Source organism: Pediococcus ethanolidurans (genome assembly GCF_001437405.1).
Taxonomy (GTDB): domain Bacteria; phylum Bacillota; class Bacilli; order Lactobacillales; family Lactobacillaceae; genus Pediococcus; species Pediococcus ethanolidurans.
Genome location: NZ_JQBY01000010.1, coordinates 1 through 87,635, shown reverse-complemented (window position 1 = coordinate 87,635; position 87,635 = coordinate 1). Strand labels below are relative to the sequence as shown.

General features: G+C 36.3%; 94 protein-coding genes, 1 tRNA gene, 2 pseudogenes and 2 other annotated features. Of the genes and pseudogenes, 82 read left to right on the top strand and 15 right to left on the bottom strand.

Going from position 1 to position 87,635, the window contains the following annotated elements; all coding sequences use genetic code 11:
• The 5 genes from IV87_RS05780 to IV87_RS05760 form a co-directional block, all read left to right on the top strand.
• The coding region (locus tag IV87_RS05780; protein WP_156407374.1) for a mucin-binding protein at positions 1-746 on the top strand (746 nt) is incomplete at its 5' end.
• 718 nt (positions 747-1,464) lie between these two features.
• Complete coding sequence (gene sstT, locus IV87_RS05775; protein WP_057806324.1) at positions 1,465-2,775, top strand: serine/threonine transporter SstT; 1,311 nt, start codon at positions 1,465-1,467, stop codon at positions 2,773-2,775.
• 297 nt (positions 2,776-3,072) lie between these two features.
• A complete protein-coding gene (gndA, locus tag IV87_RS05770; RefSeq protein WP_057806322.1) occupies positions 3,073-4,491 on the top strand; it encodes an NADP-dependent phosphogluconate dehydrogenase in 1,419 nt (472 codons plus the stop codon).
• A 209-nt stretch (positions 4,492-4,700) separates the two neighbouring features.
• Positions 4,701-5,387, top strand: coding sequence for a response regulator transcription factor (locus IV87_RS05765; RefSeq protein WP_057806320.1), 687 nt, complete (start codon positions 4,701-4,703; stop codon positions 5,385-5,387).
• A complete protein-coding gene (locus IV87_RS05760) occupies positions 5,384-6,907 on the top strand; it encodes a HAMP domain-containing sensor histidine kinase (protein ID WP_236698977.1) in 1,524 nt (507 codons plus the stop codon). Before IV87_RS05765 ends, IV87_RS05760 begins: the two co-directional genes overlap by 4 nt.
• 156 nt (positions 6,908-7,063) lie before the next feature.
• On the opposite strand, the gene yidC is transcribed toward IV87_RS05760, so the two are convergent.
• The gene (gene yidC, locus IV87_RS05755) at positions 7,064-7,993 is read right to left on the bottom strand and encodes a membrane protein insertase YidC (protein WP_057806318.1); all 930 of its coding nucleotides are present in this window, start codon (positions 7,991-7,993) and stop codon (positions 7,064-7,066) included.
• A 72-nt stretch (positions 7,994-8,065) separates the two neighbouring features.
• Positions 8,066-8,338 carry an acylphosphatase gene (locus tag IV87_RS05750; RefSeq protein ID WP_057806317.1) on the bottom strand — a complete coding sequence of 91 codons (273 nt, stop codon included), beginning with the start codon at positions 8,336-8,338 and terminating at the stop codon, positions 8,066-8,068.
• A 94-nt stretch (positions 8,339-8,432) separates the two neighbouring features.
• On the opposite strand from IV87_RS05750, the gene IV87_RS05745 reads away from it, so the two are divergent.
• From IV87_RS05745 to greA, 8 genes are all read left to right on the top strand, one after another.
• Entirely contained in the window at positions 8,433-9,209 is a 777-nt protein-coding gene (locus tag IV87_RS05745; protein WP_057806315.1) for a TrmH family RNA methyltransferase, read from the top strand.
• Positions 9,210-9,330: 121 nt separating this feature from the next.
• Entirely contained in the window at positions 9,331-9,831 is a 501-nt protein-coding gene (locus tag IV87_RS05740; RefSeq protein WP_057806313.1) for an HD domain-containing protein, read from the top strand.
• 29 nt (positions 9,832-9,860) lie between these two features.
• The gene (locus tag IV87_RS05735) at positions 9,861-10,211 is read left to right on the top strand and encodes a winged helix-turn-helix transcriptional regulator (RefSeq protein WP_057806312.1); all 351 of its coding nucleotides are present in this window, start codon (positions 9,861-9,863) and stop codon (positions 10,209-10,211) included.
• 44 nt (positions 10,212-10,255) lie between these two features.
• Positions 10,256-10,463, top strand: a binding site (T-box leader).
• 50 nt (positions 10,464-10,513) lie between these two features.
• Positions 10,514-11,560 carry a phenylalanine--tRNA ligase subunit alpha gene (pheS, locus tag IV87_RS05730; RefSeq protein ID WP_057806310.1) on the top strand — a complete coding sequence of 349 codons (1,047 nt, stop codon included), beginning with the start codon at positions 10,514-10,516 and terminating at the stop codon, positions 11,558-11,560.
• Positions 11,561-11,568: 8 nt separating this feature from the next.
• Positions 11,569-13,992, top strand: a complete 2,424-nt coding sequence (gene pheT, locus IV87_RS05725; protein ID WP_057806308.1) for a phenylalanine--tRNA ligase subunit beta — start codon at positions 11,569-11,571, stop codon at positions 13,990-13,992.
• A 111-nt stretch (positions 13,993-14,103) separates the two neighbouring features.
• On the top strand, positions 14,104-15,240 hold the full coding sequence (gene mltG / locus IV87_RS05720) for an endolytic transglycosylase MltG (protein WP_371862106.1): 1,137 nt from the start codon (positions 14,104-14,106) through the stop codon (positions 15,238-15,240).
• 16 nt (positions 15,241-15,256) lie between these two features.
• Complete coding sequence (gene udk, locus IV87_RS05715) at positions 15,257-15,916, top strand: uridine kinase (protein ID WP_057806305.1); 660 nt, start codon at positions 15,257-15,259, stop codon at positions 15,914-15,916.
• Between the two features lie 77 nt (positions 15,917-15,993).
• Positions 15,994-16,476 (top strand): transcription elongation factor GreA, encoded by a 483-nt coding sequence (greA, locus tag IV87_RS05710; protein ID WP_057806302.1) that lies wholly within the window; start codon positions 15,994-15,996, stop codon positions 16,474-16,476.
• A 66-nt stretch (positions 16,477-16,542) separates the two neighbouring features.
• On the opposite strand, the gene IV87_RS05705 is transcribed toward greA, so the two are convergent.
• Positions 16,543-19,200 (bottom strand): YfhO family protein, encoded by a 2,658-nt coding sequence (locus IV87_RS05705; protein WP_082623524.1) that lies wholly within the window; start codon positions 19,198-19,200, stop codon positions 16,543-16,545.
• A 134-nt stretch (positions 19,201-19,334) separates the two neighbouring features.
• Between IV87_RS05705 and IV87_RS05700 the strand changes: the two genes are divergently transcribed.
• From IV87_RS05700 to IV87_RS05675, 7 genes are all read left to right on the top strand, one after another.
• The gene (locus IV87_RS05700; protein WP_057806300.1) at positions 19,335-21,425 is read left to right on the top strand and encodes a peptidoglycan D,D-transpeptidase FtsI family protein; all 2,091 of its coding nucleotides are present in this window, start codon (positions 19,335-19,337) and stop codon (positions 21,423-21,425) included.
• A 129-nt stretch (positions 21,426-21,554) separates the two neighbouring features.
• A complete protein-coding gene (rpmG, locus tag IV87_RS10910) occupies positions 21,555-21,704 on the top strand; it encodes a 50S ribosomal protein L33 (RefSeq protein WP_074693824.1) in 150 nt (49 codons plus the stop codon).
• A gap of 74 nt (positions 21,705-21,778) precedes the next feature.
• Positions 21,779-22,336 (top strand): 5-formyltetrahydrofolate cyclo-ligase, encoded by a 558-nt coding sequence (locus IV87_RS05695; protein WP_074693826.1) that lies wholly within the window; start codon positions 21,779-21,781, stop codon positions 22,334-22,336.
• Positions 22,336-23,016 carry a rhomboid family intramembrane serine protease gene (locus IV87_RS05690; RefSeq protein ID WP_057806296.1) on the top strand — a complete coding sequence of 227 codons (681 nt, stop codon included), beginning with the start codon at positions 22,336-22,338 and terminating at the stop codon, positions 23,014-23,016. Before IV87_RS05695 ends, IV87_RS05690 begins: the two co-directional genes overlap by 1 nt.
• A gap of 60 nt (positions 23,017-23,076) precedes the next feature.
• Positions 23,077-23,298, top strand: a complete 222-nt coding sequence (locus IV87_RS05685) for a YqgQ family protein (RefSeq protein WP_057806294.1) — start codon at positions 23,077-23,079, stop codon at positions 23,296-23,298.
• Between the two features lie 17 nt (positions 23,299-23,315).
• Positions 23,316-24,278, top strand: a complete 963-nt coding sequence (locus tag IV87_RS05680; RefSeq protein ID WP_057806291.1) for an ROK family glucokinase — start codon at positions 23,316-23,318, stop codon at positions 24,276-24,278.
• A 119-nt stretch (positions 24,279-24,397) separates the two neighbouring features.
• Positions 24,398-24,811 carry a rhodanese-like domain-containing protein gene (locus IV87_RS05675; protein WP_057806289.1) on the top strand — a complete coding sequence of 138 codons (414 nt, stop codon included), beginning with the start codon at positions 24,398-24,400 and terminating at the stop codon, positions 24,809-24,811.
• Positions 24,812-24,951: 140 nt separating this feature from the next.
• Here IV87_RS05675 and IV87_RS10905 read toward each other — a convergent pair whose 3' ends face one another.
• A complete protein-coding gene (locus IV87_RS10905) occupies positions 24,952-25,128 on the bottom strand; it encodes a DUF3042 family protein (protein ID WP_074693828.1) in 177 nt (58 codons plus the stop codon).
• An 89-nt stretch (positions 25,129-25,217) separates the two neighbouring features.
• Here IV87_RS10905 and IV87_RS05670 point away from each other — a divergent pair, with 89 nt between their 5' ends.
• The 8 genes from IV87_RS05670 to IV87_RS05635 all read left to right on the top strand — a co-directional run bounded on the left by IV87_RS05670 (position 25,218) and on the right by IV87_RS05635 (position 32,594).
• Entirely contained in the window at positions 25,218-25,952 is a 735-nt protein-coding gene (locus IV87_RS05670) for a glycerophosphodiester phosphodiesterase (protein WP_057806287.1), read from the top strand.
• 4 nt (positions 25,953-25,956) lie between these two features.
• Positions 25,957-26,883: a tRNA (adenosine(37)-N6)-dimethylallyltransferase MiaA gene (gene miaA, locus IV87_RS05665; protein WP_057806285.1), complete on the top strand. Its 927-nt coding sequence runs from the start codon at positions 25,957-25,959 to the stop codon at positions 26,881-26,883.
• 2 nt (positions 26,884-26,885) lie between these two features.
• A complete protein-coding gene (locus tag IV87_RS05660) occupies positions 26,886-28,139 on the top strand; it encodes a methionine gamma-lyase family protein (protein ID WP_057806283.1) in 1,254 nt (417 codons plus the stop codon).
• Between the two features lie 92 nt (positions 28,140-28,231).
• Positions 28,232-28,627 (top strand): MerR family transcriptional regulator, encoded by a 396-nt coding sequence (locus IV87_RS05655; RefSeq protein ID WP_057806281.1) that lies wholly within the window; start codon positions 28,232-28,234, stop codon positions 28,625-28,627.
• Between the two features lie 17 nt (positions 28,628-28,644).
• Positions 28,645-29,988 carry a glutamine synthetase family protein gene (locus IV87_RS05650; RefSeq protein WP_057806279.1) on the top strand — a complete coding sequence of 448 codons (1,344 nt, stop codon included), beginning with the start codon at positions 28,645-28,647 and terminating at the stop codon, positions 29,986-29,988.
• Between the two features lie 235 nt (positions 29,989-30,223).
• Entirely contained in the window at positions 30,224-31,102 is an 879-nt protein-coding gene (locus tag IV87_RS05645; protein WP_057806277.1) for a hypothetical protein, read from the top strand.
• Positions 31,095-32,036 (top strand): hypothetical protein, encoded by a 942-nt coding sequence (locus IV87_RS05640; protein WP_057806275.1) that lies wholly within the window; start codon positions 31,095-31,097, stop codon positions 32,034-32,036. Before IV87_RS05645 ends, IV87_RS05640 begins: the two co-directional genes overlap by 8 nt.
• Before the next feature lie 15 nt (positions 32,037-32,051).
• Positions 32,052-32,594, top strand: a complete 543-nt coding sequence (locus IV87_RS05635; RefSeq protein WP_236698976.1) for a dUTPase — start codon at positions 32,052-32,054, stop codon at positions 32,592-32,594.
• Between the two features lie 83 nt (positions 32,595-32,677).
• Here the strand turns inward: IV87_RS05635 and IV87_RS11305 are convergent, their stop codons facing one another.
• Positions 32,678-32,806, bottom strand: coding sequence for a hypothetical protein (locus IV87_RS11305; protein WP_258390184.1), 129 nt, complete (start codon positions 32,804-32,806; stop codon positions 32,678-32,680).
• A gap of 150 nt (positions 32,807-32,956) precedes the next feature.
• Complete coding sequence (locus IV87_RS05630) at positions 32,957-33,469, bottom strand: hypothetical protein (RefSeq protein ID WP_057806273.1); 513 nt, start codon at positions 33,467-33,469, stop codon at positions 32,957-32,959.
• 182 nt (positions 33,470-33,651) lie between these two features.
• On the opposite strand from IV87_RS05630, the gene IV87_RS05625 reads away from it, so the two are divergent.
• A tRNA-Arg gene (locus IV87_RS05625) sits at positions 33,652-33,725 on the top strand.
• Between the two features lie 136 nt (positions 33,726-33,861).
• Here the strand turns inward: IV87_RS05625 and IV87_RS11300 are convergent.
• The 3 genes and pseudogenes from IV87_RS11300 to IV87_RS11365 all read right to left on the bottom strand — a co-directional run.
• Positions 33,862-33,987 carry a hypothetical protein gene (locus IV87_RS11300; protein ID WP_258390185.1) on the bottom strand — a complete coding sequence of 42 codons (126 nt, stop codon included), beginning with the start codon at positions 33,985-33,987 and terminating at the stop codon, positions 33,862-33,864.
• Between the two features lie 13 nt (positions 33,988-34,000).
• On the bottom strand, positions 34,001-34,528 hold the full coding sequence (locus IV87_RS05620; RefSeq protein WP_057806271.1) for a tyrosine-type recombinase/integrase: 528 nt from the start codon (positions 34,526-34,528) through the stop codon (positions 34,001-34,003).
• Between the two features lie 135 nt (positions 34,529-34,663).
• Positions 34,664-34,858 (bottom strand): annotated as a pseudogene (locus IV87_RS11365) (site-specific integrase); the annotation flags it as partial.
• 33 nt (positions 34,859-34,891) lie between these two features.
• On the opposite strand from IV87_RS11365, the gene IV87_RS05615 reads away from it, so the two are divergent.
• The 21 genes from IV87_RS05615 to IV87_RS05515 all read left to right on the top strand — a co-directional run bounded on the left by IV87_RS05615 (position 34,892) and on the right by IV87_RS05515 (position 49,776).
• On the top strand, positions 34,892-35,077 hold the full coding sequence (locus tag IV87_RS05615) for a hypothetical protein (RefSeq protein WP_147156954.1): 186 nt from the start codon (positions 34,892-34,894) through the stop codon (positions 35,075-35,077).
• A 77-nt stretch (positions 35,078-35,154) separates the two neighbouring features.
• Positions 35,155-35,406, top strand: a complete 252-nt coding sequence (locus IV87_RS05610; protein ID WP_057806268.1) for a hypothetical protein — start codon at positions 35,155-35,157, stop codon at positions 35,404-35,406.
• A gap of 328 nt (positions 35,407-35,734) precedes the next feature.
• A complete protein-coding gene (locus tag IV87_RS05605; RefSeq protein WP_057806266.1) occupies positions 35,735-36,193 on the top strand; it encodes a GNAT family N-acetyltransferase in 459 nt (152 codons plus the stop codon).
• A 105-nt stretch (positions 36,194-36,298) separates the two neighbouring features.
• The gene (locus IV87_RS05600) at positions 36,299-36,925 is read left to right on the top strand and encodes a TetR/AcrR family transcriptional regulator (protein WP_057806263.1); all 627 of its coding nucleotides are present in this window, start codon (positions 36,299-36,301) and stop codon (positions 36,923-36,925) included.
• A 59-nt stretch (positions 36,926-36,984) separates the two neighbouring features.
• Positions 36,985-37,060 (top strand) — a sequence feature (ribosomal protein L21 leader region).
• A gap of 12 nt (positions 37,061-37,072) precedes the next feature.
• Positions 37,073-37,381, top strand: coding sequence for a 50S ribosomal protein L21 (rplU, locus tag IV87_RS05595; RefSeq protein ID WP_057806261.1), 309 nt, complete (start codon positions 37,073-37,075; stop codon positions 37,379-37,381).
• Positions 37,382-37,395: 14 nt separating this feature from the next.
• Entirely contained in the window at positions 37,396-37,734 is a 339-nt protein-coding gene (locus tag IV87_RS05590) for a ribosomal-processing cysteine protease Prp (protein ID WP_057806259.1), read from the top strand.
• 19 nt (positions 37,735-37,753) lie between these two features.
• Positions 37,754-38,041 carry a 50S ribosomal protein L27 gene (gene rpmA, locus IV87_RS05585; RefSeq protein WP_057772564.1) on the top strand — a complete coding sequence of 96 codons (288 nt, stop codon included), beginning with the start codon at positions 37,754-37,756 and terminating at the stop codon, positions 38,039-38,041.
• A gap of 148 nt (positions 38,042-38,189) precedes the next feature.
• Entirely contained in the window at positions 38,190-38,747 is a 558-nt protein-coding gene (efp, locus tag IV87_RS05580; RefSeq protein WP_057806257.1) for an elongation factor P, read from the top strand.
• 21 nt (positions 38,748-38,768) lie between these two features.
• A complete protein-coding gene (locus IV87_RS05575; protein ID WP_057806255.1) occupies positions 38,769-39,200 on the top strand; it encodes an Asp23/Gls24 family envelope stress response protein in 432 nt (143 codons plus the stop codon).
• Entirely contained in the window at positions 39,197-39,604 is a 408-nt protein-coding gene (gene nusB / locus IV87_RS05570; RefSeq protein ID WP_057806253.1) for a transcription antitermination factor NusB, read from the top strand. Before IV87_RS05575 ends, nusB begins: the two co-directional genes overlap by 4 nt.
• Positions 39,605-39,808: 204 nt before the next feature.
• Positions 39,809-40,672 carry a bifunctional methylenetetrahydrofolate dehydrogenase/methenyltetrahydrofolate cyclohydrolase FolD gene (gene folD / locus IV87_RS05565; protein WP_057806251.1) on the top strand — a complete coding sequence of 288 codons (864 nt, stop codon included), beginning with the start codon at positions 39,809-39,811 and terminating at the stop codon, positions 40,670-40,672.
• Positions 40,665-42,017: an exodeoxyribonuclease VII large subunit gene (gene xseA, locus IV87_RS05560; protein ID WP_057806249.1), complete on the top strand. Its 1,353-nt coding sequence runs from the start codon at positions 40,665-40,667 to the stop codon at positions 42,015-42,017. The genes folD and xseA overlap by 8 nt, the downstream gene beginning before the upstream one ends.
• The gene (locus tag IV87_RS05555; RefSeq protein ID WP_057806247.1) at positions 42,010-42,255 is read left to right on the top strand and encodes an exodeoxyribonuclease VII small subunit; all 246 of its coding nucleotides are present in this window, start codon (positions 42,010-42,012) and stop codon (positions 42,253-42,255) included. Before xseA ends, IV87_RS05555 begins: the two co-directional genes overlap by 8 nt.
• Positions 42,255-43,160, top strand: a complete 906-nt coding sequence (locus IV87_RS05550) for a polyprenyl synthetase family protein (RefSeq protein ID WP_057806245.1) — start codon at positions 42,255-42,257, stop codon at positions 43,158-43,160. Before IV87_RS05555 ends, IV87_RS05550 begins: the two co-directional genes overlap by 1 nt.
• Positions 43,157-43,984 (top strand): TlyA family RNA methyltransferase, encoded by an 828-nt coding sequence (locus IV87_RS05545; RefSeq protein ID WP_057806243.1) that lies wholly within the window; start codon positions 43,157-43,159, stop codon positions 43,982-43,984. Before IV87_RS05550 ends, IV87_RS05545 begins: the two co-directional genes overlap by 4 nt.
• 13 nt (positions 43,985-43,997) lie before the next feature.
• Positions 43,998-44,453 carry an arginine repressor gene (locus IV87_RS05540; protein WP_074693829.1) on the top strand — a complete coding sequence of 152 codons (456 nt, stop codon included), beginning with the start codon at positions 43,998-44,000 and terminating at the stop codon, positions 44,451-44,453.
• A 30-nt stretch (positions 44,454-44,483) separates the two neighbouring features.
• Entirely contained in the window at positions 44,484-46,172 is a 1,689-nt protein-coding gene (gene recN / locus IV87_RS05535; RefSeq protein ID WP_057806241.1) for a DNA repair protein RecN, read from the top strand.
• 137 nt (positions 46,173-46,309) lie between these two features.
• A complete protein-coding gene (locus tag IV87_RS05530; RefSeq protein WP_057806239.1) occupies positions 46,310-47,518 on the top strand; it encodes a betaine/proline/choline family ABC transporter ATP-binding protein in 1,209 nt (402 codons plus the stop codon).
• Entirely contained in the window at positions 47,515-48,153 is a 639-nt protein-coding gene (locus tag IV87_RS05525; RefSeq protein WP_057806237.1) for an ABC transporter permease, read from the top strand. The genes IV87_RS05530 and IV87_RS05525 overlap by 4 nt, the downstream gene beginning before the upstream one ends.
• Positions 48,154-48,166: 13 nt before the next feature.
• Positions 48,167-49,102, top strand: a complete 936-nt coding sequence (locus tag IV87_RS05520; RefSeq protein WP_057806235.1) for an osmoprotectant ABC transporter substrate-binding protein — start codon at positions 48,167-48,169, stop codon at positions 49,100-49,102.
• A 2-nt stretch (positions 49,103-49,104) separates the two neighbouring features.
• Positions 49,105-49,776, top strand: a complete 672-nt coding sequence (locus IV87_RS05515; protein ID WP_057806234.1) for an ABC transporter permease — start codon at positions 49,105-49,107, stop codon at positions 49,774-49,776.
• Positions 49,777-49,794: 18 nt separating this feature from the next.
• Here the strand turns inward: IV87_RS05515 and IV87_RS05510 are convergent, their stop codons facing one another.
• A complete protein-coding gene (locus tag IV87_RS05510) occupies positions 49,795-50,106 on the bottom strand; it encodes a hypothetical protein (RefSeq protein WP_057806233.1) in 312 nt (103 codons plus the stop codon).
• Between the two features lie 183 nt (positions 50,107-50,289).
• Between IV87_RS05510 and gmk the strand changes: the two genes are divergently transcribed.
• The 11 genes from gmk (at position 50,290) to IV87_RS05455 (ending at position 61,612) form a co-directional block, all read left to right on the top strand.
• Positions 50,290-50,904, top strand: a complete 615-nt coding sequence (gene gmk, locus IV87_RS05505) for a guanylate kinase (protein WP_057806232.1) — start codon at positions 50,290-50,292, stop codon at positions 50,902-50,904.
• Between the two features lies 1 nt (position 50,905).
• Positions 50,906-51,115, top strand: a complete 210-nt coding sequence (gene rpoZ / locus IV87_RS05500) for a DNA-directed RNA polymerase subunit omega (protein WP_057783506.1) — start codon at positions 50,906-50,908, stop codon at positions 51,113-51,115.
• An 83-nt stretch (positions 51,116-51,198) separates the two neighbouring features.
• Complete coding sequence (gene coaBC / locus IV87_RS05495) at positions 51,199-52,413, top strand: bifunctional phosphopantothenoylcysteine decarboxylase/phosphopantothenate--cysteine ligase CoaBC (protein WP_057806231.1); 1,215 nt, start codon at positions 51,199-51,201, stop codon at positions 52,411-52,413.
• Positions 52,414-52,425: 12 nt separating this feature from the next.
• Positions 52,426-54,840 (top strand): primosomal protein N', encoded by a 2,415-nt coding sequence (gene priA, locus IV87_RS05490; RefSeq protein ID WP_057806229.1) that lies wholly within the window; start codon positions 52,426-52,428, stop codon positions 54,838-54,840.
• Between the two features lie 15 nt (positions 54,841-54,855).
• On the top strand, positions 54,856-55,806 hold the full coding sequence (gene fmt, locus IV87_RS05485; protein ID WP_057806228.1) for a methionyl-tRNA formyltransferase: 951 nt from the start codon (positions 54,856-54,858) through the stop codon (positions 55,804-55,806).
• Positions 55,803-57,140 (top strand): 16S rRNA (cytosine(967)-C(5))-methyltransferase RsmB, encoded by a 1,338-nt coding sequence (rsmB, locus tag IV87_RS05480; RefSeq protein ID WP_057806225.1) that lies wholly within the window; start codon positions 55,803-55,805, stop codon positions 57,138-57,140. Before fmt ends, rsmB begins: the two co-directional genes overlap by 4 nt.
• Before the next feature lie 6 nt (positions 57,141-57,146).
• Positions 57,147-57,890 carry a Stp1/IreP family PP2C-type Ser/Thr phosphatase gene (locus IV87_RS05475; protein WP_057806223.1) on the top strand — a complete coding sequence of 248 codons (744 nt, stop codon included), beginning with the start codon at positions 57,147-57,149 and terminating at the stop codon, positions 57,888-57,890.
• Positions 57,891-59,372 (top strand): Stk1 family PASTA domain-containing Ser/Thr kinase, encoded by a 1,482-nt coding sequence (gene pknB / locus IV87_RS05470; protein WP_057806221.1) that lies wholly within the window; start codon positions 57,891-57,893, stop codon positions 59,370-59,372.
• A gap of 15 nt (positions 59,373-59,387) precedes the next feature.
• Complete coding sequence (rsgA, locus tag IV87_RS05465) at positions 59,388-60,305, top strand: ribosome small subunit-dependent GTPase A (RefSeq protein WP_057806220.1); 918 nt, start codon at positions 59,388-59,390, stop codon at positions 60,303-60,305.
• Between the two features lie 3 nt (positions 60,306-60,308).
• Positions 60,309-60,965, top strand: coding sequence for a ribulose-phosphate 3-epimerase (rpe, locus tag IV87_RS05460; protein ID WP_057806218.1), 657 nt, complete (start codon positions 60,309-60,311; stop codon positions 60,963-60,965).
• Positions 60,965-61,612, top strand: a complete 648-nt coding sequence (locus tag IV87_RS05455; protein WP_057806216.1) for a thiamine diphosphokinase — start codon at positions 60,965-60,967, stop codon at positions 61,610-61,612. Before rpe ends, IV87_RS05455 begins: the two co-directional genes overlap by 1 nt.
• A gap of 51 nt (positions 61,613-61,663) precedes the next feature.
• Here the strand turns inward: IV87_RS05455 and rpmB are convergent, their stop codons facing one another.
• On the bottom strand, positions 61,664-61,849 hold the full coding sequence (rpmB, locus tag IV87_RS05450) for a 50S ribosomal protein L28 (protein ID WP_046870836.1): 186 nt from the start codon (positions 61,847-61,849) through the stop codon (positions 61,664-61,666).
• Positions 61,850-62,240: 391 nt separating this feature from the next.
• Between rpmB and IV87_RS05445 the strand changes: the two genes are divergently transcribed.
• The 10 genes from IV87_RS05445 (at position 62,241) to ffh (ending at position 75,127) form a co-directional block, all read left to right on the top strand.
• Positions 62,241-62,603 (top strand): Asp23/Gls24 family envelope stress response protein, encoded by a 363-nt coding sequence (locus IV87_RS05445; RefSeq protein WP_057806214.1) that lies wholly within the window; start codon positions 62,241-62,243, stop codon positions 62,601-62,603.
• A gap of 39 nt (positions 62,604-62,642) precedes the next feature.
• Positions 62,643-64,319 carry a DAK2 domain-containing protein gene (locus IV87_RS05440; RefSeq protein ID WP_201783989.1) on the top strand — a complete coding sequence of 559 codons (1,677 nt, stop codon included), beginning with the start codon at positions 62,643-62,645 and terminating at the stop codon, positions 64,317-64,319.
• A gap of 57 nt (positions 64,320-64,376) precedes the next feature.
• Positions 64,377-66,428 (top strand): ATP-dependent DNA helicase RecG, encoded by a 2,052-nt coding sequence (gene recG, locus IV87_RS05435; protein WP_057806210.1) that lies wholly within the window; start codon positions 64,377-64,379, stop codon positions 66,426-66,428.
• Positions 66,429-66,449: 21 nt separating this feature from the next.
• Entirely contained in the window at positions 66,450-67,460 is a 1,011-nt protein-coding gene (gene plsX / locus IV87_RS05430; RefSeq protein ID WP_057806207.1) for a phosphate acyltransferase PlsX, read from the top strand.
• An 81-nt stretch (positions 67,461-67,541) separates the two neighbouring features.
• Positions 67,542-67,787, top strand: coding sequence for an acyl carrier protein (gene acpP, locus IV87_RS05425; RefSeq protein WP_057806205.1), 246 nt, complete (start codon positions 67,542-67,544; stop codon positions 67,785-67,787).
• Between the two features lie 135 nt (positions 67,788-67,922).
• The gene (gene rnc, locus IV87_RS05420) at positions 67,923-68,624 is read left to right on the top strand and encodes a ribonuclease III (RefSeq protein ID WP_057806203.1); all 702 of its coding nucleotides are present in this window, start codon (positions 67,923-67,925) and stop codon (positions 68,622-68,624) included.
• 19 nt (positions 68,625-68,643) lie between these two features.
• Complete coding sequence (gene smc / locus IV87_RS05415; protein ID WP_057806201.1) at positions 68,644-72,210, top strand: chromosome segregation protein SMC; 3,567 nt, start codon at positions 68,644-68,646, stop codon at positions 72,208-72,210.
• The gene (ftsY, locus tag IV87_RS05410) at positions 72,210-73,319 is read left to right on the top strand and encodes a signal recognition particle-docking protein FtsY (RefSeq protein ID WP_074693831.1); all 1,110 of its coding nucleotides are present in this window, start codon (positions 72,210-72,212) and stop codon (positions 73,317-73,319) included. Before smc ends, ftsY begins: the two co-directional genes overlap by 1 nt.
• Positions 73,320-73,334: 15 nt before the next feature.
• Positions 73,335-73,676, top strand: coding sequence for a putative DNA-binding protein (locus IV87_RS05405; RefSeq protein WP_057806199.1), 342 nt, complete (start codon positions 73,335-73,337; stop codon positions 73,674-73,676).
• Between the two features lie 17 nt (positions 73,677-73,693).
• The gene (ffh, locus tag IV87_RS05400; RefSeq protein WP_057806198.1) at positions 73,694-75,127 is read left to right on the top strand and encodes a signal recognition particle protein; all 1,434 of its coding nucleotides are present in this window, start codon (positions 73,694-73,696) and stop codon (positions 75,125-75,127) included.
• Positions 75,128-75,629: 502 nt separating this feature from the next.
• On the opposite strand, the gene IV87_RS05395 is transcribed toward ffh, so the two are convergent.
• The gene (locus IV87_RS05395; protein WP_057806196.1) at positions 75,630-76,175 is read right to left on the bottom strand and encodes an EAL domain-containing protein; all 546 of its coding nucleotides are present in this window, start codon (positions 76,173-76,175) and stop codon (positions 75,630-75,632) included.
• A gap of 313 nt (positions 76,176-76,488) precedes the next feature.
• Between IV87_RS05395 and IV87_RS05390 the strand changes: the two genes are divergently transcribed.
• From IV87_RS05390 to IV87_RS05350, 9 genes are all read left to right on the top strand, one after another.
• A complete protein-coding gene (locus IV87_RS05390) occupies positions 76,489-77,340 on the top strand; it encodes a zinc ribbon domain-containing protein (RefSeq protein ID WP_057806194.1) in 852 nt (283 codons plus the stop codon).
• Between the two features lie 150 nt (positions 77,341-77,490).
• Positions 77,491-77,763 (top strand): 30S ribosomal protein S16, encoded by a 273-nt coding sequence (rpsP, locus tag IV87_RS05385; RefSeq protein ID WP_046870580.1) that lies wholly within the window; start codon positions 77,491-77,493, stop codon positions 77,761-77,763.
• 15 nt (positions 77,764-77,778) lie between these two features.
• The gene (locus IV87_RS05380) at positions 77,779-78,036 is read left to right on the top strand and encodes a KH domain-containing protein (protein WP_057806191.1); all 258 of its coding nucleotides are present in this window, start codon (positions 77,779-77,781) and stop codon (positions 78,034-78,036) included.
• Positions 78,037-78,087: 51 nt separating this feature from the next.
• Positions 78,088-78,609 (top strand): ribosome maturation factor RimM, encoded by a 522-nt coding sequence (rimM, locus tag IV87_RS05375; RefSeq protein WP_057806189.1) that lies wholly within the window; start codon positions 78,088-78,090, stop codon positions 78,607-78,609.
• On the top strand, positions 78,606-79,349 hold the full coding sequence (gene trmD, locus IV87_RS05370; RefSeq protein ID WP_057806184.1) for a tRNA (guanosine(37)-N1)-methyltransferase TrmD: 744 nt from the start codon (positions 78,606-78,608) through the stop codon (positions 79,347-79,349). The genes rimM and trmD overlap by 4 nt, the downstream gene beginning before the upstream one ends.
• Positions 79,350-79,477: 128 nt before the next feature.
• Positions 79,478-79,837: a 50S ribosomal protein L19 gene (gene rplS / locus IV87_RS05365; protein ID WP_057806183.1), complete on the top strand. Its 360-nt coding sequence runs from the start codon at positions 79,478-79,480 to the stop codon at positions 79,835-79,837.
• A 204-nt stretch (positions 79,838-80,041) separates the two neighbouring features.
• The gene (locus IV87_RS05360; RefSeq protein WP_143053141.1) at positions 80,042-80,758 is read left to right on the top strand and encodes a M57 family metalloprotease; all 717 of its coding nucleotides are present in this window, start codon (positions 80,042-80,044) and stop codon (positions 80,756-80,758) included.
• Positions 80,759-80,784: 26 nt separating this feature from the next.
• On the top strand, positions 80,785-81,045 hold the full coding sequence (locus tag IV87_RS05355) for a hypothetical protein (protein WP_236698974.1): 261 nt from the start codon (positions 80,785-80,787) through the stop codon (positions 81,043-81,045).
• A gap of 76 nt (positions 81,046-81,121) precedes the next feature.
• On the top strand, positions 81,122-81,865 hold the full coding sequence (locus IV87_RS05350) for a helix-turn-helix domain-containing protein (protein WP_057806182.1): 744 nt from the start codon (positions 81,122-81,124) through the stop codon (positions 81,863-81,865).
• Positions 81,866-81,929: 64 nt separating this feature from the next.
• Here the strand turns inward: IV87_RS05350 and yjeM are convergent.
• Both yjeM and IV87_RS05340 read right to left on the bottom strand, forming a co-directional pair.
• A pseudogene (yjeM, locus tag IV87_RS05345) lies at positions 81,930-83,408 on the bottom strand (glutamate/gamma-aminobutyrate family transporter YjeM).
• A gap of 25 nt (positions 83,409-83,433) precedes the next feature.
• Positions 83,434-84,864 (bottom strand): C69 family dipeptidase, encoded by a 1,431-nt coding sequence (locus tag IV87_RS05340; protein WP_057806181.1) that lies wholly within the window; start codon positions 84,862-84,864, stop codon positions 83,434-83,436.
• 99 nt (positions 84,865-84,963) lie between these two features.
• Here IV87_RS05340 and IV87_RS05335 point away from each other — a divergent pair, with 99 nt between their 5' ends.
• Positions 84,964-85,170: a 2-hydroxymuconate tautomerase gene (locus tag IV87_RS05335; protein ID WP_258390188.1), complete on the top strand. Its 207-nt coding sequence runs from the start codon at positions 84,964-84,966 to the stop codon at positions 85,168-85,170.
• Positions 85,171-85,242: 72 nt separating this feature from the next.
• On the opposite strand, the gene IV87_RS05330 is transcribed toward IV87_RS05335, so the two are convergent.
• Entirely contained in the window at positions 85,243-86,055 is an 813-nt protein-coding gene (locus IV87_RS05330; RefSeq protein WP_057806179.1) for a Cof-type HAD-IIB family hydrolase, read from the bottom strand.
• A gap of 101 nt (positions 86,056-86,156) precedes the next feature.
• Between IV87_RS05330 and IV87_RS05325 the strand changes: the two genes are divergently transcribed.
• Positions 86,157-87,515, top strand: a complete 1,359-nt coding sequence (locus IV87_RS05325) for an RsmF rRNA methyltransferase first C-terminal domain-containing protein (protein WP_057806178.1) — start codon at positions 86,157-86,159, stop codon at positions 87,513-87,515.
• Positions 87,516-87,635 lie beyond the last annotated feature (120 nt).

Sequence of the window (87,635 nt, the reverse complement as noted above, 5' to 3'; positions counted from 1 at the left end):
CACCAATTGGGGTTTATGCGGCAGTTAATTCGCCAAAAATGAGTGGTTATACGGTAGATAAAAAAATCGTTCCAGAATTTATTCCAACTGCTACGACAACAGCTCCAACCAGTAGCATCGTTACAGTAACGTATACGCCGATATTTAGTTATGGACAGCTTACAGTTACTAGAACAATCAATTATACGGGAGCTGGGAATAAAACTCCGAGTTCAAAAATTGAGACATTGACTTATAATAGCGTTACTAATGAAGGAACCGGCGAAACCAGTTACACACCAATGGGAGCTTATGCTGCAGTGAAATCTCCAAAAATCACTGGTTACTCAGTTGATTATGAAATAGTGGCAGAAGAAATTCCAGTTGCTAGTTTGACAATGCCTGTTAATCAAGTGGTGCTTGTGACTTATACTTTGATTCCTGTGAAACCGGTGGAGCCAGTAAAGCCAGTAAAGCCAAGTAAACCGGCTGCACCAGACACACCAGACTCACTACAAACGCAGGGACCAAAAAAAGAACCAGTTGTTCAAAGTGTAATGTCGGGTTCAGAGATGACTGAAGTTAGGAGTAGTAAACAATCGGTTGATACACAAGCTAAAGTCGATAAAACAGCAAAAATAACAGCAAAAATGCTACCACAAACAAATGAACAAACGACATCAATTTTGTCGTTAATTGGAGTAGCCTTGTTGACCTTATGGACAAGTTTATTTGGTTTAAAACGTAAGCAACATGAAAAGGACTAAGTGGTATGTGAACAAAAGCAAAATTGTTTTCTTAGATTTTTTCTAATGTTTTACAACAGTATCGGCTGATAACGAGTTTCTAAACTTTTAAGGATGATGTATTTTGAACTAATTTGAAATATGTCATCTTTTTTGTTGAATGAATTTTTGAGATTAAGTGTATTTATCATCAAGTTTTTGTGTAAGTAATTGATTTGAAAATAAGTTGTTTAAGAACTGGGACCAACAATTATCAACATTTAGTTTTTTAATCTAAAAAAGCTTTGTTGAAATTAATCAACAAAGCCCTTGTTTTCTCAAACTCTTGGAGGGGTTCAAGAAAAATAGCTGTGACTCTTCACAGCAATAATTAATTTTACACGCTTACAAATTTTAAACAAGTAGTTTTTGACAAAAAGTTTTATTAAAAACATAATTTATAAGTTATGAAACTGCTTTTAATTAATTTTCTACTCTATTAAGCGAGCTAAAATTCACAATTTTAAGAAAAATCAATTTTATAAACTAGTTTTGACAGAATAAGTGATAATTTTAAAATGAAAGGAGTCATAAAGAAAGCGACGTAAATTACAGAAAAATATAGTTTGAATTTGTACATGAGGCAAATTGCCTAAATATGATATTTGCGTGAGAATATTAAAAATAAATTAATAAATGTTTGTTTTTTTCTTATAATTCGATATACTATACCTAACTAAAATGAATGGATGTGAAATTTGTGTGGAAAAAATTTACTAGTATTTCGCTAATCGAGCGAATTTTGGTAGGAATTATCGTAGGTACAATTCTTGGAGTATGGGTTCCAAAATTGACCTGGATCACGATCATTGGTGATCTTTTTATAAATTCACTAAAAGCAATTGCACCACTTTTAGTATTTTTATTGATCCTTTCGTCAATGTCGAAGCACGAAAAAGGATCGAAGACACATATGCGTTCAATCGTGGTTCTCTACTTGGCCGCTACATTCGTAGCAGCGGTTGTAGCAGTTGGAGCCAGTTATCTTTTTCCTGTTGATATTCTGTTACCCAAAGTGTCAACTGCAGCTACGGCGGCACCTAAAGGGATTGCTAGTATATTGAAAAATGTCTTGAATAACGCGGTAGAAAATCCGATTAAGGCACTGGTAGAAGGGCAGTACTTGGCGATTTTAGTTTGGGCAAGTCTGATTGGTATGGGGTTACGCGCTGCAGGGAAACAAACTAAACAAGTTGTTAATGAACTTTCAACAGCAGTAACAGGAGTGGTTCAATTAATAATTCAATTAGCGCCATTTGGTATTGTCGGATTAGTGTTCACATCGGTTTCAGAAACGGGAATCACTGGATTGGCAAAATATGGTCAACTAATTTTACTAGTAGTTGGTTCTATGATGTTTGTTGCCTTGATTGTTTATCCCGCTATGGTGTGGCTGGCAACTCATCAAAATCCTTATCCACTATCTTTATTTACGTTACGCGAGAGTGGTATTCCCGCCTTTTTCACACGAAGTTCTGCGGTAAATATTCCTATTAATATGGAACTTAGTCGACGGCTCGGTTTAAGTGAAAAGACTTACGCTATTTCAATTCCACTGGGAGCCTCTGCAAATAGTGGTGGGGCAGCAATGACAATTTCAATTATGACCTTGGCTACGACACACACACTGGGAATGGAAGTTTCATTTCCATTAGCGTTCCTCCTTTGTTTGTTATCGGCCATTTCTGCCACTGGGGCTTCGGGTATTGCAGGCGGGTCTTTGCTTCTAATTCCTTTAGCATGTAGTCTATTTGGTATTTCTAATGATATTGCAATGCAAGTTGTGGGAGTTGGCTTTATTATTGGTGTGATTCAAGATTCAGTCGAAACGGCGGTTAACTCTGCCAGCGATTTACTCTTCACAGCGACTGCGGAATTTGCAGATTTGCGTCGTGCAGGCAAACCAGTAAATATTAGTGAACGTGTTCGTCAGGCTAAGAGAAATGATCAGTCAGCTCAAAAAGAAGTTGCACTAAAGCTACAGTCAATTGAAAGCGAAGCGCGTGATTAAAATATTGGTAAAGCTTCTATCATTGCAATGCTTTTGTTTCATCGCTAAAAAATAATTAAAAAAATTTTTTAAAAAATAATACAAAAACTCTTCTGAGGTAAACAAGCAAACAATTGACTCTTGTTTATCGAAAGAGGAGTTTTTGTATGCAATGAAAAGCTACGGATCAAAATGAAGTAAAAAATTCATCTTTTTTCCATTTTTATAGCTATTGAAATCAATTTTAGTTTTAAAAACTTTAACTTTGTTAGCGTTTTTGTTACGATTAGTAGGAATTAAAAAATAGGAGGCAGCAACATGGATAAACCACAAATTGGCGTAGTCGGCATGGCAGTTATGGGTAAGAATTTGGCTCTTAACATTGAAAGCCGCGGCTACACGGTTGCAATATACAATCGGACTGGTTCGAAAACAGAAAAGGTCGTTTCCGACCATCCAGAAAAGCACTTGGTACCTAGCTATACAATTGAAGATTTTGTAAATTCACTTGAAAAACCACGTCGAATTATGATGATGGTTAAGGCTGGCAAGGCAACTGATGCTGTGATTGCTGAATTACTTCCACATTTAGATAAAGGCGATGTTTTAATTGATGGTGGTAATACTTTCTTTGAGGACACGATGCGTCGTAATGCTGAATTAGATAATTCAGGAATTAACTTTATTGGTACAGGTGTTTCTGGTGGTGAATTGGGTGCACTTGAAGGACCATCAATGATGCCAGGTGGTCAAAAAGAGGCCTATGACTTGGTTGCACCTATTTTTGAAAAAATGGCTGCTAAGGCTGAAGATGGGACACCTTGCGTAACTTATATTGGGCCTAATGGTGCAGGCCATTATGTCAAAATGATTCATAATGGTATTGAATATGGCGATGAAGAGTTAATTGACGAAAGCTATAACTTATTACGAAATATGGTTGGCCTGTCTGTTGACGAAATTGCTGATATCTTTGCGGACTGGAACAAAGGCGAGTTAGATAGTTACCTAATTGACATTACAGCTGACATTTTAACTCGTAAGGATGATCTGGGTTCTGATAAACCAATTGTTGATTTAATTATGGACAAGGGTGGTAATAAAGGAACTGGTAAGTGGAGTTCACAAAATGCGCTTGCATTAGGTGTACCTCAATCACTTATTACGGAATCAGTTTATGCACGTTATATTTCAGTTCTAAAAGACGAACGAGTAGCTGCTAGCAAGGTATTGCCTAAGCCAGAAGGCAAGATTGAGTTTGATAAGGATGCAGTCATCGAAAAAATCCGTCAAGCACTTTACTTCAGTAAGATTATGAGTTATGCACAAGGATTCGAACAAATGAAGGTTGCTTCTAAACATTATGACTGGAATTTACAGTTTGGTGAAATTGCAAAGATTTGGCGTGCTGGTTGTATTATTCGGGCACAATTCTTACAAAATATCACGGATGCTTTTGATAAGAAACCTGACTTAGATAATTTATTATTGGATGATTACTTCAAGGATATTGCTAAGAAGTATCAAGAATCTATTCGAGATATTGTTGGACTAGGAGTTAAGGCTGGTGTACCAATGCCAGGATTTACTTCTGCAATTTCGTATTACGACTCTTATCGTTCTGCTGTTTTACCTGCTAATTTGTTACAGGCACAACGCGATTACTTTGGTGCTCATACGTATGAACGTGTTGACCGTGAAGGTACTTTCCATTATTCATGGTATAAAGAACAATAAAATGCTGTTTTAGCGAAGAGATCTAAATTTAATGTTGGGTGTTTTTCCCGATCATTTTGATTTAGATCTCTTTTTGTAACCAATTGTTTATTTTCTTACAAGAAAGTGAGTCCTTTCTAGGCAAAATCTCATTTTAATGTTAAACTTTGTTTTGTATGTAATTAGCACGCTTAAAATAATTTTAATCTTTTACAATTAGGAGTGGGAGAATGAGTCGGATATTAATTATTGAGGATGAAAAAAGTTTATCACGGTTTGTTGAACTAGAACTACAACATGAAGGCTATGAAACGGAAGTTCAATTTAATGGTCGGACAGGCCTTGATGCGGCTTTAAATAAAAATTTTGATGCTATTTTATTAGATTTAATGCTACCTGAATTAAACGGAATTGAAGTTTGCCGTCGAGTTCGTGAGGCAAAAACAACACCGATTATTATGATGACTGCTAGAGATTCTGTGATTGATCGAGTATCTGGGTTAGATCACGGTGCGGATGATTATATTGTCAAACCGTTTGCAATTGAAGAACTATTGGCACGCTTACGTGCTTTGCTTCGTCGAATTGATATTGAAAGCGAACAAAAAGCCTTTCAACAAACAACGGTAACTTATCGTGATATTACGATTGAAAAAGAAAATCAAGTTGCTCGTCGTGATGGCAAGATTATTAATTTAACTAAACGGGAATATCAACTTTTATTATTATTAATGGAAAACATTAATGTGGTGCAGTCACGGGATGCCCTTTTGGACGAAGTCTGGGGGATTGATAACGATGTCGAAACTAATGTCGTCGATGTTTATGTCCGTTATTTACGGAATAAAATTGATCGTCCGGGAGAACAAAGTTATATTCAGACAGTTAGAGGAACTGGGTACGTGATGCGATCGTGAGTCAAGATCAAACAAATCAACAATCATACATGCAAACTGGGATAACCAAGCGTAGGTTGTCATTAAAATGGAAATGGGCAATTGGAACAGGAGTTGGTGTACTCCTTATCTTTTTCGTGTTTTCATTTTTTGTCTTTAATAGTATTTCACAAGTAATGTTGAGTCAGGAAAAAACTCAAGTTAATTCCACTATTAACTCCGTGGATTCACGTTTACAAAAAGTTTCCAAAATTGATGGCATTACAGTAGGAAAGTACTTACGTCCGGATAGTGCAGCCGGAAATTCTGAACAAAGTGAACAACCCTACAGTAACTCTTTATTAACTAATTTAGCTCGTCGCGATATCGTGGTTTCTGTATATGATCTGAAGGGTGAACAAGTTTTTGCAACTCGGAGAAGTTCAGAAAAGTTTGAGGTACCTCAGAATCGTTCTATTGAAAGAACAAAAACGGGCCACTTTGACGGATTAATTGGCAGAGCACCAATTAAGAATCAAAAAAATGAACTGATTGGTTACATCCAAGTTGTTGATACCTTAAAGAGTGTTAAACGAACCCAACAAAAGGTGATTTGGATTATTATTTTGTTGACGATTATTGCCTTTGCTTTAATTTCACTTTTTGGATATTTGCTGGCAACCTATTTATTGAGACCCATTAATGTGATGAATAACACCATGAAACAGGTCACGGAAGATCCACAAACGGAATTACGAATTCCAGATTTGGAACGTAATGATGAATTGTCCGATCTGGCCATTGTTTTCAATGACATGCTGGATCGAATGCAGCGTTATATTGATCAACAACATCAATTCGTTGAAGATGTCTCTCATGAGTTACGCACGCCTGTGGCTGTAATTCAGGGTCATATGGAGATGCTTAATCGATGGGGGAAAGATGATCCCAAAATTTTGAACGAGTCATTACAGGCTTCCCTAGATGAAACAAAACGAATGCAGAGCCTAGTACAAGAAATGTTAGATTTAACTCGGGCTGATCAACTGGAAATTCATTTTTCAAAAGAAAAAACACCAGTTATGCGAGTAGTTAATCAAGTTTTTAATGATTTTAAGATGATTCATCCAGATTTTACATTTACATTAGATAGTGATGTTTACTCCAATCCGATTGTTCAAATTTATCGCAACCATTTAGAACAAGTTTTAATTATTTTGTTAGACAATGCGGTTAAATATTCAACCAAACGAAAAGAAATTCATATTTCTGCAGCCGAAGACGCACGTACCGTTCAAATTGCCATTCAAGATTTTGGTGAAGGTATTTCTGAAGAGGACGTTAAAAAAGTGTTTAATCGTTTTTATCGTGTGGACAAAGCCAGAAGCCGTGATAAGGGTGGTAATGGATTGGGACTGTCAATTGCACAGCGCCTAATTGAAGGCTATCATGGAAAGATCTCTTTGGAAAGCTCGGTGGGATATGGTTCAATCTTTAGAATTACGCTCCCAATTGTCAAAGAAAAATCTGATTCGAAATTAAAAGAAAAATCGTCTGATTAACGCTAGATAAAAATTAGGTGTATTTAAAAAAGTTCCAATGGAAATTGCTTTAATAAATTTCCGTTGGAGCTTTTTTCTGTAAATAATAACTCCCCCAAAATTATTAGTTTTTACTAACAACTTTGAAGGAGTTTGATATTATTGCTCTTTGTTTATTTATCTATTTTGATGATGTTGCTTGCCAGCATTCCGTTTTCGGTTGTCAGCATGTTCTTGCGCAACAGAATTAGTTGTGTTGGGTTGAGCCGGTGTGGTTGGTTCTGGTGGAACAACAACCTTTGGTGGGTTCTTTTTCATTTCTGCTTCAACTGACGCACGAATTCTTGGTCGGTAAAGGTAGATAATGAAAGTTTGAATACATGCAAAGATTCCACCGACGAAGAAGTAGAGACCTAAACCAGCTGGTGCTCTAAATGAAATGAAGAAAATCATTAACGGACTGACAATCATCATTGACATCATGGATTTCTTTTGGTCAGCTGGAATTCCTAGTGTTCCTAACCAACCTTGTAACAAGTAAACAATAAAGGAAAGGGCAGCAAGAATTAAATTAGGCTTTCCTAGGCTAAATCCCATGAATAAGCTACCTGCACCACTTGCTAATTCAGGTGAATATTGAATGGCGGCATATAACGCAGCAAAAATTGGAAATTGAATTAAGATTGGTAAACAACCCATTCCACCAGTCATGCTAATACCGTTATCTCGGTAAAGTGACATCATTTGTTGACTGGCTGCAGTTTTTTCTTCATTGGTTGTCGCGTTTTTTTGACGTTCTTGAATAGCAGCCATTTGAGGCTTAACGTAGGCCATTTTTTCTTGTTGAACGGTTGCTTTACGAGATTGCTCGATCATCATTGGTAACAATACCATTCGGATGATGAAAGTTACCGCAATAATTGCCCAGCCATAACTGCCACCAAGTAATCCTGCAATCCAGTTCATAATATGTTGTGTTGGAACTGCTAAATAATCATAAATAATGCCGTATGGTTTTCCTGACTTTGTTCGTTGTACGCATCCGGTCAATAGCAACGCTAACCCAGCAATTGCTGTGAGCGTGCCCAGGTGTTTCATTTTCTTCATTAATACATTCCCTTTCCAATTAAACTAACAACCGATACTATACGGCATTCTAAGCAGTTTTTCAATGTTTGTTTAGTTTGTCACCCGAAAATCAGTGAAATTTTGAAGCGGGCGGTCAGTAATGGTTGTTTTTTCAACGCGACCGCTTGGTGATGGAGATAGTTTAACGGCATTAATAAACTCATTCATATGATCTTCTTCACCTTCAGCTTCAATAAAGACGGAACCATCATTTAAATTAGCTACGGTACCCTTAATATTTAGTTTGTCAGCAACCATTTTAGTTAGATATCGAAAGCCAACTCCTTGAACACGACCAAAAACTTGAATTGTAACTGATTTCATAAATTATCTTCCTTTCAAATGGATTGACTCCATTTTATCATTTCTTATGAAAAAGAAATAATATGGTATACTAACATTAAATAAGGAGATAACTATGGAAACAATTTTATCAACACAAAACAATCGCGTTAAAGAATGGGAAAAATTAAAAACCAAAAAGGGTCGCAAAAAAACTGGCTTATATTTAATTGAAGGCCGTCATTTAGTGACAGAAGTTTTGCAAAGCGATGCAATTATTGATTACGTTGTTAGTACACAAGATGAGTTAGACGCTATTAATTTTGAGGTTCCTGAAGATAAATTAGTAGTTATTTCAGATAAAGTTGCCGATCGACTAAGCGATACGGTAACCACACAAGGAATATTTGCTGTTGTTCAAATTCCAAATAAACAACGACAGATACAAGAGCCAAATACCGATGAAAAAGGTTCATGGCTGTTCTTAGATAATATTCAGGATCCAGGGAATATTGGTACCATGGTCCGAACTGCGGATGCTGCTGGCTTTGCCGGTGTTGTGTTTGGTAAGGGGACTGCCGATGTCTTTAATCCTAAAGTGCAACGTGCGATGCAAGGAAGTCAATTTCACATTCGACTGATTTTAGGAAATCTCGACGAGTGGACCCAAAGCTTTAAAAAAGCGCAGATTCCAGTTTATGGAACGGAGTTAAATCCACAAGCTAAAAATTATCAATCAATTGAAAAAACGAATGATTTTGCTCTTATTATGGGTAATGAAGGTAACGGTATGTCACCAGAGTTATTGGCACAAACTACGGCCAATTTGTATATCCCAATTAGAGGAAAAGCAGAATCCTTAAATGTGGCTGTCGCTGCAGGTGTTTTAATGTTTTCTCTGAAAAATATTTAGTTTTTATTACATTTTATATTCGCTTAGTGTTTTCTTTGCTTTTTGGTGAAAAAGTTAGTATCATATTGGTAATTCGATGTTAGATAATTACTACGTTTACTATGAAAAAAGGAAGTATTTAATGAAAATAAATGCTTGGGAACATGATCAGGCGTATTTAGATATCGTCTCTGATTTATTGAAAACTAAAGAAGTTCAAAAATTAGATCAATTTACACAACATCATAACTACACACGATTACAACATTCAATTTCCGTATCGTATCAAAGTTATTTAATTGCTAAAAAATGGCATTTAAATGATCGCGCGGTAGCAAGAGCTGGTTTGTTACATGATTTATTTTATTACAATTGGCGAACCACTAAGTTTGATTTAGGCACACATGCTTATATTCATCCACGAGTAGCGTTGCGTAATGCTGAAAAGCTAACTCCACTTACACCCATGGAAAAAGATATTATTTTGAAACATATGTGGGGAGCTACTATTGCTTTCCCCAAGTATCGAGAAAGTATTATTGTTTCAGTTGTTGATGATTATGCTGCAACACAAGAGTATTTAGGTCATGTTCACAAGAAAATTCGTTTTCTACTTAATAAAATGCAACAGCGAATTTCTTAAAAGATTATTGGTATAAGGGAGGCAGAGTAATGTCAGAAGCACTAAAAGTTTCCGAGACAGTTGATAATTTTTCACTATGTCCAAAGTTTAGCCGGACGTTTTCAGTCCTCGGTCAAAAATGGAATGGTTTAATTATTGAGGTTTTATTAAATGAAGGATCACAGCGTTTTAAAGATTTGGCTCACAATGTACCGAAATGCAGTGATCGTGTTTTAGTGGAACGATTAAAAAATTTAGAGGCTGAAGGAATTGTTAATCGATTAACTCATCCAAATTCTTCACTAATTGAGTATCAACTTACCCAAAAAGGTGAGGCATTGCGTCCAGTAATGGATGCAGTTCATGAATTTGCTGATTGTTGGTATACAGCTGAAAAGTAAATGAGTGGTTGACTAACGAACCATTTTAATCTAATATTTAAGTCGGAAAAACTATGACGAAGAATAGTAACCAGTTAAGTTTGACAGGGAGTATTTGCCTTAGACTGAAAGCAAATATTCAAACTAAGATTGGTGAATTCACTTCGGAGTTATTTATTTGAAAGAATAAATCGGTAATTCGCCGTTATTGATGCCAAGTGTGCTAATGTTTATTAGCAAACCAGGGTGGTAACGCGATAACTCGTCCCTTTTTCGGAGGCGAGTTTTTTTGTGCATTTTTTTAAAATTTAGGAGGTTAGATTATGGGTTTACATGAACAGTTAGAAGAATTAAAAGCGAAATCTTTACATGAAATTTCGAGTACAGATGGACTCAAACGATTAGATGCTATTCGGGTTAATGTGTTGGGGAAAAAGGGACCCTTGACTGAAATTTTACGTGGAATGCGTGACATTCCTAAAGCAGACCGTCCTAAAGTTGGAGAACTTTCTAATCGTGTGCGCGACAACATAACGGCTGCCATTGAGGAAAAACGTTCAGAGCTTGAAAAAGCTGTGATTGAGAAAAAATTAGAAAATGAAAAAATTGACGTTACTTTACCTGGAAAACCCGTTATGCAGGGTGAACCACATGTGATTCAACAAATTATTGACAATATTGAAGATCTGTTTTTAGGAATGGGTTACCAAGTCATTCAAGGCCCTGAAGTTGAAACTGATAAATATAACTTTGAAATGCTCAACCTGCCTAAAGATCACCCAGCTCGTGACATGCAAGACACATTTTACATTACAGACGAAATTTTGATGCGTAGCCAAACCTCACCAGTTCAGGCACGGACGATGGAGAAACACGATTTTTCCAAGGGACCATTAAAAATGATTTCGCCAGGAGTTGTTTATCGACGTGATACAGATGATGCCACCCATTCGCATCAATTTCATCAAGTTGAGGGCCTTGTAATTGATAAGCATATTACCATGGGAGACTTGAAAGGTACTTTAGAAGTATTAGCCAAAGAACTTTTTGGTGATCGTTTTGAAGTCCGCCTTCGTCCTAGCTACTTCCCATTTACTGAACCATCTGTTGAAGCTGATGTCACTTGTTTTAACTGTATGGGTAAGGGATGCTCGGTATGTAAGCAAACTGGTTGGATTGAGGTTTTGGGTGCCGGCATGGTTCATCCTAATGTCTTGCGAATGGCCGGCGTTGACCCTGAAGTGTACGGTGGTTATGCATTTGGACTAGGTCCAGATCGTTTTGCAATGCTTCGTTATGGTGTTGATGATATTCGGAACTTCTATCAAAATGATGTCCGTTTCTTATCACAGTTTTCAAAGAAAGGATAACAATAAAAATGAAAGTTTCTTACAATTGGTTAAAAGAATATTTTGATCTTGATGTTGATCCTAAAGTGTTAGCTGAAAAAATTGAACGTACCGCAGTTGAAGTAGATGAAGTAACTTGTGCTGCTGATGGGCTCAAAAAAATTATTGTGGGCTATACCTTAGATGTTCAGCCTCATCCAGATTCAGACCACTTAAACGTTTGCCAAGTAGATGTTGGCGAAGACGAACCCATTCAAATTGTTTGTGGTGCGCCTAACGTGGCTAAAGGTCAGTACGTGATTGTGGCAATGCACGGAGCTCGGATTAAAGACAACGTTAAAATCAAGCGTAGCAAAATGCGTGGTGAACAATCTAACGGCATGATTTGTGCGTTACAAGAAATCGGTTTTGAAGAAAAAGTTGTACCAAAGGAATATGTAAATGGTATTTATGTTTTCCCTGAAGATAGCCACGTTAAACCTGGTGAACCTGTTTATAACTATTTAGGTATGGATGACAATGTGATTGACACCTCGGTTACACCTAATCGTGGCGATCTCTTTAGTATGGATGGTAACGCCTATGAAATTGGAGCCATTTATGATAAGGTGCCAGTATTACATCATCGGCAACTAGAGACAGTTGATCAAGAAATTGATATTAAAGATCTATTGAATATTAAAATTGATGCTCCTGAAGATGTGCAGGCTTATCAGATGGGCATTGTTAAACATGTAAAAATTGAACCAAGTCCCTTTTGGCTTCAAGTGCGTTTGATGACAGCAGGTGTCCGACCAATTAATAATGTGGTCGATGTTACTAATTATATTATGCTGAAATATGGTCAACCTTTACATGCCTTTGATTACGATAAATTAACTACCAAAGAAATTCATGTTGGTTATTCACCAAAGCAGACAAAATTTGTGACGCTTGATGGTGAAGAACGTGAACTTAGAGCTACTGATTTAATGATTAAAGATGGCGATAAAAATATTGCCATGGCCGGTGTAATGGGCGGTTTGGAAACGGAAATCAGTGATCAAACAAAGACCGTTGTTATTGAGTCGGCAATCTTTGACCCTATTAAAATTCGGAAAACGGCCCGTTATCATGTGTTGCACAGTGAAGCATCTATGCGGTTTGAACGGGGAATAAATCCTGCAACAGTTACGGATGCACTGAATGAAGCGTTACAATTAACTGCACAATTTGGTCAGGGAGAAGCGGTTAAAGATCAGCTTTCACCAGTTGATCCCAATCCCCAAAGCGTTGAAGTCACACTTGATTTAACACGAATTAATCATGTTTTGGGAACTTCCTTAACGGTTGAAGAAGTAACCGATATTCTTCGCCGACTACAATTTACAGTTCAAGTTTCGGATGAGGTATTTAAGGTAACTGTTCCGGCCCGTCGATGGGATATTCATATTCCAGCTGATATTTTAGAAGAAATTGCGCGTATTTATGGTTATGACAATTTACCATCTACGTTGCCAACCGGCTCAACAACAATTGGGAGATTAACTACTAGTCAGCAAGTTATTCGTGGTATTCGTGAACTGTTGCAAGGAAGTGGCTTGAATCAAGCAATGAGTTACGGATTAACAACAGCAGAAAAAGCGAAAATGTTTATGATGCAGGAAAGTGAAGAGACAAAACTTGATTTTCCTATGAGTCAAGATCATGCCGTTTTACGCATGAATCTGATTAGTGGGTTATTGGATGACGTGGCTTATAACGTTGCTCGAAAAGAAGCAAATGTGGCCTTGTATGAACAGGGACGAGTTTTCTATCGAACAGCAGATGTCGATCGTCCCAGTGAAGTTGAACACTTGGCAGGTGCAATTACAGGTTCAATGGTTACCAAGAGTTGGTATGACAAAGAAGTACCAGTTGATTTCTATCAATTGAAGGGAATTGTTGCTTTACTTTTGCATGATTTAAATTTGGAGGAATCTGTAAGTTATGTAGCTAATCAAACGCGACCTGAAATGCATCCTGGCCGCACGGCTGATATTTATTTAGGGGATCACGTTATTGGTTTTATCGGTCAGGTACATCCACAAATTGAAAAACAATTTAAAATTCCTGAAACTTATGTTTTTGAACTTGATTTACAGGCTCTCCTGGACGCACCAAAGCGAATTCAACATTATGAACCTATTTCTAAATATCCCGCAATTACACGTGATGTGGCTTTGCTAATTGATAAAGAGGTTTCGAATACTGAGATCGTTGCTGCTTTGAAGAAAAAATCAAATCATCACTTAGAAGATATTCAGTTATTTGATGTTTATTCAGGAAAACACATTCCGGAAAACAAGAAGTCTGTTGCTTATACTTTGACGTATCGAGACAAACACAATACGTTGACTGAAGATGAAGTTAATCAAGAGTTTGAACAAGCTATTTCTGAGTTGAAGTCAACGTTTGAAGTTGAAATTCGCTAAATTAATTTTAATTTTAAAATATGTTAGCTTGCGCGATTGTTTAAAATAATCGGCAAACCAAACATATTTTTAGTATAATAACAGATAATGTTTTAGGAACGGGAGGAAGAAATCTTGAATAATCAAGATAAGAACAGTCAAGATAAGGCAGTTAAACAACGAAAACAAAAACAGGGTCACTCAATTATTAGGTGGGTTACGATTGTTTTAGCTGTTGTTATTGTGGCAACTGGGCTTATTGTTTATCATTATTTTTCAGGAGCATTGCAACCGCTAGATCCTGATAGTAAACAACAAATTCAAATTAATGTGCCAGAAGGGTCCTCGACTCGACAAATTGGCACGATTTTACAGGAGAAAAAGGTTGTTAAGAGTGGTGCGGTGTTTAATTATTATGTGAAATCACATAATTTAACTAACTTTAAGGCTGGCTATTATGTTCTAAAACCTTCAATGACTTTGAATAAGATTGCTAAACGCCTTCAAAAAGGCGGGAGCGCAACTCCTGTTTTACTTGGCAAATATGTCTTGATAAAAGAGGGAGAAACCATTGATGAGGTTGGCAGTTCAATTGCAAAATCATCAGACTATACGCAAAAACAATTTATCGATTTGATGAAAGATCAAACTTTCATTAATAGTTTATATAAAAAGTATCCGGATCTATTAGGATCCTCCATGAAGGCGTCTAACGTTCGTTACCGCTTAGAGGGGTATCTTTACCCAGCAACTTATTCGTTGGGTAAGAAGACCACGTTGAAGGCCGTAGTGACTCAAATGGTAGCTAAAGAAAACTCGGTTTTAAAACCCTACTATGCAAAGATTAAAAAGCAAAAAATGACAGTTCAAGAAGTTCTTTCATTGGCTGCTTTAGTTGAACGGGAAGGAAATACAACCTCTGACCGCGAAAAAATTGCCGGTGTATTCTTGAACCGTTTGGCAATTAAAATGCCTTTACAATCTGATGTTTCTGTTTATTATGCGGTAAAGAAGAGCTTTGGTTCGGAACTAACAACGACTGATCTAAAAGATAAATCGCTTTATAATTTACGTTTGCATAAAGGATACGGACCTGGTCCAGTTAATAATCCTAGCGAAAAGTCAGTTTTGGCCGTATTACATCCTAAAGATCGAAGCAAAGATTATTTGTACTTTGTTGCTAATCTAAAAACAGGGAAAATTTACTTTTCAAAAACTTACGATGAACATTTAGCAAACGCTGCAAGTCAAGATCCAAGTAATAAATAACGATGGGGATTAATTCATGAATACAAATGACAAACGACCTATTTTAATTGGTGTAACTGGTGGTTCGGGTAGCGGTAAAACAACTGTTAGTCGTAAAATTTATCAAAACCTTTCTGGGCATTCAATTATGACACTTCAACAAGATTCTTATTATAAGGATCAGGCTAACATGTCCATGGCGGAAAGAGCGGCGGTTAATTATGATCACCCGTTAGCTTTTGATACCGATTTATTAATTGAGCAACTAAAACAATTACTTAATTATAAAGCCATTGAAAAACCGGTTTATGATTACACAAAACTGACACGTAGTCATAAAACTGTTCGACAAGAACCACGCGATGTGATTATCCTAGAAGGTATTCTTATCCTCGATGATAAGCGATTACGCGATTTAATGGATATCAAAGTTTATGTGGACACGGATGATGATATTCGAATTATTCGTCGAATTGAACGTGATATTAAAGAACGTGGCCGTACTTTGGATTCAGTAATCACACAGTATCTTGCAACGGTTAAACCAATGTTTCACCAGTTTGTAGAACCTACTAAACGTTATGCCGACATAATTGTCCCAGAGGGTGGGCAAAATACAGTGGCCATTGATTTGCTAACAACCAAAATTAAGGATATTCTTTCTCAAGATGGAAGAGATGGCATTTTTCGTGAGTAAGTCTATTTACAAGCCGTTTACTTCATGGTACGCTGTAAATCGTTATATTTTCATCATAAATAAGAGGTGTCTAAAAAGTGGCAAATGAAAAAACATACCCAATGACGGAAGCGGGTAGAAAAAAATTAGAGGATGAGTTAAACGAGAAAAAAACAAAGACTCGTCCAGAAGTAATTGAACGAATTAAAATTGCACGTGGTTTTGGTGATTTATCAGAAAATTCTGAATATGAATCTGCAAAAGATGAACAAAGTATGGTTGAAAGTCGGATCAGTACGATTGAACATATGTTGCAAAATGCAGAAATTATCGATAACAATGCAGTTGCTAAAGACGTAGTTTCATTAGGAAAAACAGTTGAATTTAAAGAGTTACCTGATGAAGAACCTGAATCTTACACGATTGTTGGGGCTGCCGAGGCAGATCCAATGTCTGGTAAGATTTCGAATGATTCGCCAATTGCTAAGGCTTTGTTAGATCATAAAGTGGGTGACCAAGTTGTGATTGCAACACCAGGTGGCGATATGAACGTTCAGATTTTAAGCGTTAAAGCTGAATAGATTACAAATAAAAATAGAACTTAACAATTTTCGTTGTTAAGTTCTATTTTTGTTAGAAAAAAGCTTTTATTTTTTAATGCTTCGTTTTTTAAACCCTAAATAACAACTAACGATAAGTAAAGCAATCAAGCTCACTATTAGTCCAAGGAACAGATACGGTGGCCAGTAGGTTAATACAACCTTATGCGTCCCAGGAGTTAGTTGAATACCACAGAAGGTCTTAGCTACTTTGACAATCTTAGCAGACTTGCCATCAACTTGTGCGTGCCAGCCTTTACCATAAGGAATTGTGGTCATTAGAAAATCATTTTTCTTTGAAACTGTAATGTTACCAGAAATCTGATGGCTATTATGTTTAGTAACTTTCAAAGGTGAAGTACTAAGTTGTTTATGAAGCTTTGTAAAACCTGTTTGATTAAAATGATACAAAGTGAAGTTCTCAAGCCATAAACTCATCTTTTTAAGTTGTATCTTCAAAGTTACAGTTTTACCTTTACTATGATTTGCAAAGTTTACAACAACTGTATTTCGATAAGGTGAATATTGCGTAAGTGTTTTACCATTAATGGTAAATGTGGCGTTATCCGGATTTAACTCTTGGCCTAAAGTTAAATAGTAAGCGTCGTTTGTTGTTGGGGTAAATTTGAAAGTTACAACACCAGGTTTAGATAAACTATTCTTTTTAAGAACACTCCCTGTCAATTTAGTGGTTTGATTAATATTTTGAAAAATAACTTCATTAAAGTTTTGCGAAGTAAATAGTTTTGAAGTCGTTTTTCCAGCTAATGTACTGTACAGTTGCGACTGATATTGGATTGTGTCTAAGTTGCTTCCATCGAACTTCTTGACTAAACTTGAAGCCCCAAATCCAATCGAGAGTGCATAAGGATTTTTATATGTTTGAGTTAAACTGTCTTGACCAACCAATTGATAACTGGTTAGATCCGGTCGATAAGTCAGTGCCGGAAGCGTCGGGTTTGCTGTTGATGTTACTGACGAACCTAATTGATTTGAGTCGATATTTTTAGACCAGTATTTCATGCCTAATAAACTGTCAGTAATAAGGGTACCGTTTGAATAGGTGACAAAGCCATCGCCGTCTGGTTGTCCAATTTTTTGCATGAAGTTAGGAATCTGAGTTTCAAAAGTAGAACTAAAATGGGAACCACCATTGAAAGCAGCTTGCATTGAATCGTCTTTGGTACGCATATAGGTTTTACCGATTCGATAGAAACCCTTATCTTTTTTCTGAATTTTACTAATTGTTTTGTCAAGTTCGGTTGTGTAGTTTCCAAATTCAGATTGAGAAACGTAAGATAAATTGTTTAATGACATGCAAGCATTCACAAATACATCAAGAATCACTAGAATTGTGATTAACCAAGCAGCATTTGGTCTTTGTTTTAAAAGAATGAACGCCAATAACCCTAATGCTACAAACAAACAGCCAATAAAAAACTGACTTTGATCTACGTATTTTTTGAAACTGGTCAAATTTAAATACAAGTAGACTAGTCCTAAAAGAAAAATACAAGTTGTTATAATTAAGCTACGGGTACTAAACGAGGGTTCAGAAAATAAATATCTAGCCGCCAAAAAGATAATCCAGAAGCAGACCAAAAAACTAAATCGGTAAGGGTACCACCAGGGAAACTGCATTGCATGCCAGAACAGATCTAAAGGTTGAAAACATAGTGATAATAATAGAAATAAAGTAATAATTCCGGCAGTGATGCGCTCACGAAGCTTTAAATTCCGGTTGGTAAAGTACAGAATAAACCCAATAAGACAAAAAGCACCAACAAAAATATTTGGTAAACCGCTGGGCATTTGTTCAAAGTTAAAAGTGCCAGGAAGTAATTTGCTGAGCATTTTAAACGGAAAATACTCAAATTTAAATTTGACACTGGTTTCAGTATATTGAACTTTACTCTGAGTAAGAATATAAAAAGTTGGCATCAACAGCCAAGAAGCAAATCCAGCTGATAAAATTGCACCACTTACGAATTTCTTGAATGCTGTGAAGGCCGCTTTAAATGAGGTATAATAGTGGGCGCTAGCAAATGCAAAATATAACACACTAAAAATACATATCATATAAGCCATGTAATAATTGATAATTAACATTAAAGCTAGCCACAAAACGAACCAACGAATTTTTCCTGTTTTAAAAATCTGTTCGATACCTAAAACAATCAAAGGTAACAAAATGGGAGCGTCAAGCCAAATCAAATTTAATTGATTGGCAACGGTAAATCCCATTAACGCATAGGCGGTTGACAATCCCGGCACGAGCCATGAAGCTTTGGGATACATCTTTTGTAATAAAATGGCAAAGGTAAGTCCTGAAAAAGCGTATTTTAAAACGGTAATGATAAAAATTCCAGAGGTAATGGTTTTTCCAGGGAAAAAGAGCAAAATTAAATTAAATGGGCTCATTAAATAGTATGCCCACGTCCCAGTCATATCACCGCCAATGGCTTTAGAAAAAGAGTAGAAAAAAGCAGTTGGATCGTGGAGAATTGTGTGACGAAAGTAAGCAAATAAGTCGACATATTGCTGACCAAGATCAACGGTTAATAAACTACTCGATCCAAAAGGAGCCATCTTTCGATAAATAAAATAACCAGACATTAAAATTAAGGGAATTAAAAAACTGGCAAATAATTGTTGCTTATGCGAACTAACAAGGCGTTTGGTGTGATTTAAATAAGATCTTTGCATCATATTCCTCTTTTCCAGATTACTTTTCTTAGCATACCACATTGACTAAGATAATCTAAAAATATGAACAAGTTATAGAAGCCTTTTGAATTTTTTGTTAGAATGATCAAAGTAGCGTGAAGGAGCTTAAGATTTTGAAATCAAATAAAAAATCATCTCAAATTCGTAAAAAGAAATCAGAACTACCATTCCGACTCAATTTAATTTTCATAATTGTTGTTATCTTATTAGTTACCTTGATTGGCCGGCTTGCTTATCTACAGATTTTCAATGGCTCTAAATATGTTGCTGATGTGGACCGAACGGATACAACAGTGGAGACTAGCAATGTGCAACGAGGAGAAATCTATGATTCAACTGGTAAGGTCCTTGTAGGTAATCAATCACACCAAGCGATTCAGTATACTAAGGGTGTTAATGTTTTATCCAGCACTCTAAGAAGTACTGCAGATCGTTTGAGCCAATATCTAAAAGTTTCAACTGCAACGCTTTCCACTCAAGATGAAGCGGATTACTATTTGGCCAAGTCATCCAATTTGACGAAAGTAGAAAATAGCATTAAGAACCATAGTGAATATGGTACCAAGGCACTTTATAATTTAGCGGTTGAAAAGGTTAAAAAAACGGTAAATTTAAGTAAAACGGAACAAAATGCGGCTAAAATTTTTAGTTTAATGAACGGTGCTTATGAACTTTCCACAGTTTACTTAAAAGAATCGGGTGTTTCTAATAAGGAAGTCGCAGAAATTGGCGAACACTTGTCAGAACTGCCGGGTGTTAAAGTGGGAACGAGCTGGTCACGAGACTATCCACAAGGCAATTCAATTAAAAGTATTGCTGGGACTGTTTCCAGCGCCAAAGTTGGTTTACCTAGTGATGAAGTTAACATCCTTCTAGCACAAGGTTACTCTCGAAATGATAGCGTTGGACAAAGCTACTTGGAAAAAGAATATGACTCTATTTTAAAGGGAACCAAGTCACAGACACGTGTTGAAGTTAGTGGAAACAGTACCGTTAAAAAAGAAGTTAAACAATATGCAGGTAAAAAGGGTGATAATCTAGTTCTTTCAATTAATGCAGCCTTTCAGCAAAAAATTCAACAGTATACACGATCTGCAGTTACTAGTGCAGGTGGTGAATCCACTGGTGGATATGCGGTTGTGATGAATCCAAATACAGGGGCAGTCATTGCATTAGCCGGCGTTGATCGAAATACAAGTACTGGTAAAGTCACAGATAATGCGCTAGGTACCATTAATGAACCAATCGTAATGGGTTCTGTTGTTAAAGGAGCTATGGTATCAGGTGCCTTGATGGATGGCGTTATTTCGCCTACTAACAGTACGATGACGGATCAACCGATCAAACTTGCAGGAACTAGTTCCAAGGCATCATGGTTTAATAAAACGGGTAGTGCTAATATGCGTTTAACAGCTTCTACTGCTTTGGAAGTATCTTCTAACTCTTATATGATGCAGCTAGCTATGAAAGAGGCTGGATTTAACTATTCCTCTGGAACAAGTTTGTTAGGCATGAAGTCAAGTATTTTTACAAAGATGCGTGGTTATTTTGAACAATTTGGTTTAGGAACCTATACAGGAATAGATATTCCAGGAGAATCATCAGGATACAAAGGTCCAAGTGGAGAAAGCAATATTGGTAAAGCTTTGGATTTGTCCTTTGGAAACTATGATGCGTATACAACAATTCAAATAGCTCAGTATATTTCGACGATTGCAAATGGTGGTTATCGAATTGCCCCCCACGTGGTTTCACAAATTCGTGGTACAAATTCAAAGGGTGGTCTCGGGACAGTTGAAGAGACGATTCAACCTAAGATTTTGAACTATATTGATGATACAGCTGCCGAAAAAAAGGTAGTTACCAAAGGATTGTATGAAGTTGTTCATGGAACTAATACGTATAAAACGGGTGGTTCGTTGGCAAGTATTAGTCCCGGCATTTCCGCCAAAACGGGTACTGCCGAAACAACCACTAATGGTAAAACAACGGTAACACTTAGTTTAGCCTCTTACGCACCATCTAATGATCCTAAAGTGGTTGTAGCAGTTGCAATGCCAGGTTTAGGAGAGAGTGCCGAAACTAATAATATCGAACTGGCTAAAAAGATTTATTCGGCTTATTGGAAGATGGTTCAAAGTACTTCTACGTTGAAGAACCCAACCAAAGCAACAACGGCCTCTAACAAGACGGCAACTAATTAAGCGGTGATTTAAGGTAGTACTTTAAAGGAATCGATGAAACTTGCTTGCGTCATTCAGTATTATTGTGGTATTATATTTTAAGTTGAGGGCGCAACGCCCATCAGAATTAATAGTTGGGAGGTTGGAGCCATGCGCGTACACATTACATTAGAATGTACAGAATGTCATAATCGACAATATCTATCAAGCAAAAACAAGCGTAACAATCCGGATCGTTTGGAGTTAAATAAGTATTGCCCACGTGAAAGAAAGGTTACATTACATCGCGAAACCAAATAAGATTGGACAAAATGATCGAATTTTGTTCCGATCTTTTTTATTAACCATAAAAATTTTTGAATTGAGGGATGCCAATGCAACCAGAAAAAAAGAAGCAGCGTAGTGTGCAGCTAGCTAAATTACAGCAATTAGATCCTACTCAAAAGCAACGAGAATCGCTTAGTATTTATAAACAACTTTTTGCAAGTCCTGAGTGGCAAAATGCAACAGTTATTGCGACGACAATGAGTGGCGATATTGAGTTGAATACATTACCAATTATTCAACAGGCAGGTTTGGAAAATAAAACGATTGTTATTCCTAAAACATTGCCAAAATGGCAAATGAATTTTCAAATTTTTGATCAGAATACTAAATTAGTTAAGAGTAAGTTTAATGTTTTAGAACCAGAAAATGGTAAAGAAGTTGAAAAACAACAAATTAATTTAATTCTTGTACCCGGACTTGGTTTTGCCCAGGCAGGGAATTTTCGACTGGGCTTTGGAGGCGGTTATTACGACCGATTTTTGAGTGATTATACGGGGAAGACGGTAAGCTTAGTTTTAAGCGTACAATTTTTCGAACAACCTGTTTGGCCCGTAGAAGCACATGATATTCCTATTCAAAGTCTAATTAAAAGTGAGGCAAAGTAATGCAACAAACCTTAAAAAAATGGGATCGGCAACCTTATATGACGGTTGGACTGGTTATAATCAATTTTCTTGTGTTTGGTCTGATGACAATAAATGGTGGTTCTGAAAACACACAAACACTGTTGCAGTATGGTGCCGTATTTAAACCATTAGTTGTTCAAAATGGTGAATGGTGGCGGCTGATAACTGGGATGTTCATTCATATTGGGCTAACTCATATCGTCATGAATATGGTTACCTTATATTTTGTTGGCATACAAATTGAAAACTTATTTGGCCATTTTAAATTTTTGGTGATTTATTTCATTGCAGGTATATTTGGGAATGTGGTCAGTTTAGTATTAGGAAATCCACTGGCACTGTCGGCCGGTGCAAGTGGTGCTATTTTTGGATTGTTTGGGGTTTGGTTAATGTTAGGGGAATCTTTTCATGATAATCCTTATATTAAGGCTTATGCGCGGCAACTTGGTCTATTTGTGGTTTTGGCTTTGGCCTCCAGTTTGATGGAGTCAGGAATTGATATCTATGCGCATATCGGAGGAATATTGGCTGGCTTTCTGGCAGGTTACCTAGTGGGAGTTCCTAAAATTGGTAAGGTTGAGATTCCAAAGAGGATTGTGGCAACAGTTGTGTTAATCGTTTTGTTTGCGGTTACTTTTGGAACACTAATAACTAAGTAAACTTCGCAAAATAACGTTTACAAATCTATTTTTATCTGTATAATTAATTGGGATGATGTTATGAAAACACTTTATGATGTGCAGCAGTTACTTAAAAAATTCGGTATCTATGTTTATGTTGGAAAAAGAATTTGGGATATTGAATTAATGAGTATTGAATTAAAACATTTACACGATGCAGGTGTAGTTGATAATCAAACTTATACTAAGGCAGTCATGGTTCTGCGACATGAACATCATTTAGAAGAGGTTCGCGCAAAGCAACCTAACAAATTATATTAATATTGGAGGAAACAATAATGGATCGCAAGTTGATTGGTGTTGACCTTGGTGGAACAACTATTAAGTTTGCTATTTTAACAGATAGTGGCGAGGTACAACAAAAATGGAGCGTGGAAACCAACATTTTAGATGAAGGTAGCCATATTGTACCAGACATAGTTGAATCAATTAATCACCATATTAAACTTTATAATATGGATAAATCACAGTTTATCGGTATCGGAATGGGAACTCCCGGAACTGTCGATCGTGAAAAAGGAACTGTTGTTGGTGCCTATAACTTAAATTGGAAAACTGTCCAGAATGTAAAAGCTGACGTTGAAGCAGGTACGGGTATTAAATTTACCATGGACAATGATGCAAACGTGGCTGGTCTTGGCGAACGATGGAAGGGCGCTGGCGAGAATGGCAGTGATGTTTCTTTCGTAACGTTAGGTACTGGAATCGGTGGCGGATTAATTGCTGATGGTCAATTGCTACACGGTACTGCTGGTGCAGCTGGTGAAATTGGTCACGTTACTGTAGAGCCGAATGGTTATCTATGTACATGTGGCAAACGTGGTTGTTTGGAACAGTACGCTTCAGCTACTGGAGTTGTGCACGTTGCACGAGATATGGCCGAAGAATTTTCCGGTGATTCTGAATTGAAACGCCAAACAGATGATGGACAAGATATTACCTCTAAATTAGTATTTGATTTAGCAAAGAGCGGTGACGCATTGGCCGTACGCGTTGTTGATAAGGTTTGTTATTATTTAGGATTAGCTTTAGGTAATCTTGCTAATACATTGAATCCAGAAAGCATTGTTATTGGCGGTGGTGTTTCTGCTGCAGGTGATTATCTCTTAAAACAAGTTGATCATTACTTCCAAGAATTTGCATTTACAACAGTTCGAAATTCAACAAGTTTGAAATTGGCACGTTTGGGTAATGACGCCGGTGTTATCGGTGCGGCATCATTAGCCTTGAGCTTTAATTAAGATAGCTTGAAGTAAGCCGGTATTGGGATTTCCCAAAACGGCTTTTTTTATTTTTCTGGACTAGGCAAAATCTCAATTTATGTGTAAAATGAAGTTGATTGACATAGGAGGAATATACAGTGGTTTTAGGTGCAAGTTCAAAAACTAGTTTTATTATTAATACGATCTTAATTATCTTGATTGTAGCTTATTTTGTTTATCAAGGTTATGTTGTTTGGAAACGCAGACGAGTTTCAAGTATTCTGGATGAAGATGAATTTCAAGAAGGAATGCACAAAGGACAAGTCATCGATTTACGTGAGAAAAAAGATTTTGATGCTGGTCATATTTTGGGTGCCCGTAATATTCCATATTCAACTTTAAAAAGTCGTTTTCAGGAACTTAGAGCGGATTTACCTGTTTATATTTATGATCAAGGCCGAAGCTTAAGCTCAAGAGCAGCAATCTTTTTAGCTAAAAAGGGTTATAAGAAACTTTTTATTCTTCGTTATGGTTTTCAACGGTGGAATGGTAAAACTAAAAAGAAAGATTAATTAAATCCGAGGTAAAGAATCATTGAGATGAATGAAATTGTGATCATCCTTGAAGAGTCTTTACCTTTTTTATTTTGAAACCTTTTTAAATGGAAAAATAAAAAGGACTGAAATTTTCAGTCCTCTCAGGTATGAATAACTTAGCCATTATGTGCTGATCGTTGTTTACGCATGGCGCGTTTACGATTTTCAGCAGCACGATTTTCTTGATCTTCAATTGGTTGAACGATAATTTTGTGGAAGGTGTAGAGAGCGGCAGCAGCAGCGCCAACAACTGAGAAGCCACCAACGATAAAGCCTTTAGTAAAATTTTTCATATTTGAAACCCCTTTCCATCTTTAATTATCTTCATTATGACTTTTTTTTATAAAAATATCCAGTAAATTACGTGAACGGGAATGATTTTATGCTAACAAAAATAATTGCCCACCGTGGGAGCAAAGGAATTCGTCCAGAAAATACGCTTCCGGCATTTGAAAAAGCAATTGAAGAAGGCGCAGATGGTATTGAAACGGATGTACATATGTCTAAGGATAAGCATTTAATTATTATGCATGACGAGACTGTAGATCGTACGACAAATGGTACTGGAAGAATTTTTGATAAAACGTTGGCTGAATTGAAGCGACTTGATGCTGGTGGTTATTTTGGATATGACTATCTGGGTACACAGATTCCAACTTTGGACGAGGTTGTGCAATTATTAATCAAAAAACATTTTACCGGTCTTTTTAACTTGGAACTTAAAACAGATAAAATTCAGTATCCAGGAATCGAAGAAAGTGTTTCAGCATACATGAATCAACAAACGCTACCTTTTAAAATTATCTATTCCAGTTTTCATCCACAGTCGCTAATAAAAATGCATGCCTTAAACCCTACAGTTGAATTCGCAAGTTTATTTAAACTACAAACTAAATTTGCTCGAAAATTTTATCGGAATCAACTAGTGAAAGACTGGCATCCGGATATTCGCTGGGTGCGTGCGCATCGTTTCTTCTTACCACATGTGCAATTACGTCCATGGACGGTAAATAGTACTGAGGATATGCGTTATTGTTTTAAACGGCATTTTGATGGCATTATTACAGATTATCCAGGTCGAGCAGGAATTATTCGGCAGGCAATTCAGGGTGGTTAATGAAATGGAAAAAGTATTGGCAATTGTTGGTCCAACTGCAGTTGGTAAAACTAGTTTATCTTTAAAACTTGCTAAAAAATTTAATGGAGAAATTATCTCTGGTGATTCTATGCAAGTGTATCAAAACCTAAATATCGGAACAGCAAAAATTTCCGCCGATGAACAACAGGGAATTAAGCATCATTTGATCAATATTCGTGAAATTGATCAACGATTTTCGGTGTCTGATTTTAAAAAAGAGGCTACCGAAAAAATTCATCAAATTACTTCTGACGGGCATTTACCAATTATTGTTGGTGGAACGGGATTTTATTTGCAGGCGCTGTTAGCCGATTTATCACTTGGCAATGATCAATATGAACCAGCTGAAACTGTACGAAGCAAATGGCACAGTTATGCAAAAGAACATTCACAAGAACAGTTGTGGCAAAAGTTAAATGATGTTGATCCAAAAGCCGCAGTGAAAATTCCTGTGACAAATGAAGTTCGTGTTGTTCGAGCATTAGAAGTATTTGAAAAAACTGGTCAATTATTTTCAGAACAAAATGATGTCAACAAAGCACCTTACGATGCATTGCTAGTTGGTTTGAATACAGATCGCAGTTTGCTGTATAAACGGATTGACCAACGAGTAGACCAAATGGTTACGGACGGCTTAGAAAAAGAGGCTCATTGGTTGTATCAACGAGGTGGTGTGCAACTACCTGCTGGAAAAGGAATTGGGTATCGAGAATGGTATCCTTATTTTGAAAAACAAATTTCAAAAGAACTGGTAATTGCAAAAATTAAACAGAATTCGCGGCATTATGCAAAACGGCAACTAACGTGGTTTCGAAACAAAATGAATGTAAACTGGTTCGATATTATTCAGCGACCAGATGAAGAGAAAAAAATTATTGCAGAAGTTCAAAAATGGGTTGGAGGAAATTAAAAATGAATTGGACAGATGGTTTAAACACCAAATTAATCGAATTAGTGAAGGATGTTGATCAACAAATTGCACCTAAATTGATGGCTATTGATGAACAAGTTCTTTTTAATCAGAAAAAAGTATTAGATGCTTTTCGAAAAGAAAAAATATCTGAAGAAGAGTTAAATGGTTCAACTGGATATGGCTACGACGACACTGGTCGTGACGCTTTAGATGCGGTTTATGCTGATGTTTTTAAAACAGAGGATGCAATGGTGCGGCCTCAAATTATTTCTGGGACACATGCAATTAGTACTGCATTATGGGGGATGCTACGACCTGGTGATAAATTATTATATGTAACAGGTATGCCCTATGATACGGTTCAAGAAGTGATTGGGATAACAGGCGAGCCAAATGGCGGGTCTCTAAAAGACTTTAATATCAAATTTGACTATGCTGATCTTGATAATGAGGGCCATTTTTCAAAGAGTAATGTCAAACAAAAATTAACTGATGATGTAAAAGTAGTGGCAATTCAAAGGTCACGAGGCTATGCAACGAGAGAAAGTTTCACGGTTGCTCAGATTGCAAAAATGATTCAGTTTATTAAAAAATTGAATGCCAATGTCAAAATTTTTATTGATAACTGTTATGGAGAATTTTCTGAGATTCAGGAACCAACTGAGTTTGGTGCGGATGTCATGGCTGGTTCATTAATTAAAAATGCTGGCGGTGGCTTGGCAAAAACTGGTGGTTATATAGTTGGGAAAAAACAATTAATCAAACGAATTGGAAATCGATTAACGACACCTGGGTCAGGTAAAGACGAAGGGGCAACTTTAAACACTTTAGAAGCCATGTTTCAAGGTTTCTTCCAAGCACCTAATGTTACCGGAGAAGCCATTAAAGGGGCAATTTTTGAAAGTGCCATTTTGGAAAAATGTGGGTTAAACGTCAGTCCAAAGTGGAATGCACCAAGAACAGACTTAATTCAGACGGTTAATTTTGGCAAGCCTGAGTCAATGATTAAGTTTGCAGAAACGGTACAACATTATTCACCAATTAATTCGTATGTAGATCCGGTGCCAAGTGAAATGGGCGGTTATGACGATAAGATTATTATGGCAGCTGGTACTTTTGTTCAGGGAGCAAGTATTGAATTCTCGGCTGATGGTCCTATTCGTCCACCATACACCCTATATATTCAAGGCGGATTAACCTATGCACATGTGAAAATTGCAATTACAGAAGCAGTTTCACAATTATTTTTCTAAAATAGCGCCTCATGTTATATCTTATGACATGAGGCGTTGACTTTAACTGAGGGCATTGATAAAATGGGGTTGTTTTTGAAAGGAGGGGTGTCATGATGGAAAAACAACTCCAACGATCACGAGCAGTTTTACCAATTGGAACAGTAATGAAACTGACGACTTTGAGTGCACGACAAATCCGATATTATGAAACGCAAGGATTAATCAAACCAGCACGTAACGCTGGCAATCGTCGTCAATTTTCATTAATTGATGTTGATCGTCTGCTTGAAATTAAAGACTATCTTGACGAAGGTTTTAATATGACAGAAATCAAGCGAGTTTATGAAAAGCAGGCTAAGCGGCAAGAAAAAGAACATAAGGATTTGGAAAAACCAGTAACCGATGAAGATGTGCGTCATGCATTGCATAATGAATTTTTATCAATTGCTGGTCTAAAGCATTGGCACAGCTCAAGTTTTCCATCTGATGACCTTTCCAAAAAATAAGAATAGGAGCGATATACATGGCAAAGCAACAATTCACCAAAGATGAAATTCGCAAAATGGCAAAAGAGGAAAATGTTCGATTTTTAAGATTGATGTTTACCGATTTATTTGGAATTATTAAAAACGTTGAGGTGCCAGTTAGCCAACTAGAAAAATTATTGGATAACAAATTAATGTTTGATGGCTCTTCAATTGATGGATTTGTGCGTATTGAAGAAAGTGACATGTATCTTTATCCTGATTTATCAACCTGGATGGTATTTCCATGGGGAAACGAACACGGCAAAATTGCTCGTGTAATTTGTGAAGTTTATACACCTGATGGAAAACCATTTGAGGGTGATCCACGAAATAATTTAATTCGAGTATTGAAAGAAATGCGTGAAGCTGGCTATACAGACTTTAACATTGGACCAGAACCAGAATTTTTCTTGTTCAAATTAGATCCTGAAACTGGTAAACCAACAACTAATTTGAATGATAAGGGTAGCTATTTTGATTTAGCACCAATGGATCTTGGTGAGAATTGTCGCCGGGATATTGTTCTAGAACTTGAAAATATGGGCTTTGATGTGGAAGCATCTCATCATGAAGTTGCTCCTGGTCAACATGAAATTGATTTTAAATATGCGGACGCCTTATCAGCAGCAGACAATATTCAAACGTTCAAACTTGTTGTTAAAACAGTAGCACGCAAATATAATCTACATGCTACCTTTATGCCAAAGCCACTCGATGGCATTAATGGTTCAGGGATGCACTTAAACATGTCGCTGTTCCATAATAAGGGTAATGCTTTTTATGATGAAAAAAATGAACTTCAGCTTTCACAGGAAGCTTACTGGTTCTTGGGTGGATTATTAAAGCATGCGCGTAGTTTTACCGCTGTCTGTGATCCAATTGTTAACTCCTATAAACGATTAGTACCTGGTTTTGAAGCCCCAGTTTATGTGGCATGGTCAGGAAGCAACCGTTCACCACTAATTCGAGTACCAAGCAGTAGAGGCTTATCAACACGCCTTGAATTGCGCAGTGTGGATCCTAGTGCAAACCCATATCTCGCAATTGCGACTGTACTAGAGGCTGGTTTAGATGGTATTCGTAATAAGATTGAACCACCTAAGTCAATTGATCGTAATATCTACCGAATGGACGAAAAAGAACGTAAGGATAATCATATTGATGATTTGCCGTCAACTTTGCACAACGCCTTAAAAGCGTTTGAGGCTGACAAGGTGATGGAAAAGGCGTTAGGTTCTCATATTTATCAAAGCTTTTTGGAAGCAAAACGACTAGAATGGGCTTCATATCGTCAAGAAGTTACCCAGTGGGAACGAGATCAATATTTAGAACAATATTAAATTAATTTTTATTTTAACGATTAATTACGATGGCCATTTTTGACTCGGTAATTAATCGTTTTTTTGTTTTTTACTATATTTTGTTGGGAGTTTGCCACCTTTTTAAGTCATGACTTGATTAATCTGTTAAAATTTAGTAAGGAATAAGAAAAATCCTTTGTTGATTGCTCAGATATTTGTTACATTAGAGATAATCAATACGTAGGTTAAACTTACAAAAATAGGAGCGATACACATGAGTGATGAAAAAAACACGACTGAATCTCAAGAGCAACCAAATGCAAAATTAAAGCAGAGTCTTTCAGGCAAAATCGCGTATTTAAATGCGTTACAGGGTGCTGTTGATCAACAAAATGATCGAATGACATATGAATTGTTAGATCCTGAACGTTATCATACTGAAATTTCGAGTGCAACTGAAGCAACTAAGAGCGGTTATTTTAGTTTAGTAGATGATGTTAGAAGCCAAATAGCACATTATTTGAGTTACCAGCTAATTGATTATCTGGCTGAAATTTATCCCTTCTTTTACTACCGAGAAGTAGCAGAAGGTGAGTTTAAAATTTTGTTTGGTAACTGGTGGGATCGTCGTGAATTTGGCTATTTAGATGTTTTAAATCTAGAGTTTCAATTTGATAAAGATGAATATCAAAAATTAGCGGGGACCTTCCAATTAGATGCCAATAATAAGCATTTAAATACAGAAGAGATTGCCAAAATATCAGAAGAAAATAAACAGTTACAAACGTTACTTACTAATCAGGACCAACGTGATTCACGCAAGGCACAATTACGTGACCAATTACAAGATACTAGTTCAAACAGCTCTTTTTGGGAGAGCGGTAAGGTTAAGGAAGAACGTCAGGCACTCAAGGATGAACTAACTAAGTTAACTGAAGAAGATCAAAAAGCTATGGATGCTCGCGATACTATGAAGAATAATGAGGATCGTATTTTGGCTCTTTCAAAAGAGGATACAATCTTGAGTTATGAAAAACAAGCAATCAAACAGGCTTTTGGAAGCTTTGAATCCTTTACAAATCATTCTAAAAAATTATATTCTGACTATCTAACAAGCTTGATCGGAAAGGCAAAGGTGCGTGCTGATGAGTAATGAATCTTTAAATCCTTCAAGTCTGACCACAAATGGGCGTTTAGTTGCATATAGTGAATCACTAAAAGCTGGAATTCAACATGGCATTGAGTTTACAAAGTTATTTGATCAATTAACTGATACCAAAGATGCAGGTGAGCTCTTAGCTGCCTCAACGGCGTTGTTTGACTTTCAAATGGATACTGACTATGTGGTATACCCGCATAAATATGATGCTAACGATTACTACCTCATTTTTATGAGTCGATTATTAGAGTTGCACAATAATAAAGATGCGGTGTTACATTCTCGTGAGGACAATCTGAAAGCAGATACACTTTTTCAAACTTTTCCAAATATAGATGACTCTGAAGAATTCCATTTTGAACAACGAGAAAATCAGGATGGCGCTTTTTATGTGGAACAAAACAGTCACCAAGTTATCTTTTCTTTGAATTTGAAAGAGAAGGCCATGTACTTTAATTCGGATACAATTACTAAGCTTTTTATTACAGAGTGGAGTGGCAAATCCGATAATGAAGCTGTGACAAATGCGGTTGACTTGTTTATTCAATTTGGTAAGTATTTAGTTGCTGATTTTGGCTTTAGTGTTGACTTCAATATGTTAGATGCATCAAATTCTAAAAAGTATGTTCTTGCTAATTCCGAATTATCCGAACAGATTATGGACAAATTGTTTGTGGCTACAGCTGATAATAATTTAATGTTACAGAACATGGATACAGTTCAAGGTGCTTTTTTAGATCTCGGCAATCAGATTATTTTCAGTTTATATAAAGAGATTAATGCGGATGGTAGTGGCCACTGGGTAATCACTGTTCAGGATCCTGAAGAAAAATATTCTCTTTTTGAAATTTTCAATCAATTTGCTTTCTTAAAAAAATGGTTCTTGGATAATCTAGATGAATTACAAATTGGCTCAAAAATGTCATAGACGTAGGTGAAAAAATTGTTAAATATTCCTAAAATGTTGCAGTCATCTATTCAACTGGATAGAAGTATTGCTGCGGAAAAAGAATTAACGTTAAACTGGCCAGAACGAATTAAAAATACATTGCTCTCTTTGGATGTGGAGCTTTCTGAGGTTGCTAATACTTCTGAGTGGTTTAAGGTTTGGAAAGAGCATAAGGGGAAAAACGACGAAGGAAAAACGGTTCGTGAAACATTACTGGTTGAATACGTTGATGCCATTGATTTCTTTTTACTCTTTGCCAGTCAAAAGCAATGGGTGGAGAATGTTGATTTAACTTCGGAACAATTTAAGAAGTTAGAGACTAGTGACAGTAAATTAAATCTAACTGATACTTATTTAGCAATCAAATCGATGCTTTTCAGCAGTTCGGTTAGTAATCGACCTGATAATTTCCGGCACGCATGGCACCTATATTTAAAATTAGGAATGGTGGGATTTGGTTTTTCACCAGCGGAAATTGAAGAGGCATTTTACCAAAAAAATAAAATTAATTATCAAAGACAAGAAAATAACTATTAATAACAGATAGACAAAAAAGGAGGTCACTGATTAGTGAACTTCCTTTTTTTGTATGAATAAATAAGTTTTTAACAATTATCTAGTTAATTATTCTTGAGTGTTTTATGTTCTGAACGTGTTTGAGACTGTGGAAACAAAGAATCCCAGTCATTTATCACTTGAACACCAACTGCGAAAATAAGAATAATAAGAATGATCATCAATGGTCCCATAAAAAACGCCTCCAATCAAATTTTACATTTTCATTATGGCAATGTTACGGGAATGTTTCAACAAATATGCTCATAATTCGTTGAAACTACTTTTTTAGTGTAAAGATTAAAATAAAAAAGCCCGAGAATTTCTCGAACTTTGATGATTATCTACTGAGTATTACCCACATTATTTAATTTTTGTTGAGCCTTAGTTTCTTTAATGAATTCATTATAAATTTTTTTCCGATTAGCAGTTTGTTTGGTAATTGGTTTTACGGTTAAATGAATAGCTTTGTAAAATTCGGTACTAATCGATCCGGATAAGTCATCATCGAAACCATAATGATTTTGGTAAGCATTTTTAATAATATTTTTTATGCTCTTATTATTATCAATGAGCACATCACGCAATGCTTTTTTGTCCTGACTATTCATATTTTTACTTGCTTCTTTATCTAACTTATCAACGGCTGAATAAATATTCTCAGCGGTTTTTGGTTTCTCAGAATCAAATTTTTCTAATGCTTTAAGTAACTGATTGACGTATTTTTTGTTGGTTTGTATTTGGTTATAATTATTAGAGCTAACTACCACCGTCCCGTAAACCTTGTTTCGACTACATCCGGTTAAAAATAGTCCTAGGATGAGAAAAGGAATTAGCCAGTAAACTTTCTTTTTCATTTTTTTCAACTTCCTTCATTCTTACTATCCTTATAATACCGAAAAAGTGCCCATAATGAAAGCATTTACTTAATACTTCTCTAATTTAAGAAGATTTAAATAATAGATTACGAACTAACTTATAGAGAATTAATTTATGCGGTATTGACGAACTTTTTTTTTTACCTTATAATCAATAACGCGGACCGGTAGCTCAGCTGGATAGAGCATCCGCCTTCTAAGCGGACGGTCGTGAGTTCGAATCTCACCCGGTTCATATTAGTACGATATAGGAACTTTTTAAAAATCAGGAATGCCTTTATACCGGCGTTTCTGATTTTTTGTTATCACAAGAAAGTACTAGAAAACACTAGAAAGTAAAACTTTGGTGCACACATTGCGCACACATCGCCTTATATTTGTTGCTTGGTATTATTGGGTTTAGCAAGTTTTGCAACAAATAAATTATCAAGAGAGTGCACAATCTTATCATCATTTTTCTTTTTCGATTCTTCAATCAGATAAGCATAGACTTCCATGGTAACTCCAATATTAGAATGTCCCAGACGTTTTGAGATGGCATAGATATCTACGCCTTGAGAGAGCAAATAAGCAACGTGTGCATGTCTTAATAATAATCTTGTTTATGTTTAAAACGCTTAGAGAGCTTCTTAGGACTTTGTTTACTGCATTGGAAGAAGGAACTAATCCATTATTTCCTGCAAAGGTCAGATCACGACTTTTTCCGCCTTTAGCTTTTTTCAATTTCTTTAAAACCATAACCAGTTCATCATTGATTCTAATTTTACGAACTGATGACTCGGTTTTTGTTGGCTTAAATTCAGTAGGGTGAAAATAATCATAAGTCTTGCTAATTGAAATAATCTTGAAAGTAAAATTAATATCTTCCCATTGTAGCCCGGCAATTTCAGAAAGGCGAGCGCCAGTTAAGATGGCCGTAAAAATCATGTAGTAACTCATCTTGGTTAAATTTAATTTACTGTAAGTGTATTTGATAAGCTTTTTAATTTCTTTAACATTCAAATTCTCAACGTTACGAACTTTACTTTTATTAGCCACAAAAGTAATATTCTTGGTAAAATTTTTCTTGATGATCTCATCATAGACAGCATTATCAACACAAGACTTAATCAGATTGTTTAATCGTTTTACAGTTTTTGGCGCATGATTTTTACCGTAGCTAGAAATAAAATCTTGATAATCTTTCCTTGAAATCTTGGTAATTGAGCGATCGTTAAAATATTTTTCTAGTTGATTTTCAGTATGAACATAAGCTCTTTGTGAAGACTCACTAATCTTGGGTTTACGATAGGTTGTGTACCAATCGTCGAAATAAGCATGAAAGGGTTGTTCTAATTTTTTCTCTAATGGAGTTTTATTAACTTCTATTTCTGCTTGATTTGCATAAGTAATCCTGATTCGTTGTATAATACAGCTAAAGAAGCTAAACCAAAAGGTTCTTCGTATAATTGGAATGAACTAAATATTGATCAATATGGTTATAGTAAGCAAAGTAGCACAAAGAAACAAATCGCATTTGAACACGATTCGGTAATTGGATTGTGGGCCGATGTCACTGGTAAAAAGTATCCAACTAAGAATGGCTGACTATCTTACTGTAATGGTAAGGGTGCACATATAACACCAATGAGGCCATCATATCTTAATAAAGGAAGGTGAGAATCATGAATCCACATAATATGTCATTTCCAGAAATCTTGGATAATTTCCGTGACCGCTGGGTTACTTTTACCATGAAGGACAAATCACAACGAAAACTATATGTTGAAGAAATTGAAAATCAATTAGATGGTTGGGATGATGTAATTTTCATGGTTACCCCGCCTAAAAATGATCCGAAACTACTGGATATTTCGCTTAACGAGATCGTTTCGGCGGTACCGGGAGAGCACGAACCATTAAACACGAATATTTAAATAAGTAGAAGCTGGGAAAAAACTAGTCTTTATTTATGATTAAAGACTAGTTTTTTTCCAGCCTCTTAAATATTCATTTTAGACTTGAGTTTATGCACATTTTTGATGCACTAAATAGGAATTTTATGCAGGTCAAGAATGTTGATATAAAAACGTTCTTGTTTTTTTATACATCAAGTTAGCACCGTAAATTGGCAATATTTTGAACAAAATTTGGTTATACTTGCAAAAAATGAACGCGAAAAAAATAAAAACAATAACGTAAATGATGGCTGTTGATTTATTTGGAAGCATAGCATTATAAAAGAAATTTATAACGGAGAAAGTCATGAAAATTGCGCGAATAAAAAAGTATGAGCAAGCTCATTTTCAATTGCTCTTATTAGCCGATCCTAATCGTCACTTAATTGAGCAGTATTTGAAAAGTAGTTTTGGATTTGAAATGCTTGAAGGCGAGAACTTGATTGGATTGATAGTGCTAACACCAATAGATCAATTCAAAATTGAGTTAAAAAACTTGGCTATTGATCCAAAGTATCAACATCAAGGTTATGCACAAAAACTAATTCACTTTGTGACAGAGTATGCCGCACAAAGAAATTATCATGAAATGGTTGTTGGCACCGGTACAACCAGTTTTGTGCAACTGTATCTTTACCAAAAAATGAATTTTCGTTGTTTTGCGGTGAAAACTGACTTCTTTATAGATAATTATTCAAAGCCAATTTTTGAAAATGGGTTACAGTTACGGGATATGTTGTTGCTTCACAAAAATCTTTTAAAGTGATTCTTAGCGTAACTAGTTTTTAAAATTAGGTTTAAATTTTTGTTTTTTAAATGAAAATACCGTAGAATCAAGTTCTGAATGAATTGAAGGTTAGGAGAAGGTACATTGTCCAGTGAATTAGATCCTCGCATTATGAAAACTAAACGGCAACTTAAAGTAGCTTTGATTAAGTTGCTAACCAGTCAAAGCACACAAAGCTTAAGTATTCAACAAATAACTGAAACTGCCGAAATTACTCGGGGAACTTTTTATCTGCATTATCGGGATAAACAGGATTTTATTCAAACAATTATTAATGATTTTGTGGTGGATCTTTTTCAATCTGCATTGATAGATGGCAAAGAATCTTTAGAACCAAAAATTCAAATTTCAGAACATGTTGCGTATGTTTTTTCCTTGGAAAAAGGATTTAAATATATGGCAGATAATTATCAAACTTTTATAGTTCTTTTTGGATTAACCGGTAAGAATAATTTTGCAATGAAAGTTGAACTGGCTTTTCGTAAGCATCTACAACTTTTTTTAAAAGCCGTGAATTTAACTGAATCTCAACAAACAGCTCATTTAAAATTAAAGGCTGATTTTATTATCACTGGATTATTAGGTACCATGAAAAATTGGCTCGCTGAAGGAATAATTTATTCTCCGCACTTTATTAGTCGAAGTACGTATAATTTCATTCATGAAAAAGACAACGAAACAGTAAGCATCAGTGACTTCTTTTTTGAATAAGGAACAAGTTGACTTTTGCTTGATATTTTGATATTATTGTAACGTTGTATTTGTGGCTTCCACGGCTACAACCGCACGGCTCAAGTTTTTAAGTTCTAGTTTAGACACTTTTAGCTGGCGAGTATTAGAAATGAGGAGGTGCACACTGTGTACGCAATTATTGAAACTGGTGGCAAACAACTTAAAGTTGAAGAAGGTCAATCCGTTTTTGTTGAAAAGCTAAACGTTAAAGAAGGCGACAAGGTCACTTTTGACCAAGTTCTTTTCGTTGGTGGTGAATCAACTAAGATCGGAACACCAATCGTTGAAGGCGCGACTGTTAATGGAACTGTTGAAAAACAAGGCAAAGACAAGAAAGTAACTACTTTCAAGTATAAAGCTAAGAAGAACCAACATTCTAAAAAGGGTCATCGTCAACCATATACAAAAATTACGATTGATGCTATTAATGCTTAATTTGGAGATTTTCAATGATTAAAGTAACTATTAAGCTAAGTGCACAAACAGGTGTTGAACAGTTTGAAATGATTGGTCATGCCGATTCTGGCCCTTATGGACAAGATATTGTTTGTGCAGCTGCTTCAGTGCTAGCAATTAATACAATTAATAGTGTTGAACAGATTGCTGACGTAAAACCTGAAACGAGAATGGACGAGGACAACGGTGGTTTATTAACTGCTAAGTTTCCGAAAGTTTCAAATCGTGATCAGCTTTTACAAATGCAAGCGATCTTAAAAAGCTTTGTTATTGGAATGCAAGATGTTGCTCGAAATTATTCGCAATTTATAAAAATAAACATTCAGAATTAATATTCGGAGGTGTAAAGCTATGTTAATGAATTTACAATTCTTCAGTCACCATAAAGGTGGTGGTTCCACTTCTAATGGTCGTGATTCAGCAGGTCGTCGTCTTGGTACAAAACGTGCTGATGGTCAACCAGTTAAAGGTGGCATGATCATCTACCGTCAACGTGGAACTCATATTTATCCAGGAACAAATGTTGGTCGTGGAAATGATGATACGTTATTTGCATTAACTGATGGTGTTGTCCGTTTTGAACGTAAGGGACGTGACAAACGTCAAGTTTCTGTTTATCCCGCAGCAGATGCAGAATAGTTTTAATGTGTGGAGCCAGAACATTTAAGTTGTTCTGGTTCTTTTTTTGTCAAATCACTTTAAAATATAGGTAACTCTTTTAACTTAGCTTGCTTTTAACCTACTGATATTGCTATAGTTAGGTGTAAAGAATTTTGGAGGTAAAAAAATGATTTCAACTTCAGATTTTAAAAATGGATTAACCATCCAAGTAGATGGTGGTATTTGGCGTATTGTAGAATTTCAACATGTGAAACCTGGTAAGGGTAGCGCTTTTGTACGAACGAAGCTAAAGAATTTACGAACTGATGCGGTTCAAGAAAAAACATTTCGTGCCGGCGAAAAAATGGAACAGGCCAACATTGAAACCAAAAAAATGCAATATTTGTATAATGATGGTGACAATTTTGTGTTTATGGATAATAAGACTTACGAACAATTAGAGGTTCCAGCAGACAATCTTTCTGCGGAAAAGGACTATTTAGTTGAAAATATGGAAGTCAGTGTCATTATGTTTGGTGACGAAACATTAGGTGTTGATTTACCTAATACAGTTAATCTAAAAGTGACTGATACCGAACCAGGTATTCGTGGCGATACTGCTACTGGTGGGTCTAAACCAGCAACATTGGAAACTGGATTGATTGTACAGGTACCTTTCTTTGTTAATCAGGATGATGTCCTTATTATTAATACGACCGATGGAACTTATGTTTCTCGAGCTTAGTTTTAACAGGAGGTTTATAAAATGGCAGAAGATAAATATTTAGCACTGGCGGAACATAAACCAACGCTTGGAGAAATTAAAATTGCTCCTGAGGTGGTTTCAATCATTACTGGAATTTCTGTTGAAGAGGTTAAGGGCGTTCACTTGAGCAGCAGTGGCTTAAGTGAAAGTGTAACTTCATTTTTAACGAGAAATACAAAAAGTCAGGGTGTTAAGCTTGGCTTAAATGAAGGCAAATTGCGTGTTGACGTATATGTTTATCTTGATTATGGTACTTCTGTTCCTGAAATTGCGAAAAAAATTCAAAGTAAAGTTAACCAGCAACTTTTATTTATGACCGAACTTGAAGTAACTGAAGTCAATATTCATGTGGAAGGCATTATTCCGGCCAAAACAACATCAACAGTTGATCCAGATGATATTTTTGCGGAAAATGATGGTGAAGAAAAGTGAGTTTAAATCGACACCAAATTCGTGAAGCTGCGTTTCAGGTCTTATTTGCTCTGAGTAGCAACGCAGAAGCCTCACATGAAGATCTATATCATCAGGTTTTAGAAAGCTACCATGATGCTTCAGAAGACGTTCCAGCGTATCTGAGTCAAATTGTTGACGGTGTTTTGGACCACCAAGCGGAGTTAGATGAAGAAATCAGTAAATATTTAAAAAAGACTTGGTCAGTTGAACGCTTGGCAAGAACAGATCATCTCATTTTACAAATTGCTTTTTTTGAAATTAATTACGTTGAAGACGTTCCAAACAAAGTTGCAATTAACGAAGCGCTTGAATTGGCAAAAAAATTTGCTGATGAAACGGCTAAAAACTTTATTAATGGTGTTCTTTCCAGCAAATTAGGTTAAAGCTAGTTTGAAGCTAAGAGTGCTTGATCGGTTTTGATTTTAGTAACAATGGGTCGTTTACTTGAAGAATCAGAATATAAAGTTTTGTCTTTTAAAATATATTTAATTAAACCAGAAAAAACAAATTTTTTCTGGTTTTTTCGTATTTTCTATTATGCTAAACTATATGAGTAACCAATCACAAATATGAGAGAGGTAAATTTTATGGCAACTATTATGGATGGAAAAGCTCTTGCAGCTGAAATTGATATGAGAACGGCAAATAGAATTCAACGATTAGCTGATCAAGGGATTACTCCTGGATTAGTTGTCATTTTGGTTGGTAAGGATCCGGCAAGCCAAATTTATGTTCGTAATAAAGAACGACGTGCAAAAAAGCTTGGTATTCATTCTATTGTGCGTAATCTTCCGGAAACGATTTCCGAAAAGGAACTTATTAAAATTATTCAAGAATATAATGAAGATCCAACCGTTCATGCAATTTTGGTGCAGCTTCCATTACCTGAACAAATTAACGAATTTCACGTCACAATGGCCATTTCGCCAACTAAGGATGTGGATGGATTTAATCCATTTAATTTAGGTAAGTTATTAATAAACAAGACTGATCAAACGCCAATTGCTTGTACACCACAAGGAATTATGTCGTTTTTCAAAAAATATCAAATCAATTTAGACGGCAAAAAAGCTGTCATGGTGGGGAGAAGTACGATAGTAGGTAAACCGATGGCGGCTCTTTTAACGAATGCTAATGCAACGGTAACGATTGCACATAGTCATACTCATCATCTGTCGGAATTAACCAGAGAAGCTGATATTCTCATTGTGGCCATTGGTGTGGCACATTATATTAAAGCAGAAGACGTCAAACCAGGTGCAGTTGTAATTGATGTTGGCATGGATCGTGATAGTAACGGCAAATTGGTTGGTGATGTTGATTTTGAGTCGGTTGAAAAAAAGGCTTCATATATTACACCCGTACCCAAAGGAGTTGGTCCAATGACAATTACTACCTTAATTTCACAAACGGTTACAATGGCGGAATGGAGTAGTGAAAAAAATGGATAAGGAAAATTATCTAACGGTAACTGCTTTAACACAATATATAAAACGTAAATTTGATGTAGATCCTTACTTAGGTCGCGTTTATTTGGTAGGAGAGATTTCGAATCTTCGAATAAGACCACACGCACATCAATACTTTAGTTTAAAAGATGATCACGCAAAGATAAATGCTATTATGTTTCGCTCTGCTTTTGAAAAGGTGAAATTTACTCCTGAAACTGGAATGAAAGTGCTAGTTACTGGACGATTATCAGTCTACGAAGCAAATGGTAGTTATCAAATTTATATTGATAGTATGCAGCCTGATGGCGTGGGAGCACTTTATCAAGCCTATGAACAATTAAAAAAGAAATTGAGCACAGAGGGTTTGTTTACGGCTCCTAAGCAAACCTTGGTTCGATTTCCAAAGCGAATTGCAGTGATTACTAGTCCATCCGGGGCGGTTATACGTGACATCATTACCACAACGCGCCGTCGGTTTCCCATTGCACAATTGGTGCTGTTTCCAGCACAGGTCCAAGGCAATGAAGCAGCTAAAGAAATTACGAATCGTATTCAACAGGTAAATGAACTTGGTAGTTTTGATACCATTATTTTGGGCCGCGGTGGCGGTTCAATTGAAGATTTGTGGCCTTTTAATGAAGAACAAGTTGCGAGAGCAATTTTTGCTAGCAAAATTCCTATTATTTCTTCGGTTGGTCATGAAACAGATACAACAATTGCCGATTTGGTTGCAGACGTTCGTGCTGCAACGCCAACAGCGGCGGCTGAACTAGCGACACCGGTTTTAAGTGAGGAAATTGTCTATTTATCTCAACGAAGAACGCGTATTTTTAACGCTTTCATGAATCTTTTGAAGAAACAACGACAAAGTTTAAATCGATTAAATCAATCGTATGTTTTTCAAGATCCACGTCGATTATATGAGGGCTATGTACAAAATATTGATTATTTGAATGATAAATTAGTGCAAAGTATGACTACCAATTTGAACCGATATCGAAATCAGCTGAGTGAAACGCAACAGGCGTTAATTCTGAAATCACCGGCAAATCGAATTCAACAAGAAAAACAAACGATAGATAATCTCCAGCGACGAATGATCAGAGGAATTCAAATGATTTTTGTTACGAAATCTAATGAATTACAGCATACGGTTGCTGCGCTGGATTATTTAAGTCCGCTAAAGATCATGGGACGAGGTTATAGTTATGTGACTGAGCAGGGGCGTGTTGTAAAAAAAGTTGCTGAATTACAAACTGATGCGAAAATAAAATTACATTTAAGTGATGGAACGGCACAGGCAAAAATTACTGAAATTGAACATGGAGGACTCGAAAATGACTGAAAAACCAACTTTTGAAGAAAATTTAAAATCTTTGGATGATATCGTCACAAATCTGGAAAAAGGCGATGTACCTTTGGAAAAAGCTTTAAATGAATTTAAACGTGGCGTTGTTTTAAGCAAGGACCTGCAAGATACTTTACAAAACGCAGAGAAAACGTTGACAAAAATGATGGACGAGAATGGTCAAGAAGTTCCATTTGAATCTCAAAACGATTCAACTAAGGATACACAAAAGTAATGATTAAAAATAAAGTAACTTTGAACTTTATTCAAAAGTATACACCGATTTTAAATGATTTTTTGAAAACAAGCTTACCTACTAGTATCACAAATTCGCAGTTAAGTGCGTCTATGCAGTATTCTGTGTTTGCCGGTGGGAAACGGCTAAGACCATTATTACTATTGGCAATGGTGAAAACAACTGAAACTAAAGTGAATTTGAACACTGTACAAGTGGCGGCATCGTTGGAATTGCTGCACACATATTCCTTAATTCATGATGATTTACCGGCTATGGATAATGATGATTTACGAAGAGGCGTACCAACGAATCATAAAAAATATGGTGAAGCATTGGCAATTTTGGCTGGTGATGGTTTGTTAACATTGGCTTTTGAATGGTTGGCAACAACTAAGTATAATTCTCAAATTACAAGCCAATTAACACAAGCACTGGCTCATGCTGCTGGCCCAGCAGGAATGGTTGCCGGTCAAGCTAGTGATGTGTTGGGTGAAAAGGAACAATTAACTTTCGAGCAATTAAAAAAATTGCATAAACAAAAGACGGGTGCCTTGATCACGTATACTGCTGAAGCCGCTGGGATTATTACAAACAGTGATTCAGAAACTCAAAAGAATTTAAAGATGTTTGCTGAAAATTTTGGCTTGGCTTTTCAAATATTTGATGATTTGGAAGATGTTTTAGGAACTGAAAAGATGATGGGAAAAGCAGTGCATAAAGATGCTGGTGAACATAAGAATACGTATCCAGGAATTCGTGGCCTGGCACAAACTAAAAGAGATTTAATTCAGTGTGTGTCTAATTGTCAAAGTGCATTAATCAAGCTTCAAGATAGTGGTGTTTCAATAGAGCTACTACAAGGATTCTTAGAGTATTTTCAATTAAACGAGGAAGAAAAATGAAAAAAGAACGAGTAGATGTGCTATTAGTATCACAAGGATTATTTGATACACGTGAACAGGCAAAGCGGGCTGTCATGGCCGGTGAAATTCTTGGAGAAAATGAAGAACGATTGGATAAACCAGGTAGTAAGATTCCAATTGATACTGAACTTCATTTTAAAGGAAAACGAATGCCATATGTTAGTCGTGGTGGTCTAAAGCTCGAAAAAGCTCTGAAGGTTTTTGATATAAGTGTTCAAGACAAGATAGTATTGGATATTGGTTCTTCCACGGGTGGTTTTACAGATGTCATGTTGCAGAATGGGGCACGTTTAAGCTATGCCCTGGATGTTGGCACGAATCAACTGGTTTGGAAATTGCGTGAAGACTCACGTGTTGTTGTGATGGAAAATACAAATTTTAGATATTCTAAATTAGCTGATTTTACGCATGGACAACCGGAATTTGCATCGATTGATGTTTCTTTTATTTCATTGAAATTGATTTTACCGGCACTGAAAGATATTATTAAGCCTAATGGTAGTGTGGTTGCCCTTATTAAACCCCAATTTGAAGCTGGTAAGGACAAGGTGGGTAAGCATGGAATTATTCATGATCCTAAGACGCACGAAGAAGTTTTAAAAAATACGCTCCAGATGGCGGTTGAAAATGGGTATAATGTTGTTGGACTTGATTTTTCACCGATAAAGGGTGGAGAAGGTAATATTGAATTCTTGACGCATTTAGTTGCCACAGATGATGTTGCTCAAATTGCTAAAAATGTTTCAATTACAAAGACGTTGGACGCCGCCTACGCTCAACTAAATCACTCAAAAGAAAAATAAGAGGTCGATTTGAATGAAAAAAAGTGAACGCCAAAAGCATATTCAAGAAATTCTCTTAAAAAATGATGTTCAAAAACAAGAAGATTTAGTTACGTTTTTACGTGAAAGTGGTATTGAGGTGACTCAAGCAACTGTTTCGCGTGATATTCGTGATATGCAATTAGTTAAACTTCCTTCCAAAAACGGTGGCTATCATTATGCTTTACCACCAAAAAAAGATGAAAATATTAAATTAAAACTGGCAAACACCCTTCAACAATCAATGAAAAAACTAACCAGTAGTGCCACTTTCATTTTTTTGTCTGTTCAACCTGGGAGTGGTCCGGCAATCGCGAGTTTGTTAAATCAACTGAATAGTACGGATATTTTAGGAGCTATTAGTGATGACGGTTCTGTCCTTGTTGTAACAACAAGTGTTGAAGGAGTGGCCAATCTTAAACAGTTAATTTCGGACATGTTGGCAAATTAATGGTCTATTTAAATGTGTTGAGGTGAAAACATGCTGCAAGAATTATCAATTCGAAATTTTGCAATTATTGAAAAACTAAATATTGAATTTAATTCAGGAATGACCGTGTTAACTGGTGAAACTGGAGCGGGAAAATCAATTATTATTGATGCAGTTGGTTTATTAGCTGGAGGAAGAGGTTCAGTTGATTTTATTCGTAAAGGTGCTAAAAAAGCTGTTTTACAGGGAATGTTTAGCATGGATAAAAATCCGGATACTTTAGCTTTGTTAAACCAGTATGGAATTGATCACTCAGATCCAACTTTGATTTTACAAAGAGAAATTCAAATGAGTGGTCGAAATGTTTGTCGAATTAATGGTTCACTTGTGAATACCACCATTTTAAAACAAATTGGTGAAACATTGATTGACATTCATGGACAAAACGAACATCAAGAATTGATGCAACCAGATAAGCATTTGGGAATGTTGGACGAATTTGCGCGTAACGAAGTTAAACCACTTTTAAAACAATATCAAGAAGAATACGAACGTTACCAAGCATTAAAGAAGAAATTTGATCGAAAAAAAGCAAATGAAAAAGAATGGGCACAAAGAGTTGATATGCTGCGTTTCCAAGCTAAGGAAATTGAAGACGCAAATCTTCAAGTAGGTGAGGAGGAACAACTCAATTCACAAAAAGAGTTACTTGAAAATTTTCAAAAAATTAGTACCGCTCTACAAACAGCTCAGTTGGCTTTAGAAAATGAAGAATCTGCCGGAGCCATTGACACGACTGGAGAGGCCATGAATGCTTTAAGAGATATTGAGGATATTGATGATAAGTACAAGAATATCTCGAATATTGTTTCTTCAGCCTATTATCAATTACAGGATGCTACGAATGATATCAGTGGTGAACTTGATAATATGGAGTGGGATGAAGGCAAGTTAGACCAGGTAGAGAAACGGTTAGAAGACATCTATCAATTAAAAAAGAAATATGGTGATAATATTAAACAGATTCTTGCATATGATCAAAAAGTTTCTGATGAGCTTCATAGTATGATTGATTCAGAGTCTGATGAGGGTCAAATGGAAGAAAAACTTGAAAAATTACAAGAATCACTCAAAAAAACTGCAATAACGTTATCACAAACACGAAAAGAAGCAGCCAAACATCTGAAAATTGCCGTTCATGAGCAATTACAACAACTCTATATGGATAAGGCAGAATTCGAAGTGCATTTTTCTCAGACAGATGACTTAAAATTTAAGCCAACCGGAATAGATAATGTAGAGTTTTATTTACGGACGAATCCTGGTGAAACAATGGGACCTTTATCCAGAATTGCTTCTGGTGGAGAACTTTCGCGAATTATGCTGGCGTTAAAAACTATTTTTGCTAAGTCACAAGGAGTAACGAGCATCATTTTTGATGAGGTTGATACAGGAGTTAGTGGACGTGTTGCACAAGCAATTGCAGAAAAAATTAAACTAATTGCAGGTTATTCACAAGTGCTTTGTATTACACATCTACCTCAAGTTGCCGCAGAAGCCGATCATCAATTCTTTGTTTCGAAGGTTATTAAGGATGGAAGAACTGAAACGAAATTAAACGATTTAGATACAGATGGACGTGTACAAGAATTGGCACGAATGTTAGCTGGAAGTACCGTCACAAAGTTAAGTATTCAACATGCAAAAGAGCTTCTTAAGATGGCCCACACGACCTCTTAAAGGCTCTTTTTTAGTTTCTACTTTTTTCTGAATAATTGAAATTTTAATCTTGTAAATATTCATAACGTTTGCAGAATGGGGGCAATGTAGGATACCATGAACTTAGTCGTACTTAAAAAAGAATGGAGTTGACGTACGTGTTTTTAGAGATGAAACATCTTTCTAAGATTTATGGAGGAAATAAAGCCGTTGATGACTTTAATCTCAATGTCGAAAAAGGTGAGTTTATTTGCTTTATTGGGACATCTGGTTCTGGGAAAACAACCACCATGCGCATGATTAACCGAATGTTAAATCCTTCTGAAGGATCCATCAAGTTAGAAGGAGAAGACGTCCTAAAGGCTGATCCAGTAAAGCTACGCCGTAGAATTGGTTATGTTATTCAAAATATTGGTTTAATGCCACACATGACGATTAGGGACAATATTACAATTGTCCCTAAATTGCTTAAGTGGTCTGAAGAAAAACGTAATGAACGTGCTAAAGAAATGATTAAAATGGTTGAACTACCTGAAGATTATCTAGATCGATACCCTTCGGAGTTATCTGGAGGACAACAACAACGAATCGGTGTTGTTAGAGCATTGGCAGCCGATCAGGATCTAATTTTAATGGATGAACCGTTTGGTGCTTTGGATCCAATTACGCGTGAGTCACTGCAGGATTTTGTGAAGGATTTGCAGGAACGTTTAGGGAAAACGCTTGTTTTTGTGACCCATGATATGGATGAGGCTTTAAAACTAGCTACTCGAATTGTGGTAATGAGTCATGGAAAAATGGTTCAGGTTGCAACTCCTGATGAAATATTACGGCATCCGGCTAATGAATTTGTTGAAAATCTAATTGGAAAAGATCGTTTAATACAGGCTAAACCAAGCATCACAACAGTTGGTCAGGTTATGTATAACAACGCTGTATCGATTACACCAGGAAGATCTTTAAAAGAGGCTTTAAAATTGATGCACGAAAAGCGTGTTGATACTTTACTTGTTACGGACGATTCTGGTGTACTAAAGGGTTATGTAGATATTGAGCAGATTGACTACAACTACAACACAGCAACAAGTGTTGATGACGTGATGACGCGTAAGGTATTTTATGTAAATGAAAATTCTATTATTCGTGATACAGTTGAAAGAATTTTAAAACGCGGATACAAAAACGTTCCGGTTGTTGATAAAGACAAGAAATTGGTTGGTATTGTGACGCGTGCTTCGTTAGTTGACATTGTTTATGATGCATTGTGGGGTGATTCAGACACAACTACGCATCCAGCAAAGGACAAAGCCAAGTCAAGTACTACTGATCAAGACAAAGTAGTAAAGGCGGGTGACGATAAATCGTGATTACCTTTATTCAAACATATGGTGGCCAATTACTCTATAAGATTTGGCAACACATTTATATCTCAGGAATTGCATTAGGTTTGGGCGTAATTATTGCAGTTCCACTGGGTGTATTATTAACGCGTTTAAAGAAAGCTTCTGTTGTCATTATTGAAATAGCAAGTGTTTTACAGACTATTCCTGCTTTGGCATTATTAGCAATGATGATTCCTATTTTTGGAATTGGAGCGGTTCCGGCTATTGTGGCGCTATTCATATATTCGTTATTACCAATTCTAAGAAATACATTCTTAGGACTTAATGGTGTGGACCCTAGCTTGAGGGATGCTGCTAAGGGAATGGGAATGACTAATCTTCAGTCAATCATCAAAGTTGAGCTTCCTATGGCTGTACCGGTAATTATGAGTGGTATTCGTTTGTCTGCAACTTATGTGATTGCATGGACAGCATTGGCTTCCTATATAGGGGCTGGCGGACTTGGTGATTTTATCTTTAATGGTCTGAATCTGTATCGAACAGATTTGATTTTAGGAGGATCAATTCCAGTGATTTTACTTGCTTTGCTGGTTGATTGGTTATTAGGTAAGTTGGAAACTTGGTTGACCCCTAGAACAACAAGTAATGTAAGGCCATAGAAGGAGGATCGCAATGAAAAAAGTGACTCGATTTATAAAGGCCGGAATTTTATTAACTGTTTTGACATTAATTTTGAGTGGCTGTGGATTTCCGGGACTCAATTCATCTTCTAAGGATACAATTAGAATTGCAGCACAGAATACTACAGAACAACAAATAATGGCTTATATGATTTCAGATTTAATTCAGCATGATACTAATTTAAAGACAACTTTGATTAATAATTTAGGATCTGGTTCTGTAAGTTTTCAAGCAGTTAAAAACGGCAATGCTGATATTTCAGCTATTCGGTATAATGGGACAGATTTGACAACAATTTTTAATCAAGATGCTGTCAAGGATCCAAAGGTTGCTACTGAAAAGGTTCGCAAAATTTATAAAAACAAATATCATATGACCTATTTTCCATCTTATGGTTTTGCAGATACTTATGCTTTTATGGTAACCGGAAAGCTAGCTAGAAAAGAACATTTGAAAACAGTTAGTGATTTGAAACCCTTAGCATCCAAAATGACAGTTGGCGCTGATCAAATTTGGGTTAACCGAAAAGGCGATGGTTATGATGGTTTCGTTCAAACTTATGGTTTTCAATTTCAAAAAGTATATCCGATGCAAATTGGGTTGGTCTACAGTGCAGTTCAGTCTGGTAAAATGAATGCTGTTTTGGGATATTCAACCGATGGCCGAATAAGAAGTTATGATTTAAAAGTTTTAAAAGATAACAAGCAATTTTTCCCGCCATACAATGCTAGTCCACTAGCTACTGATAAAGTTTTAAAAGCTCATCCTGAATTAAAAAAAATTTTGCTTAAACTCAAGGGAAAAATTTCGTTAAGTACTATGCAAAAATTGAATGCAGAAGTTGATAATCAATTAATTGAGCCCCAAGTGGTGGCACAGCAATTTCTGAAACAGCATCATTATTTTGACGGAAAGGACGGTAACTAAAGATGGCAAATTTAAATATTTTTCAACAGTTAATTTACTATTTTTCTCATAACGGTATGTATGTATTATCACAATTTAACCGTCATTTCTTGATTTCAATTTATGGTGTGTTGTTTGCAGCAATTGTTGGGATTCCTTTGGGAATTTTGATTGCACGCCATTCAAGGCTTAGTTCCACCGTCATTGGAATTGCAAATGTTATTCAAACCGTTCCCTCTTTAGCCATGCTTTCAATCATTATGTTAGGTTTAGGATTAGGTGTAAACACGGTCATTGCAACTGTTTTTTTATATGCTTTGTTGCCAATCATTAAAAATACGTACAGTGGGATGCAAAGTGTTGATCCAAGTATCTTAGATTCGGGCAGGGGAATGGGAATGACACGATTTCAATTGCTCTATATGGTTGAATTGCCGCTTTCGATGTCAGTAATTATGGCTGGAATTCGTAACGCGTTAGTCTTGGCAATTGGAATTACGGCCATTGGTACTTTTGTCGGTGCCGGTGGTTTAGGTGACATCATTATTAGAGGAACAAATGCCACAAATGGTGGTGCCATTATCTTGGCCGGGGCGTTACCAACGGCACTGATGGCTATTATTTCTGATCTGGTATTAGGGTGGCTACAAAACCGCTTAGATCCAGCCTTTAAACGGGCAAAACAACCTAAATAAACTAAGTTAAAAGCTGGTTTATAGCTTTTTGATGAAGCGGATGTCAGCGCTTCCTAACAAGTAGGTAACGTTTTTGTGAGAATTCGTCAAAATGAATCGCTTATCAGTAATTTTAGCGAGTGTGCCAGTTGTTTCATAAATTGTTTCGTTGGCATTAATTTGGATGGCAACTGTGTAGTTCTTATTAATAGCTTGGTTTAAAAAACTATTTACTTGAAACAGTGGCATTTGTGGCTCAATACCATTTAAACTGGGTTCTGAAAAGAGCTTTTGATAAGAGTTTTGTACAAATCTGGTCATACGATTATGATTTTGTTGTAAATTTTCCATATTTTCTACCTCGAACGTTTGTTTGTGTTTTTATTATACGAACAAACGTTCACAAATGCAATAGAAATTATAAAAAATATTCAAATCACCTAAAAGAGTATCTATAAAGCGTGATTGATAGTTGAAAAGAACGATTAAAAAAGCGATAATAGGAGTTACATTATATTTAGGAGATTTTAAATTATGGCAAAAAGAGGGATGCTTATCGTTTTATCAGGTCCGTCCGGAGTTGGTAAAGGAACGGTACGTAAAGCAATCTTTGACCAAGGTGGAAATGATTTTCAGTATTCAATTTCGATGACAACTCGTAAACCTCGTGAGGGTGAGGTTGACGGTGTTGATTATTATTTCGTTTCTAAAGAAGAGTTCGAACATAATATCGAAACTGGTCAAATGTTGGAGTATGCAAAATATGTTGACAATTATTATGGAACTCCTTTAAAGTATGTTAACGAAACTTTAGATCGAGGTAAGGATGTTTTTCTGGAAATTGAAGTGAATGGTGCCTTACAAGTTAGAAAGAAATCTCCCGATGGTGTTTTTGTCTTTTTGACTCCTCCAGATTTGATGGAGTTAAAGCAACGAATTATTAATCGTGGTACAGAAGACATGGCAACGATTAACAAGCGAATGGCTAAGGCAGTTGAAGAAATTCGAATGATGCAGGATTATGATTTTGCTGTTGTTAATGATAAAGTTGAAAATGCTGTTGAAAGTATTAAAACAATTATTAAAAGCGAACGATTTCGGGTTGCTCGTGTGTTTCCAGAATATGAAGAAATGTTAGGAGATAAATAAAATGATTTTATATCCATCAGTTGATGATTTACTAGAACGTGTGGACTCACGTTATTCTTTAATTATGTTAGCTAGTAAACGTGCCCATGAATTAGATGCTGGCGCACAACCACTTTTAGATAAGTATGAATCCTCTAAAAGTGTTGGTCAGGCATTGGAAGAAATTGTTGCCGGTGATGTCGTAATTGATCCTGACAAAACCGAATTTTAAAGTTGTTAAACAAAGGCCTGGGAGAAACTTCTTTCAGACCTTTTTTAAATTTTAAATCCAGTTTCAATATGAGGAGAAATTATATGTGGAAAGATAAGCATATTACATTTTTTATAACCGGCGGAATCGCAGCTTATAAAGTTGTGGAATTAATTCGGTTATTTCAAAAACAAGGAGCCTTGGTACGCGTTGCAATGACCAAAACGGCCACCAAATTTGTTGGTGAAGCGACCTTTCAAACAATTAGTCGTCATGCTGTACAAACTGATTTGTTTGAGCAAGTGACGACTGCTCCAGTTGCACATGTGGAGTTAGCTGATTGGACTGATTTTGCCATTGTTGCACCTGCTACAGCTAGCATTATCAGCAAAATGGCTTCTGGCTTAGCAGATGATTTTGTGAGCACAACTTTATTGGCAGTTACTGCTCCGATTTTTGTAATCCCGGCAATGAACGTGCATATGTGGCATAATCCAGCTAATCAGCGTAATGTTCAAACCTTGAAACAAGATGGTGTCCATGTAATGGAACCTGCCTCAGGTCTGCTCGCTGAAGGCTATTCGGGAAAAGGTCGTTTTCCAGAATCTGCAGCAATTATGTCCTATATGTTAGCGCAAATAACGGTAAAACAAAATTTGGGTTTAAATAGTTTAAAGAATAAAAATATTTTAATAACGGCCGGAGGGACTAGAGAGTATCTCGATCCAGTTCGCTATATTTCTAATCGATCCTCTGGTAAAATGGGGTATGCCTTTGCGGAAATCGCTCAGGCTTTCGGGGCGCATGTGACGCTTATTTCCGCAACAAAACAGTTGGTGGCACCAGCTAATGTTAACGTTATTTATGTAGAAACTGTGTCGCAAATGAAAACAGCGATCCAAGCGGAATTTAATAAAGCAGATATTTTAATTATGGCTGCTGCGATTTCTGACTACCAGGCCACACACGTTGCCCATCATAAAATAAAAAAAGACGCTCAATCGAATAAATTGATTTTGGAACTTAAAAAAACACCAGATATCTTAAAAAGTTTAAAACGGGCTCGCCCTGATCAGTTTCTAGTTGGATTCGCAGCAGAGACAGAAGATCTTCTTAATAATGCTGAAAAAAAACTAAAACTTAAAAATGTAAACATGATTGTGGCAAATGATGTATCACGAACTGATATTGGCTTTGATGTGAATGACAATGCCGTAACAATTTTACAGCCTGATGAAAAGAATATACAAATTTCCAAAACAAGCAAAAAAAATATTGCTAGAAAAGTGTTAGAAGTAATTGCAAAACGGTTTGCATAAGTAGGTGAAGTTATGATTCAAGTTGCTAAAGTAATTGTTGATGTACCAACAATGCAGACAAATAGTCCTTATTCATATTTAATTCCAAAACAACTTGAAAATGAAATTCAAATTGGTATGCGAGTGGTTGTTCCGTTCGGTAATGGTAATCGAAAAGTCCAAGGCTTTGTTGTAAAAATTGAAATGGAAACAATTAATACCGAGAAATTGAAGAAAATTGAAAGTTTAATGGATTTGGAACCAGTTTTGAATACTGAATTGATTCAGTTATCTAGTTGGCTTGCAGATACCACGTTTTCTTTTCGCGTGACTTGTTTATTAACAATGCTGCCAAATGTCATGCGGGCAAAATATAGCAAGCAGTTAAAAATTGTTAATGATCAGATTTCAAAACAACAATTGGCTGCAATATTACCTTCAACAAGTTGGGACAATTTTGAGACTGACGAGCTTTCAACATTACAACAAAGTGAGCTGTCCAATTTGCGTAAACAAGGAAAAATTGAAATCGTTTATCGAGTTAAAAATCAGGCTCAAACAAAAAAGATTTTTCAAATTGAATCGCGTTTATCAGTAGATCAAGAAACTAAAATTCTTGCGTCACTACGCAAAAATGCCATTAAACTACGTCAGTTAGTTCATTATTTGGCAAATCATGCAACTAAAATTACGCAAACTAGTTTGGAGAATAAACTAAACATCACTTCTGCAACTATTAAAATTGGAGAAGCAAAAGGTTGGTTAATACGTCAAAAAGTTGAACAATATCGAGATCCGTACAAAGATGTAAAAAAACAAACGTTACCCCTTACCTTAAATCAAGATCAGCAACATGCCTTAGATGAAATTTCTCAAAATATTGATAAATCACAACCGCAGACATTCTTATTAGAGGGTGTCACCGGTAGTGGAAAAACAGAAGTTTATTTGCAAACAATTGCTTATGCATTAACTAAAGGAAAAACGGCCATTATGTTGGTGCCTGAAATTGCACTCACTCCGTTGATGGTTAGCAGAGTTAAGGGACGGTTTAGCAAAAAAGTTGCCGTCCTTCATAGTGGCCTTTCGGATGGTGAAAAGTTTGATGAATGGCGAAGAATTAAACGACATGAGGCACAAGTCGTTGTGGGAGCGAGATCGGCAATTTTTGCCCCTATTGAAAATGTTGGTGTTATTATCATTGATGAAGAGCATGAAACTAGTTATAAGCAAGATGATTCACCACGCTATCATGCCAGAAATGTCGCTCAGTGGCGAAGTGAATTTTATAAGTGTCCGTTAGTTTTAGGAAGTGCAACGCCATCACTAGAATCACGTGCAAGAAGTGAACGAAATGTTTATCAACTATTACGGTTGCCAAAACGGATAAATGGTCATCCCTTACCTAAAGTTAAGATTGTCGATATGCGTGAGGAGCTTCAGGCAGGTGCAGATCAAAACTTCTCACAACCTTTATTAGAAGCAATAGATAGTCGTTTAAAAATTAGTCAACAAAGTATTTTGATGCTGAACCGCCGAGGGTATTCTTCGTTTATTATGTGTCGTGACTGTGGTTTTGTTTTAAAGTGTCCTAACTGTGATATTTCATTAACTTTACATATGGATAGTCACAGTATGAAGTGTCATTATTGTGGGCATGAAGAGCCAATTCCTAAGCAGTGTCCTAATTGTCATAGTAGAAAAATTCGTTATTATGGTACGGGTACGGAAAAAGTTGAACAAGAACTGCAGTTGAAATTTCCTAAAGCACGAATTTTAAGAATGGATGTTGATACAACTCGGCGAAAGGGTGCTCATGAAAAAATCCTGAGACAGTTTGGTGAACAACGGGCTGATATCTTATTAGGTACACAAATGATTGCCAAAGGATTGGATTTTCCTAATGTTACCCTAGTTGGGGTGCTTAATGCGGACACAGCTTTGGAATTGCCAGATTTTCGTTCAAGTGAACGAACATTTCAACTTTTGACCCAAGTTAGCGGCCGGGCAGGACGGGCTGATAAATTGGGAGAAGTGTTTATTCAAACGTTTAATCCAGATCATTATGCAGTTCAATTGGCTAAAACGCAGAACTATGAAAACTTTTTTCGTAAAGAAATGTATATTCGCCATCAGGGAAAATACCCACCATATTACTATACTTTACAAATTACAGCTGCTCATAAAGAAGAAAAAATGGCGGCAAAAAAAATGTATGCTGTTTTAAATGAACTTCAACCAAAACTGAGTTCTCAGGCGATTATTTTGGGCCCGACACCTAAACCGATTGCACGAGTTAAGAATAAATATTATTATCAAATAGTTATTAAATATAAAAATGAACCGAATCTACATGCCGCAGTTACCAAAATATTACAGGAATCACAAAGCGATTATCGTCAAGGCATTCAATTGTCCATTGATGCTGAACCGCAATCATTTATGTAGGAGGAAATTAGTTTAATGAAATCAATTATTTTTATGGGAACTCCACAATTTGCCGCTCCAATTTTAAAAAGTTTAATTCAAAATCCTGAATATAAGGTTGAGGCAGTAGTCACGCAACCTGATCGTCGTACAGGAAGAAAACATAAAATGACCATGTCACCCGTAAAAAAAGTGGCTGTTGATAATGATATTCCAGTTTTTCAACCCGAAAAACTCAGTGGCTCGCAAGAAATGGCTCAACTTATTGCTTTCAATGCAGATCTAATTGTGACAGCTGCCTTTGGTCAATTCTTACCTATGAAATTGATTAATTCAGTAAAAATTGCTGCTGTAAATGTTCATGGTTCTTTATTACCTAAATATCGTGGAGGAGCCCCAGTTCAATATGCCATTATGAATGGTGAATCCGAAACTGGTATAACGATTATTTACATGGTGAAAAAAATGGATGCTGGCAAAATGTTGGCACAAAGAAAAATTAATATTGAAAATACAGATGATGTTGGGTCAATGTTTGAAAAATTGAGTATCGTGGGACGTAATTTGCTCAATGATACTTTACCTAAGTTAATTGCCGGAGAATTAACAGGTGTGGAACAGGATGAAACTCAAGTTACCTTTGCACCAAATATTAAGCCAGAAGAAGAACAGATTGATTTTAGTAAATCAGCAAAGTTAGTTGATGCTAAAGTACGTGCACTTCGGCCTTTCCCTGTTGGTTACGTAATTTTGAATGGTGTACGCACCAAGTTATGGTCGGTTACGCCATTGGAGCAGAAGACTGATTTGCTACCTGGACAAGTTGTTGAAAAAACAAAGCATGAGTTACTCATTGCAACTGGGGATAAGGGCGTTGTTCGTTTAGATCGCGTTCAACCGGCTGGAAAACCTCAGATGGAGATCACGGATTATTTGAATGGTAGTCAGGAAGCATTTTACGAAGGCGAACAGGTTATTAAATTATGATAGATGAGCAACGAAATCCCAGATGGTTAGCTGTTGATATTTTAGTAAAAGTAAGTAAAGGTGCCTATTCCAATATTGAATTAAAAAATGTGATTGCTGAGAGCAAACTATCACAACTAGACATTAATTTGTTAACAGAAATAGTTTACGGTGTAATTCAGCGAAAATTAACGCTGGAGTATTATTTGTCGCCTTTTATTCAAAATAAGAAAGTTCAAGATTGGGTGTATCAGTTATTATTGTCGGCAGAATTTCAAATGATTTATTTGGATCGAGTTCCAACACGAGCAATCTTTAATGAAAGTATTGAAATTGCAAAGACAAAGGGTCATAACGGCATTCGTGCCTTTGTGACCGGCGTTTTACATACGATGGAAAGAAAAGGATTTCCCAAGTTAGATGCAATTGAAGATCCCAAAGAGTTTCGAAGTATTAAATATAGTGTTGCACCCTGGATTATTCAGCAATTGGATGCGCAACTAGGTGAAAATAAAGCAAATCAAATTCTAGCGTCTATTAATCAGCCTGCACGGCAAACTGCACGTATTAATACGCAAAAGATTACACAAGCAGAGGCAATTCAAGCGTTGAACGATCAAGGATACAAAGCATCAGTAAGTAAGGTTGCAGAGGATGGTATTATTGTTGCAAATGGAAGCGTCGCCAGGTCACAGCTTTTTAAAAATGGTTCTTTGACAGTTCAGGATGAAAGTGCGATGTTGGTTGCAGAAACGATGCAATTAAAACCGGGAATGACGGTTTTAGATGCCTGTGCGGCTCCTGGTGGAAAATCTACTCATATTGCACAAAGACTCGGAAAAAACGATCATATTTTGGCTTTGGATTTACATTCCAAAAAGGTGGCTTTAATTCGTAGCAACGCCAAGCGAATGGGATTCGCAAATCAAATTGATGCAAAAGTACTGGATGCGCGAAAGATCGGTCCCATAGTTAAAGACGATTATTTTGATCGTGTTTTAGTAGATGCGCCATGTTCAGGAATCGGATTAATGCGACGTAAACCAGAAATCCGTTATGAGAAAGCATTAAACGATAGCGAAAATCTTCACAAAATTCAGTTAGAAATTTTAGATGCAGTGGCTGCGAAAGTAAAAAATAACGGTATAATAACTTACAGTACTTGTACGATATTAAAACAAGAAAATGAAAATACGATTACTGAATTTTTGAAACTTCATCCCGAATTTAATTTAATTCAAACGCAAACTCAAAAACAGTTAAAATCGTTAAGAAAAACACCTTATCTTAATATTTATCCGGATGATTTTGAATCTGATGGTTTTTTCATTGCTTGTTTACAAAAGAGAGCGTGATCAATTGTGAAGTATGCTTTTCAGTCTGATATTGGTAATCATCGAGATGAAAATCAGGACTATGTAGGCGTTTTTAAAAATAAAAAAGACGTCTTATTTAGTATTGTTGCGGATGGGATTGGTGGTCGACAAGGTGGAGACGTAGCTTCCGAAATGGCAGTGTCACATCTCGGATTCTTATTTCAGAACACAGAGTTTATGGACGTCACTAATGCTGTTAGGTGGCTTCAAACAGAAGTTACGCAGGAAAACGATGAAATTCTTGAAACCTCACAAAAGTATTCAGATTTGAATGGTATGGGGACCACAATTGTGGTTACGATCATTCTGAAAAATCAGTTTATTGTTGCTCATTTGGGAGATAGTCGCTGTTATCTATTCAAAAGAAACGAATTAAAACAATTAACTTCGGATCATTCCTTAGTGAATGAATTAATAAAAAAGGGTGAACTTTCGCCTGAAGAAGCGCGAACGCATCCACAAAAAAACATTATTACTAAAACGTTAGGCATCTCGACAAATTCAGATATTGATGTTCATACTTATGTATGGCAAAAAAATGATCAAATACTTTTATGTACAGATGGTTTAACAAATATGGTTACAGACCAAACAATTGCAAATGTCTTAGAAAGTTCAATTAGTTTAGAAGAAAAGTGTCTAAAATTAATTGAGTTTGCTAATCAGGCAGGGGGACGTGATAATGTCACCGTTCTTCTTATTCAGGCGGAAGATGAGGTGAGTAAGTAAATGACACCGAATCAAACGCTTAATGGACGATATCGTATTATTAGTCCGCTTGGTGAAGGCGGTATGGCAGATGTTTATTTAGCGCATGACCTGATTTTGAAACGCAACGTGGCAGTGAAGTTACTGCGCTTTGATCTTCAAAATGATGATAAAACAATTCAACGATTTCAGCGTGAGGCATTATCGACTACTGAATTGGTCCATCCAAACATTGTAAGTGTATATGATGTTGGTGAAGATAATGGCATACATTATTTGGTAATGGAATATGTCGATGGAACTGATTTAAAGCAATATATCAAAGACCATTTTCCGATCCCCTATCAACAAGTCGTTGAAGTTATGGAACAGATTTTAAGTGGTGTTGCAGCAGCACATGCCCACGATATCATTCATCGAGATCTGAAGCCACAAAACGTTTTAATGGATAAAAGAGGCAACGCAAAAATTTCTGATTTTGGAGTTGCCTTAGCCCAAGAAGAGCAAACACTTACTCAAACAAATGTGGTAGTTGGTTCTGTACACTACTTATCTCCAGAACAAGCACGAGGGCATCTAGCTACTAAACGTTCTGACATTTATTCGCTGGGAATTATTCTTTATGAAATGTTAACTGGACGTGTACCGTTTGAGGGCGAAAATGCAGTTTCAATTGCAATCAAACATTACCAAAACCAAATTCCATTTGTTCGTGATTTTGATCCGCGTATTCCACAAGCTTTAGAAAATGTTGTGTTGAAAGCAACGGCTAAGAATCCGTTTGACCGATATAATTCTGTTTCGGAGATGGCTGATGATCTTAATACGGCTTTATCAGTTAGAAGAGCTGGAGAAAAACGATTTGTTGCTCCTTCTTTAACGGACGAAACAATTATTGCAGATGCTGCTGAATTTCAGCCACAGACTAAAGATGTGGCGGAATTAAAAGCAGTATCACAAAGTGGCACGCTTGAAACATCAGGAAAAACAAAAAAGAGAAGATCGCGCCATCCGTTACGAAAAAAAATTGCTATTTTTGCTGGGTTACTCCTGTTGTTTATTTTTGGGATAGGAATGGCATTTTATTTGAGCTTTCCAAAGGTGGTTACCATTCCCAATGTGACGGGAATGACACAGGCACAGGCAACTGCGGTTTTAAAAAAACATGATCTTAAGGTGGGGCAAATAACACGAACTGGAGATCAAAATGTTAATTACAAACGAGTGATTGAAACTCTGCCTCGTAAGAAAAAGCAAGTTCAGGCAGGAGTAGCAGTGAATGTTGTGATTAGCCAAGGCCCCAATAGTTATGTAGTGGATAATTACATTGGCAGTTCGTATAATAAAATCGCAAAAAAATTACGTGCTAAGGGTTTTAAAGTAACCAAAAAAATTGTTCAAACCACCCAATTTGATCATAATCGTATTATTTATCAAAGCGTGGTTCCTGATCAGGTTGTTGTTCCAAGAGCGACAACAATTAGTTTTTCTGTGACCAACTAGATTTGGAGGGTTTTAATGCAAAAAGGACAGATTGTGCAATCGTTGAGTGGGTTTTACGATGTCAAAAGTGATGGAGAGATTTTTCGAACTCGAGCACGTGGTAATTTTCGAAAACAAAGAGTCTCACCACTTGTTGGCGATTGGGTTGAATTTGAAAGTCATGCTAAAAATGAAGGTTACATTTTAAAAATTGAAGCACGTCGAAATGAACTAGTTCGACCACCGTTGGCCAATATTGATCAGGCCGTGGTTGTCACGGCTTGTGTTCAACCAGATTTTTCTGCTAATTTATTAGATCGTCAGTTGGTAACCTTAGAAGAAAAAAAGATTAGACCAATCATTTATTTTACGAAGGGTGATTTGACACCGCAAGCTAAACAAGCCGAGTTGGAGCAGCTGGCAGTGGGTTATCGAAAAATTGGTTATGAAGTTTATTTGAATTGGCAGGCGTTTACTAGTGAAGCATTAAAAAAATTGGAAACATCATTTGCTAATCGCTTGACCATTTTTATGGGCCAAACGGGTGCTGGCAAGTCGACCTTACTGAATCACATTGATAAGCGTTTGGCTCTTCAAACTGGTGAAGTTTCGCAGGCGTTAAACCGAGGTAAACATACAACTAGAAAAGTAGCTTTATTTCCGGTTGGTGATGGCCTAGTTGCGGATACACCTGGTTTTTCAAGTTATACGGTTTTTGAGATGCGTTTAGAAGAACTTAAAAATTTATTTCCGGAAATAGCTGAAGCAAGTATGAATTGTCGTTTTCGTGAATGCTTACACATTAATGAACCTAATTGTGCAGTTAAAGCCGCGGTGGACGCTGGAAAAATCATGGCGAGTCGCTATGAAAACTATGTTCAATTTTTTAATCTTATTAAGGCTCAAAAACCTGATTATCAGCGAAAAGGATATTCAAAAAAGAAGGGGAAATAGCTTATGATTAAAGTTGCACCATCAATTTTAAGTGCTAATTTTGTGGATCTAAAACCTGATATTGAACTTGCTCAAAAAGGAGGAGCCGATTTTTTACATATTGATGTAATGGATGGTCAATTTGTTCCCAATTTGAGTTTTGGACCAGGAATGGTAGAGGCTATTCGACCAATTACAAGTATGCCGTTGGACTGTCATTTAATGATTGAAAATCCAGAAAGATTTGTGACACAATTCTGTCAGGCTGGGGCTGATATTGTTGGTGTTCATGTTGAAAGTACCCCTCATATTTATCGGGCACTGGAAATGATCAAACAACATAGCGTGAAAGCAGAAGTCGTTTTGAATCCTGGGACACCGATTAGTTTGGTAGAAGATGTTTTGCCAATAGTAGATCAGGTGCTCATTATGACCGTGAATCCAGGTTTTGGTGGTCAAAAATTCATTTCACAAATGATTCCAAAAATTCAACGACTTAATCAGTTACGCCAAACAGGTGAAAATAATTTTGCTATTGAAGTCGATGGTGGCATTAATGATAACAATGTGGCTTCGGTCTATAAAGCTGGGGCGGATATCGCGGTTGCGGGATCTTATGTGTTTAATAGTGACGATCCAATTGCGCAAATTAAGAAACTTAAGACAAGGACTTCAGATTAATGCAGGTAAATATTTTAGCAGGTGGTCCACAACAGGTTTATCCAGAGGATATTTTTAAGCAAACTAAGAATTGGATTGGCGTTGATCGGGGCAGCCTTTTTTTATTACATCATCACATTATTCCATGCATGGCCATTGGCGATTTTGATTCAATGAGTCAGTCAGAATTAGTAGAAATAAAGGGAAAAGTTTCACAAATTATTCAAGTAAATCCGATTAAGGACGATACTGATACCGAGCTGGCTTTGTCTAAAGCATTTACACGGTTTGATGCTGATGAAGTGACAATTTATGGCGCAACAGGTGGCCGATTGGATCATTTCTTGAGTAATTTTTTAATGTTGTTAAAACCACAGTTTAAGCAGTACGCGCAAAAGATTAGAATAGTTGATCGACAAAATAGTCTGCTCTTTTTTAATCCAGGAAAACATATTTTGCGTAGACAACCAAACTACAAATATCTTTCGTTTATTGCGTTAGGAAATGTTGAAGATTTAACGTTACCAGACGAAAAATACAAGTTAAATGAACAATCTGATATTTATCCAGTTGCTTATATCAGTAACGAATTTATTAGTGAACAGGCAACTTTGAGTTTTTCGACCGGAATGGTTGCGGCTATTTATAGTCGAGATTATGTTAAATAATAAAATATTTATAAATAAAAAAGATTGAAGCTTTGTTAGCTTCAATCTTTTTTATGCACGTTTAATTTTGCCTGATTTTAGTGCTCGAGCAGAAACCCAAACACGTTTTGGTTTTCCATCCACAAGAATGCGGACCTTATGCAAATTTGGTTTCCAGCTTCGGCGACTGTGGTTCAAAGCATGTGAACGTGTGTTACCAAAGTGGGTACGACGACCGGTGACAAAGTCTTTTGCCATTTTAAAATCCTCCTTTGTCGCTTCTATATTTATCATAGAATTCTTTTTAACTCACCTAAATAACTTATCATATATGCCCCGTGATTGCAATACTTTTCTTTCAAGTAATTTTACTTGACAGTCACTATTTTAGGTAAGAAGTCTATTTTAATAAGTCTTTCGATGAATCATTATAACAACTCATTCTTTGATGAGTTTAGCACAGTTTAGTTAGCGTGACGATAGTTAACTACCTGTAACCATTTGAAAAATTGCTTAAAATAGTGATACACTGCACCTTTAATCAGCAATAATTCAAAATTATGTAAAAGAGTGTTGCGTTTATTGGTTTGGTGAAGTATGGTAAAATATCGTTGATATAAGAAGAACGATTTAAGGGAGGCTATTTTTGATGGCTGTAAAAATTCAAACAAAAAATGGAACAGTAGACGTATCTAATGATGTCATTGCCACAGTTGTTGGTGGTGCAGCAACAGATAATTACGGTGTTGTTGGTATGGCAAGTAAAAATCAGATCCGCGACAATTTAAACGAAATTTTACGTAAAGAAAATTACGCTAAGGGAGTCGTTGTTCGTCAACAGGATAATGGTGTGGCCATTGATGTATATATTATTGTCAGTTATGGCACAAAGATTTCTGAAGTTTCGAAGAACGTACAATCAAAAGTGAAATATAATTTGGAATCAATGTTAGGTGTTTCGGCGAACTCTGTGAACGTTTTTGTCCAGGGTGTAAAGGTATTAGAAGCCTAGTTACGAAGGACTAAAACGAGGAGGAATTTACAATTGAAAGTGGCAACTACTGAAATCACGAACGAAGAATTTGATCAAATGATTCAGGCAAGTGCGCGTAAATTAAAACGTAATGCCGATTTTATTAATTCATTAAATGTTTTTCCAGTACCTGATGGTGATACTGGCACTAATATGAGTTTATCAATGGAAAGCGGCGCGAAGTATGAAATGGATGAACCAAGTGAGGAAGTTGGTAAATTAGCGGGTGCACTCGCTAAAGGATTACTGATGGGTGCTCGTGGTAACTCTGGTGTAATCTTATCTCAGATCTTTCGTGGCTTTTCTAAGAGTGTTGAAGGTAAAGTGACTTTGAATGCTGAGGATTTAGCTCAAGCATTCGCTGATGGCGCTCAAACGGCGTATAAGGCAGTTATGAAACCAACTGAGGGAACTATTCTGACGGTCATTCGAGAAGCTGCTAAGGCGGGAAATGACGCCGCTACAGAAAAAGACGATATTGTCTATGTCATGGATGCAGTGACTAAGGCTGGTAAAGAGGCTCTAAAGAAAACAACTGATCTTTTACCAGTTTTAAAAGAAGTTGGTGTTGTTGACTCTGGTGGTCAAGGGTTGACTTTTGTTTTTGATGCCTTTGATGATGTTTTAAATGGTCGTACTGAAGTTGAAGAAGATCAACCTGATGAAGAACAGATGGATGAAATGGTGGATGCAAAACATCATCAAAGTGTTCAAGGCAAGATTGACCCTGCAGATATTAAATATGGATACTGTACACAGATTATGGTTCGTATCGGTAAAGGATTACAGGTAAAACAAGATTTTGATTATGACACGTTCTACAATTACTTGGCTAAATTAGGAGATTCATTATTAGTTGTAAATGATGATGATGTGGTTAAAGTGCATGTCCATACTGAGCATCCAGGTAAAGTACTTGCTTGGGGACAACAATTTGGTGATCTAGCCACTGTTAAAGTTGACAATATGCGCCAGCAACAAGAAGAAATTATGGAAAAAGATGATCCTGTTCAAGCAGATCAACCGGTACCAGACACAAATGGAACAGCAATTATCGCTATTGCTTCTGGTGAAGGTGTGGATAAGTTATTCCGAAGCCTTGGTGTGACGCATATTATTAGTGGTGGACAAACGATGAATCCCAGCACAGCAGATATTGTTGCAGCGATTAATGATTCTCACGCTGAACGAGTGATTGTTTTACCAAATAATAAAAATATTTTTTTGGCGGCTGAACAGGCTATTGAGGTAGCTGATATTCCAGCAAAAATTGTGCATAGCCGCAATATTTCTCAGGGAATGACAGCTTTGATGGGCTTCAACCCAGACAGCAAATTAGATGAGAATGTGGCTGCAATGGAAGACAATTTAACGTCTGTTAAGAATGGTGAAGTAACTACAGCTATTCGAGATACAACAGTTCAAGGCAAAACTATCAAAAAAGGTAACTTCATGGGCATTATTGACGGCACCATTGCAACAACTAAACCAACAATTCTTGAGGCTGCCAGTGAGATGGTAAAGCTAATGTTAGATGAAGATAGTGAAATTGTGACGATTATTTATGGTAAAGATGCTAAAAAATCTGAAGCTGAGAAACTGGAAAGTACAATCCAAGCGTTAGATGATGAATTGGAAATTGAGGTTCATGAAGGCGACCAACCAGTTTACCCATTTATTGTTTCAGTTGAATAAGTAATCTAAAGAGGTTGGAAATTTATCCGCCTCTTTTTGTAGTTAAGGAGTCAGTGTATGACTGAAAACACTATTTTTGCACCTGTTTCTACACTTAGTGGTGTTGGTCTGCAACGAGCCAAGGCCCTAAATGAGTTAGGAATTTATACAATTGAAGATTTGTTGTGCTATTTTCCGTTTCGCTACGAAGATTTGCGACCACAAAACATGGTAGATTTAGTTGATCAACAAAAAGTTACTTTAGAGGGGACAGTTGCATCAGAGCCAATTATTGCTCGCTATGGTAGAAAAAAGAATCGTCTGAATTTTCGTTTATTAACCGAACAAGAATCTGTGATGGTGACCTTTTTTAATCAACCGTGGATAAAAAAACAATTGGAAATGGATAAAAAAATTGCGATATACGGCAAATGGGATGCGCGTCGACGTAGTTTGACCGGAATGAAGCTTTTACCATTTTCAAACGCTGATTCTACGGAAGTTGATGCAGTTTACCCAGCTAGCCAGCATATTCGCCAAAACACCATTAAAAAATTGGTTACGCAAACTTTTGAGCAATATCAAAATGAAATTAAAACAATTATTCCAGAAGCAATCGTTAAAAAGTATCGTTTAATTGATCGAAGAACGATGATTCACGACTTGCATTTTCCCGCTGATCTAAAGTCAGCTAAACTAGCACGGCGCACGGCAACTTTTGAGGAATTCTTTATTTTTCAAATGGAATTACAAGTTTTAAAACAACGGGATCAATCCGAAAATGGCACCGCAATTGAATATAATGTTGATCAATTAAAAACATTTATTGCTAGTTTACCTTATGAATTGACCGACGCTCAAAAACGAGTAGTTAATGAAATTTGTTATGATCTTAAACGACCAATTCGAATGAATCGGTTGCTACAAGGCGACGTCGGAAGTGGAAAAACGATTGTGGCGGCAATTGTCATGTATGCGGCCATTACAGCTGGTTATCAAACGGCTTTAATGGCTCCTACGGAAATTCTAGCTGAACAACATGCTAATAACTTAACCAAGATATTTGCAGGAATGGGTGTTAATATTGGGCTGTTAACCGGAGCTTCCGGATCAAAGTCCAAACAACGACATGCATTGTTGGCTGGTATCGAAAATGGCGACATTAATTTGGTAATTGGTACGCATGCGTTAATTCAAGACGATGTTGAATTTGCCAATCTGGGATTAGTTATTATTGATGAGCAGCACCGTTTTGGTGTCAAACAACGTGAAGCTTTGCGGAAAAAAGGCGCGAATGTGGATGTATTGGCCATGACGGCAACGCCAATTCCGCGAACTTTGGCCATTACAGCCTATGGCGAAATGGATGTTTCAACAATTGATCAAATGCCCAACGGCCGGAAACCAGTTTTAACTAGTTGGGTCAAAAGCAGTAATGTGCGGGGTATGCTTGATTTTGTAAAAAAACAATTTAAAAATGGCCATCAGGCTTTTGTTGTGACGCCCTTAATTGAAGAATCAGAATCACTTGATTTAAAAAATGCGATGGCACTCTATGAGCAACTTCAAACTGAATTTGAACCTGACTATAAGGTAGGATTACTTCATGGTAAAATGAAGTCTGACGAAAAAGATCAAATTATGCGTCAATTTAAGGACAATGAATTTCAACTTTTGGTTTCGACGACTGTAATTGAAGTTGGTGTAGATGTTCCTAATGTTACGGTTATGATTATTTATGATGCTGATCGCTTTGGATTAGCTCAACTTCATCAGTTACGGGGACGTGTTGGTCGTGGACAAGCACAGGCTTATTGCATCTTAGTTGCTGATCCTAAAAATGAAACCGGGATTAAACGCATGAAAATCATGACCCAGTCGAATGATGGATTTAAGATTTCACAGGCTGACCTGCAACTTCGTGGATCCGGTGATGTTTTTGGTAGTAAACAGTCTGGAATCCCCGAATTTCGGGTTGGTGATCCAATAGTGGATATTGGTGCTTTACAAACTGCTCAGTTAGAAGCAGGTAAAATTGTTCATGAAGAAAATTGGCAAAGTAAGCCGCAATTTGAGCAGTTAAACAGCTATTTAAAAATTATTATGCAAAAAAATGCCAATTTTGATTAATATTAGAAATGAGGAATAAAAATGAAGTTAGCAATTGACGCAATGGGTGGCGACTACGCACCTGAGAAAATTGTTCAGGGGGTTGAATTAGCTCGGGATGAATACTCAGATGTGCACTTTATCTTATTTGGCAAAGAAGATAAAATTAAAAAATATCTAAAAAATGCAACAAGAATTACAATTGTTCATACAGATTCAGAAATTGCAATGGGTGATGAACCTGTTCGTGCCGTTCGCCAAAAGAAAACTTCTTCACTGGTATTGGCTGCCCAGAGTGTCAAAGAGGGGAAAGCTGATGCGCTTTTTTCGGCCGGTAATACAGGGGCGTTGTTAGCAGCAAGTTTATTTATTATTGGCAGAATTAAAGGTGTTGATCGTCCCGGAATGACCACGACATTACCAGCATTAGAAGGTGCGCACGATTCATTTACCATGTTGGATGTAGGTGCAAATGCTGAAAGTAAAGTAAAAAACTTACAGCAGTTTGCGGTATTGGGAAATTTCTACAGTACAAATGTGATGGGAGTTACTAACCCAAGAATTGCCTTATTAAATAATGGTGCCGAAGAGGACAAAGGTGATCCGCTGCATAAAGAGACCTATCAAACTCTCAAGGATGATCCAAATCTAAACTTTGTAGGCAACATTGAATCTCGAGAACTCTTAAATGGAAAAGCGGACGTTGTGGTTACTGATGGCTTTACTGGAAATGCGGTTCTTAAAAATACCGAAGGAACGGCTTTGTCCATGCTGAAATTACTGAAACACACAATTTTAGATTCTGGTATTCAAGGTAAACTTGGTGGTTTATTACTGAAGCCAGCGTTTAAAATTGTTCAGAACAAAATGGATTATTCAAAGCATGGTGGTGCTGTTTTGCTGGGTGTAAAAGCACCAGTAGTTAAAGCCCATGGATCAAGTAATGAGATACAAGTATATCACGCCTTACGACAACTTCGTTCAATGGTTAATTCAAACTTAACCAAGAACTTAGCTGATTATTTTGCAACACGACCAACTGATAAAAATTAAAAAAACGATAATTTTGGTGGACAAGTTCAAAGAAAAACATTAAACTTATCTGATGTAATTAAATGATGTAAGGAGTATCACATGACTAAAGAAGAAGTATTTAATAAAATTTCCGATATTATTGTGGATCATTTTGATGTCGATAAGGCGAAAGTAACAAATGAGCTGAATTTTAAAACTGATTTGAATGCAGATTCAATTGATATCGTTGAATTTGTGCTTGAACTAGAAGATACTTTTGGTGCTGAGATTTCCGATGAGGATGCTGAAAAGCTTTCCACAGTTGGTGAAGCCGTTGATTTCATTACTGCTAATCAAAAAAAGTAAAATAAATGATCAATTTTTGAGACTGGAATAGTTTGTTCCGGTCTCAATTTGTATCTGAAAGCTGTTAGAGAGTGGGCAGTTTTAAGAAAAAAAGATATAATGTTAAGGTGAGTATTTAAGAAAGGATGAAAGTTTTTGAAAAAATCTGTTGATGAAGCGTTAAAAAAAGATTTTCAAATTGTGTTTCATAACGAGGATTTATTGAACGAAGCGTTAACCCAAGCATCTTATGTGAATGAACATCCCAATCAAGGCTTAAAATTTTATGAACGAATTGAATTTTTAGGGGATGCTGTTCTGCAATTGATTGTATCGGAATATATTTTTAAACGTTATCCAGAAATGCCACAAGGAAAGTTGACTCGCTTACGAGCAGCTATGGTTTGTGAGGCAAGTTTCAGTCAGTTTGCCCGTGAATGTCATTTGGATCAGTATATTCTTCTCGGTAAAGGTGAAGAAAAAGCTGGTGCACGAAATCGTGATTCACTTCTTTGTGATATTTTTGAATCTTTTGTTGGGGCAGTTTATTTAGATCAAGGTCGGCAAACTGTTGAGAAATTTGTCCAGCAGGTGATTTTTCCTAAGTTAGACACAGGAGCATTCGATCATGTGATTGACCACAAAACCAATTTGCAGGAAATTTTGCAACGTAACGGAGATGTGTTGATTCACTATGATCTATTGAATGAGGCTGGTCCTGATAATGATCTTGATTTCAAAGTTGCTGTTTTTGCAGATGATCGTCAATTGGGATCCGGTGTTGGAAAATCCAAAAAACTAGCTGAGCAAGATGCTGCCAAGAATGCTTTACAAAAATTGCGCGTGAAAAATGCATAAATTAGGAGTTTGATGTTTAATGAGACTTAAGTCTTTACAAATAAGCGGTTTTAAGTCCTTTGCCGATAAAACAACAATTAATTTTGAAGATGGTATTACTGGAATTGTCGGACCGAATGGTAGTGGTAAAAGTAATATTATCGAGGCTGTTCGTTGGGTAATGGGTGAACAATCTGCTAAAAGTTTACGTGGTGGTAAAATGCCAGACGTGATTTTTGCAGGTTCGCAAAGTAGGCAGCCACTTAATCGGGCGGCCGTGACAATTACATTTGATAACTCCGATCATTTTTTAAAAACGGAATTTAACGAAGTAAGCGTCACACGAAAATTATTTCGTAATGGTGATAGTCAGTATTTGATTAATCAAACTGATTGCCGATTGAAAGATGTTTTGGATTTATTTATTGACACAGGTTTAGGAAGAGATTCGTTTTCAGTAATTTCACAGGGGCGAGTCGAAGCTATTTTCAATAGTAAACCAGAAGATCGACGCGTCATTATTGAAGAAGTGGCTGGAGTTTTAAGTTACAAGCAGGATAAGCAAAAAGCCGAGCTTGAACTGAATAAAACAAATGATTATCTTGCTCGTGTCAATGATTTAATCGTGGAACTTCAATCTCAATTGGAACCACTGGAAGAACAAAGTAGTCTTGCTCAGGACTATTTGGACCAAAAAAAACAGTTTGATAAATTGGATAAAACACGATTGGTAACTTTGATTGAAAATCTTCAAGATGAAAATCAACAAGTTGCTGAAAAATTAACGAATGCAACTCAATTAGTGACCAGATATCGCACACAAACTGAAACTTTTTCGGGTGCGGTAGATCAATTAAAAGCAAAAAGACAGACTCTAGAAGCTCAAAAAGATCAGTTACAGTCTAATTTGTTAGAAGCAACCAAAAAGTTTGAAAATTTAGCGGGACAACAAAATGTCACTTCAGAAAAGAATAAATATCAGCAACAGCAATTGGCGAAGTTGGCGGAAACGATTAAAGAAAATTCCCAAAAACTAAGTGATTATCAAACTCAAAAATTAGCATTAAATCAAGAGATTGCGACAGATAAGAAGGCAGTTGAAAGAACTCAGGCGAAGTTAGCCGAATTATCTGAAGAAGAAATCCAAAAAAAACAAACTGAAATTCAAACAAATATTGACCATTTGCAAACAAGCTATATTGAAAAAATGCAGCAGTTGGCACAAATTCATAATGATCAAACTAATTTAAAAAAAAGCTATGAGCAGGACAGCCAACAACAGCTGCATGTCAATGCGGATCTTCAAAAACTAAAAAATCAATTAAACGAATTAACAACTGGCCAACAACAGCAGCAACAGCACGTAACAGGGCTAAAAAGGGTTGTTAAAACAGCTGAAGATCAACTTAAAGAAACTTTAAATTCTTATCAGAAATTGTCTGAACAACAAAAACAAAGCCAAGATAGCTGGCTAGATGCCTTACGGGTGTATCAACAAGCAAAAACACGCCTAGAAACATTAACTAGTACTGACGTTGAACTCCGTGGTTATTATCAAGGGGTCCAAAATGTTTTGAAAAATCGGACGAATTTTCAAGGCCTAGTGGGTGTTGTTTCAGAACTAATTGACGTTCCAGAAAAATACACTAAGGCCATTGAAATGGTATTAGGCGGTCAGTTACAACAATTAGTTACAGGTAATGATCAAGACGCGCGGCAAATTATACAGTATTTGACAAAAAAACGTGCTGGGCGAGTGACGCTGTTGCCGCTTTCAAGAATTCGTGGCAAACAAGTATCAGATCATGTTAAACAAGAAGTGCAGCACTTAACTGGTGTGGAAGGAATTGCAGCGGATTTAGTGCACACATCTGATGATTTAAAATTAGTAAAACAATTTTTGTTAGGTAATATTTTAATTGCAACTGATTTGAAACAAGCAACTGAAATTTCCAAACAACTTTCCACTCGTTTAAAAATCGTTACGCTTGATGGTGAAATTATCAATCCTTCTGGATCAATGACAGGAGGTGTGAATCGCCGCCAGTCCGATGGCTTATTGACGCAAAAACAAACGCGACAAAATTTAGCTGATCAAGTTAAAAAAATGAAAACGCAACTAGATGGTCGTGAAAGTTTAGTACAGGATTTAAAACAACGAATGCAAGCCGTTGAAGCTAAAGGTACAGAACTGCGCCAACAATTTAATGATGCTAGTGATCACTTTAAGGATGCCAAATCTAAATTAGAGATTACTAAAAATCAAATTACCGAATTGAATCGTAGAATTGCGGCGGTTGATTATGAGGCTCAACAAAATGGTGATCTTCAAAGTGATTTTACGTCGCGATCGACTGAGCTTGATGCACAAGAACAGCAGCTCAATGTTGAGTTAGAAAAAATTTCTACAGACACTGATAAAAATAAGCAAAAGCTTACCCAACTACACTTAACCCAGAATGAAAGTCAGCAGGCACTGGCACAATTTAGGGAACAATTAACTAACGCACGAGTGGCTTTAACACAGGCACAAACCAAATTTAATGCGTTGGAAGAAAATATTAAAAAAACACAATTACTTGTCAAGCAGGCAGAACAACAACAAACAGATTTACAAACTGATCAGGAGTCACAAGGTAATGAAAGTAAATCTAAACAAGCAGAATTAACGGGAATTCAAGGCTTAATTGATCAACTAAAAGAACAATTGAAGACACAGAAAAAAGACCTCGTTGAGTTAGAAAAAGCACTCGCAAATAAGGAACAAGAATTACAACGTGTTCAAGAATTGGGTTCCGTTGCAAGCGATGATTTACAAGAAATTAAAATCAAACAAACGCGTTTAAATGAACAGATTGACCATGCTTTAAACGATTTAAATGAAAAGTATCATTTAAGTTTGGAATTAGCCAAAAAACAGACGGTTGAATTAAGTTCAGAAGATTTACAACGTGAACTTAAATTAACTAAAAAAGGTTTGGCGGAAATCGGCGAAGTAAATGTAGGTGCGATTGATGAATTTCAACGAGTGAGTGAACGCTATCAATTTTTGACGAGTCAAAAAGATGATTTAACCACTTCACAAAAGCAACTTTTAGAAACTATCAATGAAATTGATACTGAGGCGGCCCTACGATTTAAAACAACTTTTGACAAGATATCTGCATCATTTTCCAAAGTGTTTGTTAAAATGTTTGGTGGTGGGAAAGCTAAATTGGAACTTACAGATCCGGAACATTTATTGACAACAGGGATGGAAATTAAGGCGCAACCACCTGGTAAAAAGTTTCAGCGTCTTAGCTTACTTTCTGGTGGTGAACGGGCGTTAACAGCCATTACACTACTGTTTTCTATTTTGGAAGTTAACCCAGTACCATTTTGTATTTTGGATGAAGTGGAAGCCGCATTTGATGACGCCAATGTCACCCGATTTGCAGATTATTTACGAAATTTTCGCCATCAAACCCAATTTGTTGTGATTACCCATCGAAAGGGTACAATGGTAGAATGTGATGTCTTGTATGGGGTGACTATGCAAGAGTCTGGCGTCTCAAAAATGGCTTCTGTGTCGCTTGAAGACGTTTCAAGAAAGGAGACCAACCCGTAATGAGTATTTTTGGTCGAAGAAAGAAAAAAAAGCTTGAAGAACAACAGACTATTGAACAACAAGCAAAAGAACAAAAATTAAATGAAGAAAAACAAACCAAAAAAGAACCTGAAGTTTCACCGGCTGAAACGCAAGTTAATCCGCAGAATGTGACATCAGAAGAAGCAGAAGAAATTGATCGTTACAATCGTGGATTGGAAAAATCACGCCGAACGTTTGGTCAAAAATTAACAGCATTATTTACCAATTTTAATGGTGTTGATGATGATTTTTATGATGACTTGGAAGAAACGCTAATTGGGGCTGATGTGGGTTTTGAAACGGCCGTTCAAATTAGTGATGAAGTACGTGAAGAGATTGAAGCAAAACACGAATCAGATCAACAGGTAATTTCAAATCTTATCGTGGCTAAACTAGTTTCTCTATATACCCGCAATGGAACTACTGAAGATAATCATTTGGTTTTTGCTACTGAGGGGCCAAGTGTATTTCTATTTGTTGGGGTAAATGGTGTCGGTAAAACCACCAGCATTGGAAAATTGGCCAATCGATTTAAAAAACGAGGCAAAAAAGTTTTATTAGCAGCTTGTGATACTTTTAGAGCTGGTGCGATTGAACAGTTACAAGAATGGGGCAAACGTGATGGTGTCCCGGTCGTTGCGGGTCCTGAAAAAAGTGATCCAGCCGCTATTGTGTTTGATGCGGTCAAAAAGGCTAAGGCTGAGAACTATGATTTAGTTTTGGTAGATACCGCTGGAAGACTACAAAATAAAGTTAATTTGATGAAGGAATTGGATAAAATGCGTCGTGTTATTACGCGTGAAATTCCGCATGCACCGCAAGAAATTTTGTTAGTTTTGGATGCAACTACTGGTCAAAACGCGATGAGTCAAGCAAAAATCTTCAAAGAAACAACCGATGTCACGGGAATTATTTTGACTAAATTAGATGGCACTGCTAAGGGTGGAATTGTCTTGGCTATTCGAAATCAGTTACATCTTTCTGTCAAGTATGTTGGGCTTGGTGAACAAGTGGATGATTTAAGTCCATTTTCACCTAAAGATTTTGTTGATGGGTTGTTCAGCGGCTTCCTGGAAACCTCTAAATAGGAAGTAGTGTGAAGAATGGAAGTTGAAAAAAATAATCGAATTAATTTTTTGTTTGAATTTTATGGTAGTCTATTGACAAAAAAACAACGTAATTATATGCAGCTTTATTACGCCGATGATTACTCATTGGGTGAAATTGCGGAAAATTACGCTGTAAGTCGTCAGGCAGTGTATGATAATATTAAGAGAACGGTTCAAATTTTAGAGGATTATGAAGAAAAGTTGCATACGTATGGTGACTTTTTAGCACGCAATCATCAAACTGACCGCTTGATGGAATATGTAAAAAATAATTATTCACAAGATCAAACGCTTCTTCAGTTGGTAAGTAATCTTGAATCAATTGAAGAAGAATGAAAGGTAGGGATTAATCCATGGCTTTTGAAAGTTTAACAGATCGACTTCAAAACGCTTTTAATAAATTAAGGAAAAAGGGAAAAATTTCCGAAACTGATTTACGAAGTGCCATGCGTGAAATTCGTTTGGCGTTGTTAGAGGCTGATGTTAATTTTACAGTGGTCAAGAACTTCGTTAAAACAGTTCGTGATAAGGCAATTGGGGCGGATGTATTAAAAGGACTAAATCCAACTCAACAAATTGTTAAAATTGTTAATGATGAATTAGTTAAAATTATGGGTGATCAGGCGGTTGAGTTAAACAAATCGCCAAAAATCCCAACCATTATTATGATGGTTGGATTACAAGGTGCTGGTAAAACGACTACGGCCGGAAAGCTGGCTTTAAAACTTAAGAATGAACAAAAAGCACGACCTTTGATGATTGCTGGAGATGTTTATCGTCCAGCGGCTATTGATCAGTTAGTTCAGGTTGGTCAACAAATTGATGTGCCCGTTTTTGAAATGGGAACGGACGTTGATCCAGTTGAAATTGTTCGTCATGGATTAAAAAAAGCAACTGAAGAGAAAAATGATTACGTCATTATTGATACTGCTGGTCGTTTACAAATTGATCAAAAATTAATGGACGAATTATCCCGTATCAAAGAATTGGCAAATCCAAATGAAATTTTATTGGTTGTCGATGCGATGACAGGTCAAAATGCGGTTAATACGGCTGAAGGATTTAACAATCAGTTAGATGTTACGGGTGTCGTTTTAACTAAACTTGATGGCGATACCCGAGGCGGTGCCGCACTTTCTATTCGTGCTGTGACGGGTAAACCAATTAAGTTTATTGGTCAAGGCGAAAAAATGACTGATTTGGATGTTTTTCATCCTGATCGAATGGCATCACGAATTCTTGGCATGGGTGATATGCTAACCCTGATCGAAAAAACTCAAAAAGAATATGACGAAAAACAAGCGCAAGAAGTTACGCAAAAAATTCGAGAAAATTCTTTTGACTTCAATGATTTTGTCGATCAGATGGATCAAATGCAAAATATGGGTTCGATGGAAGACATCATGAAGATGATTCCAGGAATGGCAAATAATCCTGCTCTAAAGAATGTCAATATTGATCCAAAAGATATGGCTCACATGAAGGCGATTGTTTATTCGATGACACCTGCGGAGCGTGAGGACCCTAATTTGTTGAATCCAAGTCGACGACGACGAATTGCAGGTGGCTCTGGGCGACCCGTAGTTGAAGTTAACCGAATGATCAAGCAATTCGGACAAATGAAGAAAATGATGAACCAAATGTCCAAAGGCAACTTTAATGGCATGGACGGATTGTTGGGTAAAGGCATTGGTGGCCGACTTTCTAAGATGGCAATGAATTCAATGGTCCGAAAATCTAAAAAACGTAAGAAAAAGAGAATGAAGAAAAATAAGCGAAATAAATAATTGTAATTTTTGAAAATTTAATGATCTTTCAAGTATCTAAATAAATGACTAAAGGTTTAAAGTGTTAAAAGATACTGAATAAACAGTGTTAGGAACAACAAATTAGTTTTAGTCGTCAACAAAATATAAAAAAGCTTATAGAAATAATGTCAGTATTTATTTCTATAAGCTTTTTTAGGTAGTTTAGTGAAAGGCTGAAACTACAAAAATATATTTTGTTTCCTGATACAAAAGTGTTTATGATAACAAAATTAGATAAAAATGGCGTCTTTTAGACCAGGTGAGCCGCAGGACGGCAGTTAAGCTACTGTTTTTGAACCAAGTCGTTTAACATCAGTTATTGAAGTAATTTTGAAGCTTTCAGTTTTAAAATCACTTATTTGCGTCCAATTGAATGGGATGCGGTTTTTCATAATAGTAACCTTGGCGAATATCAATGTTGAAAAGGTCAATAAATTGGTCAATTTTTTCGTTTTCAATTCCTTCGAGAATAAATCGAATTTTATGAGCTTTTGCAAAATCTCGCCAGAAAATCACGCGTTTTTGAATTTCGAGTAAATAAACGGAATTCGCCAAAATTTTGTAAGGCAAACTTTATTTCATTTGTGTAAGGAATTAATGCCCTAACGTGGTCTTCTGTGTTACAACCACAATCAACATCATCGATTGAAATGGACATGCCTTCTTTGATGAATTTTTTTAATTGTTTAATGATATCATCTTCAGAAAAGTTAATGGTACTTTCATCCTCTGTCAATTCAATTTGTATTTGAACGGGACGCAATATGGTCTGAATTTTAAGAATAGCTTCCACCGTTTGAGGATTCATTAATTGTGTTCGATTAAGATTAACTGACAAAAAAGGCACTTTACTGTATAACTGTTCAGCAACTTTTACAATTTCATAAGCAACCACGTTAGATGGGACGGTCAAAAAATCATGTACTGGACGCCAATCCGCATCAGTTTTTTTCCGAAGTAAAAGTTCGTAGCCAACTACGGACTTGTTATATTTATTAATAATTTGTTGAATAAAATATTGATACATTACGCGACTCCCATACAAAAATTAATGATTTTTTGGTTAGTGTTTAACGAAAAAAGACCCACTAACTTGACTTTCTCAAGTGCGGGTCGTATCTTTGAATGCACCACTGGCCTTGATTTAGTCAGTTTGCATTGTCAAATTGAGCATGTTTATTTATATTGTTAAAATACCATTTTTTTGTTTGAAATGCAATGATTATCAGATATTTTTTATTCTTTTATTAATTAATTATAAGAAAACACGTGTTTCTTCAAACGAATAAACATGATATCCTATTTATGAAGAATAGGATATCTAAGGGTGAGGAAGTAATATGGAAAACGAAAAGGCTAATTACTGCCCAAATTGTGGCTATATGCTCAGAACTAAAGTTCAATTCTGTCCAAACTGTGGGTATGATTTGCGTCAAATAGGTGGCATAAAAGAAAGCAGACAAAGTCGATACAACCATAGTGAATCAGACCAGATGCAAAAACTGGATAAACGACAAACAGACAAAAATGGAAGTCATCATGGCGGTAAGCTTATTGTGGCGTTTCTGACCGGTTTGTTGTTGATGATAGGAGTAGTTGGCTGGTTTGTTATGACAGAAGGTAACAAGGTAACTGGTGGTGATTCAGAAAAGACTGATGTTTCCAAAAAAATGGCAGTCTCATCTAAGTCGGCTTCCAAAAAGTCAGCTTCAAGTGTAAGTTCAAGTAGTTCAGTTTCTAGCGAAGAGATAGAAAAACTGGATCCCAACAATTTAACGCCAGAAGAAACGGCAGCATCAGTTGTCGAGTTCGGGAGTGAAAATATTACGGACCCCACCAATAAGTGGACCGAAGTGTGGCCTTCTGTTGTGTCCTCAGGAATGATTGTTTATGTAAATAATTTTGATGAAGTTAGTAATGACAGTCTCAGTAGCCCTGGTGAGGACAATGTTTTGTATACAGTTAAAACAAAGTCAAGTGGAAATTCAACAGATAGACTGTTTTACACTTTGAATGATGGGGATGTGAGCTATTACACAGGCACATTTGCAAACCATAAATATCAAATTGATAATTTAGGTGAAGCCATTGCAACCGTCAATTTAAAACAGATTATTAAAAAAATCAATCAAGATTCTGATTTGATAAAAAATGTGCAGACCGTTAACACAGAAATTGAAGATGACCGTTAAATTGGGTTGTGGTGGTAATCCATGAAACGATAGTTTGTGTAAATAAATCACTTTTGGACATTATAAATTTGCCTGTAAAGAAAAAAACCTTTACATCTGATTGAATAACTGGTATATTATTTATCGTGAAATAAAACAGGAGGTGTTGACATGTCTGTAAAAATTCGTTTGAAACGAATGGGTTCAAAGAAGCGTCCTTTCTACCGTGTAGTAGTTGCTGATTCTCGCTCACCACGTGATGGTCGTTTTATTGCCCAAGTTGGTACTTACAATCCATTAGTTAATCCAGCTGTAGTAAAATTAAATGAGGAAGACATCTTAAGTTGGTTAAGCAATGGTGCTCAACCATCAGATACCGTTAAGAACATTCTTTCAAAAGCTGGAATTATGAAAAAGTATCACGAATCAAAGCTTGCTAAGTAATCGGCAATTTTGATTATGAAAGAAGTAGAAAGTTTAATCTTAGCAATTGTTAAACCATTAGTTTCTCATCCAGAACGAATTTCGATTAAACAGTCTGAGTCAGATCGCTTTTATGAATTTCATTTAAGTGTTGATGATGAAGACATCGGTCGTATAATTGGCCGACATGGCCGTGTTGCACAAGCAATTCGCAATGTTGTCTATAGTTTTCGTTTTCATGGAGACAAACGAGTTCGGTTAGTGATTGAAGATGGCAAAGCCAAAAACTCTTAAACGAAATGTTGATTTTGTTTAAGAGTTTTTAGTATATTATGAGGTAAGTTGATGCAATATTATAAAGTAGGTACAATTGTTAATACGCATGGCATTCAAGGAGAAGTGAAAGTAATGCCAATCACCGATTTTCCTGAAGAACGCTTCAAGGTTGGCAACCAATTATTTTTGTTTTCTCCTAAGAATGATAAAACACCAATGCAAAAATTAAAAATAAAAAAATCGCGACAACAAAAACAGGTTTACTTGCTTCAGTTTGTCGATCTTGATTCAATTAATGATGTGGAAAAATATAAACAATTTGATTTGAAGATTTCTGAAACTGATCGCAAATCACTTGATAATGACGAATTTTATTATGATGATATTATTGGTCTTGAGGTATTCGATGAAGAAGGAAACCGTTTGGGAACTGTTTCTGAAATTTTGTCGCCCGGAGCAAATGACGTTTGGGTAGTCAAACGTGTGGGAAAAGATGATTTGCTATTACCCTATATTCGTCAAGTTGTAAAAAAAGTTGACTTGGATAAGCAACGAATTACAGTTGAACTTTTAGAAGGTCTTGATTCATGAAAATTGATATTTTAAGTCTTTTCCCAGATATGTTTAGTGGACCCTTGCACCAATCGATTGTTGGTAAAGCAATTGAGGATCAATTACTGGATATTCAAGTAACAAATTTTCGTGACTTTTCTAGTAATAAACATCATAATGTGGATGATTATCCATATGGGGGAGGAGCCGGGATGCTTCTTCAACCGCAGCCAATTTTTGATGCTATGGCGGCAATACAAAATGACAATGCCAAATTACCCAAAGGGCGTGTCATCATTTTAGATCCGGGTGGCAAGCAATTTGATCAAGAAATGGCTGAAACATTCGCTCATGAGTCGCACTTAACCTTTATTTGTGGTCATTATGAGGGTTATGATGAACGCATTAAAACATTAGCTACTGATGAAGTGTCTTTAGGCGATTATGTGCTTACTGGTGGTGAACTAGCAGCGATGGTGATGATTGATGCAACAGTTCGGCTGCTTCCAGGGGTTTTAGGCAATAAAGAATCTGCACCAGGAGATTCTTTTTCCACTGGATTATTGGAGTATCCGCAATATTCCCGTCCAGCCGTTTTTAGAGGTATGCAGGTACCTGAGGTATTATTGAACGGAAACCACCAATTAATCGATCAGTGGCGTCGAAAACAGGCTTTGAAACGAACTCTGCTAAAACGTCCAGATCTTTTAAACAAAATGACACTTTCGAAAATTGATTTAGAACTTCTTGATGATATAAAAGCAGATTTGAACGATTAGCTAGAAAAAGAGCAGCTTTACAGTAGACAAGTTTTATGATAAACTTTTACTGGTCTGTTAAGACTAAAGAAAACAATATTCCGCTGTTCATCAAGGATAAGAATGTTGATGAAAGGAAGGATTTTCAAATGAATCCATTAATTAACAAAATTACCGAATCACAATTACGTGATGATATTCCTGATTTCCGTGCTGGAGATACTGTTCGTGTTCATGCTCGTGTCGTTGAAGGTACTCGTGAACGTATTCAGTTGTTCGAAGGTGTTGTAATCAAACGTCATGGTGTTGGTATCAGTGCTACCTACACAGTTCGTAAGATTAGTAATGGTGTCGGCGTTGAACGTACTTTCCCATTACATTCACCACGAGTTGCCAAAATTGACGTTATTCGTCATGGACGTGTACGTCGTTCTAAGCTTTATTACTTACGTGCTTTACATGGTAAGGCTGCTCGTATTAAAGAGGACCGTCGTAAAGATAACAACTAAAACTTGTTTAACTTTTTTGAAGTTAAGCGTTCGAGTAAGCAAAATCAATCTGATTTTGCTTACTTTTTTGTTTAAAATTCTAAAAATTGATTAAGCATTTTCCTAATTAATCGCCAAAATTTAAAAATCGTTTTATTTAGTTTATACTGTGATCTACAAGAGCTGTGTATTGGCTTTTTAAAAGCTTAGGAGAAGGGAAAAATAATGTTAAAACCAAGAAGAATATTCTGGTTAATTATCCTAGTTTTAGGAATTCTTTTACTGACCAATAATAATTTTCAACTGATAACCAAAAATGCGATTTCAGAAACAAAACAGCAAATTAATCAAGTTGTTAGAAATTTTAAGATTCCAAGTTTGGCTGATATGTATGAAGAAACTGTGCCATCCACAAAAAGTAGTCAGTCACAAAGCAATGAATTAAAGTGTAATCAGACAAAGGCAACACCACTAGAAAGCAATGTACAAGGTAAGACACTTTCTAATACCTATTATTATCGGTTTGCAAGTGGAATACCTGCCAATGTGAAACACGAGTTTGAATTGGCCATTAAGGCTTATAATCAAACCAAAATTGTTAAATTGGTTGCTGGAAAAGGCACACAAAAACAAAATCAAATTATCTTTTCAATATATAACGCAGCAAAAAAAGTACAAGATGGTGTGATTGAGTTAGGAATTGGTGGACCAGATATTATTCAACAAACTGGTTGGGATGCTTATACTGTCAACCATGCAAAGGCTAGTTTGAATGTTCACTATGTTCAGTCTGTTCGACTTTCAGTTGCTATGCATGAATTAGGGCATGCGTTAGGGTTAGATCATAGTACAGATCGTAATTCAATTATGTATCCGGTTGATCAAGGCAAAACAACATTATCTGTTAATGATCTTGCGGCACTGAAAAAGATATATAAATAAATTAATTAGAATAAGAGGTTTTATAAGTGACTAATTTGTTGTTAATGGCTACGACTACAAACACGAAAATTGCCGTTGCGGCTGGACTAATTATATTTGTGATGTTATTTTTTAAACTTATTGTAGGATTTATAAAGCTTTGTTTTCATCATCCGGTGATTTTTTTTATTTTATTAATCTGTGGTGGTTTAGGGTTTCTGTTTAGTTTTTTATTTGCTGGAATTCTGATTTTAGCTGTTGTTGTGAGTGGTGTTGTGTTGATGATGCTAAACGGATTTGATAACTAAAAAGTGAATTCAACTATGAGTTGATGGTCTAAATTCATTTTGCTTAGTATAATACAAGATGAATGGGGATGAAATTATGCAACTTAACGAAATTCTACGTATTAAAAGACAACAAATGGGAATGACGCAAGAAAATTTAGCTAAAAAATTATTTGTTTCAGCCCAATCAGTTTCAAAATGGGAATTGGGATTAAGTGTTCCAACAATTGATAATTTGGTTACTTTAACCGATTTATATAATCTGTCACTTGATGAACTTATTAAAGGAAGTCCTTTTTTTAAGAAACCGTTTTTGGTTGGTAAAAAAATGTCTTGGAAAAAAATAATCATTTTTATATTAGCTTGGATTTTTATCTCTTTACTATTAACGGGGTTTGGGTATCAGCCTAAATGGCTGCTAGTATTAATTTTATTGATGGGCATTTGGGTTTTCCCTATTTGTTGCGAAAACTACTGGATTATTGATAACGATTTTGTGTGTTATCATCATTATGAGTTTAAAAATATTAAGGATTATTTGAACTTGTGGCGGGGTGGTAAATCTGAAAAAATTTATTATAAGGATATTTGTTCGGTTAAGATTAAGTATTATGTTAAGCCACGGTTTTCTCCATGGGATATTAATCCTGACACTTTGTTTTTATTATTGAAAAGTAAAAAAGAAAACTTTATTTTACCTATTAACTACTCAGTGTCATCATTTCTGCCTCAATTTGTTTCTTTTCTTAAACGAAATAAGGTTGAAGTTCACGATCCTCAAAGAATAGAAAAACTTATTGTACAACATAAGAATCTGTATAATTATTTTCACAGTAACTGAAAATGACTACTAAAAAAGATACCTTAATATTTTCGAAATATCGAGGCATCTTTTTTGCTAGTGTTTAGTTTTTTTCGTGAACCACATAAAATATCCATGCAATTGCACCAAATAATACTGGACCAATAATTGTCCAAAAAGCAGTAATCAAATCATGTTCCAAAATAGGTTCAATTACGGTAAAAATAATTCCAAAAATCAAAACTAGTAAAACTAAAATTGTGGTTGAATACACGCTAAATTTCGTTTTATAAATAACAAATGGTCGATTTAAATCATGCCGACGTTTGAAAAATGGAAAAGCGCCAATTAAAAATAAGTAGGGAAATGTGGTTGAAATATTAGCCATGTCGGTCAAAATTGTATAAAAGCTTTGCGCATCAGATCCACCAAATGAAATGAAAAAGACAAAAATTGCGACAATGGCAGCTTGACACCACATAGCAAACGCAGGAACACCGGCTTTATTAAGTTTTGTAATTTTTGCGGGCCATAACTTCTTGGGTGATCCCAGAATAAACGACTTCAGTGGGGAATAGATTAACACGAAAAAAGAACCTAAGTAGGCCATAAACATTCCCAAACCTGCAAAACGAGCAAACCAGTGTCCTAAAGTTATTGCAGTGGTTGAGTTTAATCACAGTGAATTACCAAAAACAAAGCCAAGATTGTTCATCATCACGTAGGTAATATTACCTAAATCTACGTTATGCCCTGATAAAGTTTGATGCCAGTTGGTTGAGATACCCCAAAGAAAAATTGATAAAGCGTACATGATTCCAATCATAATAGTTGAAATAATGATGCCACGAGGAAAAGTCTTTTCAGGTTTCTTTAAACTATCGGTGACACCACCCATAGATTCCATTCCACCATAGGCAAACACCGCATAAACGATGAATGAGAGCATAGCAACAGGAGACATAAAACTTGGATTAGGTGAATTAACAATACTGCTAAATCCGTTGAAAGGTTCAGCAAGCTGACCATGGTTTAAAAATAAAATACTTAAACTAACTACAAATAAAACCACGTTGAGTAAACTAACAAAAATTCCCCCAATGGAAGAAACTTTGGCGATTGAGGTTATGCCACGAGTGGCGCAGTAGGTAACCACAAGGATCCATAAAACGCCCATTAAGCCGACTGTTTGGGTGGCGTTTAGTCCAAATAAATGCCAGTTTTGTGTGGCATCATGACCCGCAAAAATAGTTGAAAAGGGAATCCAAACTTTGGATGAAGTTGATACCATCCAAATAATCCAGGATGATAACCAAATAAAAGTACCAATAAAGGCTAATTTTTCGCCAATTGACTGTTCTAGCCAGGAGTAGATGCCACCCTTAGCGTCCTTAAATGTTGAGCCATATTCGGAAAACATTAAACCACTTGGTAAAAAGAATAAAAATGCAGCGATAACATACCAAATAATGCTTGCATAACCCATTTGATCAAAAGCGACCGTGGTGTTTGCAAACCCAAAAATAGATGTGAAGATCATCAGTATTAACCCCGTAACTGAGATCTTTTTTGTTTTTCCCATTGTATTTACTTCCTCATATAGTTAATTATAAATTCATGTCCTGTTTGAAATTTAGTGGGGACATGTCAGTCATTTTAGTAATTAATTCGGCAATTAGTTTTTGCATTGCCTGCAGTCCCAAAGCTGCATTTTGATTACTTTGACTAGTTAAATAGTTCTCCAAAGCTTTATCACCCAAAGTTAAAGCCATTTTGTCACTAATGTGCAAATTTTGAATAAGTTGTTGATTAGTTTTATCTTGTACATCTTCCAGTAAAGGACCGAATTCCAAATAGTGAGCATCAACTAATGTACTAGCCTGCTTGTAAATCCAATATGCAGAGTCCGCCTGATAGGTTTCAGTACCTTTCTTATAAGTTGCAGGCGTGTCCTTTATACCGGCGTAAAACGGAATATACAGGCTTTGAGCAGCAACGCCCATTGCTAACCAATGAATACCTGCAAGTGGAGCAGGTAAATTGGGTCGAATTTGTAAAATATGCGATTCTTGAGTTTTCGCTAAACTAATTGGTCGGTATAAAGTTTGTTCGCGTTTTGAACCAATCCCAATCGGATCAAACGGCGTCCCTTCAAAATGAGAGCTTAAGATTTGTTCTACATCATCAACTTGAATGAGTTTTTCTGCTTTTCTAATAAAAGGGAGTGTCTGACTTTGTGGCTGTTGGTCAATGCTTGGATTAAGTATTTTTTGTCCATACCAAACACGTGGCGTATTGTAAAATTCGTCCGATAGATCATTGGTTCCAAAAATTTCACGAAAGTTAAAACCCGTGTGTTGAGAATTTAAATGATTTTGAGTTACAAAATCTTGTAAACCGGCCACGCTAAGAAAATTATCGTGATCTTCAAAATCAATTTCCTGGATGGATAGTTGGTTGGCTACAACTGCATAAGCATCATCTGGAATGCGTTGGGCTACCCATTGATGGCCGGCAGCAGTTTCCATATACCAAACTTCGGTTGCATCAGAAAATAATATGCCGTTACTTTCAGAAGTTCCGTATTTTTCAATAATTGCCCCTAGATAGGTAACACCTTGGCGAGCCGATTTAATGTAGGGCAGTGTAACAGTTACCATCGCTTCTTCACCAATGCCGTCTTTTACTAAAGGATCGGCACCTAGAGCGCGGTTGTTGGTGTACGCACTTTCAGTGGCACTCATGGCGACACCATATTCGTTGATACCATCCTCTTCAAAGAGACCGAATTTGTCTGTCCACTCAGGTGTAGCCGTATATTTAGCAGCCACTTTGGGTAAATTCAATGTAAAACCATTATCCGTAGATTTGAATATTTGGGATTCTGAAAATTCTCGGTGTGGATGCACAACAAAATGTTTTGGCCATGCAGCGCGTGAATCTTCGTTGCGACCAATTAAAGTTGAACCATCAGCAGTAGCCAAACGACCGGCCAGAAAACTCGTGCAAGCTGAATAATTATTAGTTTGATTTGTCATTAAAAGCTTCTCCTTTAAAAATGAATATATATACAATTTATATTTTAGCATAAGTTGGATTTGAATTTTTTGGTAATCCTTGCGATAATAGGAGGAAATATTGAGGAGGAATTTAATATGCCATTGGTTCATATTGACCTTATTGAAGGTCGTTCAACCGAACAATTACGTGAGTTAGTTAAGGATGTTACAGCTGCAATTTCTAAAAATACTGGTGCACCCGCAGAACATATTCATATTGTGTTAAATGAAATGCGACCAGATCGTTACAGTGATGGCGGTGTTTTGCGAAGTGACCAAAAGTAGGTTGAGAAAGTAAAAAAGAAATCCATTCATAAAAGTTCAATGATCCTCAGACTTTTGAATGGATTTCTTTTTTTAGTTAGCCAATTTTAAATAGGTTTCGAGATATTTCGCTAAACCATCGTGATCGTTATCAAATTCAGTGACATCGTTTGCGATACTTTTGATAATTGGTGTCGCATTTTGCATTGCGACACCACGACCGGCATAGTCAAGCATTTCTGCATCATTATGTTCGTCTCCAAAAGCCACAATGTTTTGTCGATCAATATGGTACTGCTTAGCAATATAAGCGACGGCCTTTGCTTTTTGGATGCCTTTTGAAACAACTTCCAAAACGCTATTTGGGCCACCCCAAACACCAACATCAACTTGCTGACCATAATGATGTAAAACGGTATTACGCACGATTTGTTCTTGATGGGGTGCGACAAAAAGAATCATAGAAGTAGGATTATGAACAAGTGAAGTTTTAGAAAGTAACTGATCGTCGCTTAAAGTTGTTGGAAAAAAGTTTAAATCTGATGGCGGCAAGTGGTTAGCAAGATATGTATGCTTACCTTCAGCTGCAATCATTTTAAGCTGTAATTTTTGTCGATTTTCTAACATATCAAGGACAATTGCTTTACTAATCGTTCGTTTGTATTCACCTTGCCAATGTTGATGCGGAATGTGAGTGAGGGCACCATTAAAATTGACCATTGGGGTTTTTAATTGTAACTGATCATAAATTGCTTCTGAAATTCGATAGGGTCGTCCAGTGACAATACTAACAAGATGGCCAGCCTCAGTTGCCTTTTGGATGACTTCAATAGTTTTTGATGAAATCTGATTTTGACTATTTAATGTGGTTCCATCAAGATCAATGGTAATTAATTTTTGTGGCATGTCATTCACTCCAATAAGCTTTATAATAAAAGTAATGTGTCTTCATTTAAATTAACATAATTTCAAGACAGATGCTATCAAATTTAGAAATGAGTGAAAATATGCAGTTACCAGAGGCATTTATTCAAAAATATTCAAAGCTGTTGGGAGAAGAAGCACCGGCTTTTTTCCATGCTTTCGATGAGCAACCAACTAAGGGCTTTCGACTAAACCCATTAAAAACACACGTTGAGCCATTAAATCATGCGATTGACGATCCGGTTTCTTACTGTCAATTTGGGTATTATGGTTCAGTTAGCGGCAAAACAATTGACCATCAAAGTGGTTTAATTTATAGCCAGGAACCTAGCGCCATGTATGTTGGAGAAGTGGCACATCCTAAACCAGGAGACCGTGTTTTAGATCTTTGTGCAGCACCAGGTGGGAAAACAACACATTTGGCTAGTTATATGAACCAACAAGGTCTGTTAGTTTCAAACGAGATCAATCGAAAACGTGCAGAAATTCTGGCTGAAAATGTAGAACGGTTTGGACTTCAAAACACAATTGTTACAAATGAGTCACCAGATACACTTGAAAAACATTTTGTTAATTTTTTTGATGTAGTTGTGGTGGATGCACCTTGCTCTGGTGAAGGGATGTTTCGTAAGGATCATGAAGCGATGCAGTACTGGACACCTGAATATCCATTGTCTTGTGCTAATCGACAAAAAAAGATTTTACAAAGTGCGTTGCAAATGCTGAAACCGGGTGGACGTTTAATTTATTCCACGTGTACTTTTGCGCCTGAAGAGGATGAACAAAATATTGCGTGGTTATTAAAAAATTATGCCGATTTAAAAATTGTACCAATTAAAAAATATCCTGGGATGAGTGATGGCCGGCCAGAATGGGCCGATAATAATTCAGAACTTGCCAAAACCTTACGAATTTTTCCTCATAAAATGCGAGGAGAGGGTCATTTTATTGCTCAGTTAGAAAAGCAGATCAATGATTCAAACCGCAAAGAACCTAAGCTGCAAAAAACAAATGTAACAAAACAACAAAAACAAGATTGGCACAAAGTGGCAGATAAATTACTGACAAACTCAATTGAGGATTCACGACTCTTGGTTTTTGGCGATTATTTATATGCGATGCCAGCTAATCTACCAGATTTAACCAAATTACAGGTTATTCGTCCTGGAATCAATTTAGGCGTGTTCAAGAAAAATCGTTTTGAACCAGCTTTACCATTGGCATTGGCATTTAAACCGGTTAATTTTCAAAAACCAGTGCAAATTTCAGAAGAACAGTGGCAAAAGTATGTTCATGGTGATACTTTTACAATCACAAAAGATGTAGAAAATGGTTGGCATGTTTTGACTAACCATGAATTAACGATTGGGTTTGGAAAAGTTGTTAATGGGGTTGTTAAGAACTTTTATCCTAAAAAACTAAGGTTTGAAATCAAAAATTAAATCAAAAATTAAATTTTTTTAGGTTCAAAAATAGACTAGCGAATTCACACATTCGCTAGCCTCTTTTATGACACTTTTAATTAAATTCAAAAGATTGAAAGTACAAAAATGTATCTAATT

Bases quoted from the DNA above. Each gene is read 5' to 3' on its own strand.
- IV87_RS11305 (WP_258390184.1), bottom strand. From the start codon at position 32,806: ATGGGACCATTGATGATCATTCTTATTATTCTTATTTTCGCAGTTGGT.
- IV87_RS05750 (WP_057806317.1), bottom strand. From the start codon at position 8,338: ATGAAATCAGTTACAATTCAAGTTTTTGGTCGTGTTCAAGGAGTTGGC.
- IV87_RS05520 (WP_057806235.1), top strand. From the start codon at position 48,167: ATGAAAAAAGTGACTCGATTTATAAAGGCCGGAATTTTATTAACTGTT.
- yidC (WP_057806318.1), bottom strand. From the start codon at position 7,993: ATGAAGAAAATGAAACACCTGGGCACGCTCACAGCAATTGCTGGGTTA.
- rsgA (WP_057806220.1), top strand. From the start codon at position 59,388: ATGCAAAAAGGACAGATTGTGCAATCGTTGAGTGGGTTTTACGATGTC.
- coaBC (WP_057806231.1), top strand. From the start codon at position 51,199: ATGTGGAAAGATAAGCATATTACATTTTTTATAACCGGCGGAATCGCA.
- udk (WP_057806305.1), top strand. From the start codon at position 15,257: ATGAATACAAATGACAAACGACCTATTTTAATTGGTGTAACTGGTGGT.
- IV87_RS05515 (WP_057806234.1), top strand. From the start codon at position 49,105: ATGGCAAATTTAAATATTTTTCAACAGTTAATTTACTATTTTTCTCAT.
- rpoZ (WP_057783506.1), top strand. From the start codon at position 50,906: ATGATTTTATATCCATCAGTTGATGATTTACTAGAACGTGTGGACTCA.
- IV87_RS11300 (WP_258390185.1), bottom strand. From the start codon at position 33,987: ATGGAAGTCTATGCTTATCTGATTGAAGAATCGAAAAAGAAAAATGAT.
- pheS (WP_057806310.1), top strand. From the start codon at position 10,514: ATGGGTTTACATGAACAGTTAGAAGAATTAAAAGCGAAATCTTTACAT.
- IV87_RS05555 (WP_057806247.1), top strand. From the start codon at position 42,010: ATGACTGAAAAACCAACTTTTGAAGAAAATTTAAAATCTTTGGATGAT.
- rimM (WP_057806189.1), top strand. From the start codon at position 78,088: ATGCAATATTATAAAGTAGGTACAATTGTTAATACGCATGGCATTCAA.
- plsX (WP_057806207.1), top strand. From the start codon at position 66,450: ATGAAGTTAGCAATTGACGCAATGGGTGGCGACTACGCACCTGAGAAA.
- smc (WP_057806201.1), top strand. From the start codon at position 68,644: ATGAGACTTAAGTCTTTACAAATAAGCGGTTTTAAGTCCTTTGCCGAT.
- IV87_RS10905 (WP_074693828.1), bottom strand. From the start codon at position 25,128: ATGAAAAATTTTACTAAAGGCTTTATCGTTGGTGGCTTCTCAGTTGTT.
- IV87_RS05360 (WP_143053141.1), top strand. From the start codon at position 80,042: ATGTTAAAACCAAGAAGAATATTCTGGTTAATTATCCTAGTTTTAGGA.
- IV87_RS05610 (WP_057806268.1), top strand. From the start codon at position 35,155: ATGAATCCACATAATATGTCATTTCCAGAAATCTTGGATAATTTCCGT.
- ffh (WP_057806198.1), top strand. From the start codon at position 73,694: ATGGCTTTTGAAAGTTTAACAGATCGACTTCAAAACGCTTTTAATAAA.
- IV87_RS05680 (WP_057806291.1), top strand. From the start codon at position 23,316: ATGGATCGCAAGTTGATTGGTGTTGACCTTGGTGGAACAACTATTAAG.
- priA (WP_057806229.1), top strand. From the start codon at position 52,426: ATGATTCAAGTTGCTAAAGTAATTGTTGATGTACCAACAATGCAGACA.
- IV87_RS05705 (WP_082623524.1), bottom strand. From the start codon at position 19,200: ATGCAAAGATCTTATTTAAATCACACCAAACGCCTTGTTAGTTCGCAT.
- miaA (WP_057806285.1), top strand. From the start codon at position 25,957: ATGGAAAAAGTATTGGCAATTGTTGGTCCAACTGCAGTTGGTAAAACT.
- IV87_RS05510 (WP_057806233.1), bottom strand. From the start codon at position 50,106: ATGGAAAATTTACAACAAAATCATAATCGTATGACCAGATTTGTACAA.
- IV87_RS05695 (WP_074693826.1), top strand. From the start codon at position 21,779: ATGCAACCAGAAAAAAAGAAGCAGCGTAGTGTGCAGCTAGCTAAATTA.
- pheT (WP_057806308.1), top strand. From the start codon at position 11,569: ATGAAAGTTTCTTACAATTGGTTAAAAGAATATTTTGATCTTGATGTT.
- gmk (WP_057806232.1), top strand. From the start codon at position 50,290: ATGGCAAAAAGAGGGATGCTTATCGTTTTATCAGGTCCGTCCGGAGTT.
- IV87_RS05380 (WP_057806191.1), top strand. From the start codon at position 77,779: ATGAAAGAAGTAGAAAGTTTAATCTTAGCAATTGTTAAACCATTAGTT.
- IV87_RS05670 (WP_057806287.1), top strand. From the start codon at position 25,218: ATGCTAACAAAAATAATTGCCCACCGTGGGAGCAAAGGAATTCGTCCA.
- IV87_RS05655 (WP_057806281.1), top strand. From the start codon at position 28,232: ATGATGGAAAAACAACTCCAACGATCACGAGCAGTTTTACCAATTGGA.
- IV87_RS05405 (WP_057806199.1), top strand. From the start codon at position 73,335: ATGGAAGTTGAAAAAAATAATCGAATTAATTTTTTGTTTGAATTTTAT.
- IV87_RS05660 (WP_057806283.1), top strand. From the start codon at position 26,886: ATGAATTGGACAGATGGTTTAAACACCAAATTAATCGAATTAGTGAAG.
- IV87_RS05330 (WP_057806179.1), bottom strand. From the start codon at position 86,055: ATGCCACAAAAATTAATTACCATTGATCTTGATGGAACCACATTAAAT.
- rpmA (WP_057772564.1), top strand. From the start codon at position 37,754: ATGTTAATGAATTTACAATTCTTCAGTCACCATAAAGGTGGTGGTTCC.
- acpP (WP_057806205.1), top strand. From the start codon at position 67,542: ATGACTAAAGAAGAAGTATTTAATAAAATTTCCGATATTATTGTGGAT.
- IV87_RS05740 (WP_057806313.1), top strand. From the start codon at position 9,331: ATGAAAATAAATGCTTGGGAACATGATCAGGCGTATTTAGATATCGTC.
- IV87_RS05350 (WP_057806182.1), top strand. From the start codon at position 81,122: ATGCAACTTAACGAAATTCTACGTATTAAAAGACAACAAATGGGAATG.
- IV87_RS05645 (WP_057806277.1), top strand. From the start codon at position 30,224: ATGAGTGATGAAAAAAACACGACTGAATCTCAAGAGCAACCAAATGCA.
- recN (WP_057806241.1), top strand. From the start codon at position 44,484: ATGCTGCAAGAATTATCAATTCGAAATTTTGCAATTATTGAAAAACTA.
- IV87_RS05550 (WP_057806245.1), top strand. From the start codon at position 42,255: ATGATTAAAAATAAAGTAACTTTGAACTTTATTCAAAAGTATACACCG.
- IV87_RS05590 (WP_057806259.1), top strand. From the start codon at position 37,396: ATGATTAAAGTAACTATTAAGCTAAGTGCACAAACAGGTGTTGAACAG.
- IV87_RS05445 (WP_057806214.1), top strand. From the start codon at position 62,241: ATGGCTGTAAAAATTCAAACAAAAAATGGAACAGTAGACGTATCTAAT.
- gndA (WP_057806322.1), top strand. From the start codon at position 3,073: ATGGATAAACCACAAATTGGCGTAGTCGGCATGGCAGTTATGGGTAAG.
- IV87_RS05390 (WP_057806194.1), top strand. From the start codon at position 76,489: ATGGAAAACGAAAAGGCTAATTACTGCCCAAATTGTGGCTATATGCTC.
- pknB (WP_057806221.1), top strand. From the start codon at position 57,891: ATGACACCGAATCAAACGCTTAATGGACGATATCGTATTATTAGTCCG.
- IV87_RS05455 (WP_057806216.1), top strand. From the start codon at position 60,965: ATGCAGGTAAATATTTTAGCAGGTGGTCCACAACAGGTTTATCCAGAG.
- rpe (WP_057806218.1), top strand. From the start codon at position 60,309: ATGATTAAAGTTGCACCATCAATTTTAAGTGCTAATTTTGTGGATCTA.
- rsmB (WP_057806225.1), top strand. From the start codon at position 55,803: ATGATAGATGAGCAACGAAATCCCAGATGGTTAGCTGTTGATATTTTA.
- IV87_RS05685 (WP_057806294.1), top strand. From the start codon at position 23,077: ATGAAAACACTTTATGATGTGCAGCAGTTACTTAAAAAATTCGGTATC.
- ftsY (WP_074693831.1), top strand. From the start codon at position 72,210: ATGAGTATTTTTGGTCGAAGAAAGAAAAAAAAGCTTGAAGAACAACAG.
- IV87_RS05650 (WP_057806279.1), top strand. From the start codon at position 28,645: ATGGCAAAGCAACAATTCACCAAAGATGAAATTCGCAAAATGGCAAAA.
- IV87_RS05630 (WP_057806273.1), bottom strand. From the start codon at position 33,469: ATGAAAAAGAAAGTTTACTGGCTAATTCCTTTTCTCATCCTAGGACTA.
- IV87_RS05605 (WP_057806266.1), top strand. From the start codon at position 35,735: ATGAAAATTGCGCGAATAAAAAAGTATGAGCAAGCTCATTTTCAATTG.
- IV87_RS05745 (WP_057806315.1), top strand. From the start codon at position 8,433: ATGGAAACAATTTTATCAACACAAAACAATCGCGTTAAAGAATGGGAA.
- fmt (WP_057806228.1), top strand. From the start codon at position 54,856: ATGAAATCAATTATTTTTATGGGAACTCCACAATTTGCCGCTCCAATT.
- IV87_RS05690 (WP_057806296.1), top strand. From the start codon at position 22,336: ATGCAACAAACCTTAAAAAAATGGGATCGGCAACCTTATATGACGGTT.
- xseA (WP_057806249.1), top strand. From the start codon at position 40,665: ATGGATAAGGAAAATTATCTAACGGTAACTGCTTTAACACAATATATA.
- IV87_RS05545 (WP_057806243.1), top strand. From the start codon at position 43,157: ATGAAAAAAGAACGAGTAGATGTGCTATTAGTATCACAAGGATTATTT.
- IV87_RS05325 (WP_057806178.1), top strand. From the start codon at position 86,157: ATGCAGTTACCAGAGGCATTTATTCAAAAATATTCAAAGCTGTTGGGA.
- folD (WP_057806251.1), top strand. From the start codon at position 39,809: ATGGCAACTATTATGGATGGAAAAGCTCTTGCAGCTGAAATTGATATG.
- IV87_RS05765 (WP_057806320.1), top strand. From the start codon at position 4,701: ATGAGTCGGATATTAATTATTGAGGATGAAAAAAGTTTATCACGGTTT.
- rpsP (WP_046870580.1), top strand. From the start codon at position 77,491: ATGTCTGTAAAAATTCGTTTGAAACGAATGGGTTCAAAGAAGCGTCCT.
- IV87_RS05395 (WP_057806196.1), bottom strand. From the start codon at position 76,175: ATGTATCAATATTTTATTCAACAAATTATTAATAAATATAACAAGTCC.
- rpmG (WP_074693824.1), top strand. From the start codon at position 21,555: ATGCGCGTACACATTACATTAGAATGTACAGAATGTCATAATCGACAA.
- IV87_RS05640 (WP_057806275.1), top strand. From the start codon at position 31,095: ATGAGTAATGAATCTTTAAATCCTTCAAGTCTGACCACAAATGGGCGT.
- IV87_RS05575 (WP_057806255.1), top strand. From the start codon at position 38,769: ATGGCAGAAGATAAATATTTAGCACTGGCGGAACATAAACCAACGCTT.
- IV87_RS05735 (WP_057806312.1), top strand. From the start codon at position 9,861: ATGTCAGAAGCACTAAAAGTTTCCGAGACAGTTGATAATTTTTCACTA.
- efp (WP_057806257.1), top strand. From the start codon at position 38,190: ATGATTTCAACTTCAGATTTTAAAAATGGATTAACCATCCAAGTAGAT.
- rplS (WP_057806183.1), top strand. From the start codon at position 79,478: ATGAATCCATTAATTAACAAAATTACCGAATCACAATTACGTGATGAT.
- IV87_RS05340 (WP_057806181.1), bottom strand. From the start codon at position 84,864: ATGACAAATCAAACTAATAATTATTCAGCTTGCACGAGTTTTCTGGCC.
- trmD (WP_057806184.1), top strand. From the start codon at position 78,606: ATGAAAATTGATATTTTAAGTCTTTTCCCAGATATGTTTAGTGGACCC.
- rpmB (WP_046870836.1), bottom strand. From the start codon at position 61,849: ATGGCAAAAGACTTTGTCACCGGTCGTCGTACCCACTTTGGTAACACA.
- IV87_RS05540 (WP_074693829.1), top strand. From the start codon at position 43,998: ATGAAAAAAAGTGAACGCCAAAAGCATATTCAAGAAATTCTCTTAAAA.
- recG (WP_057806210.1), top strand. From the start codon at position 64,377: ATGACTGAAAACACTATTTTTGCACCTGTTTCTACACTTAGTGGTGTT.